This is a genomic window from Rhizorhabdus sp. P4_G5 (assembly GCF_056401065.1).
In genome coordinates this window covers 1-111,166 of the sequence record NZ_JBFUKB010000010.1, presented here as the reverse complement: position 1 = coordinate 111,166, position 111,166 = coordinate 1, and the positions used below count along the sequence as shown (strand labels likewise).

113 protein-coding genes, 2 tRNA genes and 2 pseudogenes (1 of these 117 cut by a window edge) are annotated in these 111,166 nt (G+C 65.3%); 53 read left to right on the top strand and 64 right to left on the bottom strand.

Annotated features, from left to right (window positions below; genetic code table 11):
- Positions 1-2,363, top strand: partial view of a DNA-directed RNA polymerase subunit beta' gene (gene rpoC / locus AC1DQK_RS16630; RefSeq protein ID WP_477872523.1) — the 3' portion only. It extends 1,909 nt beyond the left edge of the window; only the last 2,363 of its 4,272 coding nucleotides appear in the window; its start codon lies off the left edge, out of view; its stop codon occupies positions 2,361-2,363.
- A 142-nt stretch (positions 2,364-2,505) separates the two neighbouring features.
- Here the strand turns inward: rpoC and AC1DQK_RS16625 are convergent, their stop codons facing one another.
- The 3 genes from AC1DQK_RS16625 to AC1DQK_RS16615 all read right to left on the bottom strand — a co-directional run bounded on the left by AC1DQK_RS16625 (position 2,506) and on the right by AC1DQK_RS16615 (position 3,498).
- Positions 2,506-2,793, bottom strand: coding sequence for a GIY-YIG nuclease family protein (locus AC1DQK_RS16625; RefSeq protein ID WP_477872521.1), 288 nt, complete (start codon positions 2,791-2,793; stop codon positions 2,506-2,508).
- A gap of 223 nt (positions 2,794-3,016) precedes the next feature.
- Positions 3,017-3,283, bottom strand: coding sequence for a translation initiation factor IF-1 (gene infA, locus AC1DQK_RS16620; protein WP_340316322.1), 267 nt, complete (start codon positions 3,281-3,283; stop codon positions 3,017-3,019).
- Between the two features lie 8 nt (positions 3,284-3,291).
- Complete coding sequence (locus AC1DQK_RS16615) at positions 3,292-3,498, bottom strand: cold-shock protein (RefSeq protein WP_477872519.1); 207 nt, start codon at positions 3,496-3,498, stop codon at positions 3,292-3,294.
- A 341-nt stretch (positions 3,499-3,839) separates the two neighbouring features.
- On the opposite strand from AC1DQK_RS16615, the gene AC1DQK_RS16610 reads away from it, so the two are divergent.
- The 3 genes from AC1DQK_RS16610 to AC1DQK_RS16600 all read left to right on the top strand — a co-directional run bounded on the left by AC1DQK_RS16610 (position 3,840) and on the right by AC1DQK_RS16600 (position 5,134).
- On the top strand, positions 3,840-4,055 hold the full coding sequence (locus tag AC1DQK_RS16610) for a hypothetical protein (RefSeq protein WP_477872517.1): 216 nt from the start codon (positions 3,840-3,842) through the stop codon (positions 4,053-4,055).
- Between the two features lie 192 nt (positions 4,056-4,247).
- Entirely contained in the window at positions 4,248-4,496 is a 249-nt protein-coding gene (locus tag AC1DQK_RS16605) for a hypothetical protein (RefSeq protein ID WP_477872515.1), read from the top strand.
- Positions 4,493-5,134 (top strand): hypothetical protein, encoded by a 642-nt coding sequence (locus AC1DQK_RS16600; protein ID WP_477872513.1) that lies wholly within the window; start codon positions 4,493-4,495, stop codon positions 5,132-5,134. The genes AC1DQK_RS16605 and AC1DQK_RS16600 overlap by 4 nt, the downstream gene beginning before the upstream one ends.
- Positions 5,135-5,159: 25 nt before the next feature.
- Here the strand turns inward: AC1DQK_RS16600 and AC1DQK_RS16595 are convergent, their stop codons facing one another.
- The 3 genes from AC1DQK_RS16595 to AC1DQK_RS16585 all read right to left on the bottom strand — a co-directional run bounded on the left by AC1DQK_RS16595 (position 5,160) and on the right by AC1DQK_RS16585 (position 7,849).
- On the bottom strand, positions 5,160-6,287 hold the full coding sequence (locus AC1DQK_RS16595; protein WP_477872511.1) for a diguanylate cyclase domain-containing protein: 1,128 nt from the start codon (positions 6,285-6,287) through the stop codon (positions 5,160-5,162).
- Between the two features lie 197 nt (positions 6,288-6,484).
- A tRNA-Asp gene (locus tag AC1DQK_RS16590) sits at positions 6,485-6,561 on the bottom strand.
- Positions 6,562-6,625: 64 nt separating this feature from the next.
- Positions 6,626-7,849, bottom strand: a complete 1,224-nt coding sequence (locus AC1DQK_RS16585) for an AI-2E family transporter (protein ID WP_477872508.1) — start codon at positions 7,847-7,849, stop codon at positions 6,626-6,628.
- A gap of 383 nt (positions 7,850-8,232) precedes the next feature.
- Here AC1DQK_RS16585 and AC1DQK_RS16580 point away from each other — a divergent pair, with 383 nt between their 5' ends.
- Together AC1DQK_RS16580 and ybaK are read left to right on the top strand one after the other, a co-directional pair.
- Entirely contained in the window at positions 8,233-8,805 is a 573-nt protein-coding gene (locus tag AC1DQK_RS16580; protein WP_477872506.1) for a cell wall hydrolase, read from the top strand.
- 80 nt (positions 8,806-8,885) lie between these two features.
- Entirely contained in the window at positions 8,886-9,359 is a 474-nt protein-coding gene (ybaK, locus tag AC1DQK_RS16575) for a Cys-tRNA(Pro) deacylase (RefSeq protein WP_477872504.1), read from the top strand.
- 7 nt (positions 9,360-9,366) lie between these two features.
- Here the strand turns inward: ybaK and AC1DQK_RS16570 are convergent, their stop codons facing one another.
- From AC1DQK_RS16570 to AC1DQK_RS16555, 4 genes and pseudogenes are all read right to left on the bottom strand, one after another.
- Entirely contained in the window at positions 9,367-9,708 is a 342-nt protein-coding gene (locus AC1DQK_RS16570; RefSeq protein ID WP_477872502.1) for a hypothetical protein, read from the bottom strand.
- A gap of 13 nt (positions 9,709-9,721) precedes the next feature.
- Entirely contained in the window at positions 9,722-11,119 is a 1,398-nt protein-coding gene (locus AC1DQK_RS16565) for an MBOAT family O-acyltransferase (RefSeq protein ID WP_477872500.1), read from the bottom strand.
- A gap of 125 nt (positions 11,120-11,244) precedes the next feature.
- Complete coding sequence (locus tag AC1DQK_RS16560; RefSeq protein ID WP_477872498.1) at positions 11,245-12,675, bottom strand: SGNH/GDSL hydrolase family protein; 1,431 nt, start codon at positions 12,673-12,675, stop codon at positions 11,245-11,247.
- A gap of 295 nt (positions 12,676-12,970) precedes the next feature.
- Positions 12,971-13,789: pseudogene (locus AC1DQK_RS16555) on the bottom strand (SGNH/GDSL hydrolase family protein); the annotation flags it as partial.
- A gap of 269 nt (positions 13,790-14,058) precedes the next feature.
- Here AC1DQK_RS16555 and dnaE point away from each other — a divergent pair.
- The gene (gene dnaE, locus AC1DQK_RS16550; RefSeq protein WP_477872496.1) at positions 14,059-17,529 is read left to right on the top strand and encodes a DNA polymerase III subunit alpha; all 3,471 of its coding nucleotides are present in this window, start codon (positions 14,059-14,061) and stop codon (positions 17,527-17,529) included.
- An 89-nt stretch (positions 17,530-17,618) separates the two neighbouring features.
- Here the strand turns inward: dnaE and AC1DQK_RS16545 are convergent, their stop codons facing one another.
- From AC1DQK_RS16545 to AC1DQK_RS16530, 4 genes are all read right to left on the bottom strand, one after another.
- Complete coding sequence (locus tag AC1DQK_RS16545) at positions 17,619-19,688, bottom strand: TPR end-of-group domain-containing protein (RefSeq protein WP_477872494.1); 2,070 nt, start codon at positions 19,686-19,688, stop codon at positions 17,619-17,621.
- 278 nt (positions 19,689-19,966) lie between these two features.
- Positions 19,967-20,626, bottom strand: coding sequence for a DUF4136 domain-containing protein (locus AC1DQK_RS16540; RefSeq protein ID WP_477872492.1), 660 nt, complete (start codon positions 20,624-20,626; stop codon positions 19,967-19,969).
- A 129-nt stretch (positions 20,627-20,755) separates the two neighbouring features.
- On the bottom strand, positions 20,756-22,075 hold the full coding sequence (locus tag AC1DQK_RS16535) for a dicarboxylate/amino acid:cation symporter (protein WP_477872490.1): 1,320 nt from the start codon (positions 22,073-22,075) through the stop codon (positions 20,756-20,758).
- 105 nt (positions 22,076-22,180) lie between these two features.
- Positions 22,181-23,458, bottom strand: coding sequence for a glutamate-5-semialdehyde dehydrogenase (locus AC1DQK_RS16530; RefSeq protein WP_477872488.1), 1,278 nt, complete (start codon positions 23,456-23,458; stop codon positions 22,181-22,183).
- A 76-nt stretch (positions 23,459-23,534) separates the two neighbouring features.
- On the opposite strand from AC1DQK_RS16530, the gene AC1DQK_RS16525 reads away from it, so the two are divergent.
- Complete coding sequence (locus AC1DQK_RS16525) at positions 23,535-24,623, top strand: DUF3667 domain-containing protein (protein WP_477872486.1); 1,089 nt, start codon at positions 23,535-23,537, stop codon at positions 24,621-24,623.
- Position 24,624: 1 nt separating this feature from the next.
- Here the strand turns inward: AC1DQK_RS16525 and AC1DQK_RS16520 are convergent, their stop codons facing one another.
- The 3 genes from AC1DQK_RS16520 to AC1DQK_RS16510 form a co-directional block, all read right to left on the bottom strand.
- Positions 24,625-24,948, bottom strand: a complete 324-nt coding sequence (locus tag AC1DQK_RS16520; RefSeq protein ID WP_477872484.1) for a hypothetical protein — start codon at positions 24,946-24,948, stop codon at positions 24,625-24,627.
- 67 nt (positions 24,949-25,015) lie between these two features.
- Positions 25,016-25,198 (bottom strand): DUF1328 domain-containing protein, encoded by a 183-nt coding sequence (locus tag AC1DQK_RS16515; protein WP_477872482.1) that lies wholly within the window; start codon positions 25,196-25,198, stop codon positions 25,016-25,018.
- A 98-nt stretch (positions 25,199-25,296) separates the two neighbouring features.
- Positions 25,297-25,584, bottom strand: a complete 288-nt coding sequence (locus AC1DQK_RS16510; protein ID WP_477872480.1) for a BolA family protein — start codon at positions 25,582-25,584, stop codon at positions 25,297-25,299.
- Between the two features lie 39 nt (positions 25,585-25,623).
- Here AC1DQK_RS16510 and AC1DQK_RS16505 point away from each other — a divergent pair, with 39 nt between their 5' ends.
- The 4 genes from AC1DQK_RS16505 to cobT are packed head-to-tail and all read left to right on the top strand — an operon-like array spanning position 25,624 to position 29,863.
- Positions 25,624-26,226: a J domain-containing protein gene (locus AC1DQK_RS16505; RefSeq protein ID WP_477872478.1), complete on the top strand. Its 603-nt coding sequence runs from the start codon at positions 25,624-25,626 to the stop codon at positions 26,224-26,226.
- Positions 26,227-26,256: 30 nt separating this feature from the next.
- A complete protein-coding gene (cobS, locus tag AC1DQK_RS16500) occupies positions 26,257-27,261 on the top strand; it encodes a cobaltochelatase subunit CobS (protein WP_477872476.1) in 1,005 nt (334 codons plus the stop codon).
- Positions 27,258-28,031, top strand: a complete 774-nt coding sequence (locus AC1DQK_RS16495) for a tyrosine-protein phosphatase (RefSeq protein WP_477872474.1) — start codon at positions 27,258-27,260, stop codon at positions 28,029-28,031. Before cobS ends, AC1DQK_RS16495 begins: the two co-directional genes overlap by 4 nt.
- The gene (cobT, locus tag AC1DQK_RS16490; RefSeq protein ID WP_477872472.1) at positions 28,031-29,863 is read left to right on the top strand and encodes a cobaltochelatase subunit CobT; all 1,833 of its coding nucleotides are present in this window, start codon (positions 28,031-28,033) and stop codon (positions 29,861-29,863) included. The genes AC1DQK_RS16495 and cobT overlap by 1 nt, the downstream gene beginning before the upstream one ends.
- 312 nt (positions 29,864-30,175) lie before the next feature.
- On the opposite strand, the gene AC1DQK_RS16485 is transcribed toward cobT, so the two are convergent.
- Positions 30,176-30,577: a glycine zipper 2TM domain-containing protein gene (locus AC1DQK_RS16485; protein ID WP_477872470.1), complete on the bottom strand. Its 402-nt coding sequence runs from the start codon at positions 30,575-30,577 to the stop codon at positions 30,176-30,178.
- Between the two features lie 207 nt (positions 30,578-30,784).
- Between AC1DQK_RS16485 and AC1DQK_RS16480 the strand changes: the two genes are divergently transcribed.
- The gene (locus AC1DQK_RS16480; protein WP_477872468.1) at positions 30,785-31,747 is read left to right on the top strand and encodes an esterase-like activity of phytase family protein; all 963 of its coding nucleotides are present in this window, start codon (positions 30,785-30,787) and stop codon (positions 31,745-31,747) included.
- A 102-nt stretch (positions 31,748-31,849) separates the two neighbouring features.
- Here AC1DQK_RS16480 and rpmB read toward each other — a convergent pair whose 3' ends face one another.
- Positions 31,850-32,140, bottom strand: coding sequence for a 50S ribosomal protein L28 (rpmB, locus tag AC1DQK_RS16475; protein ID WP_477872466.1), 291 nt, complete (start codon positions 32,138-32,140; stop codon positions 31,850-31,852).
- Between the two features lie 151 nt (positions 32,141-32,291).
- On the opposite strand from rpmB, the gene AC1DQK_RS16470 reads away from it, so the two are divergent.
- The 3 genes from AC1DQK_RS16470 to AC1DQK_RS16460 all read left to right on the top strand — a co-directional run bounded on the left by AC1DQK_RS16470 (position 32,292) and on the right by AC1DQK_RS16460 (position 33,405).
- Positions 32,292-32,609, top strand: a complete 318-nt coding sequence (locus AC1DQK_RS16470; RefSeq protein ID WP_477872464.1) for a hypothetical protein — start codon at positions 32,292-32,294, stop codon at positions 32,607-32,609.
- A 1-nt stretch (position 32,610) separates the two neighbouring features.
- Entirely contained in the window at positions 32,611-32,817 is a 207-nt protein-coding gene (locus AC1DQK_RS16465; protein WP_477872462.1) for a YqaE/Pmp3 family membrane protein, read from the top strand.
- 135 nt (positions 32,818-32,952) lie between these two features.
- Positions 32,953-33,405, top strand: coding sequence for a nucleoside deaminase (locus tag AC1DQK_RS16460; RefSeq protein ID WP_477872460.1), 453 nt, complete (start codon positions 32,953-32,955; stop codon positions 33,403-33,405).
- Positions 33,406-33,460: 55 nt separating this feature from the next.
- Here AC1DQK_RS16460 and AC1DQK_RS16455 read toward each other — a convergent pair whose 3' ends face one another.
- Positions 33,461-34,129: a YiaD family glycine zipper/OmpA-like lipoprotein gene (locus AC1DQK_RS16455; protein WP_477872458.1), complete on the bottom strand. Its 669-nt coding sequence runs from the start codon at positions 34,127-34,129 to the stop codon at positions 33,461-33,463.
- A 137-nt stretch (positions 34,130-34,266) separates the two neighbouring features.
- On the opposite strand from AC1DQK_RS16455, the gene AC1DQK_RS16450 reads away from it, so the two are divergent.
- Both AC1DQK_RS16450 and AC1DQK_RS16445 read left to right on the top strand, forming a co-directional pair.
- A complete protein-coding gene (locus tag AC1DQK_RS16450; RefSeq protein ID WP_477872456.1) occupies positions 34,267-35,589 on the top strand; it encodes a hemolysin family protein in 1,323 nt (440 codons plus the stop codon).
- Positions 35,590-35,783: 194 nt separating this feature from the next.
- Positions 35,784-36,059, top strand: a complete 276-nt coding sequence (locus tag AC1DQK_RS16445) for an HU family DNA-binding protein (protein WP_477872455.1) — start codon at positions 35,784-35,786, stop codon at positions 36,057-36,059.
- 265 nt (positions 36,060-36,324) lie between these two features.
- On the opposite strand, the gene hisN is transcribed toward AC1DQK_RS16445, so the two are convergent.
- Positions 36,325-37,089 (bottom strand): histidinol-phosphatase, encoded by a 765-nt coding sequence (gene hisN, locus AC1DQK_RS16440; protein ID WP_477872453.1) that lies wholly within the window; start codon positions 37,087-37,089, stop codon positions 36,325-36,327.
- A gap of 56 nt (positions 37,090-37,145) precedes the next feature.
- On the opposite strand from hisN, the gene AC1DQK_RS16435 reads away from it, so the two are divergent.
- On the top strand, positions 37,146-37,538 hold the full coding sequence (locus AC1DQK_RS16435; protein ID WP_477872451.1) for a VOC family protein: 393 nt from the start codon (positions 37,146-37,148) through the stop codon (positions 37,536-37,538).
- A 1-nt stretch (position 37,539) separates the two neighbouring features.
- Here AC1DQK_RS16435 and AC1DQK_RS16430 read toward each other — a convergent pair whose 3' ends face one another.
- Entirely contained in the window at positions 37,540-38,475 is a 936-nt protein-coding gene (locus tag AC1DQK_RS16430; protein ID WP_477872449.1) for a ribose-phosphate pyrophosphokinase, read from the bottom strand.
- A 140-nt stretch (positions 38,476-38,615) separates the two neighbouring features.
- On the opposite strand from AC1DQK_RS16430, the gene gltX reads away from it, so the two are divergent.
- Entirely contained in the window at positions 38,616-39,950 is a 1,335-nt protein-coding gene (gltX, locus tag AC1DQK_RS16425) for a glutamate--tRNA ligase (protein ID WP_477872585.1), read from the top strand.
- Positions 39,951-40,033: 83 nt separating this feature from the next.
- Here the strand turns inward: gltX and AC1DQK_RS16420 are convergent, their stop codons facing one another.
- Positions 40,034-40,234, bottom strand: a complete 201-nt coding sequence (locus tag AC1DQK_RS16420) for a PspC domain-containing protein (RefSeq protein WP_477872447.1) — start codon at positions 40,232-40,234, stop codon at positions 40,034-40,036.
- A gap of 32 nt (positions 40,235-40,266) precedes the next feature.
- Positions 40,267-40,434: a hypothetical protein gene (locus AC1DQK_RS16415; RefSeq protein ID WP_477872445.1), complete on the bottom strand. Its 168-nt coding sequence runs from the start codon at positions 40,432-40,434 to the stop codon at positions 40,267-40,269.
- A 339-nt stretch (positions 40,435-40,773) separates the two neighbouring features.
- Between AC1DQK_RS16415 and AC1DQK_RS16410 the strand changes: the two genes are divergently transcribed.
- The 11 genes from AC1DQK_RS16410 (at position 40,774) to AC1DQK_RS16360 (ending at position 51,019) form a co-directional block, all read left to right on the top strand.
- Positions 40,774-41,094, top strand: a complete 321-nt coding sequence (locus AC1DQK_RS16410; protein ID WP_477872443.1) for a hypothetical protein — start codon at positions 40,774-40,776, stop codon at positions 41,092-41,094.
- A 25-nt stretch (positions 41,095-41,119) separates the two neighbouring features.
- A complete protein-coding gene (ribD, locus tag AC1DQK_RS16405; RefSeq protein WP_477872441.1) occupies positions 41,120-42,061 on the top strand; it encodes a bifunctional diaminohydroxyphosphoribosylaminopyrimidine deaminase/5-amino-6-(5-phosphoribosylamino)uracil reductase RibD in 942 nt (313 codons plus the stop codon).
- Positions 42,061-42,678: a riboflavin synthase gene (locus AC1DQK_RS16400; protein WP_477872439.1), complete on the top strand. Its 618-nt coding sequence runs from the start codon at positions 42,061-42,063 to the stop codon at positions 42,676-42,678. The genes ribD and AC1DQK_RS16400 overlap by 1 nt, the downstream gene beginning before the upstream one ends.
- 59 nt (positions 42,679-42,737) lie before the next feature.
- Entirely contained in the window at positions 42,738-44,012 is a 1,275-nt protein-coding gene (ribB, locus tag AC1DQK_RS16395; RefSeq protein WP_477872437.1) for a 3,4-dihydroxy-2-butanone-4-phosphate synthase, read from the top strand.
- Between the two features lie 12 nt (positions 44,013-44,024).
- Positions 44,025-44,447 (top strand): 6,7-dimethyl-8-ribityllumazine synthase, encoded by a 423-nt coding sequence (gene ribH / locus AC1DQK_RS16390; RefSeq protein ID WP_477872435.1) that lies wholly within the window; start codon positions 44,025-44,027, stop codon positions 44,445-44,447.
- An 88-nt stretch (positions 44,448-44,535) separates the two neighbouring features.
- Complete coding sequence (locus tag AC1DQK_RS16385) at positions 44,536-45,198, top strand: COQ9 family protein (protein WP_477872433.1); 663 nt, start codon at positions 44,536-44,538, stop codon at positions 45,196-45,198.
- An 89-nt stretch (positions 45,199-45,287) separates the two neighbouring features.
- The gene (locus AC1DQK_RS16380) at positions 45,288-45,554 is read left to right on the top strand and encodes a FeoA family protein (RefSeq protein WP_477872431.1); all 267 of its coding nucleotides are present in this window, start codon (positions 45,288-45,290) and stop codon (positions 45,552-45,554) included.
- Positions 45,551-47,413, top strand: coding sequence for a ferrous iron transporter B (feoB, locus tag AC1DQK_RS16375; protein ID WP_477872429.1), 1,863 nt, complete (start codon positions 45,551-45,553; stop codon positions 47,411-47,413). The genes AC1DQK_RS16380 and feoB overlap by 4 nt, the downstream gene beginning before the upstream one ends.
- Positions 47,414-47,438: 25 nt before the next feature.
- Positions 47,439-47,993 carry a single-stranded DNA-binding protein gene (ssb, locus tag AC1DQK_RS16370; protein WP_477872427.1) on the top strand — a complete coding sequence of 185 codons (555 nt, stop codon included), beginning with the start codon at positions 47,439-47,441 and terminating at the stop codon, positions 47,991-47,993.
- Positions 47,994-48,353: 360 nt separating this feature from the next.
- Complete coding sequence (locus AC1DQK_RS16365) at positions 48,354-49,760, top strand: capsular polysaccharide export protein, LipB/KpsS family (protein WP_477872425.1); 1,407 nt, start codon at positions 48,354-48,356, stop codon at positions 49,758-49,760.
- The gene (locus AC1DQK_RS16360; RefSeq protein ID WP_477872423.1) at positions 49,757-51,019 is read left to right on the top strand and encodes a capsule biosynthesis protein; all 1,263 of its coding nucleotides are present in this window, start codon (positions 49,757-49,759) and stop codon (positions 51,017-51,019) included. Before AC1DQK_RS16365 ends, AC1DQK_RS16360 begins: the two co-directional genes overlap by 4 nt.
- Positions 51,020-51,046: 27 nt before the next feature.
- Here AC1DQK_RS16360 and AC1DQK_RS16355 read toward each other — a convergent pair whose 3' ends face one another.
- The 5 genes from AC1DQK_RS16355 to aroA form a co-directional block, all read right to left on the bottom strand.
- Complete coding sequence (locus AC1DQK_RS16355) at positions 51,047-51,571, bottom strand: N-acetyltransferase family protein (protein WP_477872421.1); 525 nt, start codon at positions 51,569-51,571, stop codon at positions 51,047-51,049.
- Between the two features lie 77 nt (positions 51,572-51,648).
- The gene (locus tag AC1DQK_RS16350; RefSeq protein ID WP_477872419.1) at positions 51,649-53,430 is read right to left on the bottom strand and encodes a glycosyl hydrolase; all 1,782 of its coding nucleotides are present in this window, start codon (positions 53,428-53,430) and stop codon (positions 51,649-51,651) included.
- A gap of 279 nt (positions 53,431-53,709) precedes the next feature.
- Complete coding sequence (gene rpsA, locus AC1DQK_RS16345; protein ID WP_477872417.1) at positions 53,710-55,419, bottom strand: 30S ribosomal protein S1; 1,710 nt, start codon at positions 55,417-55,419, stop codon at positions 53,710-53,712.
- 204 nt (positions 55,420-55,623) lie between these two features.
- Positions 55,624-56,250, bottom strand: a complete 627-nt coding sequence (locus AC1DQK_RS16340) for a (d)CMP kinase (protein ID WP_477872415.1) — start codon at positions 56,248-56,250, stop codon at positions 55,624-55,626.
- Positions 56,247-57,581: a 3-phosphoshikimate 1-carboxyvinyltransferase gene (gene aroA / locus AC1DQK_RS16335; RefSeq protein WP_477872413.1), complete on the bottom strand. Its 1,335-nt coding sequence runs from the start codon at positions 57,579-57,581 to the stop codon at positions 56,247-56,249. The genes AC1DQK_RS16340 and aroA overlap by 4 nt, the downstream gene beginning before the upstream one ends.
- Before the next feature lie 116 nt (positions 57,582-57,697).
- Here aroA and AC1DQK_RS16330 point away from each other — a divergent pair, with 116 nt between their 5' ends.
- Entirely contained in the window at positions 57,698-58,015 is a 318-nt protein-coding gene (locus tag AC1DQK_RS16330) for a TIGR02300 family protein (protein WP_477872411.1), read from the top strand.
- A 155-nt stretch (positions 58,016-58,170) separates the two neighbouring features.
- Positions 58,171-58,246, top strand: a tRNA-Ala gene (locus AC1DQK_RS16325).
- Positions 58,247-58,708: 462 nt separating this feature from the next.
- Here AC1DQK_RS16325 and AC1DQK_RS16320 read toward each other — a convergent pair.
- Positions 58,709-59,122 (bottom strand): hypothetical protein, encoded by a 414-nt coding sequence (locus tag AC1DQK_RS16320; RefSeq protein ID WP_477872409.1) that lies wholly within the window; start codon positions 59,120-59,122, stop codon positions 58,709-58,711.
- 378 nt (positions 59,123-59,500) lie between these two features.
- On the opposite strand from AC1DQK_RS16320, the gene AC1DQK_RS16315 reads away from it, so the two are divergent.
- From AC1DQK_RS16315 to AC1DQK_RS16295, 5 genes are all read left to right on the top strand, one after another.
- A complete protein-coding gene (locus AC1DQK_RS16315) occupies positions 59,501-59,893 on the top strand; it encodes a hypothetical protein (protein WP_477872407.1) in 393 nt (130 codons plus the stop codon).
- A 69-nt stretch (positions 59,894-59,962) separates the two neighbouring features.
- Complete coding sequence (locus AC1DQK_RS16310) at positions 59,963-60,292, top strand: hypothetical protein (RefSeq protein ID WP_477872405.1); 330 nt, start codon at positions 59,963-59,965, stop codon at positions 60,290-60,292.
- Positions 60,293-60,404: 112 nt separating this feature from the next.
- Complete coding sequence (locus AC1DQK_RS16305; protein WP_477872403.1) at positions 60,405-60,683, top strand: hypothetical protein; 279 nt, start codon at positions 60,405-60,407, stop codon at positions 60,681-60,683.
- Between the two features lie 134 nt (positions 60,684-60,817).
- Positions 60,818-61,342, top strand: coding sequence for a TPM domain-containing protein (locus AC1DQK_RS16300; protein WP_477872401.1), 525 nt, complete (start codon positions 60,818-60,820; stop codon positions 61,340-61,342).
- Between the two features lie 534 nt (positions 61,343-61,876).
- The gene (locus AC1DQK_RS16295; RefSeq protein ID WP_477872399.1) at positions 61,877-63,091 is read left to right on the top strand and encodes a glycosyltransferase family 87 protein; all 1,215 of its coding nucleotides are present in this window, start codon (positions 61,877-61,879) and stop codon (positions 63,089-63,091) included.
- 6 nt (positions 63,092-63,097) lie between these two features.
- Here the strand turns inward: AC1DQK_RS16295 and AC1DQK_RS16290 are convergent, their stop codons facing one another.
- The 14 genes from AC1DQK_RS16290 to AC1DQK_RS16225 form a co-directional block, all read right to left on the bottom strand.
- The gene (locus AC1DQK_RS16290; protein WP_477872397.1) at positions 63,098-63,592 is read right to left on the bottom strand and encodes an A24 family peptidase; all 495 of its coding nucleotides are present in this window, start codon (positions 63,590-63,592) and stop codon (positions 63,098-63,100) included.
- On the bottom strand, positions 63,589-64,422 hold the full coding sequence (locus AC1DQK_RS16285; RefSeq protein ID WP_477872395.1) for a tetratricopeptide repeat protein: 834 nt from the start codon (positions 64,420-64,422) through the stop codon (positions 63,589-63,591). Before AC1DQK_RS16285 ends, AC1DQK_RS16290 begins: the two co-directional genes overlap by 4 nt.
- Positions 64,419-65,342: a LytR C-terminal domain-containing protein gene (locus tag AC1DQK_RS16280; protein WP_477872393.1), complete on the bottom strand. Its 924-nt coding sequence runs from the start codon at positions 65,340-65,342 to the stop codon at positions 64,419-64,421. The genes AC1DQK_RS16285 and AC1DQK_RS16280 overlap by 4 nt, the downstream gene beginning before the upstream one ends.
- Positions 65,342-66,307 carry a type II secretion system F family protein gene (locus AC1DQK_RS16275; protein WP_477872391.1) on the bottom strand — a complete coding sequence of 322 codons (966 nt, stop codon included), beginning with the start codon at positions 66,305-66,307 and terminating at the stop codon, positions 65,342-65,344. The genes AC1DQK_RS16280 and AC1DQK_RS16275 overlap by 1 nt, the downstream gene beginning before the upstream one ends.
- Before the next feature lie 4 nt (positions 66,308-66,311).
- On the bottom strand, positions 66,312-67,310 hold the full coding sequence (locus AC1DQK_RS16270) for a type II secretion system F family protein (RefSeq protein ID WP_477872389.1): 999 nt from the start codon (positions 67,308-67,310) through the stop codon (positions 66,312-66,314).
- Positions 67,310-68,668 (bottom strand): CpaF family protein, encoded by a 1,359-nt coding sequence (locus AC1DQK_RS16265; protein ID WP_477872387.1) that lies wholly within the window; start codon positions 68,666-68,668, stop codon positions 67,310-67,312. Before AC1DQK_RS16265 ends, AC1DQK_RS16270 begins: the two co-directional genes overlap by 1 nt.
- Complete coding sequence (locus tag AC1DQK_RS16260; protein WP_477872385.1) at positions 68,655-69,878, bottom strand: CpaE/TadZ family protein; 1,224 nt, start codon at positions 69,876-69,878, stop codon at positions 68,655-68,657. The genes AC1DQK_RS16265 and AC1DQK_RS16260 overlap by 14 nt, the downstream gene beginning before the upstream one ends.
- A gap of 16 nt (positions 69,879-69,894) precedes the next feature.
- Positions 69,895-70,497, bottom strand: a complete 603-nt coding sequence (locus AC1DQK_RS16255) for a TadE/TadG family type IV pilus assembly protein (protein ID WP_477872383.1) — start codon at positions 70,495-70,497, stop codon at positions 69,895-69,897.
- On the bottom strand, positions 70,494-71,000 hold the full coding sequence (locus AC1DQK_RS16250) for a TadE/TadG family type IV pilus assembly protein (protein WP_477872381.1): 507 nt from the start codon (positions 70,998-71,000) through the stop codon (positions 70,494-70,496). Before AC1DQK_RS16250 ends, AC1DQK_RS16255 begins: the two co-directional genes overlap by 4 nt.
- Positions 71,001-72,530 (bottom strand): pilus assembly protein TadG-related protein, encoded by a 1,530-nt coding sequence (locus AC1DQK_RS16245; RefSeq protein WP_477872379.1) that lies wholly within the window; start codon positions 72,528-72,530, stop codon positions 71,001-71,003.
- A 25-nt stretch (positions 72,531-72,555) separates the two neighbouring features.
- Complete coding sequence (locus tag AC1DQK_RS16240) at positions 72,556-72,822, bottom strand: hypothetical protein (protein WP_477872377.1); 267 nt, start codon at positions 72,820-72,822, stop codon at positions 72,556-72,558.
- A gap of 5 nt (positions 72,823-72,827) precedes the next feature.
- Positions 72,828-74,309, bottom strand: a complete 1,482-nt coding sequence (locus AC1DQK_RS16235) for a type II and III secretion system protein family protein (protein ID WP_477872375.1) — start codon at positions 74,307-74,309, stop codon at positions 72,828-72,830.
- On the bottom strand, positions 74,306-75,223 hold the full coding sequence (gene cpaB / locus AC1DQK_RS16230) for a Flp pilus assembly protein CpaB (RefSeq protein ID WP_477872373.1): 918 nt from the start codon (positions 75,221-75,223) through the stop codon (positions 74,306-74,308). The genes AC1DQK_RS16235 and cpaB overlap by 4 nt, the downstream gene beginning before the upstream one ends.
- 116 nt (positions 75,224-75,339) lie before the next feature.
- Positions 75,340-75,522: a Flp family type IVb pilin gene (locus AC1DQK_RS16225; RefSeq protein ID WP_477872371.1), complete on the bottom strand. Its 183-nt coding sequence runs from the start codon at positions 75,520-75,522 to the stop codon at positions 75,340-75,342.
- 518 nt (positions 75,523-76,040) lie between these two features.
- Here AC1DQK_RS16225 and AC1DQK_RS16220 point away from each other — a divergent pair.
- Positions 76,041-76,811 carry a DUF2569 domain-containing protein gene (locus AC1DQK_RS16220; RefSeq protein ID WP_477872369.1) on the top strand — a complete coding sequence of 257 codons (771 nt, stop codon included), beginning with the start codon at positions 76,041-76,043 and terminating at the stop codon, positions 76,809-76,811.
- Between the two features lie 75 nt (positions 76,812-76,886).
- Here the strand turns inward: AC1DQK_RS16220 and AC1DQK_RS16215 are convergent, their stop codons facing one another.
- The 8 genes from AC1DQK_RS16215 to AC1DQK_RS16180 all read right to left on the bottom strand — a co-directional run bounded on the left by AC1DQK_RS16215 (position 76,887) and on the right by AC1DQK_RS16180 (position 84,294).
- A complete protein-coding gene (locus AC1DQK_RS16215; protein WP_477872367.1) occupies positions 76,887-77,216 on the bottom strand; it encodes a hypothetical protein in 330 nt (109 codons plus the stop codon).
- Between the two features lie 324 nt (positions 77,217-77,540).
- On the bottom strand, positions 77,541-78,077 hold the full coding sequence (locus tag AC1DQK_RS16210) for a VOC family protein (RefSeq protein WP_477872365.1): 537 nt from the start codon (positions 78,075-78,077) through the stop codon (positions 77,541-77,543).
- Positions 78,078-78,088: 11 nt separating this feature from the next.
- On the bottom strand, positions 78,089-79,504 hold the full coding sequence (locus AC1DQK_RS16205) for a dihydrolipoamide acetyltransferase family protein (RefSeq protein WP_477872363.1): 1,416 nt from the start codon (positions 79,502-79,504) through the stop codon (positions 78,089-78,091).
- Between the two features lies 1 nt (position 79,505).
- A complete protein-coding gene (locus AC1DQK_RS16200) occupies positions 79,506-80,528 on the bottom strand; it encodes an alpha-ketoacid dehydrogenase subunit beta (protein ID WP_477872361.1) in 1,023 nt (340 codons plus the stop codon).
- A gap of 17 nt (positions 80,529-80,545) precedes the next feature.
- Entirely contained in the window at positions 80,546-81,517 is a 972-nt protein-coding gene (locus tag AC1DQK_RS16195; protein WP_477872359.1) for a thiamine pyrophosphate-dependent dehydrogenase E1 component subunit alpha, read from the bottom strand.
- Positions 81,518-81,536: 19 nt separating this feature from the next.
- A complete protein-coding gene (locus AC1DQK_RS16190; protein ID WP_477872357.1) occupies positions 81,537-82,745 on the bottom strand; it encodes an acyl-CoA dehydrogenase family protein in 1,209 nt (402 codons plus the stop codon).
- Positions 82,745-83,890 (bottom strand): thiolase family protein, encoded by a 1,146-nt coding sequence (locus AC1DQK_RS16185; protein ID WP_477872355.1) that lies wholly within the window; start codon positions 83,888-83,890, stop codon positions 82,745-82,747. The genes AC1DQK_RS16190 and AC1DQK_RS16185 overlap by 1 nt, the downstream gene beginning before the upstream one ends.
- Positions 83,887-84,294 (bottom strand): Zn-ribbon domain-containing OB-fold protein, encoded by a 408-nt coding sequence (locus tag AC1DQK_RS16180; protein ID WP_477872353.1) that lies wholly within the window; start codon positions 84,292-84,294, stop codon positions 83,887-83,889. Before AC1DQK_RS16180 ends, AC1DQK_RS16185 begins: the two co-directional genes overlap by 4 nt.
- Positions 84,295-84,422: 128 nt before the next feature.
- On the opposite strand from AC1DQK_RS16180, the gene AC1DQK_RS16175 reads away from it, so the two are divergent.
- A complete protein-coding gene (locus AC1DQK_RS16175) occupies positions 84,423-86,057 on the top strand; it encodes a GMC family oxidoreductase (RefSeq protein WP_477872351.1) in 1,635 nt (544 codons plus the stop codon).
- Positions 86,058-86,064: 7 nt separating this feature from the next.
- Here AC1DQK_RS16175 and AC1DQK_RS16170 read toward each other — a convergent pair whose 3' ends face one another.
- Positions 86,065-86,841, bottom strand: a complete 777-nt coding sequence (locus AC1DQK_RS16170) for a helix-turn-helix transcriptional regulator (RefSeq protein WP_477872349.1) — start codon at positions 86,839-86,841, stop codon at positions 86,065-86,067.
- A gap of 151 nt (positions 86,842-86,992) precedes the next feature.
- Between AC1DQK_RS16170 and AC1DQK_RS16165 the strand changes: the two genes are divergently transcribed.
- On the top strand, positions 86,993-88,111 hold the full coding sequence (locus AC1DQK_RS16165; protein ID WP_477872347.1) for an acyl-CoA dehydrogenase family protein: 1,119 nt from the start codon (positions 86,993-86,995) through the stop codon (positions 88,109-88,111).
- A 278-nt stretch (positions 88,112-88,389) separates the two neighbouring features.
- Here the strand turns inward: AC1DQK_RS16165 and AC1DQK_RS16160 are convergent, their stop codons facing one another.
- The gene (locus AC1DQK_RS16160) at positions 88,390-89,160 is read right to left on the bottom strand and encodes a ThuA domain-containing protein (RefSeq protein WP_477872345.1); all 771 of its coding nucleotides are present in this window, start codon (positions 89,158-89,160) and stop codon (positions 88,390-88,392) included.
- Positions 89,157-90,575 (bottom strand): aromatic ring-hydroxylating oxygenase subunit alpha, encoded by a 1,419-nt coding sequence (locus AC1DQK_RS16155; RefSeq protein WP_477872343.1) that lies wholly within the window; start codon positions 90,573-90,575, stop codon positions 89,157-89,159. The genes AC1DQK_RS16160 and AC1DQK_RS16155 overlap by 4 nt, the downstream gene beginning before the upstream one ends.
- Positions 90,576-90,733: 158 nt before the next feature.
- Here AC1DQK_RS16155 and AC1DQK_RS16150 point away from each other — a divergent pair, with 158 nt between their 5' ends.
- The 4 genes from AC1DQK_RS16150 to AC1DQK_RS16135 are packed head-to-tail and all read left to right on the top strand — an operon-like array spanning position 90,734 to position 94,796.
- Positions 90,734-91,516 carry an SDR family NAD(P)-dependent oxidoreductase gene (locus tag AC1DQK_RS16150; RefSeq protein WP_477872341.1) on the top strand — a complete coding sequence of 261 codons (783 nt, stop codon included), beginning with the start codon at positions 90,734-90,736 and terminating at the stop codon, positions 91,514-91,516.
- On the top strand, positions 91,513-92,331 hold the full coding sequence (locus AC1DQK_RS16145; protein ID WP_477872339.1) for an SDR family oxidoreductase: 819 nt from the start codon (positions 91,513-91,515) through the stop codon (positions 92,329-92,331). Before AC1DQK_RS16150 ends, AC1DQK_RS16145 begins: the two co-directional genes overlap by 4 nt.
- A 13-nt stretch (positions 92,332-92,344) precedes the next feature.
- A complete protein-coding gene (locus tag AC1DQK_RS16140; protein WP_477872337.1) occupies positions 92,345-93,121 on the top strand; it encodes an SDR family oxidoreductase in 777 nt (258 codons plus the stop codon).
- A gap of 16 nt (positions 93,122-93,137) precedes the next feature.
- Complete coding sequence (locus tag AC1DQK_RS16135) at positions 93,138-94,796, top strand: FAD-dependent oxidoreductase (RefSeq protein WP_477872335.1); 1,659 nt, start codon at positions 93,138-93,140, stop codon at positions 94,794-94,796.
- Between the two features lie 70 nt (positions 94,797-94,866).
- Here AC1DQK_RS16135 and AC1DQK_RS16130 read toward each other — a convergent pair whose 3' ends face one another.
- Positions 94,867-96,186 carry an aromatic ring-hydroxylating oxygenase subunit alpha gene (locus AC1DQK_RS16130; RefSeq protein WP_477872333.1) on the bottom strand — a complete coding sequence of 440 codons (1,320 nt, stop codon included), beginning with the start codon at positions 96,184-96,186 and terminating at the stop codon, positions 94,867-94,869.
- Between the two features lie 237 nt (positions 96,187-96,423).
- Here AC1DQK_RS16130 and AC1DQK_RS16125 point away from each other — a divergent pair, with 237 nt between their 5' ends.
- Positions 96,424-97,110, top strand: a complete 687-nt coding sequence (locus tag AC1DQK_RS16125; protein ID WP_477872331.1) for an SDR family NAD(P)-dependent oxidoreductase — start codon at positions 96,424-96,426, stop codon at positions 97,108-97,110.
- A gap of 35 nt (positions 97,111-97,145) precedes the next feature.
- Here AC1DQK_RS16125 and AC1DQK_RS16120 read toward each other — a convergent pair whose 3' ends face one another.
- Positions 97,146-97,952 carry a sugar phosphate isomerase/epimerase family protein gene (locus tag AC1DQK_RS16120; protein ID WP_477872329.1) on the bottom strand — a complete coding sequence of 269 codons (807 nt, stop codon included), beginning with the start codon at positions 97,950-97,952 and terminating at the stop codon, positions 97,146-97,148.
- The gene (locus AC1DQK_RS16115; protein ID WP_477872327.1) at positions 97,949-99,127 is read right to left on the bottom strand and encodes an aromatic ring-hydroxylating oxygenase subunit alpha; all 1,179 of its coding nucleotides are present in this window, start codon (positions 99,125-99,127) and stop codon (positions 97,949-97,951) included. Before AC1DQK_RS16115 ends, AC1DQK_RS16120 begins: the two co-directional genes overlap by 4 nt.
- Before the next feature lie 148 nt (positions 99,128-99,275).
- Here AC1DQK_RS16115 and AC1DQK_RS16110 point away from each other — a divergent pair, with 148 nt between their 5' ends.
- Positions 99,276-100,907: an AMP-binding protein gene (locus AC1DQK_RS16110; RefSeq protein WP_477872325.1), complete on the top strand. Its 1,632-nt coding sequence runs from the start codon at positions 99,276-99,278 to the stop codon at positions 100,905-100,907.
- A gap of 92 nt (positions 100,908-100,999) precedes the next feature.
- Positions 101,000-101,758 carry an SDR family NAD(P)-dependent oxidoreductase gene (locus AC1DQK_RS16105; protein ID WP_477872323.1) on the top strand — a complete coding sequence of 253 codons (759 nt, stop codon included), beginning with the start codon at positions 101,000-101,002 and terminating at the stop codon, positions 101,756-101,758.
- A 226-nt stretch (positions 101,759-101,984) separates the two neighbouring features.
- Here the strand turns inward: AC1DQK_RS16105 and AC1DQK_RS16100 are convergent, their stop codons facing one another.
- The gene (locus AC1DQK_RS16100; protein ID WP_477872322.1) at positions 101,985-102,713 is read right to left on the bottom strand and encodes an SDR family NAD(P)-dependent oxidoreductase; all 729 of its coding nucleotides are present in this window, start codon (positions 102,711-102,713) and stop codon (positions 101,985-101,987) included.
- Complete coding sequence (locus AC1DQK_RS16095; protein WP_477872320.1) at positions 102,710-103,723, bottom strand: NADP-dependent oxidoreductase; 1,014 nt, start codon at positions 103,721-103,723, stop codon at positions 102,710-102,712. Before AC1DQK_RS16095 ends, AC1DQK_RS16100 begins: the two co-directional genes overlap by 4 nt.
- Positions 103,724-103,844: 121 nt before the next feature.
- Between AC1DQK_RS16095 and AC1DQK_RS16090 the strand changes: the two are divergent.
- Positions 103,845-105,974, top strand: a pseudogene (locus tag AC1DQK_RS16090) (TonB-dependent receptor); the annotation flags it as partial.
- An 82-nt stretch (positions 105,975-106,056) separates the two neighbouring features.
- The gene (locus AC1DQK_RS16085) at positions 106,057-106,821 is read left to right on the top strand and encodes an SDR family NAD(P)-dependent oxidoreductase (protein ID WP_477872318.1); all 765 of its coding nucleotides are present in this window, start codon (positions 106,057-106,059) and stop codon (positions 106,819-106,821) included.
- 9 nt (positions 106,822-106,830) lie between these two features.
- Here the strand turns inward: AC1DQK_RS16085 and AC1DQK_RS16080 are convergent, their stop codons facing one another.
- Genes AC1DQK_RS16080 through AC1DQK_RS16070 form a run of 3 tightly spaced genes read right to left on the bottom strand, consistent with a single transcriptional unit; the run spans position 106,831 to position 109,348 of the window.
- Complete coding sequence (locus AC1DQK_RS16080) at positions 106,831-107,841, bottom strand: NADP-dependent oxidoreductase (protein ID WP_477872316.1); 1,011 nt, start codon at positions 107,839-107,841, stop codon at positions 106,831-106,833.
- Between the two features lie 41 nt (positions 107,842-107,882).
- Positions 107,883-108,311, bottom strand: a complete 429-nt coding sequence (locus tag AC1DQK_RS16075; RefSeq protein ID WP_477872314.1) for a nuclear transport factor 2 family protein — start codon at positions 108,309-108,311, stop codon at positions 107,883-107,885.
- 29 nt (positions 108,312-108,340) lie between these two features.
- A complete protein-coding gene (locus AC1DQK_RS16070; RefSeq protein WP_477872312.1) occupies positions 108,341-109,348 on the bottom strand; it encodes an NADP-dependent oxidoreductase in 1,008 nt (335 codons plus the stop codon).
- Between the two features lie 120 nt (positions 109,349-109,468).
- On the opposite strand from AC1DQK_RS16070, the gene AC1DQK_RS16065 reads away from it, so the two are divergent.
- Positions 109,469-109,870 carry a nuclear transport factor 2 family protein gene (locus tag AC1DQK_RS16065; RefSeq protein WP_477872310.1) on the top strand — a complete coding sequence of 134 codons (402 nt, stop codon included), beginning with the start codon at positions 109,469-109,471 and terminating at the stop codon, positions 109,868-109,870.
- 18 nt (positions 109,871-109,888) lie between these two features.
- Here AC1DQK_RS16065 and AC1DQK_RS16060 read toward each other — a convergent pair whose 3' ends face one another.
- The gene (locus AC1DQK_RS16060; protein WP_477872308.1) at positions 109,889-110,347 is read right to left on the bottom strand and encodes an MgtC/SapB family protein; all 459 of its coding nucleotides are present in this window, start codon (positions 110,345-110,347) and stop codon (positions 109,889-109,891) included.
- Positions 110,348-110,471: 124 nt separating this feature from the next.
- Between AC1DQK_RS16060 and AC1DQK_RS16055 the strand changes: the two genes are divergently transcribed.
- Positions 110,472-110,603 carry a hypothetical protein gene (locus AC1DQK_RS16055; RefSeq protein ID WP_477872306.1) on the top strand — a complete coding sequence of 44 codons (132 nt, stop codon included), beginning with the start codon at positions 110,472-110,474 and terminating at the stop codon, positions 110,601-110,603.
- A gap of 64 nt (positions 110,604-110,667) precedes the next feature.
- Entirely contained in the window at positions 110,668-110,982 is a 315-nt protein-coding gene (locus AC1DQK_RS16050; protein WP_477872304.1) for a DUF1905 domain-containing protein, read from the top strand.
- The last annotated feature ends 184 nt before the right edge of the window (positions 110,983-111,166 follow it).

Below are 111,166 nucleotides of genomic sequence, written 5' to 3'. Positions count from 1 at the left end.
CGTTCGGCAAGGACGATATGGTGATCCCAGACGCCAAGGAGCCGCTGGTCGAGGAGACCCGCGGGCTGGTGAAGGATTTCGAGCAGCAATATCAGGACGGCCTGATTACCCAGCAGGAAAAGTACAACAAGGTGATCGACGCCTGGTCGCGTTGCGGCGACCGTGTCGCAGACGCGATGATGAAGGGCATCTCGGCAATCAAGCATGACGAGAACGGCCGCGAGAAGCCGATCAACGCGATCTACATGATGGCGCACTCCGGTGCCCGTGGTAGCGCCGCGCAGATCAAGCAGCTCGCCGGCATGCGCGGCCTGATGGCCAAGCCGTCGGGCGAGATCATCGAGACGCCGATCATCTCGAACTTCAAGGAAGGCCTGACCGTCCTCGAATATTTCAACTCGACCCACGGCGCCCGCAAGGGCCTGGCCGACACCGCGCTCAAGACGGCGAACTCGGGCTACCTGACCCGCCGTCTGGTCGACGTGTCGCAGGATTGCGTCGTCGTCGAAGTGGATTGCGGCACCGACCGGGCGCTCGACATGAAGGCGATCGTCCAGGGCGGCGCCACCATCGCCTCGCTGGGCGAGCGCATCCTGGGCCGCACCACGGCCGAGGATATCGTCGACAGCAAGACCAACGAGGTGCTGATCGCCGAGGGCACGCTGCTCGACGAGCCGATGGTTGCCGCGATCGAGGCGATCGGGGTGCAGGGCGTCAAGATCCGCTCGCCGCTGGTGTGCGAATCCAAGGGCGGCGTCTGCGCGGCCTGCTACGGCCGTGACCTTGCCCGCGGTACGCCGGTGAACATCGGCGAAGCGGTCGGCGTCATCGCGGCGCAGTCGATCGGCGAGCCGGGAACCCAGCTGACGATGCGGACCTTCCACATCGGCGGCGCGGCGCAGATCAACGAGCAGTCGAACCTCGAATCGATCGCCGACGGCACCATCGAATATCGCGACCTGCGCACGATCACCGATCCGCGCGGCCGTCATGTCTCGCTGAGCCGTTCGGGCGAAGTTGCGATCATCGACGGCGAGGGTCGCGAACGCTCGACCCACCGCCTGCCTTATGGTGCGCATCTGCTGCTCGACGATGGCGCCAAGGTGTCGAAGGGCGATCGCATCGCCGAGTGGGACCCCTTCACCATGCCGGTGATCACCGAGACCGGCGGTACGGTGAAGTATCAGGACCTGCTCGACAACCAGACGCTCACCGAGCAGACCGACGAAGCGACCGGCATCAGCCAGAAGGTCGTGATCGAGTATCGCGCCACCAGCCGGAAGGAGGATCTCCGTCCGCGCCTGACCCTGCTCGACGACTCGTCGGGCGAGACTGCGCGCTACATGCTGGCGCCGGGCGCGATGCTCTCGGTCGAGGACGGACAGACGGTGAAGGCCGGCGAGGTTCTCGCCCGCGTCAGCCGCGAGTCGGCCAAGACCCGCGACATCACCGGCGGTCTGCCGCGCGTCGCCGAGCTGTTCGAGGCGCGCAAGCCCAAGGAGAACGCGATCATCGCGAAGGTCTCGGGCCGCGTCGAGTTCGGCAAGGACTACAAGGCCAAGCGCAAGATCATCATCCGTCCGGACGATGGCAGCGATGCGGTCGAGTATCTGGTGCCGAAGTCCAAGGTGATCGACGTGCAGGAAGGCGATTACGTCAAGCGCGGCGACAACCTGATCGGCGGCTCGCCCGATCCGCATGATATTCTCGAGGTGCTCGGCATCGAGCCGCTCGCCGAATATCTCGTGTCGGAAATCCAGGAGGTCTATCGTCTCCAGGGCGTGAAGATCAACGACAAGCACATCGAGACGATCGTTCGGCAGATGCTGCAGAAGGTCGAGATCACCAGTGGCGGCGACACGACGCTGCTCCCCGGCGAGCAGGTCGACCGCGAGGAAATGGACGAGATCAACGCCAAGGCGGAAGCCGAAAATCGCGAACTCGCCCAGGGCAAGCCGATCCTGCTCGGCATCACCAAGGCCTCGCTGCAGACCCGTTCGTTCATCTCGGCCGCCTCCTTCCAGGAGACGACCCGGGTGCTCACCGACGCGTCGGTGCAGGGCAAGGTCGACACGCTCAACGGCCTCAAGGAGAATGTCATCGTCGGCCGGCTGATCCCGGCGGGTACCGGCGCCGGCATGAGCCGTCTCCGGGTCACCGCCACCAGCCGCGATGCCGCGCTGCGCGCCGCACAGCGCAACTGGCAGGAATCGCTGATCGCGCCGCAGAGCGCGGCGGAGGAGCATGCCGCCGAGCTGCGCCAGCCGGTCGAAGCCGATATCGGCGACGATGTGCTCGGCGCGGTGGTGGGCGAGAGCCATGGCACCGATGCCGACGCCGGGGATTACCTGACCGAGGAGTGATCCTCGGCCAGCGCGGCCAGCGTTGAAAAAGAAAACCCCGCCGGTGCGAGCCGGCGGGGTTTTTTGTTGGGGAAGAAGTTCGGGATGAGCGGATGAGACCACCCTAGGTCATCCCGGCCTTGAGCCGGGATCCCGCTCCTTCTCAGAGCATTTGCTCGTACAGATCGTTCCATTCGGGATTGCCGCGCTCGATAAGCGCGAACTTCCAGTCACGTCGCCAGCGCTTCAGCCGCTTCTCATGGGCGATGCATTCGAGCATGTCGCCGCCCTGCTCCGCCCAGACAAGACGTGCGAGGCGATAGCGCGCGCAGAAGTCAGACCCCTCGCCCAATCGATGCTGATGCACACGCGCCGCGAGGTCGGACGTCACTCCAACATACATCGCGCCGCGATAACGATCCGCCATGATGTAGACCCAGCCGCGATTCATGACGGAAGGGTTCGAAGAAGCGGGATGCCGGGTCAAGCCCGGCATGACGACGTAAGAAGAGGCTGTTTGCTATCCGCCGCCGGTGTCAGCCGAGCATCTCGGCGACGATCTGGCGTAGCTCGCTACGGGTCAGCACGGCCGAACGCGGTGCTGAGGGTCGCCGGTCGGCGGAGGCGTGGGAAATAAGGGTACGATTCGCGTTCAGGCCCGGGACGGTCAGAGTTTAGCGCCGGAAGCCTCCGCGGCGCGGGCCGCCGGGCGCAGCGCCCGGGGTCCGTTCGCGGAAAATGATCCGGCCCTTGTCGAGATCATAAGGTGTCATCTCGACCTGGACACGATCGCCGACCACCGAGCGGATGCGGAAACGCCGCATCTTACCCGCCGTATAGGCGATGATCCGATGCTCATTCTCGAGAGTGACGCCGAAGCGCCCGTCGGGAAGTATTTCATCGATCGTGCCGTCGAGGACCATGAGATCCTCTTTGGCCATGGCTCGGCTCAGGCCGGCTGGAGGTTGCAGGCCGACTGCTTGCCGCGGCGATCGGTTTCCAGCTCGTACTTGACGCGCTGGTCCTTCTGCAGGGTCGACATGCCGGCACGCTCGACGGCGGTGATGTGGACGAAGCTGTCACCCGAGCCATCCTCTGCCTGAATGAAGCCATAGCCCTTGTCGGTATTAAAGAATTTGACGACGCCGGTCAGCATTTAGCGTCCTTTCACGAATCAATTTTCTCCCGACGACATGCCTGGGAGGCTAGGTGGCATGAAATGGAGAAATCGGCTTTCAAGAAGCCTCAAAATCCGTCGCAGGCGACGTCAGCCCCTTCCCTCTAGCATTTCGGCGTCAAAAGTCAATCGAACTTGCCGAACGGCCAGCCGAGCCACAGGATATTCATGCGCGCGTGCAGCAATTAAATCGGCTAAATGCCGCGTTATTTTGCGCCGGTGAACAGCAAACCGAGAAAGCTCGCGACAATTTGCACCGTATCGGCTATAATCTTTTTGCTAATAACGGCAGGCACGATCGCGTCGTGCAGGAGCCCCCCATGTCACGAGCCCTCAATCTAGACGCCACGCTGGCGCACGTCACCGCCATGTGCACCAAGCATGACGCTACCATCAGCGTCATCGAACCGCTGCAGTCAGGCGGTACCCGCGTGGTCCTGCTGAATGCGATCGATGCCGCCACGATCTCGCGCGCCTATGGCACCAAGGTCATGACCGGAGCGGTCAACCGTATGCCGATCCGGCCGCGACACTGATCTTCGCTGCGGAAAATGACGGTTCGTTTTTGCCGGCCCGCGATGATAGCATCGCGCCGCAGGGAATCGTAGGACGCTCGCCGTTCGCCAGATGCGCTCCTCGGCAAGAGGAGACTCCATGGCCATGACCCGCTGGACAAGGACACCGTCGACAAAAGCCTCATGGGCTATCCTGCAGCAAGGCCGGCGGCCATGACCGGCGCCTTCTGGAGCTCCGACGCGCGCCTGCTGCGCGCGCAGGATTACGGGCGCGGCTGGCATGGCCCGAAAAGCGGTCCCGCAGAAGTGATGCGCGGATCGCTTGCCGCGCTGGCACGCCATGTGTCGGACCAGGATCCGGAGGATCTCTGGCGTTTTGCAATCGTGACCGCCGAGGATCATTATATCCGCAACGCCGAGCTGCGCGACCTGCTGCGGCGCAAGGATCTGCCCAAGCCATGACGTCCGCGGGCCTGTCCCAGAGCCGCGCTCGAACCCGGCGCCTGCAACCGCCGACCGGAGGCCGCGCCGGCACCCGCAGCACGCCACCGCCGCGCCGGACGGTGACGCTCACCGCCGCGATCGAGACGATGACGCGCGGCGCCGCGTTTCTCTATGCCCGCGCCGCCGCCCTCGAACAGGACGGAATATCGAGTGCGGCGCACCGCAACACCGTGCTGGGCAATTCACTGCGCGAGCTCGACCGGTTCCTGAACATATTGCTGGACGAATTGGCGGCCGCGTCCGGACTGTCGGGGCACATGCTGCGCGCCTTCACGCGGCGGCGCACCGTAACCGCCAAGCTGGCCGCCTATCCCGCGCTGTTCGGCCACCGCATCGACGATCGCGCCCGCCTGCTGGTGCTCGCCGAGCGGCGCGGCGCGCTGCTGTCGAGCGCGATCAAGAGCGGGCGGCGATGCGACGCGAAGCTGCTCGCCGGACTGCCCGTCGCGGCGGCGCCCGCCGCGCTCGACCTGAAGAGCGTCACCATCTATTATGGGCGGCTGGCGACCCGGATCATCCGCCATGTCGAACGCGTCCGCACCGCGCGTTCATCAGGCCGGCGACGGTTTGTCGCCTTCGTGCAGGCGGCGCGCTAGCTGAGGCGAGCGGCCGGCAGCCGGCTCAGCCGGCCTGGCGCAGGCTCACGTCCGAATAGGTGCCGTCGTCGAGGGCAACGCCGCTCGCCTGGCGCTTGCCCTTTGCCAGCGCGCGTTCGGCGCGCAGCAGGAGCTGCTCGAGATCCGCACCCTGTTGCAGGTCCACCGCATAGCCGAGGTTCGCCGTGATGATGATGTCCTCGCCGTCTACCGCATAGCTCTTGTCGAGCGTGCCGACGATCTGGTGCGCCAGTGCCTCCGCCTCCGCGCTGGTGCCCATATCAGGCTGGACGATCACGAAATCGTCGCCGTTGAGACGGATGACGAGGTTGTCGCCGCGCACCACGCGCCGCAGCCGTTGCGAAACCGCCTTCAGCAACGCGTCGCCGGCCATATGGCCGTACATCTCGTTGACCGGCTCCAGCCGGTTGATATCCACGCAATGGACCGCGATCAGCTCCGATCCGTCGGACCGCGCGGTGAGCTGCTCGAAGCGCTCGCGCATGACCAGCCGGTTCGGCAGGCCGGTCAGGTCGTCCTGGCGCGCGAGCGTCTCCATCAGGCGGCGCAGCGAAATTTGCGCGGCGCTGTCCCGATAGCGCTGAACCATCGACAGGACGCCACCCGCCAGGAACAGGGCGGTGAGGATGGCCGTGCCTTGATCGGCGCCGCCCGGCATCGACAGGCTCACCAGGATCATCGGCACGATCGCGGTCAGTATCGCGGTGATGCTGATCCAGGGGCGCAGCGAGACGGTCGCCGCGACGCCGGCGCCATAGCCGAACACCAGCGCGATCAGCGGTTTGTGTACATCGCCGTCGGCCACCCAGTAAGCGCGTGCGGCAAAGGCGCCGAAGGCTGCCGCGAAGGCGATGTAGGAGATTGCGAAGCGCCGCTCGATCATCCGCACGGCCACCGCGCCGATCGCAGCGGACCGCACCGCGCTGCGATGACCGAACAGCGTCACCAACCGCACCGCCGAGGCGGCCAGGCCGATTATGTACAGGTCGAGCAGCAGCGGGTCTTCGCCGCGGGTCAGGATGTAGAAGCCGGTTCCGGCAAAACAGAGCGTCATGATCAGCGGCGCCAGCGCAAAGCCGAACAGCGACTGGACCAGCTCGATATAGGTGCCCTCGGGCAAGCGCGTCGGCATCAAGGCTGTCCCGCGGCGCGAGCCGCGCGATCGGAAAGGGAGGTTGATCAAACGCGGCACTCCGTCAGGCACAGCGCGTCCCCCAACGCAATGCATGCCTAGCAGATCGGACTGCGGACGTAACCCGTGGATTTACCTGTGTTCCTGGCCATCGATCCGGGATGTTTTCGCCCTCTGGCGAGACACCGGGAAAGGAATGGCGCGAGTGACGGGGCTCGAACCCGCGACCTCCGGCGTGACAGGCCGGCGCTCTAACCAACTGAGCTACACCCGCGAACGATCGCGTCGTGGAGCGGGCACCTAGTGGAGCCCCGATCACCTGTCAACATCGCGCGGCATCATTTTCGGAGCTCGGGCGGCAGCGCCGGATCTTCCTTTTCATGCGCGTTGGTGAAGGTGCCCTCGGCAAACAGGAAACCGGCGATGTCCGGCCAGCCGGCAGCATCGAGGATCGTCTTGAGGATGATCAGCAGCGGCACGGCGAGCAGCGCGCCGGCCGTGCCCCACACCCAGCTCCAGAAGCTCAGCGCGACGAGAATCAGCAGCGGATTTATCGTGAGGCGCCGGCCGACCAGCATCGGCGTCAGCACATTGGCCTCGACCAGGTGGACCGCGATGAACAGCAGCGCGGGGACCAGCGCATAGCCCAGATCGGAAAAGGTCATCAGTCCGCCGACGGCGAGCAGCACCGCGCCCACGATCGGTCCGAAATAGGGCACATAGTTGAGGATCGCCACCAGGCCGCCCCACATGATCGGGCTGGGCATCTCGACGAACCACAGCATCAGCGATACCAACACGCCCATGCCGATGTTCACCGCGGTGATCGTCGCCAGATAGGCCGAGGTGCGATCGACCATCTCCTGGATCACCCGCGCCGTGGTCATCGCGCTCGAAAAGCTGCCGCGGCTGGTGATCGTGCGGCGGCGCATGCGCGTCCAGCCCGACAGGAAGAAATAGACAACGAGGGTCGCGAACACCATCTGGACGAGCAGGTGCGGCGCCGAACTGGCGACATAGTCGAACAGCGAGTTGGGCTGCTCGACCGTCACCGTCCGGCCGCGTGCGGCCGAGTTGCGCAGCAGCGAGCCCATAGTCTCGTCGACGAAGCGCTCGAACGACGAATAGATGTCGATCAGCGGCGAGAGGTTCTTGCGGATCAGCTTGATGCGCGAGGGAAGCCGCGCGAACCACTCTGTCGCCGGCACGATCACCGATGCGATCGCGGCGTTGGCCAGGCCGAGAAACAGCAGCACGCATAGCAGCCCCGCCAGCGGTGAAGGCAGGCCGCGCCGTTCGAGCCATTCCAGCAGCGGCACCAGCGCCACCGCGATAACCAGCGCCGTGGTTACCGGCAGGAAGAACTCGGAGCCCGCCCGCAACGCGAAGGGAAAGGCAAGGATGATGCCCGCGCCCGCGGTCAGGGCAAGCCAGGCCAGCAGCCGGTCGCGGCGATAAGCCATCTCCACCTGTCCGGCCATCGATTCGCGCAGGATCTGGACGACGGGTTCGGCCGCCGTCGGAATCGACTGCTCCTCCCGCTCAATCAGCTCGTCCCCCATCGATTCGCTCCGCCGGGCAATGCGCCCGAAATGCCATTATCGCGCTCTTTTCGGCAGCGGGCCAGCGGCTCGCGAAAAGCCTGCCAAACCGTTGCGGAAACATTGCGATATCACAACAGCTTCGTGGCAAAGATATGGCCCCTTGCGTTAGCAGTTGCACAAAAACACCATATCTGGGGTTCCTCGACCCATCCTGCGGACGAAACGATTCATCGTGCCTTTGTTGACTCCGAGCTCCGGGGCTCCCAATGGGACCTCGAAATTGGTCGTCCGGGGCACGACGCACTTACCGCCTCCTGCCGACAAGTCGTGGAAGAGCACCTCGTCCTTTGTTTCGAAGGTTCGGGCGAGCGTGGACTTTTGCGCATTGCATGGAGTGCTGAATGTCCGCGAAACTTGCTCAACATCCGCTCATGATCGCGGCGATGCTGATCGCTGCCGCCACGGGCGCTATGGGCTTTGCGGCTATTCCCGTATCCGAGCCAACGCTCGCCTATCAGTTGACCCCCCAGATCACCGCCGACGACAAGGTCGTCGATGACGGCATCGATCAGGTGATCTTCAAGGAGGCCGTCGCCTCCAATTCCAAGCTCGACCAGGATCTCGAATGCATGGCCAAGGTCGTCATGCATGAAGCCGGCAACCAGCCGCGCCCCGGCCAGCTTGCGGTTGCGCAGCTGATCATGAACCGCGTGGGCCAGGACCGCTTCGGCGACACCGTCTGCGCCGTGGTCAACCAGCCCGGCCAGTTCTTCCGCACCGCATCCTATAATCCGCCGCGGGATTCGCAGCGCTGGGCCAATGCCGTCGAGGTTTCCCGCCAGGCGATGGCCGGCAGCGCCGAGCAGATCGTGCCGGGCGCCGTTTTCTATCACGCGGCCTACCAGTCGCCGAACCGGTTCTTCCGCACCCGCGAGCGTATCTCGATGGTGGGCGATCACGTTTTCTACCGCTGAGGCGGCACGCTAACGTCCGTCATGTCCTCGCAGGCGGGAATGACGGTTGAGAGTCATGCAAAAATGCTTAGGGCGCGGCCATGTCCCGCACCACCCGCGCCACCCACTTCCTTGCGCAGGCCAAGGTCGCGCACAGCGTCCACGGCTATGACTATGCGCCCGGCGGCGAGCGCGTCGGGCTGCAGGCGGCCGACGCGCTGGGCGAGCCGCCCTCGCGGGTGCTCAAGACGCTGATGATCGAGATCGACGGCCGGCCGGCCTGCGCGGTGATCCCGTCGGACCGCGAACTTTCCATGAAGAAGGTGGCGGCAGCGCTCGGCGGCAAGGCGGCGCAGATGATGAAGCCCGCCGACGCCGAACGCATCACCGGCTATCATGTCGGCGGGATCAGCCCGTTCGGACAGAAGAAGCGGCTGCCCGTCGCGATCGAGCGAGACGCGCTCGCCGAGGACCAGGTGTACATCAATGGCGGCCAACGCGGGCTGCAGGTGCGGCTGGCGCCCGGTGACGCGACAGAGGCGCTGGGCGCGGTGGTGGCGGCGCTGACCGCCTGAGACCGCGCTACTGCGTCCCGGCCGGCGCCTCGTCGCCGAACCGTGCCGCCTGCGCTTCCTTCCACCTGGCGTGCGTCGCCTGCCGCGGCGCGGTCACGCCGACGGCATCCATGACGGCGGTCCAGCGGCCGGCGAGATCCGATGCCTGTTGCTGGAAATCGCTTGGCGGCTTCTCGTCGATCCATGCCGACAGCGTCCCGGCATTGGCGAGCAGAAGCGCCAGCGCCGCGACGATGATGGTGATCGTCGTCCAGGCGAGCGGATCGCCCTGCTCGACCGGATCGCCCGCCGAAACGCCCGGCAGATCGACCGGGGAGATCAGCTCATGCTCCTTCATCTCGCGCGCCATCGCGGCCTCCCGGTTAAAACTGATAATAGATGAAGGGCGCGACCCCTTCGAAGCGCATCGCATCGATCAGCAGGATCGCTGCCGCCACCAACAGCCCCAGAACCGGCGCCGGCAACCGTCTCAGCCCAAGCGCGATCCGCTGGGCGAGGCCGGGCGGCGTGAAGTGGAACGCCATGCCGAGCAGCATCAGGCCGGCCAGCAGCGGCGTGGTCATGCCGTTGCTCCAGTCGCCGCCGGCGATGCCGCGCAGATAGGCGATCGCCGCGTCGAAGCTCTCCGCGCGGAAGAAGATCCAGCCGAGGGTGACGATGTGGAAGGTGACGAGGATGCCGAGCAGCTTCGGCAGGCCCGGCAGGCCCGCCTTGCGCCACAAGGTCTCGACCACCTGCACGCCGCCATGCAGCGCGCCCCAGATCAGGAAGGTCCACTTCGCGCCATGCCAGAAGCCGCCGAGCAGCATCGTCAGCAGGATGTTGCGGCACTGCATGAACAGGCCGCCGCGATTGCCGCCAAGACCGATATAGAGATAGTCGCGCAGCCAGCTCGACAGGCTGATGTGCCAACGCCGCCAGAAATCCTGGAGGGAGGCGGCGCGATAGGGCTGGTTGAAGTTGCGCGGGAAGCGGTAGCCGAACAGCGCCGCGATGCCGATCGCCATGTCGCTATAGGCCGAGAAGTCGCAATAGATCTGCACCGCATAGCCATAGGCAGCTAGCAGCAGATCGAGGCTCGAATGGGCGGACGGGTCGAAGAACACCGGATCGACCAGGTTGACCGACAGCTCGGACGCGACGACCGCCTTCTTGAACAGGCCCCAGACGATCAGCAGCAGCGCCATCGACGCCATGCCGCGGCTCAGCTTAGGCGTCTTCTCGAACTGGGGCAGCAGATCGGCGCCGCGCACGATCGGCCCCGCCACCAGATGCGGAAAGAAGGACATCAGCAAGGTGATGTCGAGCAGCGATCCCGCGCGGATCCGCCCGCGATAGACGTCGATCAGGTAGGACATGCCCTGGAAGGTGAAGAAGGACACCCCCACTGGCAGCACGATCTGCAGCAGCGGCAGGTCGCGCGCATAGCCCCAGGTCCCCAGCAGCGCGCCGAGCTGCTCGAGGAAGAAGTCGTAATATTTGAAGAAGCCGAGGATGCCGAGATTGGCGACGATGCCGATCGTCACCACGAGCTTGCGCGTTCCGGGCGCCTCCAGCGCATCGATGATGCGCGCCGAGCTCCAGTTGATGAAGGCCGAGGCGATCAGCAGCGCGACGAAGCGCCAGTCCCACGCGCCGTAGAAGACCCAGCTGGCCAGCAGCAGCAGGATCTTGCGCCACTCGTTGCTGCCCGACACCGCCCATATCAGCGTGAAGGCGACGAGGAAGAACAGCCCGAAGTCGAGCGTGGGGAACAGCATCTAGCGGACGATCCGCGCCACCGCGTCATCCCAGCGAAGGCTGGGATCTCTGTTTTCCTCTCTCATCGGGGAGAAGTGAGATCCCAGCTTCCGCTGGGATGACGAATGGGCCACTCTATCGGTTCTCACCAGTGCCACCCCGCTCCGGCCGCTGCGTCCATGTCCGCCTGCAGTCGCGTCGCGATTTCCTGGCCACCAGCGCTGTTGTAATGGACATAGTCCCCGCGCATCCGGGTCGGCTGGAGCTTGACCCAGCTGACCGCGGTGCAGCGCCCGCCCATGCGGGCCTCCCAGTCCCAGAACGCCAGCCGCAGCTGATGCGCGACGCGCCGCTGGACCTCGCGCACGACCTTCAGGCCGGGCGGCGGGAAGAGCGGGCGGGCGGTGATCGACCAGCCGATCTGCTGCGGCGCCGACACCGGCGCCGCAGCGGCGGGAGGAGCCAGCAACGGCGCGGTGCCGCGCGCGACCGTCACGCGATCATCGAGCGCGTCGAGCACATCCTCGATCCCGCTGGACATGCGATCGGTGCTGGCGGCGGGCGCCGTGGAGACGGGCGATGGCGGCGGCGCGGGCACCGGCTCGACGCAGGGCGCGGGCGTGACGGTGGCGGCGTTCGACAGCAGCTCGGAACGGCGCGTCAGTGCGTCCGGCGCCCCGAGCAGCAATATCGGCACACGGCCCGCCAGTCGGCGGATGCGGCCGATCTGGGTCCGCAGCACGATTTCATATTCCTGTGCGCTGACCCGCGGCGCGAAGCCCTCATTGGTTCCGAAGGCGATGACGATCAGGTCGGGCTGGTAGCTGCGCAGCTCTTCGGCCAGCACGGCATCGTCGTTGCGGCTGAAGTGGACCAGCTGCGAGCCTACCACCCCGACATTCGACAGCGCGACGCCGCCTGCATCCCGGAAGCTGGCCCAGCTGGTGATCGTCACCGGCCCGCCTTCGGTCACGACCGATACCGCCGGCTGCGGTTGGTCGAACGTCATCTCCTTGCACTCGGCCCGGGTGATCAGCGCGCCGAGCTCCATGCGTTCGGTCTGGCCGCCGATGCTGATCGCCAGGGTGCCGGCACCCGGCTGCGCCATCGCGCACAGCACGAAGCGGGTGAAGGTCTCGGTTGCCGAGGTCGTCAGGCCGATCCGTGCGCCAGCCTGGGTCGAGGTGATGCTGAACCCTGCCAGTCCCAGTGGCCCGCGCGTCCCCTGCGATCCAGGCCCGAAGATCGAGGATATGGTCCAGCCCGCAGACATGTCGACGCTCACGCCGCGCGGATTATAGCCCTGGAAGGGCAGGCCCGGCGGCAGAACCCCGCGCCCGCCGCTGCCGTAGCGCGCCTGCAGCATATCGCGCCATGCGCCGGTGATCGCGTCGCCGGCGGTATGGCTGTCGCCGATCTGGAGGATGTGCACCGGCTTGCCGCCGCTCCCGCGCGCGCTTGCCAGCTTGTCGAAATAGGGCCGCAGCACCGAATAGTCGCACAGCGATCCGGCACAATCGGCCGTGACCGCCGGTGCTGCCGCAGCCGCGGCAGCGAGCGCAAGCATGGCGATCATCTAGTTGCTGTTGGCCGGCGCGACATCGTCGCTGCCGATGTCGGGCGGGAGGAGATCGGCCGGCGTGCCCTTGGCGGGCGGCAGGTGCGGCTCGGGCGTGGCCTTGGCCGGCTCGCCCGCCAGCGGATCTTCGAGCCTGGGTACGCTTTTTGCCGCCGGCTTCGGCGGTGGCGGCGGCGTCACCAGCGGCGCGGGCGCGGGCCTGATCGACATAGCTGCGGATCCGCCCGGTCAGCCCGCGGGTGATGCGGATATAGCCGTTCATCGACATGTGGATGCCGTCATTGGCGCGCATCAGGATCGGCTTGCCGGTGGCAGGATCGGCCAGATAGGCGGCGTAGCGGCCATCGCCGTCGACGCTGTAGGGCGCGGTCTCGATGAAGGCGACGCCGAGCTGCGCCATCAGGTCGCGATAGAAGGCGTTCATCCGCACGACATCGGCGTCATAGGCCGCCTCGCGCATCTTCGGCAGGCCGACCCAATAGACGATGGCGCCTTGTGCCCGCAGCATCGCCACATAGGAGGAGACCCGCCGCGCGATCGCCGCCTTCCATTTCGGGCTCAGCAGCGCATAGACATGGCCGCCGTCGGCGACGCCCATCATGTCGTTGGCGCCGAAGGAGATGACCGCGATATCGACCGGTGCCGGCGCGAGCCGGGCGCGATCATGGTCCTCGAGGTTGAGCGTCTTGTAGCGGGTGAAGCCGGTGGCCTGCTGGCTATATTTGATCACCTGGTAGCCGGCCTTGCGGCTGAGCTGATTATACAGTGCCGACCAGATGCCGTCGCCGAAGCTGTCGCCGAACACGCCCACCCGCACCGGCCGGCCGGCGGCGATGGCGTTGACGATGCCAGGCTGGATCGGGCGGGTCTCGGCGACGGTGGGCGGACCCGCGGTCGCCCCCGGCACGGTGACGGCAGGCCTGCCGTCAGCCGGCACCGCATCGGCCGGATTGGCGCCGGTGCCGATCGGTGCCGAGACCTCGGGGCCGCTGGCGATGACAGGTATCTCGGCCTGCTGGCGAACGCCGAACGCATAGCCGATCGCCGCGCCCGCGGCGACGCCGAGGAACAAGACCGCCGTCCGATCGAACAGAAGCAGCGCCGCTCTCATCGTCCCACCCGTACACACTCCCGCTACGAACCGACGCGGCCACTCTGGTCAGCGGAACGGGATCGCTGCGGCCGTCCTTAAACTGGCCGCGGCGGCGCTGTCGAGCCGCTTCGGTCGCCCCGGCGCGACAGGATCACGTCCTGCCGGGTTGCACCCGGGCGATCGGCCGAATCACGGATCTCGCCTGCCTTTGTCGCGCGCCGGCACGGCACTGTGGATAAGCCGCAACTTCGGCTGGAGATTCGCACGAGGCTGCCTAGATTGGGATCATGCCCTATCAGCCCTTCGTGCCCCTGCGGATCTTCTCCGCCTATACGATGCTCGAAGGCGCGATCGAGCCCAAGGCGATCTCGAAGCAGGCGAAGAAGCTCGGCTTTCCGGCCGCTGCGCTGACCGATCGCAACGGCCTCTATGCGGTGATGGCCTTTTCCGACGCGGCGAAGAAGGATGGCATCCAGCCGATCATCGGCACGCTGCTTGCGGTGAAGCGGCCGGACGTCGGCCAGCACATCGTCGACTGGCTCGCGCTCTATGCACAGGACGCCACAGGCTATGACAATCTGTGCGCGCTCGTGTCGGCGGCGCATCTCGACAGGCCGGTGCACGAAGAGGCGCATGTTCCGATCGGCACGCTCGAAGGCCGCACCGAGGGACTGATCGCGCTGACCGCCGGCAGCGAAGGCGCGCTGGCCCGGCTGCTGGCTGGGGAACAGGCCAGCGCCGCGGCCGAATATGCCGACAGGCTCCAGGCGCTGTTCCCGGATCGGCTCTATATCGAACTGGTGCGGCGCGGCGACGCGATCGAGGAGGCCGCCGAAGAGGCGCTGATCGACCTCGCTTATGCCCGCGATATCCCCGTCGTGGCGACCAACCCCGCCTGTTTCGCCGAACCCGAGTTCCATGCGGCGCATGACGCGATGCTGTGCATTGCCAGCTCCTCCTATATCGACACCGTCGAACGCCCCCGCTCCTCGCCCGACAGCTGGATCAAGCCGGCAGCGGAAATGGCGCGGCTGTTCGAGGATATTCCCGAGGCGCTGGCCAATACGCTGGTGGTGGCGCAGCGCTGCGCCTTTGCCGCGCCCTACCGCAAGCCGATCCTCCCCAGCCTCGCCGGCGATCGCGATGCCGAGGCGGAAGCGCTGCGCAACGATGCGCGCGCCGGGCTGGAGATGCGGCTGGCCAAGCTCGGCATCACCGATCCCGAACAGCGCAAAGCCTATTTCGACCGTCTCGCCTTCGAGACCGAGATCATCATCAACATGGGCTTCCCCGGCTATTTCCTGATCGTCGCGGACTTCATCAAATGGGCGAAGGAGCAGGGGATCCCGGTGGGGCCGGGCCGCGGCTCGGGCGCCGGCTCGGTGGTCGCCTGGGCGCTGACCATCACCGATCTCGATCCACTGCGGCTCGGGCTGCTGTTCGAGCGCTTCCTCAATCCCGAGCGCGTGTCGATGCCCGACTTCGACATCGACTTCTGCGAAACGCGGCGCGGCGAAGTGATCCGCTACGTCCAGCAGAAATATGGCCGCGACCAGGTCGCCCAGATCATCACCTTCGGAAAGCTCAAGGCACGCGCCGTGCTCAAGGATACCGGGCGGGTGCTGCAGATGAGCTATGGCCAGGTCGACCGGCTCGCCAAGCTGATCCCCAACCACCCGACCGATCCCTGGACGCTCGAACGCTCGCTCAACGGCGTGGCCGAACTCGCTGCCGAATATAAGGGCGACCGCGAGGTCCGCCGGCTGCTCGACCTGGCGATGAAGCTGGAGGGCCTGCCGCGCCACAGCTCGACCCATGCCGCCGGCGTGGTGATCGGCGACCGGCGCCTCGACGCGCTGGTGCCGCTCTATCGCGACCCTCGCTCCGACATGCCGGTGACGCAGTTCGACATGAAATATGTCGAGGGCGCCGGGCTGGTGAAGTTCGACTTCCTCGGCCTGAAGACGCTGTCGGTGCTGCAGAAGGCGGTGCAGTTCCTCAAGCAGCGGGGCGAAACCATCGATCTCGACACGCTGGAGTGGGACGACCCGGGGGTCTATGCACTGCTCCAGAAGGGCGACACGGTCGGCGTGTTCCAGCTGGAATCCGAGGGCATGCGCCGGACGCTGGCGGCCGTGCGGCCGACCTGTTTCGAAGACATCATCGCGCTGGTGTCGCTCTATCGGCCGGGACCGATGGATAACATCCCGATGTTCGGCCACCGCAAGAACGGGCGCGAGCCGATCGAATATCCGCACGCGCTGCTCGAGGACATCCTGAAGGAGACCTACGGGATCTTCGTCTACCAGGAACAGGTGATGCAGGCCGCGCAGGTGCTGGCCGGCTACTCGCTCGGCGAGGCCGACCTGCTGCGCCGCGCGATGGGCAAGAAGATCAAGGCGGAGATGGACGCGCAGCGCGAGCGCTTCGTCACCGGCTGCGCGGACAAGGACATTTCCGCGCCCAAGGCCAACGAGCTGTTCGACCTGATCGACAAGTTCGCCGGCTATGGCTTCAACAAGAGCCACGCCGCGGCCTATGCGCTGGTCGCCTATCAGACCGCCTGGCTGAAGGCGCATTACAAGGCCGAATTCTACGCCGCTTCGATGTGCTACGACATGCACCAGACCGACAAGCTGGCGATCTTCATCGACGACATGCGCCGCATGGGGGTCGATTGCCTCGGCCCCTGCGTCAATCATAGCGAGGCGGAGTTCTCGGTCGAGGCGACCGACGACGGCGCACTAGCGGTCCGCTATGCGCTGGGAGCGCTCAAGGGCGTCGGCGAAAAGGCGATGGAGCAGCTGGTCGACGAGCGCAAGGCCAAGGGGCATTTCGCCACGCTGGAGGATTTTTCGGACCGCATCGACCCGCGCCTGCTCAACCGCCGCCAACTGGAAAGCCTGGCGGGAGCCGGCGCCTTCGATGCCTTCGAGCAGGAGCGCGCCGGCGTGTTCGCCGCCGCCGAGATCATCCTGGCCCATGCGTCGAGCGCCGCCGACCAACGCGAAAGCGGGCAAGGCGGGCTGTTCGGCGACTCGCCGAGCGACGTCGCGCCGATCCGCATCGATCGCGGCGTGCACTGGACGCTGATGGACCGGATGGCCGCCGAGAAGGAAAGCTTCGGCTTCTATTTCTCATCGCATCCGACCGACCGGATCCGGCATCTTGCCGATGCCAATGGCGCTCGCAGCTTCGCCGCGCTGTGCGCCTTGCCGGCGCCGGCCGATGGCGGGCGCGTCAACTCGGTGATGGCCGCGCTGGTCGAGGATGCGCGCTGGCGGACATCGGCCAAGGGCAAGCGCTATATGATGGCCACCTGTTCGGACGCGACCGGGCAGTTCATCGCCACCTGCTTCGACGAGATGGCATCGGCCGAGCTCGAGACGGCGGCGAAGGCCGGGACCTGCGCGCTGCTGCGCGTCGAACTCGACTGGCGGGCCGGCGAGGAAACCCCGCGCGTGACGGTTCGCGGGCTGCAGAGCTTCGATTCGATGCAGTCGATCCGGTTGCGGGTCGATGTCGAGACCGCCGATCCGGCGGTGATCCCCGCCCTCGCGGCGCTGGTGGCCGACGAGCGCGGTGGCCGCGGCGAGCTGTACCTGCGCGCGCTCCTGCCCGACGACAGCTGCGCGGAACTGCTGCTCGGCCGCGATTTCCGGCTGGATGCGGAGCTTGTCGCACGGATCGAGCGGCTGCCGGGCATGACGGCGCGGATCGGCACGGTCGACAAGCCGCAGCTGCGGGTGGTGGCGTAGAGCTGGTCCTCTCTCTCCCATTCACGGGGAAAAGAGGAGCGGCTTACACACAAAGAGCGTCCTCCCAAGGTAACAGCGCCAGCCCAAATCTACGCCGCGGTGCATCCTATATCGCGGAGGGCGTGCTTGAACTCTTCCGTGTCGGCGATGCCGTCAAAATCAGTATCATTCCTTATGTGATCACAGCCTGGGAAGGAAACGGCGAGACTGTGAGCATTCCGGAGGTATGCGGCGGCTTCGGACGCCTTGCCTTCAATCGCCAGAATGCAGGCGAGATTATAGGACGCTGAACCCGCAGCAATGGCTTCCGCGCGCTGCAAAATTTCGCGCGCCTGGGACAGAAGGGCTGATTTTCTAGGTCCGGTATGTCGGGATGACTGGCTCAGTATTGATGAACCCCAATTGTTGAGCACCTCATGCATGTCGGGCTTGATGGCGATGGCGGCGGCATATTTCTCGCCGGCCATGCGTAAGAGTTCGTCGGCCAGTTGACCCTCTTTGGTCCTGGCCTGATTGAACAGAGCATTGCCCCAGTTGTGGAGCGCCTCATGCTTGTCGGGCTTGATGGCGATGGCGGCGGCATATTTCTCGCCGGCCATGCGTAAGAGTTCGTCGGCCAGTTGACCCTCTTTGGCCGTGGCCTGCCGACATAGGGCGTTGCCCCAATTGTTGAGTGCCTCATGCTCGTCAGCCTTGATGGCGACGACGGCGGCATATTTTTCGCCGGCCATCCGGAAGAGTTCGTCGGCCAGTTGACCCTCTTTAGTCCTGGCCTGCTCACATAGGGCGTTGCCCCAGTTGTAGAGCACCTCATGTTTGTCGGGCTTGATGGCGACGGCAGCGGCATATTTTTCGCCGGCCATCCGGAAGAGTTCGTCGGCCAGTTGCCCCTCTTTGGTCCCGGCCTGATCACAGAGGGCGTTGCCCCAGTTGTAGAGCGCCTCATGTTTGTCGGGCTTGATGGCGACGGCAGCGGCATATTTTTCGCCGGCCATGCGGAAGAGATCGTCGGCCAGCTGCCCCTCTTTGGCCTTGGCCTGGTCATAAAGGACGTTGCCGAGCATAATGGCCGCCCAGCTGACATATTCCCCAGCCTCTGGTGAAAGCTCATCCGTCGAGCCGCCATATGCCTCCCAGACCGTCTCAAACTCTCTCCGCGCCATCAGCTCAGCGATTTTTTCGAGATGGGGTTGCGCAATCGCCTGCCTTGCCGTCGCTTCGTTCAGCATGGTTTTCGCGGATTCTAACAGATCGGTTCCTGCCTTCTCGCCCAAATCCGAATAGGGTCGGATTGTTTCCAGGATCTTCCCCATATGGCCAAAAGGATTGGCCAAAAAATCCGGGGGATCGAGCTTGAGGTTGGTGGCGAGCTCCGAAAAGAATAGGTCGCTCGGCATGCTCCTGACAATCCGGCAATTTTCGAGCGTCAGCAGTTTTTCACAGACATTCTTGGCTGGATCGCGATCGTCACGGCAAATCCAGAACAAGCCGTGATTGAAAGGCGCGAGCTCGGCGATTTTATCGACCAACGGATCGTTCTCACCGCTGTAGCCGGCGATAATTACCGGCTTTCCCTTCATGACAGCTTCAAGGATCGGCTTGATGCGGTTCGCCTGGGCTTCGAGCTTCTCCTTGGTATTCAGCAAGAGAAAGCCCGTATGCTGGCCATGGAGATGGAATATAGCGCTGCCTTTGACATAGGATTTGTCAAAGCTGATGCGATTTGATTCGCTATCGCGAAGGCCGGCGAGATCGTAAATCGCGGGAAAGCGATTGAACAATGCGCATGCGCGCGACGCAAGCGGGTCGAAGTTGGTCGTCAATATCGTGTCGATAAGGCCGGCGCGCTCCAATCGCGCAATGCCGATATGAGCCCAATTGATCAGGGCATTGTCGATATCTTCTCGAATCAGTTCGACCTGCTTGGCCGGCATCAATGCTGCCATGCACTGCGCATAAGAGGGGGGCGCTGAGTCGCCGCAGTCCTTACAGGCACGCTCGTAAATGCTGGGGAAACGGTCCTTGATCCGTTGAACAAAGTCGCCGGCGAGTCCGACCCCTGCGGACTTCGACACGCCTGCCCCGATCACCAAGCAAAGCTGGTTGCCATTCCTTATGTGGTCCGCGATCTCGCCGACCGTCGCTTCGATTAATGGCATTCGTTACGCCCAAGAACCAGTCCTGGGCAGATGACGTGGCCGAAGATTGAAGTCAACGCCCTCGGCGGTAAGCCTGGATTAAGGGTGAAGGTGAAGGATGGGAATCTGATCCGTTTCGGAGGTCAGACCACTCCTCCTCCCCGAAAAAGCGAGGACGGATGCATCGCTAGGCTCCGAAATCATTCCGATCAATTCCGCCAGAGGCATCAAGCCTCTGACTTCGTCACGCACCCCTGGCCCCTCCCTTGAAGGGAGGAGAAAAGGAGCAATTTATACGCTTACTTCCTCTTGTCCGGCGGGGCGATCGTGATCTTCACCTCTTCGCCCGACTGGCCGGGGAAGTTGGTGAACAGCGCCTCGACCAGGTTGGGCACCAGCCGCGGCAAGGCATCGTCCAGCGAGCGGGCCTTGGCCTTGCCTTCGAACACATGCTTTCCGTCCGAGCTGCGCTCGATCACCATGTCGGCATAGCTCGTATAGACCGTGTAGGTGTCGATGCGCTGGTACCACGGATCGTAGAAGAACGGATCCCAGCCATGATAGAAGGCCGATCCATAGCCCCAGCGTCGGCCATAGGGGCCGAAGCCGCCATAGCCGCCATAGCCCCAGGGGCCGACAGGCTCGGGCCGGGATACCGTCTTCTGGACGCCGTGGTCGACGCCATAATCGAACTTCACCACCAGCTCTGGCCGGGCGCCGCCCTCGACCGGGCGATAGCCATAGGCCGCGAGCCGCTGGCTGACGAGGCCGGCATATTGCGCGAATTCGAGGCCACCCCGGTTGCGGGCATCGGCCGGCTCGATCGCGAAGGTCTGGCCTTCGGGAACCGGCAGCGCCTGGAAGCGCGAGACGTTGGCCTGGAACGGCTGGGTACAGGCGGAGGCCGCGAGCAGCGCCAGCGGGGCCACGGCCGCAAGGACTTTACGAATACTCGGCATGTTCGTGCGCCTTATCATTATCAGCAGGCCCGCTAAGGGCCTGGCTTCAACCTACTTCCGCCACCGTTTATCGCAAGCGGCGAGTGAACATGGCTTGAACGTTCAGGTAGAGGCCCGGTTGCGCGGCGATCATGCCTCTGTGGCCAGCACGCCCTGCGGCGCCGGCTCCTCCAATATTCCCTCGCGCCTGGCAACGATCATCGGCACCAGGATCTGACCGGCGACGTTGGTGGCGGTGCGGCCCATGTCGAGGATGGGATCGATCGCCAGCAGCAGGCCCGCGCCTTCGAGCGGGAGGCCGAGCGTGGACAGCGTGAGGGTGAGCATCACCGTGGCGCCGGTCAGGCCCGCGGTGGCCGCCGAGCCGAGCACCGATGCGAGGACGATCAGGCCATAGTCGGCCAGGCCGAGCGGCAGCCCATAGAATTGCGCGACGAAGATCGCGGAGATCGCCGGGTAGATCGATGCACAGCCGTCCATCTTGGTGGTGGACGCCAGCGGCACCGCGAAGGAGGCGTAGCTGCGCGGCACGCCGAGCAGCTCGGCCGAGCGTTCGGTGACCGGCAGGGTGCCGACCGACGAGCGCGACACGAAGCCGAGCTGGATCGCCGGCCAGGCGCCCGCGAAGAAGCGCCGCGGGGAAATGCCGTTGAGCGCGAGCAGCGCCGGATAGACGAGCAGCATGACGATCGCGAGGCCGATATAGATGGAGGCGGCGAACCAACTGAGCCCGGCCAGCGCACCCCAGCCATATTTGACGACCGCGCTGCCGATCAGCCCGGCGCTCCCGATCGGGGTCAGCCGGATCACCCACCATAGCAGGCGGCGCATGATCGCCAGCAGCCCGCGCACCAAGCCGATGAACGGATCGGCAGCGGCGCCCGCGCGCAGCGCCGCCGCGCCGACCGCGATCGAGATGACGATGATCTGCAGCACGTTGAAGCCGAGCGAGGTGTTGACCGCGCCGTCGTCGCCGGTCCTGGTGCTGGCATAGAGCCCGAGCATGTTGGCGGGAACCAGTCCCTTGAGGAAATCGAGCCAGCTGCCGACCGACTTCGGCGCAGCGGCCCCCTCCTGCACGACGCCGGCGGCGATGCCGGGCTGGATGACCAGGCCCAGCGCAATGCCGATCGTCACCGAGATCAACGCGGTGATGGCGAACCAGAGCAGGGTCTGGCCGACGAGGCGCGCGGCATTGTGGAGATCGCGCAGGTTGACGATCGACGTGACGATCGCCGCGAAGATCAGCGGCGGCACCAGCGCCTTGAGCAGCTGCACGAAGATCGTGCCGACCAGGTCGAGAGTCTGCGCCAGGGCGTTGGGATGGCCCCCGCCCGTGCCTGTCGACCGGGCGACCAGACCGAGGATCAGGCCGACGACCATTCCGGCGAGCACCTGCAGGCCGAAATTGCTGACATAGCGCGGAGCTGGCTTTGCGACGGAGGCCATGGATTCTCACTCGAAGGAGCAGCCAAGGTGGGATCGGCCCGGCTGCTCAACAAACGAGATTAACTTAGCGGTCCGACAGCCGCGCTACGCGGCCCGCCCGCGAGATCAGGGCCGGGTCTGGCCGGTCCCGCGCACCAGCCATTTATATGTGGTGAGCCCTTCCAGCGCGACGGGGCCGCGGGCGTGGAGGCGGCCGGTCGAAATGCCGATCTCCGCGCCGAGGCCGAATTCGCCGCCATCGGCAAACTGCGTCGACGCGTTGTGCATCACGATCGCGCTGTCGACCCCACCCAGGAAGCGGTCGGCCGTCGCTTGATCCTCGGTGATGATGGCGTCGGTATGGTGCGAGCTGTGGCGGGCGATGTGCGCCATCGCCCCGTCCGCGCCATCGACGAAGCCGACCGAGACGATGCTGTCGAGATATTCGCAATCCCAGTCGGCGGCGCTGACCGGTTTGACGCGGGGGTCGAGCGCCTGCGCCTCGTCATCGCCGCGCACCTCGCAGCCGGCATCGAGCAGCGCCGCGACGATCGGCTGCGGCGCGGGATAGCCGCGATCGATCAGCAGCGTCTCGGTGGCGCCGCACACGCCGGTGCGCCGCATCTTGGCATTGACCGCAAGCGGCAGCGCCTTGGCGGGATCGGCGGCCCGGTCGACATAGAGGTGAACGATGCCATCGAGATGCGCGAGCACCGGCACGCGCGCCTCGTCCTGGACACGCCCGACGAGGCTCTTGCCGCCACGCGGCACGATGATGTCGATCAGGCCCTGCGCCGTCAGCATCGCGCCGACCGCCGCCCGATCGGTGATCGGCACCAGTTGGATCGCGTCTTCGGGAAGGCCGGCGGCGCGCACCCCCGCCAGGATCGCGGCATGGATCGCGCGGTTGCTGCCGGCCGCTTCGGAACCGCCGCGCAGGATGCAGGCGTTGCCGGACATCAGCGACAGCGCGCCGGCATCGGCCGTCACGTTGGGCCGGCTCTCATAGATGATGCCGATGACGCCGAGCGGCACACGCACGCGCTGCAGCAGGAGACCGTTGGGCCGGCTGGCCTCGTCGATCATCCGGCCGACCGGATCGGGCAGGCCCGCCACCGCCTCGAGCCCCGCCGCCATCGACTCGACGCGCGCGGCGTCGAGGGTGAGACGGTCGAGCATCGCGGCCGAGAGACCATTGGCCGTGGCGCGCCCGACATCGGCGGCATTGGCTGCCAGGATCGCGGCGCCGGCGCTGCGGATGGCGCGCGCGGCTTCGACCAGCGCCTTCGCCTTGTCCGCCGTTGGCACAGCGGCGAGCTGCCGGGCGGCCGTGCGGGCGCGGGCGCCCATGTCTGCGATCAGCGCAGCGGCGTCGGTGGGGCGGAGAGCAACGGCTTCGGTCATGCGCGCGCCCTAGCACTTTGCCGCCTTTCGCTAAACCCCACTCGCGCTTGGCCGAGCGCAATGCTAGCTTTCCGCCATGTCGGGGGAACTCGAAGCTGTTGCCGATGTCGCGACCGGGGCCATGGCCGCGGGTGCCGTCGATGGCGCGGGCGCGTCGGCGCATGGCGCCGCCGGGGGCAAATGCCTGAACTGCGGCACGACACTGATCGGGCCGCACTGCCATAAATGCGGCCAGTCGGCGCATGTCCACCGCACCGTCGGCGCGCTGTTCCACGACATCGCCCATGGCGTGTTCCATCTCGAGGGACGCACCTGGCACACGATTCCGCTGCTGTTCTGGCGGCCGGGCGAATTGACCCGCCGCTATGTCCATGGCGAGCGCGTCAACTTCGTCTCGCCGATGGCGCTCTTCCTGTTTTCGGTTTTCCTGATGGTCGCGGTGTTCGGCCTGGTCGGCGGGCCGATCGACTCGAAGCTCAAGGGCAAGGACGCGGTCGCGCTGGCCGAAGCCCGCACCGAGGCGGCGAACGACCTGCGCAAGACCGAGCGGAAGATCGCGCACCTCCTCAAGCAGAAGCAGGCGCTCGAGGCGAAGGGCACCCCCACCAAACAGATCGATGGAAAGATCCGCGATCTGCGGACCGAACAGGCCGCCCTGCGGCTGATCACGACCGGCCAGATCAAGCCGGAGATCAAGAGCGAAGGCATGGCGATCGACGATGGCCGTGTCATCACGGGCGTCCCTGGCGTCGACGACGTGATCCGCCACGCCGCCAAAAACCCGGAGCTTACGGCCTATAAGCTGCAGTCGAGCGCTTATAAATTTTCCTGGGCACTGATCCCGATATCGTTGCCGTTCATATGGCTGCTGTTCATGTTCAAGCGCGGTGTCGGAATGTACGACCACGCGATCTTCGCCACCTATTCGCTGTCAGCAATGACGCTGATGGTCGTCGCGCTCAGCCTCGCGGACGCCATAGGGGTGCCCACGGCACTGGTCTGGCTGACGCTGCTGCTGTTCCCGCCATGGCACATGTATCGCCAGCTGAAAGGCGCCTACCAGCTCGGCTGGTTCGGCGCGGCGTGGCGGATGATCGCGCTGATCATCGTCGCCTATACCTCGGCGCTGATCTTCTTCATGCTTCTGGTCGCGATGGGCCTGTAGCTTATTTCGGCAATTTGCAGGCCGGCAGCTTCAGGACGGCCAGATCGCGGCATGGCCTGACCTGGACCGATCCGTCGCCGCCGATGAAGGCCGCGTAGGCGGCGCCGCGATCGCATTGCACCGTCCACATCTCGAGATTCTTATAGGGCCCTTGATAGGCGACCGGGCCGATCCGCTTGCAATATTGCTTATCGTCGAGGACGGCGCGACGCATCACCGCCCGCTGCTGCATCGACGAGAGCGTCTTGAGCTTGTCACTGAAATCATTGGCCAGGGCAGGAGTCGTGGCCAGTGCCGCGGCGATCAGGGCGATGAGAGTCTTCATGGCTCGATCATAAGCTATCGAGGCCGCGATGCGCCATAGCTGCGCGGCCCCGTCCAGAGATTAAGGGTCAGACCGAATCGCTGATCTTCTTGCCCGCGAACAGCGCCAGCAGCGCGAAGATGATGAACAGCGCTATTGCGATGAAGAACAGGATCTTGGCGATGCCGACGAACGCGCCGCCGATGCCGCCGAAGCCCAGCGCGCCGAGCACGAGGCCGACAACGAGGAAGATAAGCGCCCATTTCAACATCGGAACAAACTCCAGTTGGGTGTGGGCAGGGAACGAGTGGTGTGGTGCCTGGTTCCATCGCGGTCGAGGCCGTAACGACCCCGACCGGCTGATGCGACTCACTGCTCTCCGGGCGCGGTCGCCTTGATCGCCAGCGCATGGATCTTGTCCGCCAGCAGGTCGGAAAGCGCCGCATTGACCGCGCGCTGACGGCTGACCCGGTTCTGGCCGGCGAAGGACGGGCTTTCGACCTCGACGGTGAAATGGCTCTCGCCGGAACCGTCATGGCCGGCGTGACCACGATGCCTGTCGCTGTCGTCGGTCACGACGAGCCGTGTGGGGTTCAGCGCCGCTTGCAGGCGGCGAATGATCTCGGAGGCGACAGGGCCGGTGGGAAGTTGGTTCATCTCGCCTATATAGGGGCATTGAACGACAAGAGGCGAGCGTTGAGCGAAGACTTTACGGAGCGGCGGGCAAGGACCCGGTTCCACGGACGGATCGACAGCGGGCGGCGCGCCTGCATGACCCCGGGCTGCGATCAGCCCGGCGAATATCGCGCGCCCGCCGCGGAGGGGCGGCGGCCCGGCTTCGACGGGCCGGGCGATTGGCGCTATTTCTGCCTGGACCATGTTCGCGCGTTCAACAGCGGCTATAATTTCTTCGAAGGGATGAGCACCGACGAGATCGCTGCGCAGCAGACCCCCTATGCCGGCTGGGAGCGCGAAACCCGCGCCTTTTCCCCGGCGGCGGGCAGCACGCCGCGCTGGGCCGACTTCATCGACCCGCTTGATGCGATCGGCGCGAAATTCGCGCGGGCGGTGGAGCGCGAACGCGCGGACGGCAGGCCGTTGTCCGACGCCGACCGCCGTGCGCTGAAGGTGCTGGGACTGGGCCACGACGCCGATCGCCGCACCCTGAGGACGCGCTATGCCGAACTCGTCCGCCGCTACCATCCCGACAGGAATGGCGGCGACCGGAGCCACGAGAAGGCTTTGCAGAACGTGATTTCGGCTTATACGCAACTCAAAGGCCGCCCCGCCTTCGCATAAGCAACATTATCGATTCCAAAGGCTTTCGTCATGACCGATCTGCCCAACGTCCAGCCCGACAGCCGCACTGAGACGGTGCTCTCGGCGCCTGATCGGATGGTGAAGGTGCGCGATGTGTTCGGGATCGACAGCGATCTGGAAGTGCCGGCCTTTTCCGAATCGGACGAGCGGGTGCCCGACCTCGACCCGGCCTATGTGTTCGATCCCGATACGACGATGGCGATCGCGGCAGGCTTTGCCCATAACCGGCGGGTGATGATCCAGGGCTATCACGGCACCGGCAAGTCGAGCCACATCGAGCAGGTGGCCGCGCGCCTCAAATGGCCGTGCATCCGAATCAACCTCGACGCGCATATCAGCCGTATCGACCTGGTCGGCCGCGACGCGATCGTGCTGCGCGATGGCCAGCAGATCACCGAGTTCCGCGAAGGCCTGCTGCCCTGGGCGCTGCAGACCCCGACCGCGCTGGTGTTCGATGAATATGATGCGGGCCGTCCCGACGTGATGTTCGTGATCCAGCGCGTGCTCGAAACCGAAGGCAAGCTGACCCTGCTCGACCAGAACCGGGTGATTCGCCCTAACCCCTGGTTCCGCCTGTTCTCCACCGCCAACACGGTAGGCCTCGGCGACACCAGCGGGCTCTATCACGGCACCCAGCAGATCAACCAGGGCCAGATGGATCGCTGGAACATCGTCGTCACGCTCAACTATCTGCCGGCGGCGACCGAGGCGCAGATCGTGCTCGCCAAGTCGGGCGAATATGACAAGCCCGACGGCAAGAAGGTCGTCGACAATATGGTGAAGGTCGCCGACCTGACCCGACAGGGCTTCATGGCGGGGGACATCTCCACGGTGATGAGCCCGCGAACCGTGATCAGCTGGGCGCAGAATGCACTGATCTTCAACGATGTCGGCTTCGCCTTCCGCCTGTCCTTCCTGAACAAATGCGATGAGAGCGAACGCTCGCTTGTGGCCGAATATTATCAGCGCGTGTTCGGAAAGGACCTGCCGGAGAGCATCGTCGGGAAAATATGAGCACCACCGCGATCTCGCCCCTGCTGCCGCTCGAAGGCGGCTTCAACCTCCGCGACATGGGGGGCTATGCGGCTGCCGACGGGCGCACCGTCAAGCGCGGCATGCTGTTCCGCTCGGGTGTGATGTCGCTGCTGACCGAAGCGGACGAGCGCCAGCTGGCCTCGCTCGGCATCGCCACCGTCTGTGACCTGCGGCGCGGCGGCGAGCGGCGGCGCGACCCGACGCGCTGGTGCGAGCCGGCAGGCGCCTTCTACTGGTCGCGCGATTATGCCGAAGCGAGCGGCGTCTTTACCGAGATGCTGCGCAGCTCGGCGGCCACCGCCGAAGCGGTGCGCCAGATGATGCTCGATCTCTATCGCGACATATTGGTCGATCATGCGCCGTCATACCGTTTCCTGTTCGAGCGTCTGGTCGCCGGGCATGCGCCGCTGCTGTTCAACTGCACCGCCGGCAAGGACCGCACGGGCGTCGCCGCAGCGCTGATCCTGTCCGTGCTGGGCGTCGCCCGCGACACAATCGTCGACGACTATCTTCTGACCAACCGCTACGCCGACTTCCGCCGGCTGACAGACCGCAAGGAAGGCGGGATCTCGCACTACAGGACGGTCCCGGCGGAGGTGCTGGCGCCGATACTCATCGCCGACGCGGACTATCTGGCGGCGATGTTCGACAGCCTCGAGCGCGACCATGGCGGCATCGATGCCTATCTGCAGGCGATCGGCGTGGACGAGGGCGCGAAGGCGAGGCTGCACGGCCTGTTGCTCGACTGATGGCCGAACAGACCCCCATCGAAGCCTTCCGGCTTGTGCTCGGCGGAACCGCCCGGGCGCTGGCGCATGAGCCGGAGGTCGAACTGAGCTTCACGGCCGAGGCGCCGTCCTCGTCCTACAAGCAGATCCGGGTGCCTATGCCCGCGCGCAACCTGCCCGCCCAGGCGGTCGCCGAGGCGCGCGGCTTCGCCGACAGCTTCGCGCTCAAGCTCCGCCATCACGACCAGCGAATCCATGACCGCACCGCCCCGGCCGAGCCGGTGGCCCGGGCCGTTCACGATGCGGTCGAGCTTGCCCGGGTCGAGGCGATCGGCTCGCGCGCCATGGCCGGCGTCCGCGCCAATCTTTCCCAGGCCCTCGAAGTCCGCCTGCGGTCCGATCCACTGCTGCGGGCGCGAGTGCGCGAAGAGGTGCCGCTGTCTACGGCGATCGGGCTGCTGGTGCGCGAACGGCTGACCGGCGAAGCGCCGCCGGCCATCGCCGAGGCCGGATTGTCACTGGTGCGGGACTGGGTCGAGGAGAAGGCGGGCAAGGATCTCGACGCGCTCGAACTCGCGTTCGACGATCAGGCGGCGTTCGCCAAGCTGGTCGGCCGGCTGCTCGAGGACCTCGACCTGACCGACGGCGAGCAGGCGCCGGAGTTCGATCCCGAGGCGGGCGACGAGGACGAAGGCGACGATCAGGAGGAGAGCGAGGGCCAGCAGGACGAGGACGAGGACGAGGACGGATCGAGCGATTCCGGAGTCGAGAGCCGCGCCGAGCAGACAGAAGCCGGCGACGAGGATGGCGAACAGCGCCAGCTCGACCAGGACAGCGCCGACGACATGGACAGCGAGTTCGGCGAGGACGGCGAGGATGGGATGATGCCGGTCCGGCCCAACCGGCCGATGTCCGACCTCCCCCCCGGCTTCGATTACCACGCTTACACCACCCGCTTCGACGAGGAGATCGCCGCCACCGAGCTGTGCGACGAGGAGGAGCTTACCCGGCTGCGCGCCTATCTCGATCAGCAGCTCGTCCACCTGCAGGGGGCGGTGACCAAGCTGGCCAACCGGCTGCAGCGCCGGCTGATGGCGCAGCAGAACCGCAGCTGGGACTTCGACCAGGAGGAGGGGCTGCTCGACGCGGCGCGGCTTGCGCGGGTGGTGATCAACCCCGCCCATTCGCTGAGCTACAAGATCGAGCGCGACGTCGACTTTCGCGACACGGTGGTCACGCTGCTGATCGACAATAGCGGCTCGATGCGCGGGCGGCCGATCTCGATCGCGGCGATCTGTGCCGATATTCTGGCGCGGACGCTCGAGCGCTGCGCGGTGAAGACGGAGATCCTCGGCTTCACCACCCGCGCTTGGAAGGGCGGCCAGTCACGCGAAGCCTGGCTCGGCGCCGGGCGGCCGCCGACCCCGGGCCGGCTCAACGACCTGCGCCACATCATCTACAAGAAGGCCGACGAGCCATGGCGCCGCGCGCGCAAGTCGCTCGGCCTGATGATGCGCGAGGGGCTGCTCAAGGAGAATATCGACGGCGAGGCGCTGCTCTGGGCGCATGGCCGACTGATCGGGCGGCGCGAGGAGCGCAAGATCCTGATGGTCATCTCGGACGGCGCGCCGGTCGACGACTCGACGCTCTCGGTCAACAACGGTTCCTATCTGGAACGGCATTTGCGCCAGGTGATCGGCTGGGTCGAAACGCGCTCCCCCGTAGAGCTGATCGCGATCGGCATCGGCCATGACGTCACGCGCTATTATCAGAAGGCCGTGACGATCATGGACGTCGAGCAGCTCGGCGGCACGATGGTCGAGCAACTGGCGACGCTATTCGAAATAGAATGAGTTTTTGTTTAAGCCCTCAGACGCCGGGCGCAGCACGTCCGTGCTGCTTGGCTTCCTCGCTACGCTCGGACGCGCTTTTCGCGCTTGCCTCTTCGAACCACGGATCGACCGAGCTTCGCGATGGGCGAGGCGCAGCCGAGAAGCCGCGAACAGCGGCCCGAGCTTATTGCGAGGAAGCCAAGCAGGGCGGACGCCCTGCGCCCGGCGTCTGAGGGCCATCAAACAAAGTGGAGGGCCGCCAGGCCCTCCAGGAACCCGGCGACCCTCCTCCCCACAACGCCACGCGGGGAACTGGTCCGACTTCAGAAACTCTTAGCAGTCGCGGTCGATCGCGCGGCCGGCCAGGGCGCCGACGCCTGCACCAATGATGGCGCCGGTAGTGCCGTCGCCGCGATCATAGCGGCCGTTGCCGATCTCATGGCCCAGCAGGCCACCTGCGATAGCGCCGAGGATGGTGCCGCCGGTGCCCTTATCGCGGCAGCGGCCGTAGCCGCGCCCGCCATAATAGCCGCGGTTGCCGTAATAGCGTCCGCGATCGGCGTAATACCGGTCGCGGCCACGATAATAGTCGCGGCCATAGCCGCGATGTCCATATCCATCACGGACATGCTCGTAGCGGCCACCGCCAAAATATTGCGCCTGCGCCGCCACTGGCGCGACCGCTGCGAGTGCTACTGCGGTTGCAGCGGCGGCTGTGAAAAACTTGCGCAACATAACTACCTCCTGGTCTCAACCGCGGATTCCGCGAAGAACCCATAAAAAGGCCAACAGGGCCCGATCGATGGCTCGCTTATTCCATGATTCGCGTGAGCCGATGCTGAACATGGCTGTTGGCGGCCGTTCATAATCCGCGACGACCCGAGATCGCCGAGGCGGTCAAAGTCCTTGGGGTTTGAGCGCGCTGCCGGTATCGCCCGGGCCATGAAGAAGGCTCTGGCCGCACTGCTGTTCTGCCTGCTGCCCAGTTCGGCAGGATACCCCCAGGCATCGGACGTTGCGATCGTCGCCACGCCCATCCCCATCGATCCCGACGATCCGGCGCACCACGACATCGGCCGGCTCCGCTATCTCGGCGGCTGGAAGCTTACCAGCCGCCAGCGCAACTTCGGCGGCTATTCGTCGCTGCGGGTGGACGGAGACCGCTTTGTCGCGCTGGCCGATACCGGCGACTATATGCGCTTCCGCATGGCAGAGCCGGGTATCATCACCGACAGCCGGTTCGGCACGCTGCCCGCTTTTCCGACAAGCACCGGCACGCGCGCCGACCGCGATTCGGAATCGATGACGGAAGGGCCCCAAGGTGACATCTGGGTCGGCTTCGAGGCGCGCAATGCGATCCTGCGCTACAGCGCCGACTTCGCGAAGCCGATCGCATCGGGTTTCCCGCCGGCGATGAAGGCCTGGTCGGTCAACTCCGGTGCCGAGGCGATGGTGCGGCTGGACGACGGCCGATTCGCGATATTCTGCGAAGGTACTGCGGTCGCCCCGTTCGTCCATGCCGCCCTGCTCTTCCCCGGCGACCCCACCGATGCCAGCAATGTGCCGATCCAGTTCGGCTACCGCCCGCCGCGCGATTATGCGCCGACCGACGCGCGGCAGCTCCCGGACGGGAGGATCATCGTCCTGCACCGCCGATTCGGCGTCCTGTCGGGCTTTGCCGCTGCGCTGTCGATCATCGATCCCCGGGCGATCTCCGAAGGCGCGACCGTCGACGGCGAGATGATCGCCGAGATCAAGCCGCCGCTGAACGTCGACAATATGGAGGGGATGAGCATCACCCGCGAAAATGGCAAGGTGATCGTCTGGATCATATCCGACGACAACCAGATCGCGCTGGAGCGGACCCTGCTGCTGAAGTTCGAGCTGCTGGAGCCCGCCGGATAGCTGCGGAGCCGATCGCGACGAGGCGAATCGACCCGCGCAAACAAAAACCGGACCGCGAGAGCGATCCGGCTTCGTTCTGTGTGATCCGCCGGAGCGGAGAAATCAGGCGGCGAGGGCCTGCTTCTTGGCGACTTCACGCTTCAGGCGGCGCGCGCGCAGCGACAGGTCGTCGTCCGACGTCTTGAGCAGCCAGTTGTCGAGGCCGCCGACATGCTCCACCGAACGCAGGCCGTGGGTCGACACCTTCAGCTTGACGCCCTTGCCGAGCGAATCGGAGATCAGCGTCACATTCTGCAGGTTCGGCAGAAAGGTCCGCTTGGTCTTGTTGTTGGCATGGGACACGTTGTGGCCCACTTGGCGGCCCTTGCCGGTCAGCTCGCAGATGCGCGACATGATAGTTCGTCCTGAATGTTCGGGTTGCCCGGAAAGTGGCGGCGGATAACGGCGATCCCGAGATTCGTCAAGCCGTTCGGACGGGCCAATGCAACTCTAGCCGTAACAGATCGTTGTTCGCGCACCACCACATCGGCGGAGGAGTGCCCAAGTGAACACGCCCAACGAGCATTATAAGGAATATCCCGCGCGCAACAATGGTGCTCGCGTCGGTATCATCGTCGCGGTCATCGCGATTCTCGCGATCATCGCCGCCTTCGCCTTCGGGCTGATCGACATCAACCAGACCAAGGAAATGAAGGCTCCCGACGTCTCGGTTTCGGGCGGCCAGGCACCAGCCTTCGACGTTGACACGGCGAAGGTCGATGTCGGTACGAAATCGACCGACATCACCGTGCCCAAGGTCGACGTCGGCACCACCAAGGAAGAGATCAAGGTTCCGACCGTGGACGTCAAGAAGGCCAATTGACGTGGCGCGGCAGCAGGCCATCCGCGCGGCGGCATCGCCCTGGGCGGTCGTCGCGGCGATCCTGCTGCCGCCGCTCGGCGTTTTCCTGGGGCGGGGCATAACGCCCGCTTTCTGGGTGACCGTCCTGCTGACCCTGATCGGCTGGGTTCCGGGCGTAGTGATGGCGCTCGCGCTGTTGCTGGTCCCTGATCGCATCCCGATCCGCTAGAGCGATATGAAGTCAGGTGGAATCACCTGACGACTCGCATATCGCGTAAAATCAAAGACCTAGAGCGGCCAATCCGATGTAATCGGATCACATACCGCTCTAGCGCTGGCCGTGCCCGGCTCGTACAGCGGGCCGATGAGCTTCCCGTTGCCCCCTCCCATGCGCCTCGCGCTCGACCTTGCCAGGCAAGCCGCATCCAGCGGAGAGGTGCCGGTCGCGGCCGTGATCATGCGCGGCGACGAGGTGGTCGCCACCGCAGCCAATGCGATGTGCTCAGGCAGCGACCCTACCGCCCATGCCGAGATGGAGGCGATTCGCGCCGCAGCCGCACGGCTGGGCGCGCAGCGGCTCGACGATTGCGACCTGTATGTCACGCTGGAGCCGTGCGCGATGTGCGCCGGCGCGATCTCGCATGCCCGGCTGCGCCGGCTCTATTACGGCGCCGAGGATCCGAAAGGGGGAGCGGTGGCACACGGCCCGCGCTTCTTCGCGCAGCCGACCTGCCATCACCGGCCTGAAATCTATGGCGGCATCGGCGAGGCGGAAGCCGCAGCGTTGCTCCGCGACTTCTTCGTGGCGCGCCGCTGAGAGGGCAAGGGCCGAGCCGCTCGCCAGTCCGGCAGCTCGGCCCTTTGCGCGCCTGTCAGGCGGCGCTCTCCTTGATCGGAACGATCTTTATCTCGACGCGGCGGTTCTTCTGGCGGCCATCGATCGTCGCGTTGGAGGCGATCGGCTGGCTCGCACCGAAGCCCTGGGTCCCCAATCGGGCGGCCGCCACGCCATGCGTCGACAGATAGTTCGAGACGGCCGCCGCCCGGTTGCGCGACAGTGGCAGATTGATGGAGTCGGATCCCGTCGAGTCGGTATGCCCGTAAACATCGACATAGGTCTGGTTATATTCGCCGAGAATTCCGGCGACCTTGTCGAGCGTCGTGCGGAACTGCGGCTGCACCTCGTAGCTGTTGGTCGCGAAGGTGATCCCCGAAGGCATGTTGAGCAGCAACTCGTCGCCGCGACGCTCGACCTCGACACCACTGCCGGCGGTCTGCTCGCGAAGCTTGGCTTCCTGGCGATCCATGTAGGTACCGATCGCGCCGCCTGCCAGCGCACCGATCCCGGCACCGACAATAGCTTCGGTGCGGCTGTGCTTGCCTCCTACCAAGGCACCAGCGCCCGCCCCCAGCGCGGTTCCCGCCAGCGCTCCGATCGCCGCCTTCGACAATTTACGCTCGCCGGTTTCGGGGTTGGTGACGCAGCCTGCAAGCAAGGTTGAAGCCGTGAGAAGGGCGATAAGCCCGTGCATGGTTCGCATCGAAATATCTCCTGTCCCCTGGTGGGATCGGAAGCGAGAACATTCCTTGCCCATGATGGTTTCGTGTCCGTGCCGAATCGTGCGCGATTCAGGACGGTTGTGAAATTGCCGGATTCGCGGCATGAAGCGGCAGCGCCATGCCGCACCCTGCCCCTCTATCCCCCTTTCCGTGGTTCGACCTGGTGATCATCATCGTCCTGGTGGCGATCAATGGCGTCTTCGCGATGTCGGAGTTGGCGATCGTATCGGCGCGCAAGGCGCGGATGGAGGCGATGGCCCGCGCCGGCCATCGCGGCGCGCGGACGGCGATGGATCTCGCAGCCGATCCAGGACGCTTCCTGTCGACGGTGCAGATCGGCATCACCCTGATCGGCATCCTCGCCGGCGCCTATTCCGGGGCGAGCCTGGGCGGCCCGGTGGGCGACCGCCTCGTCCTGTTGGGGGTGCCGGCGGGCACGGCACCCGAGATCGGGTTCGGCCTGGTGATCGCCGTGACGACATTCGCCTCGCTGATCGTCGGCGAGTTGGTCCCAAAGCAGTTCGCGCTGCGCAAGCCCGAGCCGATCGCCGCCGTCATGGCGATCCCGATGCTGTGGCTGGCGCGATTGACCGCGCCTTTCGTCTGGCTGCTCGATCGTACGAGCGCGCTGATCTTCAGGATTCTGGGTCTGGCGCGGGAAGCCGAAAATCATGTGACCGCCGAAGAGCTGCACCTGATCGTCGCCGAAGCGTCTTCGGCCGGCGTCATCGAGGAGAGCGAGCGCGCGATCATCTCCGGCGTGGTCCGCCTGGCCGATCGGCCCGTGCGCGAGGTGATGACGCCGCGCACCGAGGTCGAGTGGATCGACATCAACGCCGATCCGGACGCGATCCGCGCGCAGATCGCCGAAATGCCGCACACGCGGATGCCCGTCGCCGACGGATCGGTCGACGAGATCATCGGCGTGATCCACTCGCGCGATCTGGTCCGCATCCTCATCAACGGCGGACCGATCGACCTGCGCGCGATCCTGCACAAGGGCATCTTCATCCCCGATCATGTCGATGCGATGGACGCGCTCAAGGCCCTGCGCGAGGCCGAGGTGCCGATGGCCTTCATCCACGACGAATATGGCCACTTCGAAGGGCTGGTGGCGCCGGCAAACCTGCTTGCCGCGATCGCGGGCGAGTTCGCGTCGGACCAGGACGAGGATACCGATCCGCCGTTCGTCGAGCGCGACGACGGCAGCCTGCTGATCTCGGGAACCGTCGCTGCCGACAGCATGGCCGACCGGCTCGGCCTCTCCCTTCCCGAAGACCGCGATTTCGCGACCGCGGCTGGCTTTGCGCTCTGGCGTCTCAAGCATCTGCCGACGACCGGCGAGTCGTTCACCCACAAGGGATGGCGGTTCGAGGTGATCGACATGGACGGCCGGCGCATCGATAAACTGCTTGCGACGGCGACGCGCCGGGGCGAATAGGCTCCGTAAAGTCCGTATCACAGCGACCTGAGCGCTCGCCTCATCCAAAAATTGCTCGAAAATCGTTCGGTGTCCGTTTTTTTCCGGTTTTCGGCCCAGTTTCCAATTGCCCCAGCCGAAAACGCCGCGCACAAGAGGCGCCTTGCGCCGCCCAACGGTGCAACAACAGTTATCAAGCAACACCAGGAGTGATCATGAACACTGCCGACATCGCCGGCGTTGTCGCCGCTGAACAGGGGATCGACAAAGCCGCTGCCAAGCGCGTCATCGATGCCACCCTCAAGGCTATTACCGACGCCGCAAAAAAGGGTGAGGAAGTTTCGCTGCCGGGGTTCGGCAAGTTCAAGGTCGCCGACCGTCCGGCGCGCGAGGGCCGCAACCCGGCCACCGGCGCGACCCTGACGATCGCCGCTTCCAAGAAGGTCTCCTTCACGCCTGCAAAAGCGCTCAAGGATGCGTTGAACGATTGATCCGGACGAAGGCGCTGTCTCCAGCAGCGCCTTACCGGACATCGGTGAGGGGCGGCAGCGATGCCGCCCCTTTTTTGTTCATTCCACGACCCGTACATTGCGCGACTGATCGGCTCGCGAATGATCGGCGACGTGCAGCCTCGCGCCGAAGCACATCCCGCGGAGGCCAAGGGTGTTCCTGCCGCGCGCCCAGCTTCAGCTGCTGGTCGTGTTCCTCAGCGAATGGCGGCGCAAGGGGGTGGGCGCACCATCAGACGCTTCGTCGCTAATTGAGCAGCGCGGCGATATGTTCGATCAGCGCCGCATCGCCGGCGGCGATTACCTGGCCGGGACTCGCCGCATCGAGCGGCCGGCCTTGCCAGTCCGTCATCCGGCCGCCGGCGCCCTCGACCACCGGGATCAGCGCCGCGAAATCGTAGAGCTGGAGCCCGGATTCGATCACCGCGTCGAGATGGCCGGAGGCGGTGAGGCCGTAATTGTGGCAATCGCCGCCCCAGAGCGTATCGCCCGCGGCCGCGCTCACCTTCAGGAACCTCTGATATTCCGGAATGCCGAAGGCGGCCGGCGATGTCGTGCCGATATGGGCATTGGTGAGCGCGGAGCAACGGCGCGTCCGTGCCGCTGCTCCGTTGAGCGTGGTCGGATGTCCCGCCGCGCCGATCCACCGGTCGCGCGCGATCGGCTGGTCGATCACCCCGAGCACCGGACGCTTTTCCTCGACGAGGGCGATCAGCGTCCCGAACAGTGGCCGGCCGGCGACAAAGGCGCGCGTCCCGTCGATCGGATCGAGCACCCAGACCCGCGCTGCATCCGCGCGCTCGAGGCCATATTCCTCACCGATGATGCCGTCCGACGGACGCTCTGCCGCTATGATCCTGCGCATCGCCGCCTCGGCGGCGCGATCGGCCTCGGTTACCGGCGAGGCATCGGCCTTGGTCTCCCGTTCGAAACGCGCCCGGAAGAAGGGGCGGATCGCTTCGCCCGCAGCATCGGCGAGCCGCTGCGCGAGGCGGATGTCGTCTTCGGTCATGCTGGCCTCATTCCCGCATCCAAGGCAAAGTGCAAGATCAGCTCGGGAGGTTGAGAATGAACACACCGGCCGGCTTCGCGACCGTCACGCCTTATTGCTTTGTCGAAGAGGCCGATGCCTTCGTCCGATTCCTGGTCCAGGCGCTGGGCGGCGAGCAGATCGGCATCCACTACCGGCCCGACGGAGCGATCGCCAATGCCCAGGTGCGGATCGGCACTGCAACCTTGATGGTCAGCGAGGCGAGCGGGGAATTCCCGGCCATGCCGGCTTCCTATTATCTATATGTCGATGATGCCGATGCGGCGATGGCCCGTGCCATCGCGGCTGGCGCGATATCGGTGCTCGACGTTGCCGACATGCCTTATGGCGATCGCCAGGGCGGCGTCCGCGATCCGCACGGCAATCTCTGGTGGATTTCGCAGCGCCTGACCGACGCGCCCTATTATTGAATCAGTCGAACAGGCTCGATACCGAGCTCTCGTCGGCGATCCGCTTGATCGCCTCGCCGAGGAGCGGGGCAATCGTCAGATGGCGAATCTTCTTCGCATCGGCGACCGACGGCGGCGCTCCTATCGAGTCGGTGATGACCAGTTCGAGCAGTTCCGAACCCTCCACCCGGGCGACGGCGCCGCCCGACAGCACGCCATGGCTGACATAGGCGACGACTTCCTCCGCCCCCGCCTGGCGCAGCGCCGCGGCCGCGTTGCACAACGTGCCCGCCGAATCGACGATGTCGTCGACGAGGATGCAGAAGCGGCCCGACACGTCGCCGATGATGTTCATCACTTCCGATTCGCCCGGCCGCTCGCGACGCTTGTCGACGATCGCCAACGGCGCGTTGTCGAGACGCTTGGACAGAGCCCGGGCGCGGACCACGCCGCCGACGTCGGGCGACACGACCATCAGGTTGCGCCCGGCGAAGCGTGCCTGGATATCGGCCGACATCACCGGCGCCGCATAGAGATTGTCGGTGGGGATATCGAAGAAGCCCTGGATCTGCCCGGCGTGGAGATCGACCGAGAGGACGCGGTTCGCACCAGCGGTCTCGAGCAGATTGGCGACGAGCTTGGCCGAAATCGGCGTGCGCGGCCCCGGTTTCCGATCCTGGCGGGCATAACCGAAATAGGGAACGACGGCAGTGATTCGCCGCGCCGACGAGCGCTTCAGCGCGTCGATGCAGATCAGCAATTCCATCAGATTGTCGTTGGCCGGATAGCCGGTCGACTGGATCACGAAGACATCCTCGCCGCGGACATTTTCGTGGATTTCCACGAAGACTTCCTCATCGGCGAAGCGCCTGACGCTCGCATCGGTCAACGGTAGCTCGAGATAGGCGGCTATCGCCCTCGCGAGCGTCGGGTTCGAATTGCCGGTGAGAAGCTTCATGAACAGGGTCCCCGTGACGGCGTTGCCGTGTTGGCGGCCTCTTAGGGTCCAAAGCCCGTGACCGCAACGCGGTATCGGGTTGAACTGCTCGATCGGCAACAGGGTGGCCCAACCAGCCCGATCGCCTTATGAGCGCCGGCATGATCGTCACTCGCTTCGCGCCTTCGCCGACCGGCCGGCTCCATGTCGGCAATATCCGTACCGCGCTCCATAACTGGATGTGGGCGAAGAAGCATGGCGGGCGCTTCCTGCTGCGGCTCGACGACACGGATCTAGAGCGGTCGACCCCGGAAAATGCCGAGGCGATCCGCGCCGATCTCGGCTGGCTGGGCCTGTTGCCAGACGACAGTGCGCGGCAGTCCGAGCGCTTCGCGCTTTACGAAGCCAGGTTCGAGACGCTGCGCGCCGCAGGCCGGGTCTATGCCTGCTACGAAAGCGCCGAAGAGCTCGAGCTCAAGCGCAAGATCCTCGCCGGACGGGGCCTGCCCCCGATATACGACCGGGCCGCGCTGGCGCTGAGCGGTGCCGAGCGTGCGGGCTTCGAGGCGGAGGGGCGCCGCCCGCACTGGCGCTTCCTGCTCGACCATGACAGCCCGATCGCCTGGAACGATCTCATCCGCGGGCCGCAGCAGCTCGATCCGAAGCTGCTGTCGGACCCGGTGATCCGCCGCGCCGACGGCAGCTGGCTCTATATGCTGCCCAGCGCGATCGACGATATCGACATGGGGGTCACCCATGTCGTGCGCGGCGAGGATCATGTCACCAACACCGGCCTGCAATTGCAGATGTTCGCTGCGCTCGGCGCGCCCGCACCCGCCTTCGCGCATGAGGCGCTGCTGGTGGGCAGCGAGGGCAAGCTGTCGAAGCGGCTCGGCTCGCTCGGCTGCGACAGCTTTCGCGAGGAAGGCATCGAACCGATCGCGCTGATCGCGCTGCTCGCCCGGATCGGCACCAGCCTGCCGGTCGAGCCGGCAACCGATCCGGCGGCGCTGATCGAGTCGTTCGACTTCGCCCGCTTCGGCCGGGCGCCGGCGCGCTTCGACCTCGACGAGTTGAAGGCGCTCAACGCGCGGATCATCCACGCGCTTGATCATGAAGCGGTCGCCGATCGTCTGCCGGCGCGGATGGACGCAGCGGCCTGGCACGCGGTGCGGCCCAACCTGAGCCGCGTCGCCGAAGCTGCCGACTGGTGGGCTGTGGTGGAGGATGCGGCAGGGGCATGCGGCCTGCCCGAGGATCGCGAATTCCTGGCTGCTGCCGCCGAACTCGCGTCGGGCATGGCATGGAGCGACGCCATCTGGAAGACGCTGACCGGCGCCCTCGGCGCGCAGACCGGCCGCAAGGGCAAGAGCCTGTTCCTGCCGTTGCGCCTGGCGCTGACCGGCCGCGAACATGGTCCCGACATGAACGCGCTGCTGCCGTTGATCGGGAAGCATCGGGCGTTGGAACGGCTGAAGCGGGCGGCGGGCGGGTAGGTCGCTCGCCCTTCACGTCGTCCCGGCGGAGGCCGGGATGACGGTAAAATTCGGGACGACGTTGGCTTTGGATGCAGGGACGCTCAAAACCGGTTCGACGGCGCGATCAGCCCGACCAGCAGGTAGAGGATGATCGTCGAGCCCACGCCGCACAGCGTCAGCAGGACGGCCAGCACGCGGATCAGCATCAGATCCATGCCCGAATAATCGGCGAGCCCGGCGCACACGCCCATGATCTTGCCTTCGGACTTGTTGAGGCGGAACGAATTGCTGCGGACAGACATGGCAAATTCCCTTTCCGGGGACAGGCGTGAAATCAAAGAAGCGTGGGGCGGTCGAGCGATACGGCCGCAGCGGTGCAGGTGCAGTTGGCATTGGCCGGGCCGATCGCAGCGGTGAGGCAGGCCAGGCTGAACAAGAGCGCGCCGCCGACTGCGAGCAGGAAGCGCCCGGTATCGCTCATGCTGGAGTGGGTATCGAACATCGTCTGGCTCCCTTGGTGCCGGCCATCGCTTGGCCGATGCCCGCTGCGTTGCAGGAGCCGTGCCAAGTTTCGAACCGGCCGAAAATCCAAGGGTTTTCGATCAGATCTGCAAATGGCCGGGGGACGGTGGCCAACATTTGGGACAACACGCCAAACGCGCTTGGGAAATTACGCCATCTCCTGCAAGAACCCACGACGGCGGCCTGCCGCGGAGAGCTGACGGACGATGACCCTCCGCTTCAAGATCCAGGGCTGATAAGGTAGCGGACAGAACCGAAAATCCCGGGCACGCCGCCGCATGGGGTGGCGCGGCGGGCCCTGCTTGCCTATCTAGCGGCGATGGCCGTCTTCCCACGCCCCTCCAGCCCGCGCGCCGCATGGGCCGATCTCAAGGCGTTCCTGCGCGGACAAGACCGCATCAAGCTGCTGTTTGCCGCACTGTCGATCCTGATGCCGATGCTGATCGTGCTCGGTTTCTACGTCGACTCGAAGACCGATCCGCCCAGGGCGCAGATCATCTACGCCCAGAGCTGGCCGGCTAGCCGCACCGATGACGAGATCAAGCGACAGAATATCGCGGACCAGAAGATCCTCGATGCCAAGCGTCGTGAAAAGCAGCTTGAATATAAGCGCCTCGCGGACAAGCTCGGCATTGAATAATCAGGGGCTCGACGATCGCCGATGGATGGCGTCCGCCATCGCTCTTGGTGAGCGCGGCCGCGGCCGAACCGCGCCCAATCCGGCGGTCGGCTGCGTGATCGTCCGCGATGGCCGCGTCATCGGGCGCGGCTGGACGCAACCGAGCGGGCGGCCCCACGCCGAGGCGCGCGCCATCGATGCGGCGGGCGACGTCACAGGGGCGACCCTGTACGTGACACTTGAACCCTGCGCGCATATTTCGCCGCGCGGCCCGGCGTGCGCCGACCTGATTGCCGCTGCCCGACCGGCACGGGTAGTGGTCGCCATCGGCGATCCCGATCCCCGCACCGACGGCCAGGGTATCGCACGGCTCAAAGCCGCGGGGATTGCGGTGACGCAGGACGTGTGCAGAGACGAGGCGCGCGCATCGATGTGCGGGTTTCTCACCCGCCAGGAGAGGGGACGACCGCACGTCACGCTAAAGCTGGCCGTCTCGCTGGACGGACGCATCGCCCTGGCGGACGGATCGAGTCGCTGGATCACGGGGCCCGCCGCCCGCGCCCATGGCCATCTCGAACGCGCGCGATGCGACATGATTCTCGTGGGGCGGGGCACGCTCGAAGCAGACGACCCGACCCTCGACGTCCGCCTGCCTGGCCTGGAAGATCGCAGCCCGCGCCGCGCGATGCTCGGACATGACGAAGCTCCGAAGGGGTGGCTGGCGATCCGCCGACCCGCCGAGATCGCAGCCATCGAGGGCGTCGACCATGTCCTTGTCGAGGGCGGCGCCGGCGCGGCGGCGGCCTTCCTTGCGGCCGACCTCGTCGACCGGCTGCTGATATATACGGCACCGATCGTCATCGGGGCAGGCCAGTCGGCGATCGGCGACATCGGTCTGAGCGATCTCGCCGCGGCGCATGGCCGCTGGCGGCCGGTCGACACGCGGGTGCTTGGCAGCGACCGGCTCTCTGTTTACCACCGCGCCTGATGTTTACGGGAATCATAACGGATATCGGGACTATCGTCGCGATCGAACAGCGCGGCGACCTGCACGTGCGGATCGCCTGCGGCTATGACACCGCGACGATCGACATCGGCGCCTCTATCGCCTGTTCGGGCGCCTGCATGACCGTGGTGGAACTCGGCCTCGACTGGTTCGCGGTCGACATCAGCCATGAAAGCGTCTCCCGTACGCCGCCCGAGCGCTGGAAGATCGGCAGCAAGCTGAACCTGGAACGGTCGCTGAAGGTGGGCGACGAACTGGGCGGCCATATCGTCACCGGTCATGTCGATGGCGTCGGCGCTGTCGCATCGCTCGCCCCGGACGGCGATTCACGGCGAATAGAGATTCGCGCCCCCGCGGCCCTGGCGCCCTACCTCGCCGCCAAGGGTTCGATCGCGGTCGACGGCATCTCACTCACCGTCAACAGCGTCACCGACCAGCCTGACGGCAGCGCCATATTCGGGCTCAACATCATTCCGCACACCAGCGCGGTCACCACGCTCGGCGAGCTTGCCGTTCACGACGGGGTGAACCTCGAGATCGACGTGCTCGCACGATATCTCGGACGCATGGAAGAGCTGCGCGCGCGAACCGCACGGTAAATCACATTACAATGTGGCTTATGGTTGATGGCGACATCGGAATGTGCTAGCCAGCCCTCATGAGCACCGATCTTATCGAACGCATCCGCGAAGCCGTCACCGAACGGCGCATCTCCCGGTCCGGCCTTGCAAGGGCCGCAGGCCTCCATCCCAACTCCCTGCGCTCGCTCGACGATCCACAATGGAACCCGACCGCAGAGACGCTCAAGAAGTTGGAGCGCTACCTGTCCTTCTCCGGCCTTTCGCCGATCGAAGAGATCATTGATGAAGCGCGCAACGGCCGGATGTTTATCCTGGTCGATGACGAGGATCGTGAAAATGAGGGGGATCTCATCATTCCCGCGCAGATGGCGACGCCGGATGCGGTCAACTTCATGGCCAAATATGGCCGCGGCCTGATCTGTCTGACGCTGACGCAGGAACGCGTCGACCAGCTCGGCCTGCCGCTGATGAGCCGGAATAACGGTACGCGGCATGAAACCGCCTTCACCGTCTCGATCGAGGCGCGCGAGGGCGTGACGACGGGTATTTCGGCCGCCGACCGCGCCCGGACCGTCGCCGTAGCCATCGATGCGTCGAAGGGCCCCGAGCATATCGTCACGCCGGGGCATGTCTTTCCGCTGGTCGCCAAGAATGGCGGCGTTCTCATCCGCGCCGGGCACACCGAGGCCGCGGTCGATGTCTCGCGCCTCGCCGGACTCAATCCGTCCGGCGTGATCTGCGAGATCATGAACGATGACGGCACGATGGCGCGGATGGACACGCTCGTCGAGTTTGCGCGAACCCACAAGCTCAAGATCGGCACGATCCGCGATCTGATCGCCTATCGCCGCAAGCACGACCATCTGGTCGAGAAGGTGGCAGAGACCCGTTTCACCAGCCGATGGGGCGGTGACTGGCGCGCCATGACATTCCGGAACAAGGCCACCAACACCGAGCAGACGGCGCTGGTGAAAGGCTTTATCGACCCCGAAAAGCCGACACTGGTCCGCATGCACATGCTGTCTCCCTTTGCCGATATCTATGGCGAGGATTCCTCGCGGACGCGGCTGATAGAGCGCTCGATGGAAATGATCGCGGAAGAAGGGTCGGGCGTGCATGTTCTCCTGAACCGCCCGATAGCCTCGGGGATGAGCCGGGCGATCGCTGCCCGCGAAACCGGCGATTCTTCAGAGATGGACGAGTTGCGCGACTATGGCGTCGGCGCCCAGATCCTGACCGAGCTGGGCGTGCAGGACATGATCCTGCTTACCAATTCGCATCATACGCTGGTCGGCCTGGCCGGCTATGGCCTGTCGATCGTCGGCGAGCGCCCGATCCCCCCCAGGAATTGAAGGTTATCCAACATGGCCAAGCTGCTTATCGTGGAAGCGCGCTTCTACGATCACCTCAACGAGATGCTCCTCGATGGCGCACGCACCGCAATCGAGGAGGCTGGCCACCGGCACGAAACGGTCACCGTGCCCGGGGCCCTGGAGGTGCCAGGCGCAATCGCGATGGCCGCCGAGAGCGGCCGCTATGACGGCTTCGTCGCGCTGGGCGTCATCATCCGCGGCGAAACCTATCATTTCGAGGTGGTGTCGAACGAAAGCGCGCGCGGGCTCATGGCGCTGTCCATGGATGGCATCGCCATCGGCAACGGCATTCTTACCGTCGAGAACGAAGCCCAGGCACTCGCACGCGCCCGCCGCACCGAGAAGGACAAGGGCGGCGAAGCGGCCAAGGCGGCGCTGCGGATGATGGAGTTGCGGGAAAAATTCGGAGCGTAGAACCGGTTCTGGCTCATCTTGCGGCTGCGGCGATGATGCAAGCCCGCAAGGCTGGCCAGCCGCAGCCGCCGCGCGTAGAAGCAGAGGCATGATCGCACCTATCGACATGACCCTGGACGAGTTGCGCGACGCGCTGGCCGTCACGCTGCCAGCCCATGCCGTGTTCGACGGCTGGAGCAGGACGGCGCTGGACGGCGCCGCGGCGGAGTTGAGCGTGCCGGCCGATCGCGCGGCGCTGTGCTTTCCTGGTGGCGCGATTGACATGATCGACGCCTGGTTCGCCATGATCGACCGGTCGATGGCAGCGACCCTGGAAGCACAGGGCGTGAGGGGGATGAAAATCCGCGCTCGCATCCGCGCGGCAGTGCTCGCCCGGCTCGGCGAGGCGGCCCGGCATCCCGACGCGCTGCGCCGCGCGCTGGCAATACTCGGTCGGCCGGGCAATGCGCGCCGCGCCGCCAAGCTGGGCTGGCGGGCCGCCGATGCGATGTGGCGGGCCGCCGGCGACAGCAGCGTCGACTTCGCCTGGTACAGCAAGCGCGCCACGCTCAGCGCGGTCTATGCCGCCACCTTGATGGCCTGGATGGATGACGACAGCGAAGGCTTCGTCGACACCCACGCGTTTCTCGACCGCCGCATCGACGACGTGATGAAGATTGAACAGCTGAAAGCCCGGATCAAGGTCGATCCCGATCGCCACTTCAGCCCGGCACGCTTCCTGGGGCGTCTTCGCTACCGGGCCGGGCGCTAGCCGGGCGCCAGGCGAGGAGACGGCAGGCGCGTGATGCCAGCCATGATTGGACTCGCAATCTTCTCTCGTTATTGATAATCAGTTGCATCATGGACCTCAACACGATCCGCATCACTCTCGACAAGCTGCCGCTCGGAAGTGGTGGCGAAATCGTCGACGTCGATTGGGCGATCCTCAGCGACAAGGATGGCCGCCGCCTGCGCGAGCTGGGCGTCGACGAGGGGGTTTCGGTCGAGAAGCTCCACAAGGGCCCGTTCGGAATTGATCCGATCGCGTGCAGGATTGGCCGGATGACGGTTGCGCTGCGTAGCGCACAAGCTGCCGCCATCGGCGTGGGGCCGCGCCGGAACCAATGAACCCCGCACCCCTGGTCGCGCTGGCCGGCAATCCCAATGCCGGCAAGAGCGCGCTGTTCAACGCGCTGACCGGAGCCCGCCAGAAGGTCGGCAACTATCCGGGCGTGACCGTCGAGCGCAAATCCGGTCGAATGGCGCTGGCGGACGGCCGCCCGGTCGAGATGCTCGACCTGCCCGGCACCTATAGCCTCGAGCCGTCGAGCCCCGACGAGGCGGTGACGCATGACGTGCTGCTGGGCAAGCAGCCCGGCGAGCGGCTGCCGTCGGCGCTGCTGATCGTCATTGACGCGACCAACCTGGACAACCACCTCCGCTTCGCGCTCCAGCTGATCGCGCTGGGCCTGCCGACCGTGGTGGCACTCAACATGATCGACATGGCCGCCCGCGACGGCCTCAGCATCGATGCCGCGAAGCTGTCGGCCGCTCTGGGCGTGCCGGTGATCCCCACCGTGGCGGTGCGCCGCAAGGGCATCGAAGAGCTCAAGGCCGCGATCGGCATGCTCGCCACCGGCGGCCCGGTTCGCCTGAGCGGAACCGATGCCGTGATCCACGAGGACATCGTGACGCTGCAGCGCCGCGCCCGCGTGATAGCGGTCGCGGCGACCACCGAAGAGAATTTCAGGCGCCGCTGGAGCCATCGCGCCGACGCGGTGGCGCTTCATCCCATTATCGGGCCGGCCCTTCTGGCGACGATATTGTTCGTGATGTTCCAGGCGGTGTTCGCCTGGTCGGCGATGCCGGTCGACATGATCGACAGCGGCTTCCAGCAATTGCAGGCGGCGGTGACAGCCGCGATGCCCCCCGGCTTCCTGCGTTCGCTGATCGTCGAGGGGCTGATAGCAGGGGTCGGCGCGGTGATCGTCTTCCTGCCGCAGATCCTGATCCTGTTCCTGTTCATCCTGATGCTTGAGGCCTCGGGCTACATGGTCCGCGCCGCCTTCATCATGGATCATCTGATGTCGCGGGTGGGCTTGTCGGGGCGGGCCTTCATCCCACTGCTCTCATCCTTCGCCTGCGCGATCCCGGGTATCATGGCGACGCGCACCATCGACGATCCCAAGGACCGGCTGACGACCATATTGATCGCGCCGCTGATGACCTGTTCGGCGCGGCTTCCAGTCTATGCGGTGATCATCGCGGCCTTCATTCCCGCGCGCGACGTGGCGCCCGGCGTCGGACTCCAGGGCCTGGTGCTGTTCGGCCTCTATGCCGCAGGCGTCGGCGGCGCGATGCTGGCCGCCCTCATTCTCAGACGCACCGTCACCAAGGGGCCGCCACCGGGCTTCATGATGGAGATGCCGCGCTACCAGATGCCGATCCTGCGCGATGTCGCGCTCGGCCTGTGGCAGCGCGCGATGATCTTCCTCCGGCGGGCCGGCACGATCATCGCAGCGACGACGATGGTGCTGTGGCTGCTGGTCTCCTATCCCAAACCGCCGATCGGCAACGCGCTGCCCGCCATCGACTATTCGATCGCCGGCCGCATCGCCAACGGGATGGAACCGGTGCTGCGCCCGATCGGCTTCACCCGCGACATGGCACTGGCGCTGATCCCGGCGATGGCCGCCCGCGAGGTCGCAGTCTCGGCGCTGGCGACGGTCTATGCCGTCGATGCGTCGGACGAGAGCGCGCAGCAGCGCTCACTGGTCGACCGGCTGCATGGACGCTGGTCGCTGCCGACCGCCCTCGCTTTCCTTGCCTGGTTCGTGTTCGCGCCGCAGTGCATCTCGACGATCGCCGTGGTGCGCCGCGAGACCAATGGCTGGAAATGGACGGGCTTCATGCTCGGCTATCTGTTCGCCCTCGCATATCTCGCGGCAGGCGCTACATACTGGGCCGCGATCGCTCTGGGACTCTAGAGCAACCCCAATTTAGGAGACAGCCGTGGCCGGCAGCGTGAACAAGGTGATCCTGGTCGGTAATCTGGGCCGCGACCCCGAATCGCGCAGCTTTCAGAATGGCGGCAAGGTGGTGAACCTGCGCGTCGCTACTTCCGAGCAGTGGAAGGATCGCAACACCGGCGAACGCCGCGACAAGACCGAATGGCATTCGGTGGCGATCTTCAACGAGAACCTGGCCAATGTCGCCGAGCGCTATCTGCGCAAGGGCAGCAAGGTCTATCTCGAAGGCCAGCTCCAGACCCGCAAATGGACCGACAATGCCGGCGTCGAGAAATACTCGACCGAGGTGGTGCTGCAGGGGTTCAACGCGGTGATGGTGATGCTCGACGGACCCGGCGGCGGCGGCAGTGGTGGTGGCAGCATGGGCGGCGGCGCGAGCGGCGGCGGCGGCTCCGGCTGGGGCGACGATGATGGCGGCGGCTATGGCGGCGGCGCGAGCTTCGGCGGCGGTGGCAGCCGCGGCGGCGCCAGCGCGCCGGCGGGCCGCAAGTCGGACCCGTTCGATGCCGGCGACCTCGACGACGACGTGCCCTTCTAAGTTCGGGCACCTGATATCGTCGTTATCCCGAACCTGCTTCGGATGACGACTCGACCGGGCGTAAGGAGGGCGGCGGCCTCCCGCTGCCACTCCACGCGACAGTCCCTGCCGAAACAGGGACGAACCGTGAGCGAAACATATTTCCCCTGCCTTATCCGCTTGATCGACGGCGGGGGGAGCGTATTTTCCCGCGATGGGTAAGGTCAGTGGGTGCCGGGCGACACGATGAAGGTTTTCGTTCCGTTCCTTCGGTCCCCGCCCTTCCCCGGCGCGCCGGCGGCCGCCGCTGCCGTCAGCATAGCAAGGCCCGCCCCCTCCCCTCGTGCAGCAGCATCCCCGCAGGACATTGCGCGCGCGCGGATGATCATCGAGCAGATCGTTGCCGAGCGGATCGGCGGCAGCTTCTGGTGCTCCGGAGCCGACGACCTCTGGCACCGCATTGCCCAGGACGGCCCGATCGCCGCGGGTGGCGACGATGAACTTGGCCTGGTCGCGTGGATGGCCGGACGTGAGGTCGACTGGCTCGGCGCCGGCCGGTTTTCCGACATTGCCCGCGACGGCGCGCCCGACCCGCTCGAACGCGCCGTAATCACCTGGCTGATCGACGCCGTCGACTATCGCGATCCTTTCACGGGCCGGCCGGTGGCGATCGAGACAGCCATCGAACAGCTCGTCTTCTGGCGCCACGCGATCGATCGCAATCGCGGCCTCGCGGTCGCCGCCGGCATCGCCCGCTGGAAACGGCGCGAGGTAGAGACGATGCTGTGGCCTGGCCAGCCGCTATATTTTGCCCGCCGTGCCGCCGACGCGGTGCGCAACGCCCGCGTCGGGCAGGGCGCGATCGCCGTGTGGCCGTCCAAGGCGCCCCGCGGCCTTGATGCCGAGGCGGCCGCGCATGGCGTGACGGTGCATCCCGTCGAGGATGGCTTCCTCCGCTCGAGCGGCCTCGGCAGCGATTGCCACCCGCCCCACTCGATCATCCTCGACCGCAGCGGACTGCATCTCGATCCGCGCAAGCCATCCGATCTCGAGACGCTGATCGCGACACCGATCGACAATCCGGTGCTGATCGCCCGCGCCGAACGGCTGATGCGCACCCTGATCGAGGCCGGCATCAGCAAATATGCCAGCGGCGGGCGGCCGTTCGAGCGGCCGGTGCAGGGCCGGCGGCTGGTGCTGGTGACCGGGCAGGTTGAGGACGATCTTTCGGTCCGCCTCGGCGGTGCGGGCGTCGCGGGCAATCTCGACCTGCTTCGCCGGGCGCGCGCCGCCGAACCCGAAGCCTATCTGATCTTCAAGCCACATCCCGATGTCGATGCCGGCCACCGCCGGGGACGGATTCCGGACGGCGAAGCGCTCGAGTTCGTCGACCAGATCGTTCGCGACGTGCCGATGTCGTCACTGCTCGACAGCGTCGATGCGGTGCACGTGCTCACCTCGCTCGCCGGGTTCGAGGCGCTCATCAGGGGGTGCGAGGTCGTCACCCACGGCCAGCCCTTCTACGCAGGTTGGGGATTGACGCGAGACCTGGCACCGCCCATTGAGCGGCGCGGGGGCCGCACAGTAACGAAGGCGCAATTGGTGGCGGCAACCTTGATCCTGTATCCGCGCTATCTTGATCCAGCCACAAAATTGCCCTGTCCGCCTGAGATATTGGTCGAAAGACTGGCGGCACAGCCCGTTCCACAGGAAACCCTGCTGACGCGCTTCAGGCGCTTGCAGGGACGTTTGCGGCGCGGAATGGTCAGCGTGGGAGGCAAAGCGTGAAACTGCACGACATAGCCAAGCAACGCTTCCTGTTCCTGCAGGGACCGCCCGGGCCCTTCTTCGATCGGCTGGGTGCGGCGCTGCGCAATCAGGGCCACGCCGTCCACCGCATCAATCTCAACGGCGGCGATGCCGCCTCGTGGTCGGGGCCGGCCGTCGATTATCGCGGCACCGCGGAACGCTGGCCGAGCTTTGTCGACGATTATCTCGTCCAGCACGCGATCAGCGATGTCATCCTGTTCGGTGACTGCCGCCCGCTTCACAATGCCGCCCGCGGCATGGCCCGGCTGCGCGGCGTCCGCGTCCATGTGTTCGAGGAAGGCTATATCCGTCCGAACTGGGCGACGCTCGAACTCGACGGCGTCAACGGCCACTCGACTTTGCCGCGCGATCCGAAATGGTATCTGGCCGCAGCGCGCACCTTGCCGCCGCTCGCCGATCTGCCCAACGTGCCGTCCCGCTTCCGCCGCCGCGCGCAGGAAGCAACCAGCTATTATGCCCGTACCTCGCTCGGCAAGCTGCGCTTCCCCAATTACAGGTCGCATCGCGACCGCTCGGCCGCGGCCGAGGCGCTGGGCTGGCTCAAGCAGTTCGCGCTGCGCAAGCTGCACGAGGACCAGGCCGAGACGGCACTCGCCGGGCTGGAAGGCCGCCGCTATTTCACGTTGCCGCTACAGCTCTCCTCGGACCACCAGATCCGCGTCCATTCGCTGTTCGGCACGATGCAGGCCGGCGCATCCTATGTGATCGAGAGCTTCGCGCGCTCGGCCCCGGCCGATACGCTGCTGCTCGTCAAGGAGCACCCGCTCGACAGCAGCCTGTTCAGCTGGCGGCACTTCATCCGCCGCGAAGCGCGTCGGCTCGATGTCGAAGACCGGGTGATCTTCGCCAAGGGCGGCAACATCGCCGACATCGTCGAAGGCTCGCTCGGCGTCGTCACCGTGAACAGCACGACCGGAACGCTCGCGCTCGCGTCCGGGGTCCCGGTGATCGCGCTCGGCCAGGCGGTGTACAATATCCCGGGCATCACCTTCGACGGCCCGCTCGACGCCTTCTGGAGCAACCCGACACCGCCCGACCCGAAGATCTGGGACGCCTTTTCGCGCGTGCTGCAGGCGCGCTGCCTGGTCTATGGCGGTTTCGCCAGCGACGAGGGTATCGAGATGCTCGTCCAGGGCTCGATCGCGCGCCTCGTCCAGGCATCGATGATCATCGACCTGACCAAGCACATCAGCGGCACGGCGCAGGCGGCGGAGTAATCACTTGCGACCGTTTTGGACACGGGTTCATCGGCGCCGGAAGATAAACTCCTCATCATACCAGCTGCCCACCTTGAATCGATACTCCCCCGCCTTCTCGAATCCGCGCGCGGCGTAGACCGCCTGGGCCTTGTCATTGCCCGACCAGACCCCGAGCCAGACCGGGCCGGGGCGCGTCGCCGCGAGATGGTCCAACGCGCAATCGAGCAGCTGCTTGCCCAGTTTCAGCCCCTGCGCCTCGCGCAGCACATAGAGTTGGTAGAGCTCGCCATGGCCTTCCCGCACATCGGCATGCGGCAATTTGCAGGGCCCGACCTGCGTATAGCCGAGCAGGCGGCCATCGCGCTCGGCGACCCAGTTCTGCCGAGCGCGATCGGCGATTTCGGCAGCGACCGCGGGCTCCGCATAAGAGGCGGCTTCGAAGGCGGCCAGATCGTCCGGCGGATAGGGGATGCCGAAGCCTTCCTCGAGGAAGGTCTCCCGGAACGTGACCAGCTTGAGGTCGGCGAGCGCTGCCACATCATCTGGGCGGGCCGGGCGGATGATTGTCATGCCCCTTGGGTAGGACGGGCCGCCTTCGAAGAAAAGGGCCGGGTGAGTCCCCGCACCGGCAGCCGCCGGACAAGCTCTCAGATGAAGTCCTGATAGCTCAGCGTCGTCGCCGCGATGCCGTCGAGCTTCAGGATCGAGTCGATCGCGCCCGTCGCGCCCGCGCCCTGATAAAACAGGAAACTGTCCGCACCGACCTTGAGCGCAGCGATGTCGGTGGTGCCGGCATGGCCGTCGAGCAGTTGCTGCGCATAGCTCTGCGCTGAAGCGACGGTGGTGAACAGCTTGGTCGCGACGATCAGGTCGCCCGCACCGACCTTGAAAGCGAGGTCGATGTGATCGGTGCCGTGGAGGAAATCCGTCACCTCCTGGAAAAGCGTTCCGGCCCTGGCGGCGGCGCCCGAACCGGGCTGGCTGAAGTCGAAAATATCGGCGCCGGCGCCGCCGGTCAGCAGATCGGCATGGCCGCTGGCCTTGCCCGCGACCAGCCGGTCGTCGCCATCGCCGCCGGTCAGCGTGTCGCTGCCCGCACCGCCCTGCAGGCTGTCGTTGCCCAATCCGCCGGATAGCAGGTTGCCACCGGTGGCCGCGCTCGCGTCGATACGGTCCGCACCGGCGCCGCCCTGCACGCTGTTCGCCCCCGCACCCTTGATGACGATGCCGTCATTGCCATCGCCGCCATCGACGCTGTTCCGGCCGGTGCTCGCCGTCGCGCCGACGGTGATCCGGTCGTCGCCGCTCTGCCCGTCGATCCGGTTGCTGCCGCCGCCGGCCATGATCGTGTCGTTGCCGTCCTTGAGCGGAACGCCCGCCGCATTGCCGTAGATGATGTTATCGCCATTGCCGACATAGATACTGTCGGATCCATAGCCGCCCGACACCATGTTGGTACCGTGGCCAAGCGCGACGACATCGTCGCCCGATCCGGCGTTGAGGGTGTAGTTGATGTTGGTGGCTTCCTGGCCGAAATAATTATTGGCGCCGTCGCCGGTCCAGGATTTGGCGACGTAGCTTCCGGCCGGATCGGCGCCGGTGACGAGCATCGCCTTATAGACCTCGCCGGCCGCACCATATTGGCCGTTGCTCAGCTTCCCCTTGAAGTCGGCGTTGCTGTCCCAGTAATTCGCATAGGCGACATCATGGGTGTCGAACCATTGCTTGGCGAGCGCGATGAAGCTGCCGCCATTGGCGCTGTTCATGCCCCATTCGCTATAGGCGCTCTGCTTGCCGTGCGCGGCGGCGAAGTCCTCGACCCATTGCAGGCCATATTTGGACGTCACCAGATATTGGAACATCGTGGCGCCGTCGGCGGCCGTGGCGCCCGGTTTATTGAAGTAGAAATCGCCGCCGATGAAATCGACATATTTGTCGCCGGGATAGGCGGTAGCAGGGTCCATCGCCGCCTTTGAGACCTGGATGTTCCACTCGAACCTGAAGTTGCCCGAAACCGAGCGGAAGGCGTCGACGGCGTTGCGAAACGTCTGCGCGAAGGCCGCCGGGTCCTTGATCGCCGACCAGTTGAAATAGCTCTCGTTCATCTCGTTGCCGAGCCGGACGATGATCGGCTGGTCCTTGCCGAAGGCGCCGACCAGCTTCTGCGCCGCATAGACATAGTTGGCGTCATATTTGTGTGCGGCGCCCTCCTGGAGGGTACCGGTGTCGGCGATCAGCGGCACCGACCAGAGCGGGGTGACGCCCTGCGCCTTGGCCGCGGTCGCATTGAACGCGAGTTCCCCCTTCCAGTCGGCCCAGGTGGCCTTCTCGATGAAGATGGTGGTCATCTGCGGGCTGGTGCCGAGCCAGCTGCGCGCCGCCTCCAGCCCGGTTCCGCGCACGCCGCCGACGAACATTCCGGTAAGCATAGGTCACTCGCAATTCGGGAAGCTGAGCCCCCCATCTAGGCGGTGCGACTTAAGTTGCCGTGCAAGCCGGTGGTTAACGCGGCCGAAAGCCGCGGATTTGCGCCGATCCGATGATTAATTACGGTTTCATAACGAGTTGGCGTCCGAGCTTGTTCAGGCCCGAGCCTGTTCAGGCCCGAGCTTGTTCAGGATAGTCGCCGGCATAGAAAAAGGGCGCGGAAGCCGAAGCCCCCACGCCCTCTTCTTGCCGGAGACGCCGCACGGCGCCCCGAGCTGATTTTAGCTGCCCTGGCGCGCCTTGAGCGCTTCGCCCAGGATGTCGCCGAGCGACGCACCCGAGTCGGACGAACCGTACTGCGCGACGGCCTGCTTCTCTTCGGCGATCTGCATCGCCTTGACCGAGAAGGTCGGCTTCTTCGAACGGTCGAAACCGCTCACCATCGCGTCAAACTTCTGGCCGACCTGGAAACGCTCCGGCCGTTGCTCGTCGCGGTCGCGGCCGAGGTCGCTGCGCTTGATGAAGCCAACCACGCCATCTTCGCCGGCCTGCACTTCGAGGCCGCCGTCGGTGATCGCCATGACGGTGACCGTGACGATCGCGCTCTTGCTGAGCTTGGCGCCGTCGCCGGCCGGCGCGGAGGAGACACCGCCACGCTCGAGCTGCTTGATGCCGAGCGAGATGCGCTCCTTCTCGGGATCGATGTCGAGCACGATCGCCTTGACGGTTTCGCCCTTGTGGTGAAGCGCCAGCGCTTCCTCACCCGAGACGCCCCAGGCGATGTCGGACATGTGGACCATGCCGTCGACATCATTGTCGAGCCCGATGAACAGGCCGAACTCGGTCGCGTTCTTGACTTCGCCCTCGACGGTCGAGCCCACCGGATGCGCTTCGGCGAAGCTCTCCCACGGGTTGTTGATCGCCTGCTTCAGGCCGAGCGAGATGCGGCGCTTGTCGGCGTCGACCTCGAGGATGACGACGTCGACTTCCTGGCTGGTCGAGACGATCTTGCCGGGGTGGACGTTCTTCTTGGTCCAGGACATCTCGGACACGTGGACGAGACCCTCGATCCCCGCTTCCAGCTCCACGAAGGCGCCATATTCGGTGATGTTGGTGACCCGGCCGGTGAACTTGCCGCCGATCGGATATTTCGCCGCGGCGCCTTCCCACGGATCATTCTCGAGCTGCTTCATGCCGAGCGAGATGCGCTGCGTGTCCTTGTTGATGCGGATGATCTGCACCTTCACGACATCGCCGATGTTGATCATCTCGTTCGGATGGCCAACGCGCTTGTAGCTGAGATCGGTGACATGGAGCAGGCCGTCGATGCCGCCCAGGTCGACGAACGCACCATAATCGGTGATGTTCTTGACGACACCCTCGATCACCTGGCCTTCGGCGAGCGACTGGATCAGGCCCGAGCGCTGCTCGGCGCGGGTCTCTTCGAGGACGGCGCGGCGCGACACGACGATGTTGCCGCGGCGGCGATCCATCTTGAGGATCTGGAAGGGCTGCGGGATGTCCATCAGCGGGGTGACATCGCGCACGGGACGGATGTCGACCTGCGATCCGGGCAGGAAGGCGACGGCGCCGTTGAGGTCGACCGTGAAGCCGCCCTTGACGCGGCCGAAGATCACGCCCTCGACGCGGCTGGTCGTGGAGAATTCGGCTTCGAGCTTGTCCCAGGCGGCTTCGCGGCGGGCGCGGTCGCGGCTGAGCATCGCTTCGCCATGGACGTTCTCGACGCGGTCGACATAGACCTCGACTTCATCGCCGACCTTGAGATCGGCTTTCTGGCCGGGAGCCGCGAACTCGCGGAGCGCCACGCGGCCTTCCGACTTGAGGCCGACGTCGATGACGGCCATGTCGTTTTCGATCGCGGTGACGGTGCCCTTGACGACGCGGCCTTCGAAGCCTTCGTTTTCGCCGCCAAGCGTTTGATTCAGGAGAGCCGCGAAGTCGTCGCGAGTCGGGTTTGCCGCAGTGGCCATAAAGTTAGAGTTCCTATTCGATAGTTTCCGGCCATCCGGTTGTCTCCGGAGGTCTTGGGGCCAGAACCGCCACAGGGGCCGAATGCCCCAATGGCATCCTTCGAACCATCGCGCTCGCGGCAGGCTACCCGACAAAGCAGAAAGGCGCGGCAAGAGATCGGCTATCCGCCGACCCCCTGACACGCCTGCTTCAGCGACCTCTTTTTAGCGGTCTGCCGTTCGGCCTTCCACAAGCGCAATCGCCCGTTGGACGGCCGCGTCTATACCCAAATCGCTGGTATCGAGCAAGTCGGCATCCGCGGCTTGCCGCAACGGTGCCGCGGACCGCCCCATGTCGCGCTCGTCGCGTGCGAGGATGTCGGCCATCACCGCATCGAAGCCGATCCCCGCGCCCATCGACTCGAGTTCGCGGTGGCGGCGCTCGGCGCGGACCCTGGCGCTGGCGGTCACGAACAGCTTGGCGTCGGCATCGGGCGCGATGACCGTGCCGATATCGCGGCCGTCCAGCACCGCGCCGCCCGGCTGGGCGGCGAAGCCGCGCTGGCGATCGAGCAGCGCCTCGCGGACCTGCGGATGGACCGACACCAGCGAGGCCGCCTTGCCCGCAGCCTCGGTCTTCAGCGCCGGATCGCCCATCAGCGCCGGATCGAAATCGCAGGCGCGCAGCGCATCCTGGGCGTCGGCGGGATCGCCCCCGGCGCGCATCACCGCCATGCCAACGGCGCGATACAACATGCCCGTATCGAGATGCGGCAGGCCGTAATGGCGGGCGAGCGCCCTGGCTATCGTGCCCTTGCCCGAGGCGGCCGGACCGTCGACCGCGACGATCATGCCGTCTCGACCCCCAGCGCGCGCATCAGCGCGGCGAAGCCGGGGAAGCTGGTCGCGACCGGCGACATGTCGTCGATGACGACGGGTGCCCGCGACACCAGCCCGGCGATCGCGAAGCTCATCGCGATGCGGTGATCGAGTCGCGCGGCGATGGTCGCGCCGCCGGGCAGCGGGTCGCCGCCGGTGCCGTCGATGACCAGCCCGTCCTCAAGCTCCTCGACTCGGGCGCCGATCGCGCGCAGCCCTTCGGCCATCACCGCGATCCGGTCCGACTCCTTGACCCGCAGCTCCTCGAGCCCGCGCGCGATCGTACGGCCCTCGGCCAGCGCCGCCGCGACGAACAGGATCGGATATTCGTCGACCATCGCCGCGACGGTCTCGATCGGCGTCTCCATGCCCCAAAGCGTCGAATGGCGCACGACGATGTCGGCGACCGGCTCGCCGCCGACCTCGCGCCGGTTGGTGAAGGCGATGTCACCGCCCATCATCCGCAGCACGTCGAACAGCGCCGCGCGGGTGGGATTGAGGCCGACATTGGTGACCGTCACCTCCGATCCGGGCACCAGCAGCGCCGCCACCACCGGGAAGGCCGCCGAGGACGGATCGCCGGGCACGACGATATGCTGCGGGCGAAGCTCGGCCTCGCCGCGAATCGAGATGATCCGGGTGGCGCCGTCCTGCTCCACCGAAAGCTCCGCGCCGAAACCCTGCAGCATCCGCTCGCTATGGTCGCGGGTCGGCACCGGCTCGATCACGCAGGTGACGCCCGGTGCGTTCAGGCCGGCGAGCAGCACCGCCGACTTCACCTGCGCCGAGGCGACCGGCAGGCGATATTCGATCGGCACAGCCGGACAGAGCCCGCGCAGCATCAGCGGCAACCGCCCGCCCGGCGAAGCGGTGATATCAGCACCCATCAGCGACAGCGGCTCGATCACCCGGTTCATCGGCCGCTTCGACAGCGAGGCGTCGCCGGTGAAGGTGGCGGTGATCGCATGGCTGGCAACCAGCCCCATCAGCAGCCGCGTCGAGGTGCCCGAATTGCCCATGTCGAGCGCGCTCTCGGGTTGGAGCAGCCCGCCGACGCCGACGCCGTGGATGCGCCAGCTGCCATCGGGCTCCTGCACGATATGCGCGCCCATGGCGCGCAGGGCGGCGGCCGTAGCCAGCACGTCTTCGCCGGTCAGCAGCCCTTCCACCCGGCTTTCGCCGACCGCCAGCGCCGACAGCATCAGGGCGCGGTGCGAGATCGACTTGTCGCCGGGAACGCCCACCACGCCCCGCAGCGGACCGGGCGCGGAAAAGCTTGCGGGTTTGGGGGCGGAGCCATGCATAGGGCGCGGCTTTTGACAGCGGCGTTCCGCTATGGCAAGGCGCGCGGCGTTTCGGCTGTCCGATGACTCGAACGGCGCTTAAGTTTTCCTCATTTTTCGACTGGAGTTTCTGTACCGTGGTGAAACCTGAATGGGGCACCAAGCGGACCTGCCCGAAATGCGGCACCCGCTTTTACGATCTCGAAAAGGACAATCCCGTGACCTGCATCGAGTGCGGTGCGGCCTGGGAGCCCGATCCCGTGCTGAAGTCCAAGCAGCCGCTGCCGTTCGACGCCCCGAAGAAGGAAGTCGAGGTCGAAACCGCCGATACCGACCTGTCCGAGGACGATCTGGACATCGACGAGGAAGCCGAGACCAACCCGGACGACGATGTCGACCTGGGCGGCGACGACGACATCGGCCTGAACACGGCCGACGACGACGACGAGAACTGAGGCCTGAGGCCGGAACGCCCCCGCGGGGACGTTCCGGCCCCTCATTTCACCGAAAAGCTGCGCCTCATGCTAAAAGGGCCCTTGCAGGTCCTGCCAAGCTGACATAAAGGGCGCGCTCCGCCGCCGGGCCCAACCGGCGTGGATCGACATGGCATGGGGCCGTAGCTCAGCTGGGAGAGCGCTGCGATGGCATTGCAGAGGTCTGGGGTTCGATCCCCCACGGCTCCACCATTTCATCCTTTCACGCATAGATCGCTCGGCCGGCCGTGCTGCCTCGTTCCATCCGCCAGTTGCGATCGATTCGCATCTATGCCGGGTGCATGGGGTTGTTCGCGCGTTTTTTTTGAGTTTTCGCATTCGGACTGCACTTCCCGATACGATCGAGCACCACGCAACGGCCGGACATCCGCCGTTCGAACCGGCAGCAGCCCCCTATATCTGGTCATGAGAATGATCCGCTACGGCACACATAGTCCGCCCGCGCGTCGCTCGATCCCAGCAACTCAGATCCTACATGTAAAGTAGAACTCGCGGGCGATCGTCGCGATCGCCTGATATCCGTCGAGCATGGCGCTCAATTAGGAAATTGTCCCTGTAATTTCCCGGCCATTCTCATCCCGATCGGATTGAACAGCAGGAATCGACCCATTGCGGACGTCCCCAGCCAGTGGCTTCCGAGGGGATTATACTTGATCAATTCGCCATGTGGGTTCGCCGCTCACGGCTGCCGGGCGGGCCGTATCGAAGAACAACCGACGCATTTCTTGCAAGAGAGGCATGTCGCAGCACCTTCCGGACTTCTGAGTATATCGCCTCGGCGCTCTCGCCAAAGACGGTGACGGTAGCCGCGCCATCAGCAATGCTCACCTCTCGAACCTCGCCAATGTTGCCCAAAGCCCATTGCAAACGGTCGACGAAGTGCTGGAGTTCGTCGCTCGTTTTATATCTGTCGTCTATCGATGAGCCGTGCATTCTCAATATCACGGCCTCGTCATCGGCTATAGCAAGCGCACGGAACGCCTGCCGCTTTCTGACAAACCCTACATAGACCATGTAGCCGAACGTCCCGATCGGAATACCAAACCCGATGATGAACAGAGCAATCATGCGGTTCCGACTTCCCGGTTTGATGTGGCTCTCGCGGCAGCCAAATCGTCGGGGCAATCTAGCAACCAAAAGTCCGCTTCCCACTCCTTCTCGGTCGTTCCCGTCCAGAACGGATCATATGGCCCCTCCCGACCCGATAGCGGACGTTGCGTTGCTCTCCCTGTCCGCTCATATCGGTGAAGCCGCGCCCGATATTGCGGTGAGGAGGCCCATATCAACCAGCTTAATCGATGCCGTGCCTATTCTTCGGCGGCTTTCCTGGCCGCTGCCTTAGGTTTCGTAACATTGAGTTCACCGGCGCTTGCCGCGCCAGGGGAGTGTATCGAGCCCCCCGCGAAAGCAGTCACCGTCCTTCCCGCCCCTTTGTCGGACTGGGGCATGCTTAGCTGCACGCCTTATGGATATGTGATTGCAGCCAGGGAGGGTTGGGTTTGGTCGCCACCGACCACCTATGCTCCCGTGTTTATCCCCGCCCAGATGGTGCGGAGTGATCCGGCGCTTCTCGGAAGCGCAGCCTATTTCACCAAGATTGATCTCTCGCCAGCCGGCGGTGCCGAGCTTGAAGCCGTGAAGGAGATTGCATTCGCCGGTATGGACGGCCCCCAAAATTTTACCGGCTATCGCCTCGACGTAAACTCGTATCTCGACAGGTCTCTCCGACTCTATTTCCTCGAGGACGGTCACTCGCGCTGGGGGATTTGGTGTCCTCACGATATATGCGATCGCTCCACACTGTTCATGATCATGGATATGTCGAAGCCTCCTGCCTGAGGTGAGGACTTTCAAGATGGCAGGAAGCGACCCATTGCTGCCATCCTGATTGCATGACAGGAAAGCAGGATGGACCGCATCGATCGCCCTGCAGTTGCGCAATGGATGCGCTGGGCCGGCATGACAGTAGCTTTCTTCGCCGTCAGCGGGCTCTCAACACGATCGATCTCGTCCGTGCTCATTGTCCTTTTCATTGGTGCGCTGGGTTGGGCTGTAGAGACGCGGACGGTGCGACCTGCGCGATCCTACTTCAGGCTCCTGTTGGCCTCTGCCATGCTCCTGCTTATCTTCCTGTCGGTTGCCGAAGCATGGGCGCTTGCGACGGTGACGTGGTTGTTCATGACTGGGCTGGGCCTCGTCTGGACCATCTATTATGAGCGGATCGAGCCCGTTCCGTAGATGGGCGAGCGACGTCTGCTGATCATTCCCGGGCATCATACTGCGTGTCGGATCTAACGGCGGGAAACGCCCCCCTTGCGGACCTTCGACCTGCTGTGCGAGCTTCCCAGGAATGGACGTTCAGGAAGAAAGCGTTCTGCTGTCGGCCGATGGCTACGGGCGCGTCGCTATCGTGAGACGCATGGATGGGCTATTTTGCCTCTATCGGCATTGGCACTGGACACCCGAAACACAGCGTGCGTTCGGCGTCGGACAAGTTGAGGATCGGCGCTGGACGACGGACTATGATCCCTGCCTGTATGATGGCGTGGACCCTCTGCCAGGCATCTATGGCACCGTCGCCGAAGCCAAGCGAGAAGCCGAGAGGCTGCTTGGCCTTGCGGCGAATTAGCGCAGATACCGTCCGAAGGCGGATGGTCGCCTGACCGCCCTTTCCGACCTTCCCCGCCAGATTGGACTGAATGGCTGACTACCATCCCAAATGCCGAGATTGACGCACTGACCTGCCGGCCGCAGCATGGAAAGATGCAAGCAGGAATGAAATTGGCGCTTGCGTCGCTCCTTTTGGTGCTGACGGCAGGCTATTCGGATGAACAGGCGACTGGCTCGCGGTCTCACGCGCTCGTTGCGGGAGCCGCTCCCTCGGTCCCGCTGGCAGGCCGGGTGACCGACGCCGCGCACCTTCTCACGAGGCAAGAGGAGGCACGTCTCTCGGCGAAGCTGGAAAAACTGGAAAAAGCTACGCAACATCAGATGGTGGTGGTCACGGTCGAATCCCTCAACGGGGATGACGTCGCCGCCTTTACGACAAGGCTGGCGAACAGTTGGGGCATCGGTCGGAAGGGTTATGACGACGGTGTCGTGCTGCTCGTCGCATCGAAGGAGCGGAAAGCTCGCATAGCTGTCGGATATGGGCTGGAGAAGCAGTTGCCCGACATCTTATGCCGGCACATCATGGCCCAGAAGATCGTCCCCCGTTTCCGCGAAGGCGACATGGCGGGGGGCATCGAGGCCGGGGTGAATGCTCTCATTGCCAGGCTGACCGCTTAATCGCTGCTTTCCATCTACTCCCCAATATCCTGTGCTGCCCATCGAACGGCCGGGAACAACTCCATGACGGCTACGGGTAGCGAAATAGGTATCCTGAGCTCGGGCTGTCAGCTTTTCTCCGTGATGCGGGCGGGTTGTCGACAGAGCCTGCAGCCAGTTAACGCCAAAACTGCTGTAGCGATCAGAAGTACAACGAAAATGAATAGCGAGGTGTAGACCGGCCCTGCCCAAAAAGTCATCATGTTGAGTAAGAACCATGCCCAAATCGCATACGTCATCAGTGCCATTCCGGCCATTCCAACGACCAGCATCATAATCCCGAGCAATCGCCTCATTTTCCAATCCGGCCCTGTCCTCAGATGATCGCCTCCGACCATTATAAGCGCTACGGCATGGATGATAACATCTCAACTTGAGCATGAAAAAGCCGATCGGCAGCTTTCCATCGGTTACCGCCGTTCCACGCCCAATCCCCATGTGGCGCAGTTATCCCCCTTCCTTGGCTTCATCGCTTCCTCATGTTAGTCATGGCTCATGGGGCTCGCGCTATTACGGGACGCCAAATGGTTCGGGCGCTCCCGGGCCGACGGTTACGCGAAGATATTCGTGTTGGCCTATGTGCCCAACCTCGTCCTGATCTTCATCATATCTTCCGGGGCCTGGATCATCCCCGGCGTGGAACGGGGCACGGACTTCTACAGCTTCTGGGCCGCGGCGAAGATCGCGGTCACGCAGGGTGCGGCGGCGGCCTATGATGGCGGCGCCCAGGCCCGGGTCCAGGGGCTGGGAAGCCATTATTATCCGTTCATGTATCCGCCGCAGTTCCTTGCGCTGATCTTTCCACTCGGCCTGATGGCCTATGCCTGGGCCTATCTTGCCTGGGCGGCCGGCAGCTTCGCGGCCTATGTGCTGACGGCCCGGAAGCTCGTCGCCGGCGCGCTGTGGCCTGTCCTCGCCTATCCGGCCGCCTTCATCAATCTCGCCGGCGGCCAGAGCGGGGCGCTCACCGCATCGCTCTTCTGTGGTGCCGCACTGACCCTGGGCTCGCGCCCCTTCCTTGCGGGGATGCTGCTCGGCGGCTTCATCATCAAGCCCCACCTCGCCCTGTTGTTTCCGGTGGCGATGGTCGCCGGGCGGCGGTGGAAGGTCATCGCGGGGGCGGTCACCTCGGCCGGCCTGCTGACACTCTTGTCGCTCCTGATGTTCGGCCCGGGTGCGTGGGACGCCTTCTTCTCCAACGCCGCTCTTGCCCGCACCGTGACGGAGGACACGTCAACGCTCTGGCCCAAGGTCATCAGCCTGTTCGGGCTGGTCAGGCTGATGGGGGGATCGGGCGCGGCCGGCTATGGGGCGCAGCTGATCGTCACGCTGGGCTGCGCCGCCATCGTCTATCGCGTGTGGCGCATCGCCGGGAACGGCAGCGGCCGCGGCGGCGGCGATGACATGGCAAGGATGTCGATTCTGGCCGTGTGCAGCGCACTCGCCACGCCCTATGCGCTGGATTACGACCTGGTGCTGCTGATCGTGCCGATATGCTGGCTGGCGGCGGCCGGATCGCGCGATGGCTTCGCCCCCTGGTCCAAGGCCGTTCTGGCGACAGCCTATGTCCTGCCCTTCGTCTCCAGGGGCATGGCCGCCCTTGTCGGCATCACCCCCGCATGGTTCATATTGGTCGCCTTTCTCGCCGTCCTGCTGAGGGCGATGGGCTCTACCGCCCGCGACCGCGCCGCCGCAGTCCCGCAACCATAGCGGAAGCTACCCGACGCTTGGGCTTGTGCCCGCCAGATGCGCGGTGGCGATCGCCGCCAGGCAGATCGGGACGGCGTAGGGAATCGGACCGCGGCGCTGCAGCGCGATCCAGCCGCCCTCGGCGACGGCCTGAACGGGAAGCATCCCGCGGACGATGAACAGGATGATCGCGGTCAGCCCGCCGATGATCCCGACCGCCGGCAGCCAGATGGCCAGCCCATGGAAATCGAACCACAAGGCGCCGGCCGCAAGCAACTTGGCGTCGCCTCCACCGATGACGCGCCGTGCGAACAGCAGCCCGCCGACCAGCAGCATCGCGGCAAAGCCCGCCAGATTTTGCCAGATGTGCCAGGTCACGCCGTTCAGCACCAGGTGCACGCCAAAGGCCCCGACGATGGCGAGCGGCAGCAGGTTGGATACCTGCAGGCGTTTCATATCATCCAGCGCAGCAGCGATCAGGAGAAGATCGAAGAGCAATATGCCGCTGTGCGCAATGGTCATTTCGCCAGGTCCTTTTCGGCTGTCTCCAGATTGGCGGCTGCCAGGCGGTAATAGGAAGCGTTCGCTTCGATGGCCCGGGCCAGCAGCGCGCGGGCGGCGGGCAGGTCCCCCTTCAGCCATGCCGCATAGCCGGCATTGTTGAGGCGGCGCGCGCTGTCATGATCGTCGCCGGTGGCGCCGACAGCCCCGGGATAGTCTCCGCCAAGCGCCATCGCCATCTCGCAGTTGGTGCGGATCCGGGGGTTGTTCGGTTCCAGCAGGCTGGCGTGCCGCAACAGGGCGGCCGCTTCGGCGAAGCGGCGCTGCAGCATCAGCGAATAGCCCTTGTTGTTCAGCAGGGCGGCATCGTCCGGCCGTAGCGCCAGCGCGCGGGCATAGGCGGCCTCGGCGTCGCTCCAGGCGCGGCCGGCGTCGGCGACGATGCCGAGGCCGTTCCACGCCTGCCAGCTCGCCGGATCCTGCGCGACCGCAGCCGCGAAATAGGCACGGGCGCGGGCGACCTGGTTGAGCCGCAGGGCGATGATGCCGGCGCCGGTGGCGGCGCGCGGCGAGGGGCCGAGGGCGAGCACATGATCGAACCGGTCGAGCGCCAGCATATCCTGGCCCTGCGCGAGATAATAGCGGCCCATGACCATGTCGACGCGCGGGTCCGACAGCGCAGCGAGGTTCGCCCGCGCGATCATCAACCGCGCCTGGGTGAGCCTTCCCGCATCGACCGCGGATTCGAGCGCATCCAGGTCGACCGGCGCCTCGGCGCCTGCCGGCATGGCCGCCACCGACAACAGCACCGCGGCGCCGCCGCAGAGGATATGCCGGATCGAAGCCATCATGACATCTGCGCCGAGCGCAGGCGCTGGTCGAACGGCAGGGCGTTGCGCCCGACGAACAGGATCATGTGCGGCGCCGTCGGCATGACGACGAGCCGCGACGGGAAAGGCAGGGTCCGCGCCAGCGCGACCGCGGCGAGCCGATCCCGGGGGGCATGGAACATCACGCTCTCCATCGGCCGGGCGCGCGCATTGCCGATCGCGCCGCTGTTCCAGCCCTTGGCGCCCAGGAACCTGCTCATCCGACGCGCCAGCCCGCGCGTGCCGACGGCATTGAGCACCGTGACGGACACGGAGGGCGTCGCGGCCACCTTGACGGACTTGGCCACCTTGGCCGCCAGCGGTTCCAATGCGATGTCGAGGGCGCCATTGCGCGACCTGGCGAGGACCGGCCGATCGGCGATGGCGAGGCGTGGCGCGTCATCGGCATCGACGGCCTCCCAGCCGTTGCCGACCCCCTTGGTGATCAGCGCGATCTCACGCGTGGATATGCGCTCGAGACGCATGCCGGCGGCGAGCGCGGCGGTCGGGGAGGCGCTGGCCTGCGCGACCGGCGCCTTGCCCCGCGCCGCCAGCGACAGGGCAAGATTGTGCAGGATGTCGGCATCGCGGGGCGCCAGCGCCAGCGCCTGCTCATAAAAGCCAAGGCTGAGATCGGTGCGGCCGATCCGGTCATAAGCGACCGCGAGGCCGTTATAGGCGGCCGCCGATTGCGGATCCACCCGGATCGCCTTGCGAAAGCCATCGACCGCCAGCGCGAAATTGCCGAGCGCAAGCTGGCGTTTCGCGCCGGCATAGACATCGCTTTGCTCCATCGGAGCGGCGATCGAGGCCGGCCGCACCTCCAGCTTACCGAGCGAGCGACCTCCGCTCGCGCAGGAGCACAGGGCCAAGGTCGCCAATATCGTCGGGATACGCATCATCACCCCCCTAGCGCGGGCATCATCGTCCGCATTACCCTGATCACCGCCGGCAGCATGAGCACACCGATTATGGCGGGCAGCATGCAGGCCACGAGCGGGATCGACAGCAGCACCGGCAGGCGGTGCGCCTTCTCCTCAGCCCGCATCCGCCGACGCTCGCGCATCGAGGAGGCGTAGACGCGCAGCGCCTGGCCGATGCTCACGCCGAACCGGTCCGACTGGACGATCAGGCTCGCAAACGACCGGAATTCTTCGAGCCCGGTGCGTTCGGCCATGCGGTGCAGCGCCTGTTCGCGGCTACGGCCGGCGCGCAGTTCGAGCGACAGCCCCGCCAGCAGATCGGCGACCAGAGGATGCGAGCGCGTCATTTCCGAGCCGACTCGGTTGAACGCCGCCTCCAGCCCGAGGCCCGCCTCGACGCAGACCAGCATCAGATCGAGCGCATCGGGGAAGCCGTTCAATATGTCGCGCTGCCGGCGCGCAGCGCGCGACGCAATCCAGAGGTTCGGGAAATAGAGCCCGGCGAGCCCAAGCCCCGCGCCGATCAGGTAGAGCTTGACCAGCGAGGGGGCATTGCCCGCCCCGTAGCTGAACAGGACGAAGGCTGTCGGCAGCGCGAGCGTCATGACGAGCCGGATCAGCGTGAACAGCCGCGGGGCCGCAGGGTGCATATAGCCCGCCGCGATCAACCGGTCGCGCAGGACCGCGCTGGTATCGGACAAGGACAGGCCGCGCTTCTCGATTGCCTTGATGAGCTGGAGCCAGGCGGTCTCCGCGCCGAGCGAGCGAAGCGACTGTCCGGAGACCGCGCCATGGTCGCCGGCTACCGCCAGCCGCTGCCTTACCGTCCGGCGATAGGCCAGCCCCGATGCGATCAGGAAGCAGGTAACCGCGACGCCGATGAAGACGAGCAGCAATATGGCGCCGCGTGAAAATCCTGCAAGTGCAATATCAAGGTCAATCATCGCATCAAACCTTCAAATCGACCATTCGGCGTATCGAATAGACCCCGATCGCATAAAGGCCGAGCAACACTCCAAACCCCGGGAAGAACACGGGATCATTGGCAACATCGAGATAGAATGCCGGATTGCTCAAGAAAACGAGCGCGAAGGTCAACATCGGCAGGGCGGTGAGCATGATCCCACTGATCCGCCCCTCCGAGCTCAGCGCCCGGACCTTCAGCATCATGCTTGCGCGTTCGCGGATGACCGCGCTCAGATTATCCAATATTTCGGCCAGATTGCCGCCGGTCTCCCGTTGCACGGACACCGACACGACGAACATCTTCATATCGTCGACACCGCAGCGATCGGCCATGCCCTGCAGCGCGTCGCGCAATTCCGAGCCATAGGTGACCTCATCGACGACGATCCCGAATTCGCTGCCGATCGGATCGGCCATGTCGGTGGTGAGGAGCTCGAGCGCGGCGGCAATGGGGTGGCCTGCGCGCAGGCTGCGCACGAAGGTGTCGAGCGCTATCGAAAACTGCTCGGTGAGGCGCCGGCGCCGCTTTTCGCGCTTATGACTGATCGCCATCAACGGTAGACAGATGCCCAGCGATATGGCGAACAATGTGATCAGCAGCAGGCCACCCAGCGACATCGTCATATCCATGACGGCTGCAATGCTTGCCGAGACGACGAACAGCGCCCCCGCGATGCCGGCGAGCAACACCATCAGGTTGGCGGACGATATCGTCATCCCCGCTTCGACGATCATCCGATCGATGCGTTCGGCCACCGCGCCGAGCGGTCCCGACACCGGCAGCCTTGTCCGCACCTCGCGGCGGATACGGGTCATGACTTCGCGCTGGTCCAGGCCCCGCTGGATCAACTGCAGCCGTCGGTTGATCGCGCGGCCCTCCTTGCGCGAACCGTGCACCCAGCGGATCACGCCCTCGACGGCGAGCAGCGTCGCCGCGAAGATGAGGACGAGGACGAGCAACCTGATCGAAGCCGGGGACATCAGCTTACCCTCTGGCCGAGGCGGAACAGATCGCTCGGAAGCTCGAGCCCCCGCAGGCTGAGATCCTCGATGAATTTCGGGCGGATTCCGGTTGCCTCGAAATGGCCGAGCACCGTCCCGTCGTCTTCCATGCCGGTTCGCTTGAAGCGAAAAATCTCCTGCATCGTGATGACGTCGCCTTCCATGCCCGCAATCTCGCCAAGGCTCACCAGCCGCCGCCGCCCGTCCGACATGCGTTCGACCTGGATGACGACATGAAGTGCGGAGGCGATCTGGCCGCGCGCCGATCGGCTCGATATATCGAGGCCGCTCATGCCGACCATCTGCTCGAGGCGGGACAGTGCGTCGCGCGCGGTATTGGCGTGGACGGTGGTCATCGATCCGTCATGACCCGTGTTCATCGCCTGCAGCATATCGATCGCCTCGCCGGCACGGACTTCGCCGACGATGATCCGGTCCGGCCGCATACGCAGCGCATTCTTCACGAGTTCGCGCTGGGCGACCTCGCCCCGGCCTTCGATGTTCGGCGGGCGGGTTTCGAGCCGCACGACATGCTGCTGCTGCATCTGGAGCTCCGCCGAATCCTCGATCGTGACGATCCGCTCGCGATCGTCGATCGCCGCCGACATCGCGTTCAGCAGGGTCGTCTTGCCCGAGCCGGTGCCACCCGAGATCAACACGTTGCGCCGTCCGGCGACAATCGCCGCCAGCACACCGGCGATGGGGGCCGAAAGGCTTCCCAGTTCGACCAGCCTGGCCATGTTGATCGGGGTCCTCGCGAATTTGCGGATCGACAACAGCGATCCGTCGACGGCGAGCGGCGGGACGATCGCGTTGACCCGCGACCCATCCGCGAGGCGCGCATCGACCATCGGCGAGGACTCGTCCACGCGCCGCCCGACCGCCGAAACGATGCGGGTGATGATGCGCTGGAGATGCTTCTCATCCTTGAAGCGCGCGCCGGTTTTCTCGAGCTGCCCGCGGCGCTCCACATAGACGTTGCGATGGGTATTGACGAGAATGTCGGTGATCGATGGATCCTTGAGCAATGGCTCGAGCGGGCCGAGCCCGAGCAGCTCGTCGAGCAGATCCATCGTGAGCTGCTTGCGCTCGATCGCGTTCAGCGCATATCGCTGCTCGGCCAGAAGCTCCTGGACGAGATCGCCGATCTCCGCCTGGATCTGCTCGCGTGTCGCCATTTCCAGCGCGGACAGATTGATCACATCCAGCAGCCGTTCGTGCAGCTCGACCTTGAGGGCCGTCTGCCGATCGTCCGGCACGTCTTCGGTCAGCAGCGCAACGGGTGCGAGCGGCCTCGTTCCGGCTTCGGCCGATCGCGTCGTCTTAAGATGCCACATCAGGATTGACTCCCCCCTGCAGATGTCTGGAAATCCCCTCGGCGAGGATGGCGAGATCACGGGTGACCCGGTTTCGGGCCTTGATCTCGGAGAAAAGCACCCCCTGATCGAGCGCCGCGCTCACCACGGCAAAATCATTCGCCACGGTGTAATCGATCGCGCGGCCGAGGACCTGGACGGCATCGTCGGTCTTGAGCGCCCTGAAGAGACCCTTTTCCAAACGGTTGAGCACGATCCGGACGTCGACATCGCCCGCCCCCTGCTGCGTCAGCAGATTGAGCTGGCGGCGCGCCTGGCGCAGGCTCGGGACGGTAAGCTCGGTGACCAGCAGGACGAGGTCCGAGCGCGCCGCGAGCGACAGCGACCAATTCGTCCAGTTGCTCGGCAGGTCGAGGAAGATCGTGGAATATTCGCGCGCGGCGATATCGACGAATTCGCAGATCTGATCGGTGTCGATCGTCTCCAGCGGCATCATGTCGTTCGGCGCGGCGATGATGTTGAGCCCGGACGCGTGGCGCACCGTCACGGCATTGAGCAGCGCCCCGTCCACCCGCGCGCCGGCGGCGATGATGTCCTGGAGCGTCAGCTTCGGACTTTCGCCAAGATAAATCGCTCCCTCGCCGAACTGGATGTCCAGATCGATGAAGCAGGCCGAGCGCCCGCTCTTGGCTTCCTGCTCGGCGAAGAGGCAGGCGGTCTGGGTTGCGATGGCCGTAGCCCCTACGCCGCCGACGCTCCCGATCACCGATACGGTCTTGCCGTCGCACTGCCTGGCGTCGCGCGCCGCATCCAGATCCTTTCGAAGCTGCGCGAAAAGTGCGGTCAGATCGTCGGCCGCGAGCGGCAGCGCGACCACATCCTTCACCCCTTCCCGCAGCAGCGTCCTGATCTGCGCGAGCGATGGCTCGCGGATCGCAGCGACCACCAATGGACGCCCGGGCAGCTGCGCCGCCGTGGCGAGCCGCCCGACCGACGGCGTGCAATCAGGGTCGACTTCCAGCACGATCACCGCCACCTCGCCAAAGCGGTCGCGGTCGACAGGCGCCCGGACGTCGCCCGCCGCCAGCGCGATCGTGAAGCCGGCGATCTGCGGCTCGGGAAGAGCCGTTCTCTGCGCTTCCTCCGATGACAGCAGGATGACGGCCTTCTCGCCCGGCACGGTGCGAAGCCCAGGAGAAAATCTTCCGCCTTTCACGTCCATAATACCCACGCCAAATGCCCCTTCACTAATTCGAGGTGCTTCCGCTGCTGTCTTCCATCGTCAGTGCCGCGCTGAAATCCGGCAGGGTGAGCGATGCGAACATCGCTGCGAACCCCGGGGCAAACGTCATGTCGCGCAGTCGCACGGTGACCAGGGGTGAAATGTCCGGGCCGTTGGGATCGCCCGCGTAACCGAGCCCGACAGGCTGATATATGACCTGAACATTGGCGGGCTGGATTTCAGGCATGAACGCCTGCATGCGCTGCACGATGTTGTTGAACGCCGTCGCGTCATAGCCATAGCCGCTGCAACCGCCGCTCTGGCAGGTGATCTGGGTGCTGAAAGCGCAGGAGCCGGCGCTGCTCACCGGAATATTTGCTCCCTGCGCGCAATTATAGGGCGAGCTCATGAAGTTGATGGCGGCAAGGCCGGACGGCACGAGATCGGTGACCACGGCGAAGCGGACGCCCATCTGCGTCGCCTTCTCGGCCCGGTTAAAGGTCCACATCAACGCGCCGGCATAGATGATGCCGATCAGGAACAGCAGCAGCAGCGGCAGGACCAGCGCGAATTCGGCGGCGGTCGCGGCGTTGGTCGACCGCGCGAACCGGGTGAGGAAGGCGTTCATATCCCCATCACCGCGCTTTCGGAGCTGGCGCTGAGCGCCAGTCCCGTCGTATCGAACCCCACCAGGCCGAACAGCGAAACATAGGGCACAGTGGCGCTGACCGTCACCACCGGCGCGCCCATCGCGACGCCGTCATAGATGCCCTTATAAGTGCCGCTCGTGTCGCATGCGACGCTGACCGTTACGGTGGCCGGGCTGGTCCAGTAGCTGAGCCGGGGCGTCGTCCCGCCCAGCACGCCTGTCCGCGTGATGTCGCGGATGGACTGTTGGGCGCCCGCCGATGCCGTCGCGCAGGTGAAATCCGCGAAATTGAGACGGCCCGCGAAGCGCGCCCCGTCGCGCACCGCCTTCACCACGACATGCTCGTCGAGAAAGTAGCGGGCCAGCTCGAAGCTGCCGAACATCAATATCATCAGCAGCGGCGTGACGAGCGCCATCTCGGCAGCCGCCACTCCGCGCCGATCGGTCCAGAAGCGGGAAAGGAAGCGGGGAGCGCCCATCATTCACTCCACCAGATAGGGCTTGTCGCGGCTGACGAACTGGGGCTGGTTATCGCCGCCGGTGGTCGTCTTGCCGACAACCTCGATATAGACTTGGTCCGTCGAGGTGCGGGTGCGCGCTATCGACGGTTCGACAAGGAAAACCTCGATCCAATCCTTGACCTTTACGTCCTTCGACGCGCCGTTGACGCCTTCGGCCTTGCAGTTGATGACGGCCACGGCAGCCCTGCGGCGGTCGGCATATGCGGGCGGACCGACGCCGCCGGCCGGGTCACAGACCGGAGCCTTGTACGAGGCAAGCGCCCCGACGGCCCGCTTGGCAAGATGCCCGCTCGAAATTTCCCAGTCATAGGTTTCGGCTCGGGTCGGATTGGTCATGCCCGTCGCTGCCTGCCACGCAGCCCTGGTGGCATAGCCGTGATTGACCTTGAAATAGATATCCCGGTCCCAGTTGCCGTCACCGATGACGCCCTGGGGGCAATCGCCATTGGCGCTCACCGCATGGCAGATGTCCCGCGGATGCCCCATTGTCGTGACGGTTGTGTCCTTGCGGGTGATCGGATCCGGCAGATAACGCTGCGACGAATCGACCTCCCGCCAGCCCGAGCCGGACAGGTTGCAGCTGTTGTTGCTGGCCGGCGCGTCAGGCCGGACGAGATCCTTCACCGTGTTCAGGGCCGGAGGACAGGCGGTTGGGCCGCAATTCCTCGCCCAGCCATTTTCGTAGATGTCGAAGCGCGTGTTGATGGCGTCCGAAACCGAGCTCATGTTGCCCGGCGCGGTGTTGACACCCGTTCCCTTCACGCAGTCGAACGACGTATCGACATGTCCGAACACATCGCGCAGATTGTTCGCGCTCGGGCTTGCGCCGACCTCCAGGAATCCGAAGTTCCCCGGGGCCCAGGCGCCCCCCCCGCCGGATTTCGCCACTATCCCCTTTCCAACATAGTCATCGACGTTGAAATCGGTGTTGAGGGCTGTTTCCGCGGGATTGCAGAGCATCAGCGGCGGCACCTTGCAGATCGCCGATTCCAGGCCCGCGACCGCCGTGGCGTTGATGCTGCCGGAATTGAGCGCGCCCACAATTGGGGTAAGCGCATAGACCGCCTGTCGCGCGTCGACGGTCACGCTCACGAAGCGGGCGTCGGTACTGCTCGCTGCGGGCGTGAAGGTCGTTTCATTCGTGTAGGATTGATAGAAACGGATCTTGCCGGTTGCGTCGCAGGCGGGCTCAGCGGTGATGGTGACGGCCGGCCCCTTCGCGTCATTGGCAAAGCGCGTGTCATTGGCGACGAACGAGACGGCCGCGGCGCTCGCACGGCCGCACTGGTCCGGCGCGCCATCCAACTGCGTCGCCGCCGCCAGCGCGGCCTGGTCCGCCGCGCCCTGAAGCTCGCTGTCCATCGTGGCGAGCCGCGCATAGTCGAAGGCGAGGCCGCCAGCCGCGATCAGGGCGGTCATCGACAGGGCGATGGTCGGCGCGACCGCGCCGCTCGTCTCCATCGCCCACCGCTTGCATCTACGCAGCACCATCGTACTTGCTCCTTTGAGCCGTTTCTCAGCGGGTGCTGCCTCCGGCAGACCCGACGCTGGACGTCTTGACCGACACAAGCTCTTTCACCTTGCCTTCGCGGTAGCGCTGGACGGCGGCCGCGGCGCGCTGGCCATCACCACCTTCCACAAGCTCGGTCGTCGCCACGGGATCGGGATTGATGACCTGGGCGACCTTGTAGCGATGGACGGACTCGCCAAAGCCGGGGTCGACGGGTGCACAGCCTGTGGCGATCAGCCCGGCGGTGGCGATGAGGAAAAGGGTCGCGCGCATGGTGATCACCTCACAATATATCCGGTTTCGCCGTCGATTCCGGTCTGCTTCTGGTCGGGTGCAGCCGGCCTGGGCGCGGCCTGGGCCGACGAGGCAAGCGGGTTGTTCTTCATCGCGCTGTCGGTGCGCCCGGCGAGGAACAGCTCCAGCTCATGCGGCTCGCCCACCCTCTCGGTTGGTAGCGATGCCACCTGATCGCCCGACATCGGTCTCACCAGCCGGGGCGTGACGATGATCACCAGCTCGGTTTCCTCCTTCTGGAAGCCGGTCGAGCGGAACAGCGCGCCGATGATCGGGATCGACCCGAGTACCGGGAATTGCCGCACGGTATCCTGGAAATCCTTGCGCAGCAGCCCGGCGATCGCGAAGGACTGTCCGTCGCGCAGCTCGAGCGTGGTCTTCGCGCGCCGCGTCTGCAGGCCGGGGATCAGCAAGCCGTCGAGGTTGATCGAGGCCGACGGATCGATCGAGCTGACCTCGGGCGCCACCAGAAGATTGATGATGCCGTCTTCCAGCACGGTCGGGGTGAAGGCGAGGCTGACCCCGAACGGTTTGAACTCGATCGTGATCGTCCGGCCGCCGTTCCCGTTTTCACCGTTCTGCGCCACCGGGATCGGGAATTCGCCGCCCGCGAGGAAGGATGCCGTGTCGCCCGAAAGTGCGATCAGGTTTGGCTCGGCCAGGGTCCTGACGACGCCTTTCTCCTCGAGCGCATCAAGCACGCCGGTGATATCGAGCGAACCGATGCTGAACTTGCCGGCGACGATGCCGAAGGTGTCGAGGATATGGCCGAGATCGACTGTCGGGCGGCCATTGGCGTCGGTGAGCAGGCTGGTGGAAACCGCGCTGCCGCCCGTGCCGCCGAGGAACTTGCCGTTGTTGCTGCGAAATGCCGAGTTGAGACCGATCTGCTTTGCGGCCGATCGCTTCATCTCGGAAAAGCGCACTTCCAGCATGACCTGCTGCGATGCGCCGACGGCCAGCATGTTGACGACCTTGTCGGGCGCATAGGTCGCCGCGATCCGGTTCGCGCGATCCGCAGCGGCCGCCGAGGTGACGACCCCGGACAGCACCACCGCGTCATTGGAAACGCGTGCACCGATCGTCTCGCGCGGCATCAGCTCCGATAGCTGGCGGCGCAGGCCGATCACGTCCGGGCCGACGACGATGTCGACCACCGCAATCAGCGTCTTGTTGCGATCGTAGATCGACAGGCTGGTCGTGCCGAGCTTCTTGCCCAGGACGTATAGCGACCGGTTGGTGAGCGGCAGCACATCGGCGATCTCCGGATTGCCGATCAGCGCCTGGACATAGGGCTGGTCGATGCGGAGGACCTGGCTCTTGTTGACCGGCACGTCGAGCTGGCCACCGTGCAGATCAGCGCTGCTCATGATCGACGCCGCCGGCGGCACCGCCGCCATGCCGGGGGCCGTGATGGCTGCTCCCGCCAGCGTCGCGAGCAGCAAATTGCGAATGCGCGTGCTCATTGTACGTCCCCCTTGTCGTTATATCCCACCTTGATGTCTGAGCCGGTGTAGCCGGCGACGTGATAGCTGCTGGACTGGAAGCCCCGCACGATCTCCACCGCGTTCCCGGCCGGCTTGCGCGCGGCGGCGCGGACGACCCGGCGGGTGCGATTATGGGCGACCGGCAGAGCCTTCGGACCCGGTTCGGCACCGGCGCGCAGATCGTTCAGGCTGACCGTCGTGACCGGTGCTTGCGTGCTGTCGCCGATCTTGCGCAGCACCAGGCTGAGCGTGCCGACATTCTGGGCCAGCGCGAGCTTTTGCGCCTCGACCTGGGTCACCTCGAGCGTCGCGGACTTGCCGACAGTGGGTTTTTCGCTGGTGCCATTGGCGTCCTGGTCGATCCCGATCACGCGGATATTCTGGAGGAGCACATCGGTGATCTGCCGCTCCTGGTCGGCCTTGCCGACCTGGCGGGTGACCAGCACGTCGACCATGTCGCCGGGGAGCGCGAAGCCGCCGACGCCCGACACGTCATTGGTGCGCACCGTGGCGGCGCGCTTGTCCGGCGCGATCAACCCGGAGATGGTAGCACGGCCGCCGACGCCAGAAAGCTTGGCGGCCAGGACCGGTTCGTTGATCTCCATCGGTCGCAACACGATGCGCGGATCGGCCGCATTGGCGGCGTCCGCGATGTTGAGGAAGGCGCCCGGCGGCACCGAGTTGGATGGCCAATCGACCATTCGGATATTGTCGGCCGTGACCTTCGTGCCGAATGCCAGCGGCATCCGCGCGACGGCGAGTTGCACCGACCTTGGCTTGTTGGCCATGTCGGGCGCCGCTCCGCTGCCGAGAAACATGTTCGCGAGGAAAACGGCCATCAGGCCGATCAGGATCGCGACGCCCAGAATGATAAACGATTGTACACGCGGCATGACTCGTCCTCCCCCGTGAAGATATCTCCAAATCAATCGGCAGATGGATCGGAGACATTCTTCCCAGTTCTCACAAGCTGGCCAGGTTGACCCGGCCAGCTTGTGAGATATTGGTGTTAGCAGCCTACACCCTTGTTGGTGATGCAGGTCGCGGCACTGCCGATGGAAGTGCTGACCGCGGTTCCCAGAAGGATCGATGCCGCCGCAATTGCCGTTCCGACGATCGCCAGGATGAGTGCATACTCCGCCGCAGCTGCACCCGATTGGTCAGCCCAGTAGTTCTTCAGAAAGTTTGTCATGTTGAACCCCGTTCTCTTTGGCGCGAGACAGCCCCACACCTACGGATCGGCGGCGAATTTTGGCTGGGAAAACTGAAAATCGCGGATAGACCGCCAGCTTCCATTGCACCGCTTCGGCAGACAATTGCAGAAATTGGCGGACGTGGAAGCCGACAATGGGGAGTAGACTTATATGGTCATTTCCCGGGAGAAACGAACGCAGCTGGCGCATCCGAATTATGTACCAATGGCAAGAGCCCGACGGCTGGCGCTGCGAGGTCAAAGCCCAGGTGCCGCCGATCAGATAATTTTAGGGAGAGATTCCATGCCCCTAGATGAGCCCGCAATATGATCGTGATCGCATTCGACGTCACCGCAAGCGGAGAGCACGACTAAAAGGGGGTATTCCGGCGACTATCAACGGAAGGGGTAGCATCGGCGCGTGCCCTCCAAATCAAGCGCAAGGAAATAAATGGTCGGATGATGGCACCCCACGCTGCCGCTGGCGGTTTGCTTTCCAGCGGAATAGGATTGGCCCGATGCATAGTGGCGACCAGGATCTCAAGCGGAAGGCGCGCGCGGTGAGTCGGCTCCAGCGCAATCTCGTGCGGGTGATGTTCGGCTGGACGATCGCGGCGAGCTGCGCCTGTGGCCTGCGCGTGGCCTTCGCCGCGACGCCGATCATCGATTCCGCCCAGATGCTCCTGGTGGCCACGCCCTATATCCTCGTGGTCGCCGCCCCGATCCTGTCCGGATACCTGGCGCTGCGCTGGTTCAAGCCCGGGACGGAAATGGACCAGCCGCGCATTCGTCTCGCGCGGGTGAGCCGCTGGCGAACCATATCCGGCGCGGAGGCGCGGACGATGCGCTATTATGGGGCCAGTGGCCTCATGTACTCGCTGATGCTTGGCATCTTGCTCAACGTGCCGGTGCGGACCACCGAATTCCTCTTCGCCATCCCCGCCGCCGGCGCCGCACCCAGTTGGTATGGGCCGCTATTCGCCCTGATGCTGGCCGATGTCGTGCTGTTCTCTAGCCTTTATGTGGTCGCGTTCGTCGCGGCGTTGCGCCATGTGCCGCTCTTCCCGCGCCTGCTCGTGACGATCTGGGCAGTCGACCTGGTGATGCAACTCGGCATCGCGCGGATCATGGGCGACACCCCGGGCCTGCCCGGCAGCGTAGGCGGCGCGCTCGTCGGCCTGCTCGATGGCAACATCAAGAAGATCTTGATTGGGGTCGTGCTATGGGGCCCCTATCTGCTGCTGTCCCGCCGCGTGAACCTGACCTATCGACACCGTATCCCGGCGTAAGATGCGGCTCTCGCGCTCGTTACCGGGGCAGTGATCAGTCAATCATCGCCATCAGCAGCTTGTGCGGGCGCGCGATTACAAGGCCTTCTTGAACACGCACTGCCAGCCCTTGAGCGTTGCAGATCGAATCGGTTGCTCCAGATGAGAAGTAACCACGGCCATGTTCGCACCTGATCCACTTACCTCGGTTGAGCCGCCGACTCTTACGGCTCTTGATACACTGCCGAAACCGTCCCTGAAGACGATCTGGACAGTATAATTGCAGGCATATACGGCCTGCTCCGACTGGCTGGCAATGATAGTGAAGCCTCTATCCTGTTGGGATATCGACGCTTTTGTTTCCGCCAATGCGGGATTTGCGATGAGACATATACCGAATATGGCGATATTGGTGGTTATTCGCATCACCCCCTCCACATCAAAGGTGATGATCTAATTACCACTCAGCATCGGTAAATTCAGAAAGGCATGGGGACTACACCCTATACTCTGTCCATCAGCCATATTTCGCGATGCGGGCGCCGCGCATAGGAGCGCAATGGCGGAGCGGATGATCGCAGCATCCCTGGTACTTGGCTGCCCCGCTTGATCAAGGTCGCATCGAAGGAGCCAATGGTGCGCGGGGGCGCAGCTTGGCCTTCGACACACACTTCGCCTAGCTCAGCGGCTGCTCAGGATGAGCGGATGATGCAACCTGAATACCGCATGCTGCGACTATGCGGCTGCGTCTCAGCCGACAACCCGCAGCGGATCGCTGCCGTCCCAGGTGCGGGCGGCGTCGCGCATCATGTCGAACAGACCTTCCGAGCCGGCCATCGGCTGGAGCAGCTCGATGACGTGACCGGGGCCTCCGCCGGCATCGACATAGATCACCTCGCCGCTGTCGCCGACCTTGCCCTCGATCAGGACCTCCGCACCGGCTTCGGCGCAGGCGCGACGCGCGTCGGCGATCGAGTCGACGAAGATGCAGATGTGGTGCAGCCGGTCTTTCACGGCATATTCGCCGCTATAGATCGATGGCGCGTCATTTTCCGGACGGATCAGCTCGATCTGGATATTGCCCCAATAGGCGATCGCGATCGAGAAGATCGCCTCGGTCGGCACGCCGCGATATCGCATCTCGCCCAGCCGGACATTCTCGATCAGGAAGAATGGGCCGACGCCCATCGTCTCCGTCCAATATGTCACCGCCGCGTCGAAATCCTCGGGCAGGTAGGCAAGCTGGATGATGTCGCCCAGTGCCTTGATCGAGCCGGGATTGGTCATGTCTGATCCTTTCAGGCGAAGAGTCCTTCGGGGGCTTCGATCAGGTCCTTCAGCGTCGTGAGGAAGGCGGCGCCCGCGGCCCCGTCGATGGCGCGGTGATCGACCGACAAGGTCAGCGCGATCCGGGTTTCGAACTGGACGCCCCCGCTCGCCGCTTCCACCGGCTGGCGGGCGGCCGCGCCGACGGCGAGGATAGCGCCCTGGGGCGGGTTGATGATCGCGTCGAACTGCTCGACGCCCATCATGCCGAGATTGGAGACGGAGAATGTGCCGCCGTCCATGTCGTCGAACGACAGCCTGCCCGCCGCCGCCCTGTCGATCAGCGCGCGCGTGGCGGCGGCGATCTGGTCTATCCGCAGAAGATCGGCACGACGGACGACCGGCGTGACAAGCCCCTTGGGGCTGGCCACCGCAATCGCGACATCGGCGTGGGGAAAGCGGTGCAGCTCTTCGCCATGCACCTGCACATTGACGTCCGGATGGCGGGCGAGCGCGTTGGCGACCGCCTTGACGATGTAATCGTTGACCGACGCCTTGCAGCCGAGCACCGCATTTGCGGTCTTGCGCATCGCCAGCAGCGCGTCGGCGCGGACGGATATCCGCAGGTAGAAGTGCGGGATCTGCTGCTTGGCCTCGGTCAGCCGCCGCGCCACGATCTTGCGAATCCGGTCGAACGGAACGATCTCGGCCTGGTTGGCAACCGCCGCCAGGTCCGGCGCAGCGGTAACCGCCTTCGCTGGCGCCGGCGCTGGCACCAGCGCCAGGACATCGGCCTTCGAGATGCGGCCGCGCCGGCCGGTGCCGGTGACGCCCGCAAGGGCGATGCCGTGCCGGGCGGCGATCCGCAGCGCCAGCGGCGAGGCGAAGGCCTTGCCGTCCTCGACGACCAGCGCCGCCGCGCCGTGCAGGACCGGATCGGCTTTCGGCAGCGATGCCTGCTGGACATCCTGATAGGTGATCCGGCCGCCGCGCCCCGATCCTTCGAGATCGGCGATATCGACGCCTTCGGCCTGGGCCAGCTTGAGCGCCTCGGGGCTGATCGGCCGGTTGGTCATGATCTTCGTCGGCGCAGCGGTCGCGGCGGCGGCGGCAGGCGCGGCGGCGGGCTTGCGCGCCGCGACCTGGGTGTCGGCCGGTCGGAAGCCGTCGATGAAAGCGTCGATCTCCGCGTCGGTCGCCGCAGCATCGGCGAAGACCGCCAGCAGCGTGCCGACCGGCTGCGCCCCACTGCCGGCCGGAACCAGCACGCGCCGCGCGACGGCATCATATTCGGCCTCGACCTCGTTGGTGATCTTGGCCGTCTCGATGAGGCATAAAGTCTGGCCGCGCGTGATGCTTTCGCCTTCCTGCACCATCCATTCGGCGATGGTGCCCTCGGTCATCTCGATGCCCCATTTCGGCATGCAGAACGGGCGGATGTCGGCCATGTCAGTTCCCTCGGCGCCAGGCGAGGAGCTTGCGCACCGCGGCTTCGATCCGGTCGACCGACGGCAGATAGGCGCTTTCCAGTTCGCGCGCGAAGGGGATCGGCGTGTGCGGCGGCGTGATGGCCTGCGGCGGCGCCTTCAGGCTTGCGAAGGCCTTGTTCGCAACCAGCGCGCAGATATCGGCCGCCAGCCCGCAGCGCGGCGGGGCCTCGTCGACGATCAGGAAGCGTCCGGTCACCTCGACCGAGTCGAGGATGGTTTCCTCGTCCAGCGGACTGGTGCTGCGCAGGTCGATGACGTCGCAGCCGATGCCCTCGGCGAGCAGCTTGTCGGCGACCGCCTCGCAGAAGCCGAGCAGCAGCCCCGACGACACGATGGTGACATCCTGGCCGGCGCGGGAGAGCCGGGCGTGGCCGAAGGGAATGGCGAAATCGGGGTCGTCCGGTACTTCGCCGCTGATCCCGTAGAGCGCCTTGTGCTCGAGGAAGATCACCGGATCGTCGTCGCGTATGGCGGTGCGCAGCAGGCCCTTCACGTCGGCGGGGGTGCTCGGCATGATCACCTTGAGACCCGGCATGCCGGTGAGGATCTGGTGAACCGACTGGCTGTGCTGGGCTGCGGCGTTGTAGCCGGCGCCATAGGCCATGCGGATCACCGCCGGACATTTGGTCTTGCCGCCGAACATGTAGTGGAATTTGGCGAGCTGGTTCCAGATCTGATCGAGCGATACGCCGATGAAATCGGCGAACATCAATTCGGCCACCGGGCGCTTGCCCGACAGGGCGAGGCCGCCCGCCGCGCCGATGATCGCGCTTTCGGAGATAGGCGTGTCGATGACGCGATCCGCCCCGAACTTGCCGAACAGGCCGGCGGAAGTCGACCAGATGCCGCCGATCGCCTCGGGGCCGCCGGCGGTGCCCATGCCGCCGACCACGTCTTCGCCCAGCACCACCACATTGGGGTCTCGGGCCATTTCCTCGGCGATCGTCGTGACAACGGCGTCGCGGTACATCATCTGTGGCATGGGGTGCGCTCCGCCGTTCAGTAAGAAGTATAGACGTCGACGAGGGCGTCCGCCGCGGTGGGACGGTCGCCGGCACGCGCCGCGGCAACCGCGGCTTCGATCGTGGCCAGCACGTCCTGGTCGACGCCATCCAGATCCGCGTCGGTAAGCAGGCTCGCGCCGGTCACGCTCGCGCGGAACGACTTGAGGCAATCCCTCGTCTCGCGGATGCGATCCAGCTCGCCCTTGCCCCGATAGCGTTGGGGGTCACCCTCGAAATGGCCGAAGAACCGTTCGGTATCGAACTCCACCGACGCCGGGCCGTTGCCGGCGCGGACATATTCCAGCAATTCGCGCATGGTTTCGTACACGGCGAAAAAGTCGGTCCCGTCCGCTCGCCAGACCTTCATGCCGAAGGCCTCGGCGCGGCTGGCGATGTCGGCCTGGGTGCCGACCGCATAGTCGACCCCGGTATGCTCGGAATAATGGTTGTTCTCATAGACGAAGATGCAGGGCGCCTTGGTGACGACCGCCATGTTCATCGCCTCGAAGGTGGTGCCCTGGTTGCAGGCGCCGTCGCCCGAGAAGGCGATGGCAACCTTGCCCTTGCCATCCAGCTTGGCGGCAAGCGCCGCGCCGACGGCGATGGGCGCGCCCGCCCCGACGATGCCGTTGGCGCCCAGCATGCCCTTGTCGATGTCGGCGATGTGCATCGATCCGCCCTTGCCCTTGCAAAGGCCGTCCCGGCTGCCCCAGATCTCCTTCATCATGCCGTCCACGTCGCAGCCCTTGGCAAGGCAGTGGCCATGGCCGCGATGGGTCGAGACGATCTTGTCATCGTCGCCCAGCAGCTCGCAAACTCCCACGGCGACCGCTTCCTGGCCGCTATAGAGGTGGGTGAAACCGGCGATCTCACCGGTCTGGATCTCCACATGCAGGCGTTCCTCGAACTCGCGGATCACCTTCATCTGGCGGTAGGCGCGCAACAGCGCTTCGCGGCTCAATTGCATCCCTGTTCCTCGTCCCGTTCTAGAGGCCCAATACGGACCGCGCTATGATGTTGGCTTGAACTTCGTTCGTGCCGCCGAAGATGCTCCACGCCCGGCTGTTGAGATAGCGCGGCGCAGCCAGCTGCGCTTCGCGGGAGTGGAGCGGGCGGGGCGCATCGGCACCATATAGCGGGCGCGTCTGCTCCAGCTGGAGGCCGGCGGTACCGAACAGGTCGACCGCCAGGAAATCGATGTCCTGCCGCAGGTTCGATGCCAGGAGCTTGGTCAGCGACGTCTGGGGGCCCGGCAAGCGGCCCTTGGCCACTTCGGATATGATCTTCAGCTCGATCATCTCGAGCGCCTGCACTCCCAGCCGGATCCGCGCGAGCTTGCGCAGCCATTGGGGATCCTCGGCCATCGATCCGCCGCGCCCGTCGCTTTCGCCGCGCGCGGCGGCCTCGATGCGGTCCAGATCATAGCTGAGCTTCGGCGCGTGGCAGGATCCGCCACGCTCGTTTTCGAGGAGGAACTTGGCGATCTGCCAGCCCTGGCCTTCGGCCCCGACCAGATCGTCCGCGGCCACGACGACATCTTCGAGGAAGACCTGATTGACTTCATGATCGCCGGCCGCGGTCAGGATCGGGCGGACCGAGACACCCGGCTGTTTCATGTCGACCAGCAGGAAGCTGATGCCCGCCTGCTTGCGCGTCTCGACGCTGGTGCGAGCCAGGCAGAACATGCGGTTGGCGTGATGGGCGTGGGTCGTCCAGATCTTCGACCCGTTGAGCACATATTGATCGCCCTGGCGCACCGCTCGGCACTGGAGCGACGCGAGATCGGAGCCGCTGCCGGGCTCCGAAAAGCCCTGGCACCAATAATCCTCGCCGGACAGGATGCGCGGCAGGTACAGCGCCTTCTGCGCCTCCGATCCGAAGGTCCAGATCACCGGCGCGACCAGCTTCAGGCCCAGCACCGTCAGGTTGGGCGCGCCGGCGAGGGCGCATTCCTTCTCGAACAGATAGCGGCGCAGCGGGCTCCAGCCGGTACCGCCATGCGCGGCAGGCCAGTTATAGCCCAGCCAGCCCTTGGCGTGCAGGATGGCGTTCCAGGCCTGGCCTATTTCAGGCTCGACGAACACCGATGGCGACGCCGCCGCGTCGGAGGCGATGCCGGCGGGAAGGCACTCGCGCAGGAAGCTTCGGATGTCTTCGCGGAAAGCGAGATCTTCGGGGGAGAGATCGATATCCATCAGCGTTCCAGTATCGCCACGGCCGAAACGCCGGGCGCGCCGTACACATGGCTATATGCCGTCTTCGGGTTGCCGGGGACCTGACGGCCACCGCCGTCGCCGCGCAGCTGCACGACATTTTCATAGACCTGCCGCAGACCCGAAGCGCCGATCGGCTCGCCACAGGCGAGGCAGCCGCCATCGGTGTTGACGGGGAGCTTGCCGCCGATCTCGCTCCATCCTTCAGCCAGCCATTGTTCCTGATCGCCATCCTTGCAGAAACCGTTTTCGGCCATGTGCATCACCTCGGCACCGGCCTCGGTATCCTGAAGCTGGGCAACCGCGATGTCTTCGGGCCCGATTCCGGCAAGACGGAAGGCATCGGCCGACGCGATCATCGTCGAGGATCCGCCGCGGACGATGTCGATCGAAGGCGCGAACACCTCGAACGATCCGGCGGGACGGGTCCGCATCGCGGCGGCCTTGAGCCGGATCAGCGGCCTTCCCAGCTCGCGCGCCTTCTTCTCGCTCGCCAGGATCAGCGCGACGCCGCCTTCGGCAGGCGAGCAGAACATGAATTTGGTATAGGGATCGCTCACCAGCGGTGCATCGAGGATGGCATCGAGCGCAACCGGCTCGCGCCGCCAGGCGTGGGGGGCATGGACGCCGTTGCGAAACGCCTTTTCCGAAACGCGGCCCAGCGTCGTCCGGCTGATGCCATGCTCATGCATATAGCGGGTGATCTTCGCGCCGAAGAACTGGGTCGTGATCATGTAGCCGGCTTCGCCATACCAGTCGGGCAGGTTATATTCGGCCGGCATCGCATTGAACGCGCCGCGCGGATGCTTGTCGAAGCCGACGGCAAGCCCCAGCTCGAACTCGCCCGACTTGATCGCCATCTGGGCGGAGAACAGCGCCGATCCTCCCGCCGCGCAGCCGTTCTTCACATTGATGAACTGGACACCGGTAAGGCCGAGCCGTTCGACCATGGTGTCCGGATTGCCGGCCGATTCCGAACCGCCATAGGCGAACTGGATGTCGCTCCACATTACCCCGGCATCGGCCAGAGCCGCGCGCACGGCGGCGACGCCCTGATCGAGCCCGGACAGGCCGTCCGTGCGCCCGAAGGGGTGGATGCCGATGCCGACGATGCAGACGTCACTCATGCCGACTTCCCCTGGTCCGAAGCCAACGGCCGGAAAGCGTGCGTCAGCACCGGATCGGCGGCAGCGGGATCGAGCGGGACGAGCGTCAGCTCCAGCTTCATGCCGATGCGGATGGCATCCAGCTCGACATCGGCCAGCCGCGCCTCGACGATGGTCTCGCCGGGCAGTTCGACATAGGCCACGGCCCAAGGCCGGAAATCATCGGGGCCGGCATAGGGCGGCGATTTGGGGCGGTAACGCTGGACGGTGTAGGACCATAAAGTCCCCTGCCGCGCGAGCGGCCAGGGTTCATAGTCGGCATTCGGCGGACAGGGAAATAGGATCCGCCCGGTCGCCCGATTGCGTCCGCCCACCAGCCTTGGCGGCACTTCATCGGTAAACAGCCCTTCGGCAATGGCGCGCATGTCGATCCTCTCCCGGCAACGAATCCGGTCCCTTGCCTTTACCTCCGATGTCGCGCCGCAATGACTCGTCAAAACGCTAGGGTAGCGGCCGCACCCCGATGTGGCACCTTGGCGGAGAAGGAGAGACCATGGCCGAGGCATGGGATTATGTCATCGTCGGCGCCGGTTCGGCCGGCTGCGTCATGGCCGAACGGCTGAGCGCCGACGGCAGCGCGACCGTGCTGGTGCTGGAGGCGGGCGGCGAAAATGACAGCTTCTGGGTCACCCTGCCAAAGGGCGTGGCCAAGCTCGTGACCAAGCCCGCGCATATGTGGACCTATGCCGTCACCCAGCCGCGCGAGGAGGGCGGTCCGGCCAACGAGTTCTGGATTCGCGGCAAGGGGCTCGGCGGCTCGTCGTCGATCAACGGCATGATCTGGAGCCGCGGCGAGCCGGCCGACTATGACGGCTGGGAAGCGCTCGGGGCGACCGGCTGGAACGGTGCGGCCATGACCGAAGCCTTTCTGGCGCTGGAGGACCATGCCGCGGGGCCCGGCCCGATGCGCGGCAGCGGCGGGCGGGTGCGGATCGACCCCGCGATCTTCCGCTATCCGCTCGCCGAGCGGATGATCGAGGCGGGCGAAGCGCTGGGCCTGCGCCGGGTCGACGACCTGAACGGCGCAACCGGCCCGCGCGTCGGCTTCTACAGTCATAATATCCGCAACGGCCGGCGCGACAGCTCGGCGCGCACCTTCCTTGCGCCGGCACGCCGCCGGCGCAATGTCGAGGTGGTAACCGGCGCGCTGGCCGAACGAGTCCTCTTCGAAGCCGGCCGCGCCGTCGCCGTCGAAGCCATCGTCGACGGCCAGCGGCGGCGTTTCGCCTGCCGCGGGGAAATCGTCGTTTCCGCCGGCGCCATGGAAAGTCCGCTGCTCCTGCAACGCTCCGGAATCGGCGATGCCGGGCGACTGAAGGACGTCGGCATCGATGTCGTCGCCCATTCGCCCGACGTCGGCGAGCGCATGTTCGAGCATCTCGCCATCTCGATGCCCTATCGCCTCGAAAAGGGAGTCGGCACCCATCGCAACTTCTTCGGGATCGGCGCGGCGATGGCGATGGCACGATATCTGTTGCGGCACGACGGCATCATGGCCACCGGCCCGTTCGAAGTCGGGGCCTTCCTGAATGTCGCGCATCCCGACGGGCGGACCGACGCGCAATTCTATCTGGGCGGCTATACGTTCAAGGTGGAGGACGACAATAATCCCGTTCCGCTCGACAAGATCGATCCGCGCCCCGGCGTGACGATCTACGGCCAGCTGCTGCGCCTGACGAGCGAGGCTTCGCTGCGGGTGAGCGGTCCGGCGGCCGGCGACGCGCCGCAGATCCTGCCCAACTGGCTCAGCACCGAGCATGACCGGATATCGGCGGTGCGGCTGATGCGGGCGATGCGCGCCTATATGGCCGCGCCGCCTTTGGGCGACATGCTGGGTGCGGAAATGCTTCCCGGTCCGGCGGTGCAAAGCGACGAGGATCTGCTTGCGGCGTTCCGGCGGCTGTCGACCTGCGGCCTGCATGCCACGGGCTCATGCCGCATGGGCAGCGATCCCGCCGCGGTGGTCGATCCGCGCCTGCGCGTGAACGGCGTTCAAGGTCTGCGCGTGGTCGACTGCTCGGTGATCCCGGGCCACGTCACCGGCAACACCAACGCGCCGGCGATGGCCATCGGCTGGCGAGCGGCAGACATGATCATCGCGGATCGCAGGAGCCCGCCTTCGGGCTGAAATCCGTTCAGGAACTGCCCAGCGAGATGAAGCCGAGCTGTGCGGCCTTGAACACCGTCTGGCTGCGGTTGACGGCGTTCAGCTTCGTCGAGGCGTTGTGGATGTGGAATCGCACCGTGGCGCGGCTGCGCGACATGATCATGCTGATTTCGAGATCGGTCTTGCCGATGGCGGCCCAGCGAAGACACTCCACCTCCCGTTTCGAAAGACGCGACTGGGGCGGCAGCGCCTGCACCGATCCCATGACATGGACATAGCTGGCGATGAAGGTCCGGCCATAAAGGCCGAGAGCATCCCCATAGAGCCGGAAATCCTCGGCCAGGTCGGTGTGGTTGCGGTCCAGCGGATTGAAGCTGACCGCACCGATCTGCCCGAAAGGCAGATGCACCGGCACCGCGATGGCCGCCCGGGTCATCGCGCGGGTCTCGAAATTGCCCAGGGCGATGGAGTTGAGATAGGGGCTCGGCTGGCTGGTGTGAAATCCCTCCGCGTTGACCCAGAAGGGCTGGCTCTCGAACCTGCAGGCCATGGTCAGCGGCGAATCGAGCGCGATCCGCGAATTGCGCCACCACACACGCTCGCTGTCCGGCCAGCCGAAGATGTCGCTGGCGAGCAGAACCCCATCGGCATCGACGGGGGTGCGCTTGCCGGCAATGTCATGCGCCGGAGCTGCCCGCATGCCCCAGCCCATTGCGATCTCGTGCAGGGCCGTGGCCGCACGCCGGATGTCCTCCGGCGCAGTTATCCTCACCGAATCTATCTTCTCTTGGCTCAGCAGCGACATTTATCTCTCCGTCCCCCACTTTAGACTGTGCCGCAGTGCCAGACAATCACGGCGTAGTCGTGCGGGCGCCGCACATGCAATCCTAACCTTTTGCGCAGCGTAGCCGCGCCGCCGAAGATGATAGAGCGATCTCCGCACAAGGGGATTGTTCGTGAATTTCGATCTGAGCGAAGACGAGGAGATGCTGAAGGCCCTGGCGGAGCGCTTCGTCAGCGATCGCTACGACATGGAGCGACGCGGAGCCTACCAGGCCGAGAGCAATGGCTTCAGCGCCGCCAACTGGGCGCTGCTGGGCGAGATCGGCCTGATCTCCGCGCCTGTCGCGGCGGAAGATGGCGGGATGGGCCTTGATGCAACTGCCATCGCCACGGTTTTCGAAACCCTCGGCCGCGGCCTTGTCGTAGAGCCGCTGGTGGAGAATGTCGTGCTGGCGACCCGCCTGTTGGCCGCTGCCGCGCCGGAACCGCTGCGCAGCCAATGGATGCCTCGGCTGCTTTCCGGCGAAGCGCGCCTCGCGCTGGCGCATGGCGAAGCCGCGGGACGGCCCGGACGGCTCTGGATCGAGACACGGGCCAGCGCCGGCCCGGCAGGCGTGCGGCTCAACGGGGCGAAGGCCTATGTGCCTGCGGGCGCCGGGGTGGACGGCTATATCGTCAGCGCCCGCCTCTCGGGGGCGCCGGGCGAGGCCCAGGGGGTCAGCCTGTTCCTTGTCCGCGCCGATGCCGAAGGTCTCGCATGCGAGACCTGGCGGATGGCTGACGGCAGCGTCGCCGTTTCGCTGACGCTCGACGATGTCGCCGTCGAACCCGGCTTCTCGCCAACCGACGGGATTGCCAGGATCGAAGCGGCAGACGCGCTCGCCAGCCTTGCCCGATCAGCCGAGGCGCTCGGCATCATGGAGCGGATGTTTGCCGAGACGCAGGAATATCTGCGCACGCGCGAGCAGTTCGGCGCGATGCTTGGAAGTTTCCAGGCGATCCAGCACCGGATGGTCACCCAATATGCAGCGATCGAGCAGAGCCGGGCGCTGATGAACCTCGCCATCGTATCCTGGGAAACCGACGGTTTCGGCAAGGCCGTGGCGGGGCTTCGCGCCTTCCTGGCGCCCGCCTCGGTCACGCTCGGGCATGAGATGATCCAGTTCCACGGCGGGATGGGCGTGACCGACGAACTATCGATCGGCCATGCCCATAAACGCCTGCTGGTGCTGTCACGCTGGCCCGATGAACCGGAGGCGGCGCTCGACCGCTTCGCCGGGATCGCCGTTTAGAGCATCGAGCTTTACTCTGACGCACCCGACTCCGCTCATCCTGAGGAGGGACTGAGCCTGGCGAAGGCCCGTCTCGAAGGATCCTTCGAGCCGCCATTTCGACTTCGCTCAATGGCTCCTCAGGATGAGCGGGTCAGATTATCCGCTCGATGCTCCAGGAACGAAGCCGGCGGGGACGGTTGTCGCCCCCTTTCCCGCCATCCCGGCCGTTCGACTGCCTGCAAGGCAAGGCGATCAGGATAAACTTCAGCCGCGGGCCGAAGGCCTGGATGACGAACCTACAGCGCTTCGCGATCCTTGATCCAGTCGATGCCCCGCCGCAACAGGCCGTAGAACACCGGCAAGTCCCAGGCGCAGCGGTCGACCGTAGGCCACCAGTCGAGCATGGGCTGGAGGTCATAATGCCCGCGGCAGTGCCCCAGGGTCAGGTAAAGGACCGCGCCGGCACCGTGGCGCTTGATGTAGAAAACCGGGTACCGGCCGGGCGCATCCTCGGCTTCGACGAAGCCGGTGCCGGGTTCGGTGCATTCGGTGTCGAGCAGGACGTGCAGGTCGCCATGGCATTCGAGATGATAGAGCTCGTCGGTCGTTTCGAACGGCTCGACTCCATCGACAAGCGGGTGCGACGGATCCGCCACCATCACCTTGTACGGCGTGATCGGCGGATGCGAGAGGAACTGGCTGCCCAGCAGATCCATGAACATCGGCGCCCAGCGCGGCGCATCCCACAATCCGTTGTCGAGCATGCGCAGCACGGAATTCGTGCCGTGCAGCGCATACCAGCGACCGCCCCGCGCCAGCCAGTCGCGCAGCACTTCCTGGGCCTTGAGGGATGGCGTCACGTCGCAGGTATAGGTGATGATGATGTCGGCAGCGGCCAGCGCCTCGACATTTTCATAATCCTCGAACACCCGGGTCCGCACCCGCGGGTCTTCGGAGAGCAGCTTCAGCAGCTCCAGCCGTGCGAAATCCATGTCATGCCAGACGCCGCCACAGATCAGTACGCAGTCGATACGCGGCGGCCGGGCTTCGGCTGGCCCATCGCTCATGCCCGGGCTCCGGCTTCACCCATGACATATTTGTCCATCGTGCGGTGGAACTGGCGAATGCGGATTTCCTGATAGTCGGCCAATTGGATCTTCCCCGTCTTGGAGCAGTGCAGCCCATCCTGGACGAATGGCAGATTGGCCATGTCCTGTTCCAGCACGTCGCCCAGCCCGCCCAGTTCGGGCGCATCCGTCCAGGGCTGGTCGAGACGAAGGAAATGCATCGGCACGCCGCGCGGGATCGGTTCGCCCTTCTTGCTGCGGGCGAGCACCCGTACTTCCATCAGGCATGTGTCGGCGGTCTTGCCCGGCCGCCAGCGATAGACGATGTTCGGCATATATCCGCCCCACGGCGCGAAATTCGGAAAGACATTATAGACGAGCGCGTCGAGCAGCTCGGCATCGGTCGCCTGCTCATGATCATAGCCGCTCTGCTCGGCATAGGATCTGCGCAGCGCAGCGCCCAGCGCCGCGCGTGCGCTTTCGCCCTCGGGCACCTCGACCGCATAGGGATCGGCCGAAGGATCATAATTGTCGGACGAACGGCCGTTGAACTTGATGAACTCGTCGACGATCCACTGCTCGGTCTTGCCCTCGGGATCCACATGCGGGCTCAGGATGCCGAACGGGACGAGGTTCACGTTCACATTGTCGCCCCAATACCAGTAGGCGCTGTTGCAATCGCCGGTGAAGGGCAGCAGCTGGGGGTGGGTGACGACGGTGTGCCAGGCTTCCATGAAGGCTTCGGCAGTGACTTTCCAGTTGGCGGCGACTTCCTTCCCCACCCACACCACGGTGGTGCATTCCTCGTGGCGCCAGCGCTTGAAATGGTCGGGCAACGGATCGAGATATTCTTCCAGGGTCGGGCCGCCCGCTTCCTCCCGCACGAAGATATAACCGCCCCAGCGGCCGACTTCGGCTTCGGGAAGCGCCATGGCGCCATCCTGGAGATGGGGGAAATCCCACCGGCAGGGCATGCCCGCGAACGATCCGTCCTTATTCCAGGAGAAGCCATGGAAGGGACAGGTAATCTTGTCCGCGGTGCCGTCCTCGGTGCGCAGCTTGCGACCGCGATGCAGGCAGACATTGTGCAGCGCCTTGACCGAGCCATCGTCCTGGCGCGTGATCAGGAACGAGCGGCCGGCATTTTCGAACACGGCATAGTCACCGGCTTCCGGCAGATCCTCGTCGCGCGCGGCGAATTGCCAGACATGAGGCCACATCTTCTCCCGCTCGAGCCGGGCGAACGCCTCGCTGGTGTAGCGCGAGGCCTCGATCGGCTCGGAGCCGAGATATTCATAATGCTCTTCGGTCAGGCAAGCCGGTGCGGGCCGGGAATCGCTGGCCATGAGCTCCAACCAGCTGATCCCGGGACTGCGCGCCCTCGCGCCCGGAATCCGTGGATCATCCTGTGCCATGTGCGAATCCTCATGCCCGTTCGACTGTTATCCGGTGTTTGTGCCCAGTCGGCAGGCCGCCGTCACCTTATCGAAAGCATAGGTTGCAGCCGCCCGATAATGCGGCACACCACGCAGCAGAAACCCCCGTCCATCGGGAATCAGTCTGGGAGGGTGCCGTGAGCAGACGGCTTGAAGGCAAGGTGGCGCTGGTGACCGGCGGCACGTCGGGGATCGGTGCCGCCACGGTCCGTCGGCTGGCGGCGGAGGGCGCCGACGTCGTCTTCACCGGCTCCAACCGCGCGGCGGCGGAAGCGCTGTGCGCGGCGACAGGCGCGACGTTCCACGCGCACGACGTTTGCGATGTCGCAAGCTGGGCCGGACTGGTGGACAATATCCAGGATCGCTTCGCCAGGCTGGACATCGCCTTTGCCAATGCCGGCACCGAAGCGGGCGACGCCAGCGTCGAGGATATCACCATCGAGGGCTGGAATAGGGTCATCGGCATCAACCAGACCGGTGCGATGCTGACCGTGCAGCATGCGATCCGCGCGATGAAGCGCAATCCCGACGGTCCGGCCGGTTCGATCATCGTCAACTCCTCGATGAACGCGCACCGCGCGATGGGCAATTTCGTCGCCTATTCGGTATCAAAGGCCGCGGTCGTCGCCCTGGTGAAATCGGCCGCCGTGCACTGTGGCAATCGCGGCTATCGCATTCGGGTCAACGCCATCCTTCCCGGCGTGGTCGAAACCGCGCTGATCCTCGGGCTGATCGAGCAGGCGCCCGATCCGGGCGCTGCGCGCACCGCCTATGAAAGCATGTCGCCGCTCAATCGGATGGCGAAAGTGGATGAGGTGGCAGGGCTGGTCGCCTGGCTGGGTTCGGATGAATCCACCTTCGTGTCCGGCAGCGAATATGTGATCGATGGCGCAACGACAGCCGGGATGATGGGCGTATGAACGAGCTCGGCGCGCAGCGGCTGATCGGCAGGGTCGCGTTCATCTCCGGCGGGTTGCGGGGCATCGGCCTTGCCTGCGTAGAGCGTTTCCTGGCCGAAGGCGCACAGGTCGTGCTGTCCGACCTCGACGCGCCGGACAGCGAGATCGCGGCAGCCACGATGGCGCGACTGGGCCAGGCGGCGAGCTATGTGCAGGCCAATGTCACGATCGAGGACGACTGGCTGCGAGCCTGCGAATGGGTTCGCGCGCGCCACGGCAAGCTCCATGCGCTGGTCAACAATGCCGGCATCGACCTGACCGGCCCGGTCGAGAGCCTGACGATGGAAAGCTGGCGGCGCATCATGGCCATCAACACCGATGGCGTCTTCCTGGGCGTCAAGACGTTCGTCCCCATGATGGCGGAGAGCGGCGCGGATGTGCGCGGCGGCGCTTCGATCATCAATGTCAGCTCGATCATGGGGCTCGTCGGCTACACCGACACCTCCGCCTACAACGCAAGCAAGGGCGCGGTGCGGCTGTTCACCAAGTCGATCGCCGTCGAATTCGCCGCCAAGCGGATGCCGATCCGCGCGAACTCGCTGCACCCCGGCTTCGTCGTCACCCCCTTGCTGCACGAAGGCTTTCAGCGCTGGGTGGACAAGGGCGTGGCGGAAAAGCCGCAGGATCTTATCGATTCGGTCGCCGCCCAAACGCCGATGGGTCGGCTCGCGGCGCCCGAGGAATTGGCAAGCGGGGCGTTTTTCCTCGCCAGCGCCGACAGCGCGTACATGACCGGGGCCGAACTCGTCATGGATGGCGGGTGGACCGCACAATGAGGAGCACGAGACGGTGACAATCGCATTGGATGAGGTCGTGGCCGTGGTCACGGGCGCGGCCGGCGGCATCGGCCGCGAGGTGGTCAAGGCGATGAAGGCGGCCGGCGCCATCGTCATCGCCACCGATCTGCCCGACAGCGCAGATGTCGGCGCCGATCATTATCTCCGCCACGACGTGACCAGCGAGACCGACTGGCGCGCCGTCGCGGCGCTGGTCCAGCGGGACTATGGCCGGCTCGACGCCCTGGTGAACATCGCTGCGGTCTCGGTGGTCGGCAAGATCGAGAGCACGCCGCTCGCCGAGTGGCATAGGATCAATGCGATCAATGTCGATTCGGTGATCATCGGCACACAGATATTGCTGCCGCTGCTGAAGGCGGGGGGCCAGGCGCGCAAGGGCGGCGCATCGATCGTCAATTTCTCCAGCGTCGGCGGGCTGCGCGGCGCGGCATTCAACGCGGCCTATTGCACCAGCAAGGCGGCGGTGAAGATGCTGTCCAAATGCATGGGGGCGGAGTTCGCCGCGCTCGGCTACAACATCCGCTGCAACAGCGTGCATCCCGGCGGCATCGACACCGGCATGCTGACCAGCATCATGGACAGCTATGTCGAGCTCGGCGCGGCGCCTTCCCGCGAGGCGGCGCTGCAGGCCGTGATCGCCGATCACCCGATCGGCCGCATGGGCCGACCCGACGAGATGGGTGGCGGCGTGGTCTATCTTTGCTCCGACGCGGCAAGCTTCGTCACCTGCTCGGAGTTTCTCATGGACGGCGGGTTCAGCCAGGTCTGACGCCGGGAGATTTGCTATGACGGAACAGACGTTCGACGTGGCCATATTGGGATCGGGTGCGGCGGGCCTCACCGCCGCGCTGACGGCGGCCGAGTTCGGCGCCAGCGTGCTCCTGGTGGAAAAGGGCGAGAAGATCGGCGGCACGTCGGCCTGGTCCGGCGGGCAGATCTGGATTCCCTGCAACCCCCATATGAAGGCATTCGGCAAGCAGGACAGCCGCGAGCAGGCCCTGACCTATCTCGCCTCGATGTCGAACGGGCTGATCGATCCCGATCTGGCCGCCGCCTATGTCGATACCGGCCCGCAGATGGTCGACTTCCTCGAAAAGCGGACGCCGGTGCAGTTCATGGTGGTGCCGCACTTCCCCGACTATCATCCCGAGCAGCCGGGCGCCGCCGCGCGCGGCGGCCGGACGCTGGAATGCCCGGTCTATCCCTATGGCGAACTGGGCGAATGGCGCGACCGGGTCGAGACCTCGCCTTATTACTGGCCGCACGTCTATTTCACCGTCGGCGAAACCTCGCTGGCGCAGGCCGTTCCCGACCCGCTCGATCCCGCCGAGGCGCAGCGCCGCGCCGACAATGACGAGCGGGGCCTTGGCCATTCGCTGGTGGGAAGATTGCTGCGCGGCTGCCTCGATCGCGGCGTCGCCATCGAACTGGGCACCGGCGCGGAGGAGCTGATCCTCGAAGACGGCGCCATTGCGGGCGTGGTGCTGGCGGACGGCCGACGGATCGCCGCGGGCAATGTCGTCATCGCCACCGGCGGCTTCGAGCATAATGAGGCTTTCAAGAGGGCCTTCCTGCGGGGTCCGCTGCAGAATGCGGTGTCGATCCGCACTAATACCGGCGACGGGCTCAAGATGGCGATGAAGGCCGGCGCCATGCTGGGAACGATGCGCGAGGCATGGTGGATGCCGGTGGTGGAAGCCCCGGTGAACGCGATGGGCGTCAATCTGTTCACGGGCGAGCGTACGCTGCCGGGCTCGATCATGATCAACAGGGCGGGCCGACGCTTCACCAACGAAGCCGCGAACTACAACGCGTTCGGGGCGGCATTCCACGAGCAGGACCAGAACAGCTGTTCGTTCAGAAACCTGCCGGCCTGGTGTCTCTTCAACCAGGATTTCTATGATAAATGGGGCTTTTGCGACAGCCTGCTGATGGGCAGGACGGAAGGCCGGCGAGAACCCGCCGACTGGATCGCGCGCGGCGAAACGCTGGAGGAGCTCGCCGCCGCGATCGGCGTGCCGGGCGGTGCCCTGGCGGCGACGGTGGCGCACTGGAACGAGATGGTCGAGCGCGGCGCGGACGAGGATTTCGGCCGTGGCAACAGCTATTATGACCTTTACTGGGGCGACCCCAGCCACAAGGGCGAGAAAGCCGCGACGCTTGGCAAGATCGAAGGCGGCCCCTTCTATGCGGCCGAAGTAAAGAGCGGCGCGCTGGGCACGAAGGGCGGCCCCCAAACCGACAGGCTGGGACGCGTCGTCGACCTGGACTTCAAGCCTATCGAAGGGCTCTATGCCGCCGGCAACGCCATGGCATCGATCATGGGCATGACCTATGGCGGCGGCGGCGGCACATTGGGGCCGGGCATGGTGTTCGGCTATCTCGCAGGCAAGCACGCGGCACAGCGCAACGCCACGCAGCGGGGCCGCACCGCATCAGCATAGGGGCTGGCGGTCACGACTCCTCCCAAGGAAGCGCGAGTGGTGAAGCGAGGGCGCCGTGGAAGCGGCTGGGTCAGTCCTTGCCGCAGACCATATCGTTCAGAAGCTCGTGGAAGCGCTGCACGCGTTTTTCCTGTCTCGGCAGGATGCAGCCCTTGAAGCCGCGCGAGTTCAGCCCCTGCTGCTGGCTGGTGCCGATCGACAGATCCTGATCGGCCACATAGCCGAGCGACTGGCCGTCGCCATAAACCGAATGACGATGCTCGGCATGCTCCAGCGGCACCATGCCGATCGGCGTTTCGACCTCGGTCATCCCCGCGACGTCCGGCACCAGGATCCAATGCTGGAAGACGCATTTCTCGGGATCGCTCGGATGCGGCTCGGTGCGCAGGATCTGGCATTGCTCGGGCGACATGGTGAGCGTCAGGTTGGGGAACAGCGTGCAATGGAAATAGTCGACCAGTTGCTGGTCGGACATGCTGGCATAATTCACATATCCCCGCTCGGGCCCCAGCCGGCGCTTGGCCTCTATGACGGCCTGCCGGATGTCGCCGGTGCGGCCCGTGTACGCGCCGGGATCGATCCCCCAGGCGCGGGCGACCGCGTCCAGCGGGGCCGGCACCTCGCCGCTGTGAAAATCCTGGCGCGTGGTGGCCTGGTGGCCCTTCATCCACATCGAATTGTGGCCGCTCGGATACATTTCGAACAGCGTGTCCGGCAGCCCGTCGTTGATGAAGGTCGAAAGCTCCGGGTGAATGGTCGGAAGATGGTAGCTTTCGTTGAAATTGTCGCGGATGATCTTCCAGTTGAAATCGCAGTCCGCCGACAGGTCGAGCACTCGCACCCAGCTTTCGAGGCCATAGCCGGCCAGCCGCTCGGGAAAAGGCGAGAGCCATTCGTGAAGCGGCGCGACGTCATCGTCCATGCACCAGAACACGAACGGCCCCCATGTCTCGCACCGCAGCGGCGTAAGCGTGACCTTGCCGCACGGGCTGCCGCCGGCGAAGTCGTCAGGATCCTGGACATGGATGAGCGTACCGTCGGTATCGAACTGCCAGCCGTGATAGGCGCAGGTGATGCGCGGGACGCTGCCGGAATCGACCTGCATCAGGCGGTTACCGCGATGCGGGCAGCTATTGTAGAAAGCCTTGATCGAGCCATCGGCCTGGCGGATCATGATGACCGATTCCTTGCCGAAATTGTGGCGGATGAAATCGCCTTCTTCCTCCAGCTCCGCCAGCACGCCGCCGAGGTGCCACACCTTCGGCCAGAGATGCCTCTTCTCCAGCTCCATCCATTCGCGGGTGGTGTAGCGCTCGCCGGTGATCCGGTCTCCCCGAACCGGCGGATCGAATTCCTGGGAATAGCGGGAGAGCATCGGCCCGGCGTTCATTGCAGCATCCTCCATTCGCTTTTATTCCCACCATCAGGCAGTTGCCGGCTGAAGCTGACTCGGTCTTTGTCCGATGGTGATAGACTTGCCCACGGCCATGCTCCACCTCGCCATTGTAACAGTAAGCTTGCGACCGGTGGCGGCCAGCGACCTCGCACACTGGCAGGACAGACAGTTTACCGGGCCGCCACAGTGTAGCAGTCGGGAATGAACCACAGGCGAGAAGGAAGGATGCATATGGCTAATGTTGCAATTACCGGCGCGGCGCGCGGGATCGGCCTCGAACTGGCGCGGCAGCATGTGGTGGCAGGAGACCATGTGTTCGCGCTGGCGCGGAACCCCTCGACGGCAGATCGGCTGAACGCGCTGGCAGCCGCATCCGGCGGGCTGATGACGGTTCATGCCATGGACGTGGGGGACGATGCCTCGGTCAAGGCGGGGGCCAAGGCGACCGGCGATGGCCGCATCGACCTGCTCTACAATGTCGCGGGCGTGGGCGGCGTGGTGAAACCCGAACTCGACGGCGTCGACTGGGATTCGTGGGACAATGTCTTCAACATCACGGTCAAGGGGCCGCTGCGTGTCCTCCAGGCCTTTCTGCCGCGGCTCGAGCCAGGCTCGAAGGTGATCAACTTCTCCAGCCAGGTGGGCGCATCGCCATGGCCCTATGGCGGCTTCTACGCCTATGCGGCAGCGAAGGCCGCGCTGGGCCGGCTGATGCGATCAGTCGCGGTAGACCTGAAGCCACGCGGCATCATCGTCGGCATCATCCATCCGGGCCATGTGCAGACCGACATGGGCGGGCCGGGGGGGGAGATCACGCCGGAAGAAAGCGCCACCGGCGTGCGCGCCGTCGCGGCCGGCTGGACGCTCGAACAATCGGGCGATTTCTACAAGTGGAACGGCGAACCCCATTCCTGGTGAGACCCATCGCTGAAGCGAGGTGACGTCGGTGGCGATCAGGCGTGGGCTTCGAGCCAGCGCCTGGTCGCCGCGGCTACCGCCCGGGCCCGCAGCACCGGATCGCCGAACGCTTCGCGCAGTGCGCGCGAACGCAATTCGATCGACAGCGGAATGTCGGCCGGTAGCGCGGCGAGCAAGGCCGTGAGCGGCAGCCCGCCTTCGCCGCATTGCTCGCGCAGGTCGACCGCGTCGATGATCACGGCCCCGAAGTCCGCCGGATCGGGCCGCGCGGTGCGCGCATCGCAGAACTGGGCATAGGGCAGCAGGGCCGGATCGACGGCGGCGATTTCGTCGAGCGAACTGCCCGAGCGGTCGACATGGATCGGATCGATCAGCAGCGCGCGCAGCGGATGCGCGACCCGGTCGAGCACCGCCAATGCGCTGCGCAGATCTTTCACTTCGGTGAAGACGCCGAACTCCAGCGCCACGCGCATTCCCGACGGCTCGGCATGCCGGCACAGTTCGGCGAGCCGCGCGGCGGTACGGCCATGGTCCGAATCCGAAGACACGCACAGCACATTGGCCGCCCCGAGTTCCATTCCGATGTCGATGACCCTGCGGTGCTCGTCCATCGCGCTGTCGGGCTTGAGCCAGACGACCTCGACATCCAGCACCGGCAGCCCGGCATCGTCCTTCGCCGCTCGCGCCTCGCGCACGAGCGCCGGCGTCCAGTCTCCCGGTTCGATCCACAGCCCGACCGCATCGAACCCGGCCGCCGCCGCCGCGCGGATCGTCTCGAGCGGGCCGGACTCCGGCAGGACGCCGGAGGCAAGCGCGATGGGACGCCCGGCCGAGCCGATCACATCACGGGCTCTGCCGCCGAGGCATCGTCTTCCAGATACCAGTTCAGCCACTCATGGAAGTACTGGTTGGCGCGCTCGTTGCGGCCGAACACCAGATGGTCATGGGCGCCGGCTTCCAGGCCCTTCTGTATCTCGAGGCCGATCACATAGTCCTCGGTATAGGTCACATCGCGGAAGAAGTTCATCGCCGCCTCGGCCTTGAGGCGGTCTTCCTCATCACGGATCGGCTCGCGGCGCAAATAGCTGAGCACGGTCCGGTTGCGATCGGGCGTCGGTCCTGGGAAAATCTGGGCGACCTGGGTTATTTCCGGGGCGACGAAGACCGACACGTTGGGAAAGAAGATCCGCACGAAATCGAAGCCGTTGTTTTCCTGAAGACCCCACTGCTCGCGCGGGAGCGGCCGCAGCGCCTCGGCGATCCGGCGCTGCGGAAAGCCGATGCGGATGTTGGGGCCGAAGCCTTCGTAATGCATGCAGTTGGATGGCGTGCGCGGCGCGATGGTTTCCGGATGAAGCGAGGCGAAATGATAGCCTTCGAGATAGCCGTCGAACGCGATTTTCCAGTTCGCCCCTTCGATCGTCCGCGAGCCGAGATAGGTCCAGTCGGCGAAGTCGAGCGCTTCGAAATCCTCCAGGAACCCGCGGAAATGACGATCCAGATCGAGCAGGCCGTTGGGCGTCAGGCATGCGAAGATCATGCCCGCGCGTTCCTCGCAGGGCAGTTCGCGCAAGCCGCGATGTGGCTTGTCCACCTCGCCGAAGGTGCCCGCCTCGGCCACGGCGAGGAGCCTTCCATCCTGTCCGTAGGTCCAGCCATGATATTTGCAGGTGAAGCGCGGGCAGTTGCCATGGCCCTCGCTTGCGACCGGCGCGCCGCGGTGCGCACAGACATTGAGGAATGTCCGCACCTTGCCCGCCTTGTCGCGGTTGATCAGCAACGGCAGGCCGACCGCTTCCATCGCCTTGTAGTCGCCAGGCTTGGGCAGCTCCGCGGAGAAGGCCAGCATCAGCGGCGCCCGCTTGAAGACCAGTTCCATCTCGGCGAGCCACTGGTCGCGGTCCGTGTAGCTGGCCGTGGGAACCTCCAGCGTCGTGGCGCCCTGATGGGTCTTCCTGTTCTCGACATAGTCGAGCATGATCTCGGCAACCTCGCCGACGCGCTGGATGCGGTCCACTATCTTCTCCCGATATTATTTGCCGAAGCGGATTTCAGCAGAGCATGGACAGTCCGACAAGCTGGGACAGGTGACAGGTACGAGCCGGCATCGCCAGCTTGCCTTTTGGCCAGTTGGCAGGGCGGGCCAGACGGAGCAGCCAGACGCCATGGAAGAGAGGAACACCCCACCCTGGGCCTGGCTGAGCATCCCGGCGCCACATCAAGCCGCCTATGCCGGCACCGCATTGTGGGATGAACGCACGATCGCTGAGCAGGCTTTCGCACTGGCCGACGAGGACCCCGATTTCGTCGCCATCATCGATGGCGAGGCGCAGCTTAGCCGTGCCGAACTGATCACGGATGCCGAAGCATTGGCGGCCGGGCTGTATCGTCGGGGCCTGCGGAGCGGCGATGTCGTCGCCTTCCAGATCCCCAACTGGCGAGAGGCCGCGGTCATCAATCTGGCAGCGGCGATGTCCAACCTGATCGTCAACCCGATCGTGCCGATCTACCGCGATCACGAAGTCACATCGATGCTCGGCGACTGCCGCGCACGGGCGTTCTTCGTTGCCGACCGTTTTCGCGGTTTCGACTTCGCGGCGATGGCGCAACGTGTACAGGCGGACCTGCCCGATCTGGCGCATATGTTCACCGTGCGCGGCGAAGGGGCGGACGATTATGCCGCGCTGCTGGCCGAAGGACAGGGGGTGGCGTTCGCGCGGCCACGGGTCGATCCGCTTGGCGTCAAGCTGATCCTCTACACGTCGGGCACGACAGGACGACCCAAAGGCGTGCTGCACAGCCATGTGACGCTGGGTCGCATCTTGCGGACCAGCGCCGCGCATTGGGGGCTGGCGCCTGGCGCCGGAACGCTGATGCCATCGCCTGTCACCCATGTTTCGGGCTATGCCAATGGGCTGGAGGCGCCCCTCATGTGCGGGACGCGCGCCGTCCTGATGGAAAGCTGGAATGCGGGCGAGGCGGTCACGCTGATCGACCGGCACCAGCTGGTCGGGACGGTTGCGGCAACGCCGTTCCTGGTCGAGCTCGCCGCCGCTGCGCGGGACAGCGGCAATCGCCTGCCGTCGTTCCGCTTCTTCGCATGCGGCGGCGCGGCCGTGCCCGACGACCTTATTCCTGCTGCCAACACCGCCTTCGCCAATGCTCGCGCCTTTCGGGTCTACGGTGCCTCGGAAGTTCCGCTCGTCAGCTTCGGCTGGCCGCAGGACGAGGTGCTGGCCGCGACCACCGATGGCGAGATCGTCGACTATCAGTTGCGCATCGTCGACCATGACGAGCATGACTTGCCCGACGGCGAGGAGGGCGAAATCCTCGCGCGCGGGCCTGGCATGTTCATGGGCTATGCCGATGCCGAACAGACGGCGGAGGCGATCACGCCCAACGGCTTCTTCCGCACCGGGGACCTGGGCGTCCGCAGCCCCGAAGGCGCGATCACCATCACCGGGCGCAAGAAGGATCTGATCATCCGCGGCGGCGAGAACATCTCGGCCAGGGAGATCGAACAGGTGCTGCACCGGCATGGCGATGTGGGCGAAGCCTGTGTCGTCGCCATGCCCCATGCCCGGCTGGGGGAAGGCGTCTGCGCCTTCGTCATCCTTCGGCAGGGCGCCGCAGCGGACGGTCCTGCGCTCGCGGCGCATGTCGCGGCGAGCGGCCTGGCCAGGCAGAAAATTCCCGAACGCTTCGAGTTCGTGGAGGACTTTCCGCGCACCGCCTCGGGCAAAGTCCGCAAGGATCAGCTGCGCGCCGAGATAAAGGAGCGGCTTGCCGGCTGCTGAGTCCAGCCCGGCCCTGATCAAAAGGCGAGTGGTGCAGGCAGGGGCCGCCAGCGACAACCGACGCCACCGAAAAAATGGACGAGAGGTGCATCGTGGATCTGGGACTCAAGGGCAAGAAGGTCATCCTGACCGGCGGCAGCCGCGGCATCGGGCGCGCAGCGGTGGAAATCTTCGCGGAAGAAGGGTGCGATATCGCGTTCTTCTCGCGCAATCCCGAAGGGGTGGCGCAGACCGTCGAGTCCCTATCGCGCCATGGCGGCAAGATCATCGGCGAAGCGCTCGATATGGCCGATCATGAAGCCTATACCACCTGGCTGAAATCGGCGGCGGACCGGCTGGGCGGCTGCGACATCTTCGTGCCGGGCGCCAGCGCGTCCGGCTCGGGCGCGACCGGCGACTGGGATATGTGCTTCAATGCCGACGTCAAGGGTACGGTGATCGGCTGCGAGACGCTCGAGCCCTATCTCGAAAAGTCGGGCTCCGGCTCGATCGTCATCATGTCCAGCACCGCGGCGTTTGAGAATTTCATAGTCCCGCAGGCTTTCAACGCGCTGAAGGCGGCGTTGCTCACCTATTCCTCGCAGCTCGGCCAGGCGCTTGGTCCGAAGGGCATCCGCGTCAATGCGGTGTCGCCTGGTCCGATCGCCTTTCCCGGCGGCAACTGGGAAGCGATCAAGGCGGCGGCGCCCGAACTCTACCAGGCCACCGAGGCAGGCTTTGCCCTCGGCCGCTGGGGGGGGCCGGACGAGGTGGCGAGGACCATCGTGTTTCTCGCGAGCCCCGCCGCATCCTACACGACCGGCACCAATGTCGTGATCGACGGCGGCTATACCAAGCGGGTCCAGTTCTGACGATCGGCGGCGCGGTCCCGACCCGGGCAACGTATTGCCTGTTTCGTTAAGCTAACCCGCTCATCCAGAGTAGAGGCTGAGCCTGGCGAAGCATGTCCTGAGCGCCTGCCTTGGCAGGCAGTCGAAGGGACCCGTATCGAAGGACGATCCTTCGATACGCCATTTCAACGAGCTCAATGGCTACTCTGGATGAGCGGTATCTTGTTCAGCTTAAATGAAACAGGCTCTATTGCCGCGTCATCGCGCCGCCATCGACGAAGAAGCCCTGCCCCGTCATGAACCGCGCGTCGTCGGATGCAAGGAAGGCGATGACATCCGCGATGTCGTCAGCCTGTCCGAGCCGGCCGAGCGGCGCCTTGTTCTCCCAATATGTCCTGAACTCCGGCATCTGGCTGAAAGCCGGCGCCGTCATGGGGGTATCGATGGCGCCGGGCTGCAGGCAGTTGGCAGTGATCCCAAACGGGCCCAGCTCGCATGCGACCGATCGGGTCATTCCCAGCACGGCATGCTTCGATGCGCCATAGGCGACCAGCCCGGCGTCGCCGAACCGCGCCAGCGTTGAACCGATCGTGATGATGCGGCCATGGCGGGACCGTTTCAACGCCGGCACGGCATCCCTTATCAGGCGAAAAACCGCGGTGAGGTTGACCGCCAGAACGAGATCGAAATAGGCGTCGTCATGCCCTTCCAGCGGATGGAAGGCGCTGACGCCGGCACAAGGCACCAATATGTCCAGCCCGCCATGCCGCTCGATCGTCTCGGCGACCAGCCGTGCGTTGATGCCCGCTGCGGTCACGTCGGCATGGCAATCGACATCGCCCTTCAGATCCACCGAATAGACCCGCGCGCCAGCGGCGGCGAGGCGCTTTGCCGTGGCTGCACCGATCCCCGAGGCCGCACCGGTCACCAGGGCTATGCGTCCATCGAGGCGGCGATCCGCGGGCGCAGGCATCATGCGACCTTCAATACCAGCTTGCCGGTATTGGCACCCGTGAACAGGCGCATGAAGGCGGAAAAGGCGTTCTCCAGCCCCTCCTGCACATCCTCGTCCATGCGGAGCTTGCCTTCGGCAATCCACTGCGCCATCTGCGCCCCGCCTTCGCCGAACCGGTCGACATAGGCCGCAATCAGGAAACCATGGATCGTGGCTTGCTTGACCAGAACCTGCCACAGATTGCGGATGCCGACCTTCTCGGGCGAATTATATTCACTGATCAGCCCGCACAGGACCACGCGGGCGCGGGGCGCGAGGTTCATCAGTTCGGCATCCATCACTAGGCCGCCAACATTCTCGAAGACGATGTCCGCGCCAGCGGGCGCCGCAGCGGCGATTTCGGCGGTCAGCTGGTCGACGGTCTTTCCCTTGTAATCGATCGCCGCATCGAAGCCGAACGCGTCGATCAGCCTCCGGCATTTCTCGCCGCCGCCGGCGATGCCGATTACCCGGCAGCCCATGATCTTGCCGATCTGGCCCACCGCCGATCCCACAGCTCCGGCCGCGCCCGAGATCAGCAGGGTTTCCCCCGCTTTCGGCCGGGCGGCGTCCAGCAGTCCGAAATAGGCGGTCAGCCCCACCGCGCCCATGGCGGACAGGAAGCTTGCCGGGCTCGGAGCGTGGGAGATGTCGATGCGGCTGGTGAACCCACCTGGGGCTACTACCGAATAGTCCTCCACGGCGTTGAGGCCCATCACCCAGTCGCCCGGCTGGAAGTCAGGGTTCGCCGAGGCATGGACGACGCCGACGGTGGTGGCCCGCACCGGATCGCCCAGCGCGATCGGCGGCATGTAGCTCGGCGCATCGTCCATCCAGCCGCGCTGCGCAGGATCCAGGGAAATATAGTGGTTGCGGACGACGAAGCTGCCCGCCGCAGGCTGCGGCACGGGCTCCTTGGCAAGCCGGAAATCCTCCGGCACGGGCATGCCATGCGGACGGCGGACCAATAGAAACCGTCGGTTCATCAGCATCTCACTCTCCCATCCAGCGCTTGTCTGCGATGTCGCCGAAACGAGTCACCTGTAACAAATCCCAGTAGGGCCTCCCGGGTCCAGCCGGTAGAAGCATCGGACAGATAACCGCCCAGAAGCGATGCAACCAAAGGTGAGGAAAATCATGCGATCCAAATTGGCGCACCCAGCTCTTCTCTCGGCACTCGTCACCACTTCACTGGCGAGCTACTCGGTACCTGCTTTCGCGCAGACCGCCGCCGAAACCCCTGCTGCGGCAGAGGCGACCGATGCGAACGAGATCATCGTTTCCGCCCGTCGCCGCTCCGAAACACTGCAGGAAACCCCCGTCGCGATTACCGCAATAAATGCGGCGATGATGGAGAACAAGGCATCGACCAACATCGGCGACCTGCAGGGGGCCGCGCCGAACCTGTTGATCACCCAGCAGAACTCCGGGGCGCAAGCCGCCAACCTTTCGATCCGCGGCCTCACCTATGCCGACATCGAAAAATCGCAGGAGCCGACTGTCGGCGTCGTGATCGACGGCGTGTTCATCGGCACCAATACCGGCCAGTTGCTCGACTTCTTCGATATCGAGCAGATCGAAGTGCTTCGCGGTCCCCAGGGAACGCTGTTCGGCCGTAACACCATCGGCGGCGTGATCAATATCCAGCGCACCCGGCCGACGATGACGGCAGGCGGCAAGTTCGAGGCGTCCTACGGCAAGTTCGGAACATGGGCGACGCGGGCGGTGGCCAATATCGGCGATGGCGAAACGATCGGCCTGAAGGGCTTCTTCTTCCATAATGAATCGGATGGCTATTACCGTAACGCGGTGACCGGCAAGCGCACCGGCGGCGCCAACAACGACAATTACGGCGCTTCGCTGCTGTTCAAGCCGCGCGAGAGCAGCTTCGACGCGCTGCTGACGCTCGAGAAGCAGAATCAGACGTTCGACGTGGTCAACAGCAACATCGCCCGGACCGGCGAAGTATTCTGTGGGTTCGAGCCGGCGGAACAGTGCAACCGCAACACCAGGGGCGATCTCTACACCGTGTTCAACAGCCCGGCCTCGAGCAAATACAGCGCGCCTGCCGGTACTCTGGAAATGAACCTCGATGCCGGTGCGGTCAAACTGACCTCCATCACCGGATATCGCAAATCCAGGGAGACACAGACGCAGGATTTCGATGCGTCGACCGCCGATCTTTATTATGTGTATCGGAAACAGCATTATCGGCAGTTCAGCCAGGAGCTGCGGGCTTCGGGCAAGGTCGGTTCGTCGTTCGACTATGTGGTCGGCGGCTTTTATTTCAACTCCCGCTACGACCTGACCCAGTGGACGCGCCTGTTCGGCTTCAACACGGCGATCGATCCCAGGGTCGCCAACCTCAACCCGCAGACCGTTATCGGCCACACCAAATCCTATGCGGTCTTCGGTGACTTCAACTGGGCCTTCGCGGATCGCTGGCGCCTGTCCTTCGGCGGTCGCTATACCCATGACAAGAAGGAGCTGACCAACAGCTTCGCCCAGACCGGGACCGTCGGTAACGGCAAGGGAAGCTTCAACAAGTTCACGCCGAAGGTCGGCGTCGACTTCCGCCCCAATGATGATGTCATGGTCTATGCCAGCTGGTCGCGCGGATATCGCTCAGGCGGTTTCAGCCCGCGTGCGGCGACGGCAATCACGGCCGGCACGCCCTACGCGCCCGAGACGGTCGACAGCTATGAAACCGGCGCAAAGCTGAACATGCTCGACCGCAAGCTGCAGTTCAATATTGCCGCCTTCGTGTCGAAATATAAGGACCTTCAGCAGAACACGACGATCCCCGGCGGACCGACCGGAAACCAGACCATCACGTCGAACGTCGGCTCTGCGACGATCAAGGGCATCGAGTTGGATGTCACGCTGAGTCCGGTCGAAGGGCTTCGCTTGACGGGGACGATGGGTTTCCTCGATACCAAGTTCAAGAACTTCATCGTAGGCAATATCGCGCCGGTGGGCGGGGCGATCGTCCCGTTCGACTATTCGGCCAACAATCCGATCTACAGCCCGAAATTCTCCGGCTCGGTGGGCGCGGAATATACGATGCCGACCTCGTTCGGCAAAGTCGTGACATCGGTCGGCCTGCGCCACATCAGCCCCTATGACCAGCAGATCTCGCTGGGCACGCTGAGCGGCAACCTCACCACCGGTCCGGTCATCGTCAACGGCAATGATCCGCGTGTTCGCACCGATACGCAGAACCTGCTCGACGCCAGCATCACCGCCAATTTCACGCTGGGCAATACCGATGCCTATCTGACGCTGTGGCGGAATGCCCGCGCCTCCGATCTTTGCAGGACATGCCATGAACCGTCTCGCAGGCAAGATTGCGCTCGTAACGGGCGGCGCCTCGGTCCCCGGTCTCGGCAGCGCGACCGCGCGCTGCTTCGCGCTGGAAGGGGCGACCGTCTATGTCACCGACCGCGATGGCGCCGGCGCGGAGGCGGTGACACAATCGATCCGCGACGCCGGCGGCAAGGCCCGCGCGCTCGCGCATGATGTGACCAGCGAAGCGGACTGGGATGCCGTCATGGCGGCGATCCAGGCGGAGGAGGGCCGCCTCGACGTACTGATCAACAATGCCGGCATAGCCGTGCTCGGCCCGCTGGAAGGCGTGACCACCAATGATTGGCGTCGCCAGCTCAACGTCAATCTGGACAGCGTATTTTTCGGCTGCCAACGGGCCGTTGCGGCGATGCGCGCGTCGGGTCGCGGCGGTTCCATCGTGAACATCTCGTCGGTCCTCGGCCTCATTGGCGTGCCGGGCTGCACGGCCTATGCGGCGGCGAAGGGCGGCGTCCGCCTGATGACCAAGACGATCGCGCTCGAATGCGCGACCGACGCGATCCGGGTGAACTCGGTCCATCCCGGCATGATCGCGACCAATATCCAGGGGGACGCTCTCGCGGACAATGCCGAGAATTACGACGCGACGATCGCGCTCATCCCGATGCGGCGCATGGGTGCGCCCGAGGACGTCGCCTACATGAACCTGTTCCTCGCCAGCGACGAATCCAACTATGTGACCGGCGCCGAGTTCGTGGTCGATGGCGGCATGGTCGTCGGATAAGGACCGCGCTCAGCCGGGCAGGCCCACGATCACCTTGCCGATGTGACGGCCAGCGAGCATCGCGCCATAAGCTTCCAGCGTGTTTTCAATGCCGACATATTCCGCAAAGCGCATTGCAAGCCGGCCCTCCTCCAGCCACTGCTGCAGCCTGGGCATGAACTCCGCACCGCGCTGGAGGAAATCGGGGATGAAGAAGCCCTCGATCCGCAAGCGCCGCATCAGCACCTGATCGAACCGCGCCGGGCCGGGAAGCGGCGCGTCATTGTCGTAGGCGGCGACCATGCCGCACACCGCAACACGGCCATAGAGCGCCATGTTGGGCAGGACGGCGTCGAGCAGCGGCCCGCCGACATTGTCGAAAAAGCCATGCACGCCGCCATCGATCCTGGCGAGTTCGCGCGCGACATCCTGGTTGCGGTAATCGATCGCGATCTCGGCCCCGATCTCGTCGCGAAGATAGCGACATTTCTCCGGTCCGCCGGCAATCCCGATCACGCGGGCGCCGAGGTTGCGGCCGATCTGACAGGCCAGGCTACCCGTCGCGCCGGCAGCGGCCGAGACCGCCAGCCATTCCCCCGGCCTGATCCGGGCCACTTCGGCCACCCCGACATAGGTCGTCCAGGCGTTCAGTCCCAACGCCCCGAAATGCTGGCGAGGATCGGCAACGCCGTCGTCCACCACCTCCAATCCGGCAGCGTCGGGCCGCACGGTCGAATATTCCGACCATTGGCCGAATCCCCGCACCAGCGCCCCCTCGGCGAAGCGGGGATCGCGGCTCTCCGACACCCGTCCGAGGCACAGCCCGACCATGCGGCTGCCGAGCGGCAAGGGCGGCTGGTATCCGTCGGTGCGCGGGCTCATCCACATCCGCGTTCCGGCGTCCATCGATAGCCACTGCGCCGCAACCCTTACCTCGCCCGCCACCAGCGGCGGCAGGATTTCGCTCCGCAGACTGAGCGCCGCGGCGAAATCCTGGCCCTGGGGATGACGATCGAGCTGCCAGAAGCGATTGCTAGCCATGGCGGGGCGCGACCGCCGGAACGGTGCCGGTCCGCACGGCTTCAAACCCCTTTGGGAGCGTGTTGGCGATGGATATTGCGGAACGACCGGCTGCTGAACAGCCAGCGGCCGTCGACCTTGACGCACGCATCTTCATATGTGCCGCGGTCGCGCATGGTGACGTCGCCCTGATCATAAACTTCCGACGTATAGCTGCGCATCGTCGCACGATCTCCGTCGACCTCGATGGCGCCAGGCCAGGCTTGAAACGTGATGCCGGGATAGGCCTTCATCGCCTCGGTCCACATCGCGACGATGGCGTCCCGGCCGCGCGTGACGCCGATCTCCGGGTAATCGGGCAGCGACCATTCAGCGTCTTCGGCCCAGGTGGCGGCCCAGGCGATGGGATCGCAGCGGGTTACCGCATCGGCATAGCTTTCCAGCAATTCGCGTATCGCGAGGCGGTCTTCGGCGGGGCCGGTAAAGGACATGGCAGACTCTCCCAAGGCTCGTTTTTCGATCAGATCAGGACCAGGGTCTTGCCGATGGTCCTGCCCGACATCAGGTCGATGAACGCCTGCGGCAGCGTTTCGAATCCGGATCGGACATTGGCGAGCGGCTTCAGTCGGCCATCGGCGACCCAGCCGTCCAGTTCGCGCTGTGCCTCTTCCAGGACGTCAGGATAATCATAGGTGATGAAGCCCTCCATGCGGATGCGGTTGACCACCAGCTGCCACAGGGTCGTCACGCCATGGGGTCGATCGGCATCATTATACTGACCGATCATCCCGCACACCGCCACGCGGCCATGCAGCCGCATCAACGGCAGGATCGCTTCGAGCGTCTCCCCGCCGACATTGTCGAAATAGACGTCGACCCCTTCGGGCGCGGCACGCGCGATTTCCGAGGCGATATCGGGCGTGGCGCGATAATCGATCGCGGCATCGAAGCCGAGATCGCGGATGACCCGTGCCTTCTCCAGCGATCCGACGAGGCCCACGACCTTGCAGCCGCGCGCCTTCGCGATCTGGCCCACCGTCGACCCGGTCGCGCCGGCGGCCGCGCTGACCACCACCGTCTCGCCAGGCTTCGCCTGCCCCACCGCGAACAGGCCGACCCAGGCCGTCAGCCCGACCGGGCCGAGCGCGCCCATATAATGATGCAGCTCCGCACCGGGACGCGGATTGACCGCTTCCAGCCCCAGCGCATCGGCCCCGATCACATAATGATCCGACCAGGTCGCGAAGGCTCGCAGCACGGTACCGACCGGCCAGGCCGGATTGTTCGACTGCACCACCTCGCCCAGCGACATGCCGTTGATCGGCGCGCCGAGCGCAACGGGTGGCAGGTAGCTCGGCCGATCGTCGAGAAAGCCGCGGATCGCCGGATCGACCGAGCCGACCCGCATCTTCACCAGCATTTCGCCGGGGCCGGGTTCGGGCATCGGCGCTTCGACCAAGGCGAAGTCATCCGCCACGGGGATGCCGACGGGCCGGCGGACGAGAATGATCTGACGAATGCCGTTCATGGCGAGGATCCTAGCCGCAAAGCCGCCGCCGCAAGGCTAGCCATATCGCTAGGTTCACGGCGCGGCGCATTGACGGAGAAATGACCATGAGGAAAATACGGCAGCGCGCAGGAGAAGAACATGGTCATGTCGGCCTCGGAGATGCTTCAACTCGTCGATGATCTCTACGCAGCCTCCGGCGCGGGGGACTGGGACAGGGCAGCGTCCCTGCTGACAGAGGACTTCTTCATCACCGAGGCGGACGGGTTGCCCATGGCTGGCGTCTACCGCGGCCGGAACGCCCTTCGCGATCTCTATTCAAAGGTCATGGGCATGATGGACGTCGCGGCACTGGACCGGGTGCAGACGACCGTCGGCGGCGACATCGTGGTGGCCGTCCTGGCGTTCAGGTTCGCCGATCCAGCGCTGGCGCCCGCCGAACTGTGCGAACTGTTCCGCTTTCGGGACGGGAAATGCTGCGAGATAAAGCCTTATTATTTCGATCCGGAAACCATCATCGCGGCCTGCCGAGCGAAAAAATAGTCCGGCTCCTGCCCAGCTTCAGGGTTTTGCGTCCGCCTTCTCCTCTGCCCCACGCTCGCTCGGATCGGGTTTCAGCGGTCGCATGAACCACAACGTCGCCATGGTGAAGATCGCCAGCATCACCGCCACGTCGTAGCTGCCGAGCCCGGCCGCGACCCCTATTGCTCCGGTCACCCACAGGCTGGCGGCAGTCGCCGTGCCCTTGACGGAATTGCGCTGCTGCAGGATCGCGCCGCCGCCAAGGAAGCCGATGCCGCCGATCACCCCCTCGAGCACGCGCGCCATCGCACCGGCATCGTCGGCGGTCAGCACTTCGACTGCCTGGACGAATCCGCAGCTGGCTACCGCCACCAGCGGGAAGGTGCGGACGCCGGCGCTGCGCTCTTCCTTCTCGCGGTTCCAGCCGATCGGCAGCGCCAGAAGATAGGCGATGCTGAGCGCCAGCAAATGGGGGAGGAGATCGAAATGGTCTGTCATCCGCGCACCTGGCAAGACGCGCCCGTCCACACAGACGCACCGGTCAACGCATTATCGGGGACATCGCTCCGACGCTGCGCGCCCTTCTCCGGCACATCGCGTTGAAGGCAGCGAGGAGACTGACATGGCGAATTTACCCGAGCCACCCGAAGATCCCGTGGAACCCGATCCTGCGCCTGACGACGCGATAACCGTCGACCCGATTGTCGAGGAGATCGAGGAGAGCGGCGAGCCGTCCGGCGGCAACTTCGCCTGATCGCCTCGATTCGCCGACCAAGGACGGCATTGACGCGCGGCGCGGCGCGGCACAGTGCTGCAGCATGGCCGACGGCGACAGCTTCACGATCACGAGCGAGGTCTGGTTGTGGAAGCCGACATCGCTGCCATCCGGCGCGGGCTGGCATTTCCTGACGATCGATGGCCAGACCGCCGCCGAGATCCGCTTCGCCGCGCTCGGGAGGACCGGCGGCTTCGGCTCGATCAAGGTCGAGGCGCGGATCGGCGGCACGTCCTGGAAGACGTCGATCTTCCCCCAGCGCGACAGCGGCGGCTTCATCCTGCCGATCAAGGCCGATGTCCGGAAGCGCGAAGCGCTCGGCGCGGGTGACGTGGCGACCGTGGAGATCAGGGTCTAGACTCAATCCCGTTCAGATTGAACCGGATCGAGTCTAGGCTGTATCGACATTCAGAGGATTCCCAAGTGGTGGGATGTCTGATTCATGGGTTTCCGCGATTGCGGAGGCATCATGGGGATCAAGCGATACGAGTTAAGCGAGGCGCAGTGGCGTCGGATCGAGCCGATGCTTCCGGGCGGGCAAG

Coding starts and splice junctions, on each gene's coding strand:
- AC1DQK_RS16625 (WP_477872521.1), bottom strand. CDS start 2,793: ATGAATCGCGGCTGGGTCTACATCATGGCGGATCGTTATCGCGGCGCG.
- infA (WP_340316322.1), bottom strand. CDS start 3,283: ATGGCCAAAGAGGATCTCATGGTCCTCGACGGCACGATCGATGAAATA.
- AC1DQK_RS16615 (WP_477872519.1), bottom strand. CDS start 3,498: ATGCTGACCGGCGTCGTCAAATTCTTTAATACCGACAAGGGCTATGGC.
- AC1DQK_RS16610 (WP_477872517.1), top strand. CDS start 3,840: ATGTCACGAGCCCTCAATCTAGACGCCACGCTGGCGCACGTCACCGCC.
- AC1DQK_RS16605 (WP_477872515.1), top strand. CDS start 4,248: ATGACCGGCGCCTTCTGGAGCTCCGACGCGCGCCTGCTGCGCGCGCAG.
- AC1DQK_RS16600 (WP_477872513.1), top strand. CDS start 4,493: ATGACGTCCGCGGGCCTGTCCCAGAGCCGCGCTCGAACCCGGCGCCTG.
- AC1DQK_RS16595 (WP_477872511.1), bottom strand. CDS start 6,287: ATGCCGACGCGCTTGCCCGAGGGCACCTATATCGAGCTGGTCCAGTCG.
- AC1DQK_RS16585 (WP_477872508.1), bottom strand. CDS start 7,849: ATGGGGGACGAGCTGATTGAGCGGGAGGAGCAGTCGATTCCGACGGCG.
- AC1DQK_RS16580 (WP_477872506.1), top strand. CDS start 8,233: ATGTCCGCGAAACTTGCTCAACATCCGCTCATGATCGCGGCGATGCTG.
- ybaK (WP_477872504.1), top strand. CDS start 8,886: ATGTCCCGCACCACCCGCGCCACCCACTTCCTTGCGCAGGCCAAGGTC.
- AC1DQK_RS16570 (WP_477872502.1), bottom strand. CDS start 9,708: ATGGCGCGCGAGATGAAGGAGCATGAGCTGATCTCCCCGGTCGATCTG.
- AC1DQK_RS16565 (WP_477872500.1), bottom strand. CDS start 11,119: ATGCTGTTCCCCACGCTCGACTTCGGGCTGTTCTTCCTCGTCGCCTTC.
- AC1DQK_RS16560 (WP_477872498.1), bottom strand. CDS start 12,675: ATGATCGCCATGCTTGCGCTCGCTGCCGCGGCTGCGGCAGCACCGGCG.
- dnaE (WP_477872496.1), top strand. CDS start 14,059: ATGCCCTATCAGCCCTTCGTGCCCCTGCGGATCTTCTCCGCCTATACG.
- AC1DQK_RS16545 (WP_477872494.1), bottom strand. CDS start 19,688: ATGCCATTAATCGAAGCGACGGTCGGCGAGATCGCGGACCACATAAGG.
- AC1DQK_RS16540 (WP_477872492.1), bottom strand. CDS start 20,626: ATGCCGAGTATTCGTAAAGTCCTTGCGGCCGTGGCCCCGCTGGCGCTG.
- AC1DQK_RS16535 (WP_477872490.1), bottom strand. CDS start 22,075: ATGGCCTCCGTCGCAAAGCCAGCTCCGCGCTATGTCAGCAATTTCGGC.
- AC1DQK_RS16530 (WP_477872488.1), bottom strand. CDS start 23,458: ATGACCGAAGCCGTTGCTCTCCGCCCCACCGACGCCGCTGCGCTGATC.
- AC1DQK_RS16525 (WP_477872486.1), top strand. CDS start 23,535: ATGTCGGGGGAACTCGAAGCTGTTGCCGATGTCGCGACCGGGGCCATG.
- AC1DQK_RS16520 (WP_477872484.1), bottom strand. CDS start 24,948: ATGAAGACTCTCATCGCCCTGATCGCCGCGGCACTGGCCACGACTCCT.
- AC1DQK_RS16515 (WP_477872482.1), bottom strand. CDS start 25,198: ATGTTGAAATGGGCGCTTATCTTCCTCGTTGTCGGCCTCGTGCTCGGC.
- AC1DQK_RS16510 (WP_477872480.1), bottom strand. CDS start 25,584: ATGAACCAACTTCCCACCGGCCCTGTCGCCTCCGAGATCATTCGCCGC.
- cobS (WP_477872476.1), top strand. CDS start 26,257: ATGACCGATCTGCCCAACGTCCAGCCCGACAGCCGCACTGAGACGGTG.
- AC1DQK_RS16495 (WP_477872474.1), top strand. CDS start 27,258: ATGAGCACCACCGCGATCTCGCCCCTGCTGCCGCTCGAAGGCGGCTTC.
- cobT (WP_477872472.1), top strand. CDS start 28,031: ATGGCCGAACAGACCCCCATCGAAGCCTTCCGGCTTGTGCTCGGCGGA.
- AC1DQK_RS16485 (WP_477872470.1), bottom strand. CDS start 30,577: ATGTTGCGCAAGTTTTTCACAGCCGCCGCTGCAACCGCAGTAGCACTC.
- AC1DQK_RS16480 (WP_477872468.1), top strand. CDS start 30,785: ATGAAGAAGGCTCTGGCCGCACTGCTGTTCTGCCTGCTGCCCAGTTCG.
- rpmB (WP_477872466.1), bottom strand. CDS start 32,140: ATGTCGCGCATCTGCGAGCTGACCGGCAAGGGCCGCCAAGTGGGCCAC.
- AC1DQK_RS16460 (WP_477872460.1), top strand. CDS start 32,953: ATGAGCTTCCCGTTGCCCCCTCCCATGCGCCTCGCGCTCGACCTTGCC.
- AC1DQK_RS16455 (WP_477872458.1), bottom strand. CDS start 34,129: ATGCGAACCATGCACGGGCTTATCGCCCTTCTCACGGCTTCAACCTTG.
- AC1DQK_RS16450 (WP_477872456.1), top strand. CDS start 34,267: ATGCCGCACCCTGCCCCTCTATCCCCCTTTCCGTGGTTCGACCTGGTG.
- AC1DQK_RS16445 (WP_477872455.1), top strand. CDS start 35,784: ATGAACACTGCCGACATCGCCGGCGTTGTCGCCGCTGAACAGGGGATC.
- hisN (WP_477872453.1), bottom strand. CDS start 37,089: ATGACCGAAGACGACATCCGCCTCGCGCAGCGGCTCGCCGATGCTGCG.
- AC1DQK_RS16435 (WP_477872451.1), top strand. CDS start 37,146: ATGAACACACCGGCCGGCTTCGCGACCGTCACGCCTTATTGCTTTGTC.
- AC1DQK_RS16430 (WP_477872449.1), bottom strand. CDS start 38,475: ATGAAGCTTCTCACCGGCAATTCGAACCCGACGCTCGCGAGGGCGATA.
- gltX (WP_477872585.1), top strand. CDS start 38,616: ATGATCGTCACTCGCTTCGCGCCTTCGCCGACCGGCCGGCTCCATGTC.
- AC1DQK_RS16420 (WP_477872447.1), bottom strand. CDS start 40,234: ATGTCTGTCCGCAGCAATTCGTTCCGCCTCAACAAGTCCGAAGGCAAG.
- AC1DQK_RS16415 (WP_477872445.1), bottom strand. CDS start 40,434: ATGTTCGATACCCACTCCAGCATGAGCGATACCGGGCGCTTCCTGCTC.
- AC1DQK_RS16410 (WP_477872443.1), top strand. CDS start 40,774: ATGGCCGTCTTCCCACGCCCCTCCAGCCCGCGCGCCGCATGGGCCGAT.
- ribD (WP_477872441.1), top strand. CDS start 41,120: ATGGCGTCCGCCATCGCTCTTGGTGAGCGCGGCCGCGGCCGAACCGCG.
- AC1DQK_RS16400 (WP_477872439.1), top strand. CDS start 42,061: ATGTTTACGGGAATCATAACGGATATCGGGACTATCGTCGCGATCGAA.
- ribB (WP_477872437.1), top strand. CDS start 42,738: ATGAGCACCGATCTTATCGAACGCATCCGCGAAGCCGTCACCGAACGG.
- ribH (WP_477872435.1), top strand. CDS start 44,025: ATGGCCAAGCTGCTTATCGTGGAAGCGCGCTTCTACGATCACCTCAAC.
- AC1DQK_RS16385 (WP_477872433.1), top strand. CDS start 44,536: ATGATCGCACCTATCGACATGACCCTGGACGAGTTGCGCGACGCGCTG.
- AC1DQK_RS16380 (WP_477872431.1), top strand. CDS start 45,288: ATGGACCTCAACACGATCCGCATCACTCTCGACAAGCTGCCGCTCGGA.
- feoB (WP_477872429.1), top strand. CDS start 45,551: ATGAACCCCGCACCCCTGGTCGCGCTGGCCGGCAATCCCAATGCCGGC.
- AC1DQK_RS16365 (WP_477872425.1), top strand. CDS start 48,354: ATGATCATCGAGCAGATCGTTGCCGAGCGGATCGGCGGCAGCTTCTGG.
- AC1DQK_RS16355 (WP_477872421.1), bottom strand. CDS start 51,571: ATGACAATCATCCGCCCGGCCCGCCCAGATGATGTGGCAGCGCTCGCC.
- AC1DQK_RS16350 (WP_477872419.1), bottom strand. CDS start 53,430: ATGCTTACCGGAATGTTCGTCGGCGGCGTGCGCGGAACCGGGCTGGAG.
- rpsA (WP_477872417.1), bottom strand. CDS start 55,419: ATGGCCACTGCGGCAAACCCGACTCGCGACGACTTCGCGGCTCTCCTG.
- AC1DQK_RS16340 (WP_477872415.1), bottom strand. CDS start 56,250: ATGATCGTCGCGGTCGACGGTCCGGCCGCCTCGGGCAAGGGCACGATA.
- aroA (WP_477872413.1), bottom strand. CDS start 57,581: ATGCATGGCTCCGCCCCCAAACCCGCAAGCTTTTCCGCGCCCGGTCCG.
- AC1DQK_RS16320 (WP_477872409.1), bottom strand. CDS start 59,122: ATGATTGCTCTGTTCATCATCGGGTTTGGTATTCCGATCGGGACGTTC.
- AC1DQK_RS16315 (WP_477872407.1), top strand. CDS start 59,501: ATGCTTAGCTGCACGCCTTATGGATATGTGATTGCAGCCAGGGAGGGT.
- AC1DQK_RS16310 (WP_477872405.1), top strand. CDS start 59,963: ATGGACCGCATCGATCGCCCTGCAGTTGCGCAATGGATGCGCTGGGCC.
- AC1DQK_RS16305 (WP_477872403.1), top strand. CDS start 60,405: ATGGACGTTCAGGAAGAAAGCGTTCTGCTGTCGGCCGATGGCTACGGG.
- AC1DQK_RS16300 (WP_477872401.1), top strand. CDS start 60,818: ATGCAAGCAGGAATGAAATTGGCGCTTGCGTCGCTCCTTTTGGTGCTG.
- AC1DQK_RS16295 (WP_477872399.1), top strand. CDS start 61,877: ATGGGGCTCGCGCTATTACGGGACGCCAAATGGTTCGGGCGCTCCCGG.
- AC1DQK_RS16290 (WP_477872397.1), bottom strand. CDS start 63,592: ATGACCATTGCGCACAGCGGCATATTGCTCTTCGATCTTCTCCTGATC.
- AC1DQK_RS16285 (WP_477872395.1), bottom strand. CDS start 64,422: ATGATGGCTTCGATCCGGCATATCCTCTGCGGCGGCGCCGCGGTGCTG.
- AC1DQK_RS16280 (WP_477872393.1), bottom strand. CDS start 65,342: ATGATGCGTATCCCGACGATATTGGCGACCTTGGCCCTGTGCTCCTGC.
- AC1DQK_RS16275 (WP_477872391.1), bottom strand. CDS start 66,307: ATGATTGACCTTGATATTGCACTTGCAGGATTTTCACGCGGCGCCATA.
- AC1DQK_RS16270 (WP_477872389.1), bottom strand. CDS start 67,310: ATGTCCCCGGCTTCGATCAGGTTGCTCGTCCTCGTCCTCATCTTCGCG.
- AC1DQK_RS16265 (WP_477872387.1), bottom strand. CDS start 68,668: ATGTGGCATCTTAAGACGACGCGATCGGCCGAAGCCGGAACGAGGCCG.
- AC1DQK_RS16255 (WP_477872383.1), bottom strand. CDS start 70,497: ATGAACGCCTTCCTCACCCGGTTCGCGCGGTCGACCAACGCCGCGACC.
- AC1DQK_RS16250 (WP_477872381.1), bottom strand. CDS start 71,000: ATGATGGGCGCTCCCCGCTTCCTTTCCCGCTTCTGGACCGATCGGCGC.
- AC1DQK_RS16245 (WP_477872379.1), bottom strand. CDS start 72,530: ATGGTGCTGCGTAGATGCAAGCGGTGGGCGATGGAGACGAGCGGCGCG.
- AC1DQK_RS16240 (WP_477872377.1), bottom strand. CDS start 72,822: ATGCGCGCGACCCTTTTCCTCATCGCCACCGCCGGGCTGATCGCCACA.
- AC1DQK_RS16235 (WP_477872375.1), bottom strand. CDS start 74,309: ATGAGCACGCGCATTCGCAATTTGCTGCTCGCGACGCTGGCGGGAGCA.
- cpaB (WP_477872373.1), bottom strand. CDS start 75,223: ATGCCGCGTGTACAATCGTTTATCATTCTGGGCGTCGCGATCCTGATC.
- AC1DQK_RS16225 (WP_477872371.1), bottom strand. CDS start 75,522: ATGACAAACTTTCTGAAGAACTACTGGGCTGACCAATCGGGTGCAGCT.
- AC1DQK_RS16220 (WP_477872369.1), top strand. CDS start 76,041: ATGCATAGTGGCGACCAGGATCTCAAGCGGAAGGCGCGCGCGGTGAGT.
- AC1DQK_RS16215 (WP_477872367.1), bottom strand. CDS start 77,216: ATGCGAATAACCACCAATATCGCCATATTCGGTATATGTCTCATCGCA.
- AC1DQK_RS16210 (WP_477872365.1), bottom strand. CDS start 78,077: ATGACCAATCCCGGCTCGATCAAGGCACTGGGCGACATCATCCAGCTT.
- AC1DQK_RS16205 (WP_477872363.1), bottom strand. CDS start 79,504: ATGGCCGACATCCGCCCGTTCTGCATGCCGAAATGGGGCATCGAGATG.
- AC1DQK_RS16200 (WP_477872361.1), bottom strand. CDS start 80,528: ATGCCACAGATGATGTACCGCGACGCCGTTGTCACGACGATCGCCGAG.
- AC1DQK_RS16195 (WP_477872359.1), bottom strand. CDS start 81,517: ATGCAATTGAGCCGCGAAGCGCTGTTGCGCGCCTACCGCCAGATGAAG.
- AC1DQK_RS16190 (WP_477872357.1), bottom strand. CDS start 82,745: ATGGATATCGATCTCTCCCCCGAAGATCTCGCTTTCCGCGAAGACATC.
- AC1DQK_RS16185 (WP_477872355.1), bottom strand. CDS start 83,890: ATGAGTGACGTCTGCATCGTCGGCATCGGCATCCACCCCTTCGGGCGC.
- AC1DQK_RS16180 (WP_477872353.1), bottom strand. CDS start 84,294: ATGCGCGCCATTGCCGAAGGGCTGTTTACCGATGAAGTGCCGCCAAGG.
- AC1DQK_RS16175 (WP_477872351.1), top strand. CDS start 84,423: ATGGCCGAGGCATGGGATTATGTCATCGTCGGCGCCGGTTCGGCCGGC.
- AC1DQK_RS16170 (WP_477872349.1), bottom strand. CDS start 86,841: ATGTCGCTGCTGAGCCAAGAGAAGATAGATTCGGTGAGGATAACTGCG.
- AC1DQK_RS16160 (WP_477872345.1), bottom strand. CDS start 89,160: ATGAGCGATGGGCCAGCCGAAGCCCGGCCGCCGCGTATCGACTGCGTA.
- AC1DQK_RS16155 (WP_477872343.1), bottom strand. CDS start 90,575: ATGGCACAGGATGATCCACGGATTCCGGGCGCGAGGGCGCGCAGTCCC.
- AC1DQK_RS16145 (WP_477872339.1), top strand. CDS start 91,513: ATGAACGAGCTCGGCGCGCAGCGGCTGATCGGCAGGGTCGCGTTCATC.
- AC1DQK_RS16135 (WP_477872335.1), top strand. CDS start 93,138: ATGACGGAACAGACGTTCGACGTGGCCATATTGGGATCGGGTGCGGCG.
- AC1DQK_RS16130 (WP_477872333.1), bottom strand. CDS start 96,186: ATGAACGCCGGGCCGATGCTCTCCCGCTATTCCCAGGAATTCGATCCG.
- AC1DQK_RS16125 (WP_477872331.1), top strand. CDS start 96,424: ATGGCTAATGTTGCAATTACCGGCGCGGCGCGCGGGATCGGCCTCGAA.
- AC1DQK_RS16110 (WP_477872325.1), top strand. CDS start 99,276: ATGGAAGAGAGGAACACCCCACCCTGGGCCTGGCTGAGCATCCCGGCG.
- AC1DQK_RS16100 (WP_477872322.1), bottom strand. CDS start 102,713: ATGATGCCTGCGCCCGCGGATCGCCGCCTCGATGGACGCATAGCCCTG.
- AC1DQK_RS16095 (WP_477872320.1), bottom strand. CDS start 103,723: ATGCTGATGAACCGACGGTTTCTATTGGTCCGCCGTCCGCATGGCATG.
- AC1DQK_RS16085 (WP_477872318.1), top strand. CDS start 106,057: ATGAACCGTCTCGCAGGCAAGATTGCGCTCGTAACGGGCGGCGCCTCG.
- AC1DQK_RS16080 (WP_477872316.1), bottom strand. CDS start 107,841: ATGGCTAGCAATCGCTTCTGGCAGCTCGATCGTCATCCCCAGGGCCAG.
- AC1DQK_RS16075 (WP_477872314.1), bottom strand. CDS start 108,311: ATGTCCTTTACCGGCCCCGCCGAAGACCGCCTCGCGATACGCGAATTG.
- AC1DQK_RS16070 (WP_477872312.1), bottom strand. CDS start 109,348: ATGAACGGCATTCGTCAGATCATTCTCGTCCGCCGGCCCGTCGGCATC.
- AC1DQK_RS16065 (WP_477872310.1), top strand. CDS start 109,469: ATGGTCATGTCGGCCTCGGAGATGCTTCAACTCGTCGATGATCTCTAC.
- AC1DQK_RS16060 (WP_477872308.1), bottom strand. CDS start 110,347: ATGACAGACCATTTCGATCTCCTCCCCCATTTGCTGGCGCTCAGCATC.
- AC1DQK_RS16055 (WP_477872306.1), top strand. CDS start 110,472: ATGGCGAATTTACCCGAGCCACCCGAAGATCCCGTGGAACCCGATCCT.
- AC1DQK_RS16050 (WP_477872304.1), top strand. CDS start 110,668: ATGGCCGACGGCGACAGCTTCACGATCACGAGCGAGGTCTGGTTGTGG.